89 protein-coding genes, 5 tRNA genes and 1 pseudogene (1 of these 95 running past the window's edge) are annotated in these 101,132 nt (G+C 52.3%); 50 read left to right on the forward strand and 45 right to left on the reverse strand.

Translation table 11 applies throughout. The features are described 5' to 3' along the window. From ruvB to ACK5LI_RS03425, 5 genes are all read right to left on the reverse strand, one after another. On the reverse strand, positions 1–396 hold the 5' portion of the coding sequence (gene ruvB, locus ACK5LI_RS03405; RefSeq protein WP_416946239.1) for a Holliday junction branch migration DNA helicase RuvB. It extends 567 nt beyond the left edge of the window; 396 of the gene's 963 nt are visible here — the first part of the coding sequence; it begins with the start codon at positions 394–396; its stop codon lies beyond the left edge, outside the window. After that, positions 396–1,001: a Holliday junction branch migration protein RuvA gene (gene ruvA / locus ACK5LI_RS03410; RefSeq protein WP_416946241.1), complete on the reverse strand. Its 606-nt coding sequence runs from the start codon at positions 999–1,001 to the stop codon at positions 396–398. Before ruvA ends, ruvB begins: the two co-directional genes overlap by 1 nt. 190 nt (positions 1,002–1,191) lie before the next feature. Beyond that, on the reverse strand, positions 1,192–1,692 hold the full coding sequence (gene ruvC, locus ACK5LI_RS03415; RefSeq protein WP_416946243.1) for a crossover junction endodeoxyribonuclease RuvC: 501 nt from the start codon (positions 1,690–1,692) through the stop codon (positions 1,192–1,194). 108 nt (positions 1,693–1,800) lie between these two features. Then, positions 1,801–2,547 carry a YebC/PmpR family DNA-binding transcriptional regulator gene (locus ACK5LI_RS03420; protein WP_416946245.1) on the reverse strand — a complete coding sequence of 249 codons (747 nt, stop codon included), beginning with the start codon at positions 2,545–2,547 and terminating at the stop codon, positions 1,801–1,803. 126 nt (positions 2,548–2,673) lie between these two features. Next, the gene (locus tag ACK5LI_RS03425; protein ID WP_416946247.1) at positions 2,674–3,297 is read right to left on the reverse strand and encodes an RlmE family RNA methyltransferase; all 624 of its coding nucleotides are present in this window, start codon (positions 3,295–3,297) and stop codon (positions 2,674–2,676) included. 53 nt (positions 3,298–3,350) lie between these two features. On the opposite strand from ACK5LI_RS03425, the gene ACK5LI_RS03430 reads away from it, so the two are divergent. Next, positions 3,351–5,039, forward strand: coding sequence for a glycosyltransferase family protein (locus ACK5LI_RS03430; RefSeq protein WP_416946249.1), 1,689 nt, complete (start codon positions 3,351–3,353; stop codon positions 5,037–5,039). 47 nt (positions 5,040–5,086) lie between these two features. Here the strand turns inward: ACK5LI_RS03430 and ipdC are convergent, their stop codons facing one another. The 7 genes from ipdC to ACK5LI_RS03465 form a co-directional block, all read right to left on the reverse strand. Further along, entirely contained in the window at positions 5,087–6,745 is a 1,659-nt protein-coding gene (gene ipdC / locus ACK5LI_RS03435; RefSeq protein WP_416946251.1) for an indolepyruvate/phenylpyruvate decarboxylase, read from the reverse strand. Positions 6,746–7,091: 346 nt separating this feature from the next. Next, entirely contained in the window at positions 7,092–9,194 is a 2,103-nt protein-coding gene (sucD, locus tag ACK5LI_RS03440) for a succinate--CoA ligase subunit alpha (protein ID WP_416946253.1), read from the reverse strand. Positions 9,195–9,450: 256 nt separating this feature from the next. Further along, a complete protein-coding gene (locus ACK5LI_RS03445) occupies positions 9,451–10,134 on the reverse strand; it encodes a lactate utilization protein (RefSeq protein ID WP_416946255.1) in 684 nt (227 codons plus the stop codon). A gap of 10 nt (positions 10,135–10,144) precedes the next feature. Continuing rightward, positions 10,145–11,521, reverse strand: coding sequence for a tetratricopeptide repeat protein (locus tag ACK5LI_RS03450; protein WP_416946257.1), 1,377 nt, complete (start codon positions 11,519–11,521; stop codon positions 10,145–10,147). Then, positions 11,511–12,830 carry a histone deacetylase gene (locus ACK5LI_RS03455; RefSeq protein WP_416946259.1) on the reverse strand — a complete coding sequence of 440 codons (1,320 nt, stop codon included), beginning with the start codon at positions 12,828–12,830 and terminating at the stop codon, positions 11,511–11,513. Before ACK5LI_RS03455 ends, ACK5LI_RS03450 begins: the two co-directional genes overlap by 11 nt. Before the next feature lie 30 nt (positions 12,831–12,860). After that, positions 12,861–13,499, reverse strand: coding sequence for a dTMP kinase (tmk, locus tag ACK5LI_RS03460; RefSeq protein WP_416946261.1), 639 nt, complete (start codon positions 13,497–13,499; stop codon positions 12,861–12,863). Then, positions 13,475–14,512, reverse strand: a complete 1,038-nt coding sequence (locus ACK5LI_RS03465) for a 3'-5' exoribonuclease YhaM family protein (protein WP_416946263.1) — start codon at positions 14,510–14,512, stop codon at positions 13,475–13,477. The genes tmk and ACK5LI_RS03465 overlap by 25 nt, the downstream gene beginning before the upstream one ends. A gap of 230 nt (positions 14,513–14,742) precedes the next feature. Between ACK5LI_RS03465 and surE the strand changes: the two genes are divergently transcribed. The 3 genes from surE (at position 14,743) to gap (ending at position 17,673) form a co-directional block, all read left to right on the forward strand. Further along, positions 14,743–15,501, forward strand: coding sequence for a 5'/3'-nucleotidase SurE (gene surE / locus ACK5LI_RS03470; RefSeq protein ID WP_416946265.1), 759 nt, complete (start codon positions 14,743–14,745; stop codon positions 15,499–15,501). A 235-nt stretch (positions 15,502–15,736) separates the two neighbouring features. After that, the gene (fba, locus tag ACK5LI_RS03475; protein WP_416946267.1) at positions 15,737–16,660 is read left to right on the forward strand and encodes a class II fructose-1,6-bisphosphate aldolase; all 924 of its coding nucleotides are present in this window, start codon (positions 15,737–15,739) and stop codon (positions 16,658–16,660) included. Between the two features lie 11 nt (positions 16,661–16,671). Beyond that, on the forward strand, positions 16,672–17,673 hold the full coding sequence (gene gap / locus ACK5LI_RS03480) for a type I glyceraldehyde-3-phosphate dehydrogenase (protein WP_416946269.1): 1,002 nt from the start codon (positions 16,672–16,674) through the stop codon (positions 17,671–17,673). 71 nt (positions 17,674–17,744) lie between these two features. Here the strand turns inward: gap and ACK5LI_RS03485 are convergent, their stop codons facing one another. The 3 genes from ACK5LI_RS03485 to dksA all read right to left on the reverse strand — a co-directional run bounded on the left by ACK5LI_RS03485 (position 17,745) and on the right by dksA (position 21,127). Continuing rightward, complete coding sequence (locus tag ACK5LI_RS03485) at positions 17,745–19,040, reverse strand: EAL and HDOD domain-containing protein (protein WP_416946271.1); 1,296 nt, start codon at positions 19,038–19,040, stop codon at positions 17,745–17,747. A gap of 117 nt (positions 19,041–19,157) precedes the next feature. Further along, positions 19,158–20,738, reverse strand: a complete 1,581-nt coding sequence (locus ACK5LI_RS03490) for an NFACT RNA binding domain-containing protein (RefSeq protein WP_416946273.1) — start codon at positions 20,736–20,738, stop codon at positions 19,158–19,160. Between the two features lie 26 nt (positions 20,739–20,764). Next, positions 20,765–21,127 carry an RNA polymerase-binding protein DksA gene (dksA, locus tag ACK5LI_RS03495; RefSeq protein WP_416946275.1) on the reverse strand — a complete coding sequence of 121 codons (363 nt, stop codon included), beginning with the start codon at positions 21,125–21,127 and terminating at the stop codon, positions 20,765–20,767. Positions 21,128–21,512: 385 nt separating this feature from the next. Here dksA and ACK5LI_RS03500 point away from each other — a divergent pair. From ACK5LI_RS03500 to ACK5LI_RS03520, 5 genes are all read left to right on the forward strand, one after another. Then, positions 21,513–21,587: transfer RNA gene (locus tag ACK5LI_RS03500), tRNA-Gly, on the forward strand. A 23-nt stretch (positions 21,588–21,610) separates the two neighbouring features. Continuing rightward, positions 21,611–21,685 (forward strand) — tRNA-Cys (locus ACK5LI_RS03505). A gap of 7 nt (positions 21,686–21,692) precedes the next feature. After that, positions 21,693–21,767: transfer RNA gene (locus tag ACK5LI_RS03510), tRNA-Gly, on the forward strand. Between the two features lie 73 nt (positions 21,768–21,840). Beyond that, positions 21,841–21,916: transfer RNA gene (locus ACK5LI_RS03515), tRNA-Gly, on the forward strand. 38 nt (positions 21,917–21,954) lie between these two features. Next, a tRNA-Gly gene (locus tag ACK5LI_RS03520) sits at positions 21,955–22,029 on the forward strand. A 318-nt stretch (positions 22,030–22,347) separates the two neighbouring features. On the opposite strand, the gene ACK5LI_RS03525 is transcribed toward ACK5LI_RS03520, so the two are convergent. Continuing rightward, positions 22,348–23,571, reverse strand: coding sequence for an APC family permease (locus tag ACK5LI_RS03525; protein ID WP_416946277.1), 1,224 nt, complete (start codon positions 23,569–23,571; stop codon positions 22,348–22,350). Between the two features lie 116 nt (positions 23,572–23,687). Here ACK5LI_RS03525 and ACK5LI_RS03530 point away from each other — a divergent pair, with 116 nt between their 5' ends. The 3 genes from ACK5LI_RS03530 to ACK5LI_RS03540 all read left to right on the forward strand — a co-directional run bounded on the left by ACK5LI_RS03530 (position 23,688) and on the right by ACK5LI_RS03540 (position 25,879). Then, positions 23,688–24,578: a LysR family transcriptional regulator gene (locus tag ACK5LI_RS03530; protein ID WP_416946279.1), complete on the forward strand. Its 891-nt coding sequence runs from the start codon at positions 23,688–23,690 to the stop codon at positions 24,576–24,578. A gap of 393 nt (positions 24,579–24,971) precedes the next feature. Beyond that, positions 24,972–25,538 carry a TetR/AcrR family transcriptional regulator gene (locus ACK5LI_RS03535; RefSeq protein ID WP_416946281.1) on the forward strand — a complete coding sequence of 189 codons (567 nt, stop codon included), beginning with the start codon at positions 24,972–24,974 and terminating at the stop codon, positions 25,536–25,538. Then, positions 25,535–25,879 (forward strand): SMR family transporter, encoded by a 345-nt coding sequence (locus ACK5LI_RS03540; protein ID WP_416946283.1) that lies wholly within the window; start codon positions 25,535–25,537, stop codon positions 25,877–25,879. Before ACK5LI_RS03535 ends, ACK5LI_RS03540 begins: the two co-directional genes overlap by 4 nt. 174 nt (positions 25,880–26,053) lie before the next feature. Here ACK5LI_RS03540 and ACK5LI_RS03545 read toward each other — a convergent pair whose 3' ends face one another. Next, a complete protein-coding gene (locus ACK5LI_RS03545; protein ID WP_416946285.1) occupies positions 26,054–28,666 on the reverse strand; it encodes a tetratricopeptide repeat protein in 2,613 nt (870 codons plus the stop codon). A gap of 38 nt (positions 28,667–28,704) precedes the next feature. Between ACK5LI_RS03545 and ACK5LI_RS03550 the strand changes: the two genes are divergently transcribed. Then, positions 28,705–29,067: a molybdenum cofactor biosynthesis protein MoaE gene (locus ACK5LI_RS03550; protein WP_416946287.1), complete on the forward strand. Its 363-nt coding sequence runs from the start codon at positions 28,705–28,707 to the stop codon at positions 29,065–29,067. Between the two features lie 119 nt (positions 29,068–29,186). Here ACK5LI_RS03550 and treS read toward each other — a convergent pair whose 3' ends face one another. After that, positions 29,187–32,513 (reverse strand): maltose alpha-D-glucosyltransferase, encoded by a 3,327-nt coding sequence (treS, locus tag ACK5LI_RS03555; protein WP_416946289.1) that lies wholly within the window; start codon positions 32,511–32,513, stop codon positions 29,187–29,189. 318 nt (positions 32,514–32,831) lie between these two features. Here treS and ACK5LI_RS03560 point away from each other — a divergent pair, with 318 nt between their 5' ends. From ACK5LI_RS03560 to ACK5LI_RS03650, 19 genes are all read left to right on the forward strand, one after another. Continuing rightward, positions 32,832–33,083, forward strand: a complete 252-nt coding sequence (locus ACK5LI_RS03560; protein ID WP_416946292.1) for a thermonuclease family protein — start codon at positions 32,832–32,834, stop codon at positions 33,081–33,083. 119 nt (positions 33,084–33,202) lie between these two features. Continuing rightward, on the forward strand, positions 33,203–34,576 hold the full coding sequence (locus ACK5LI_RS03565) for a sigma-54-dependent transcriptional regulator (protein WP_416946294.1): 1,374 nt from the start codon (positions 33,203–33,205) through the stop codon (positions 34,574–34,576). Between the two features lie 462 nt (positions 34,577–35,038). Beyond that, positions 35,039–35,215 (forward strand): Flp family type IVb pilin, encoded by a 177-nt coding sequence (locus ACK5LI_RS03570; protein ID WP_416946296.1) that lies wholly within the window; start codon positions 35,039–35,041, stop codon positions 35,213–35,215. 68 nt (positions 35,216–35,283) lie between these two features. Then, positions 35,284–35,457, forward strand: a complete 174-nt coding sequence (locus tag ACK5LI_RS03575; RefSeq protein ID WP_416946298.1) for a Flp family type IVb pilin — start codon at positions 35,284–35,286, stop codon at positions 35,455–35,457. A gap of 83 nt (positions 35,458–35,540) precedes the next feature. Further along, a complete protein-coding gene (locus tag ACK5LI_RS03580) occupies positions 35,541–35,717 on the forward strand; it encodes a Flp family type IVb pilin (RefSeq protein WP_416946300.1) in 177 nt (58 codons plus the stop codon). A 118-nt stretch (positions 35,718–35,835) separates the two neighbouring features. Then, positions 35,836–36,393 (forward strand): A24 family peptidase, encoded by a 558-nt coding sequence (locus tag ACK5LI_RS03585; protein ID WP_416946302.1) that lies wholly within the window; start codon positions 35,836–35,838, stop codon positions 36,391–36,393. A 12-nt stretch (positions 36,394–36,405) separates the two neighbouring features. Beyond that, positions 36,406–37,230, forward strand: coding sequence for a Flp pilus assembly protein CpaB (gene cpaB, locus ACK5LI_RS03590; protein WP_416946304.1), 825 nt, complete (start codon positions 36,406–36,408; stop codon positions 37,228–37,230). 29 nt (positions 37,231–37,259) lie between these two features. After that, positions 37,260–38,726 carry a type II and III secretion system protein family protein gene (locus ACK5LI_RS03595; RefSeq protein WP_416946415.1) on the forward strand — a complete coding sequence of 489 codons (1,467 nt, stop codon included), beginning with the start codon at positions 37,260–37,262 and terminating at the stop codon, positions 38,724–38,726. 25 nt (positions 38,727–38,751) lie between these two features. Then, positions 38,752–39,042, forward strand: a complete 291-nt coding sequence (locus ACK5LI_RS03600) for a hypothetical protein (protein WP_416946307.1) — start codon at positions 38,752–38,754, stop codon at positions 39,040–39,042. Positions 39,043–39,054: 12 nt separating this feature from the next. Further along, a complete protein-coding gene (locus ACK5LI_RS03605; protein ID WP_416946309.1) occupies positions 39,055–40,329 on the forward strand; it encodes an AAA family ATPase in 1,275 nt (424 codons plus the stop codon). 2 nt (positions 40,330–40,331) lie between these two features. Beyond that, complete coding sequence (locus tag ACK5LI_RS03610) at positions 40,332–42,332, forward strand: ATPase, T2SS/T4P/T4SS family (protein WP_416946311.1); 2,001 nt, start codon at positions 40,332–40,334, stop codon at positions 42,330–42,332. Between the two features lie 30 nt (positions 42,333–42,362). Continuing rightward, positions 42,363–43,328: a type II secretion system F family protein gene (locus ACK5LI_RS03615; protein WP_416946313.1), complete on the forward strand. Its 966-nt coding sequence runs from the start codon at positions 42,363–42,365 to the stop codon at positions 43,326–43,328. A gap of 10 nt (positions 43,329–43,338) precedes the next feature. After that, the gene (locus ACK5LI_RS03620; protein WP_416946315.1) at positions 43,339–44,313 is read left to right on the forward strand and encodes a type II secretion system F family protein; all 975 of its coding nucleotides are present in this window, start codon (positions 43,339–43,341) and stop codon (positions 44,311–44,313) included. Positions 44,314–44,323: 10 nt separating this feature from the next. Then, positions 44,324–45,868 carry a tetratricopeptide repeat protein gene (locus tag ACK5LI_RS03625; RefSeq protein WP_416946317.1) on the forward strand — a complete coding sequence of 515 codons (1,545 nt, stop codon included), beginning with the start codon at positions 44,324–44,326 and terminating at the stop codon, positions 45,866–45,868. 28 nt (positions 45,869–45,896) lie between these two features. Continuing rightward, the gene (locus ACK5LI_RS03630; protein ID WP_416946319.1) at positions 45,897–46,289 is read left to right on the forward strand and encodes a TadE/TadG family type IV pilus assembly protein; all 393 of its coding nucleotides are present in this window, start codon (positions 45,897–45,899) and stop codon (positions 46,287–46,289) included. Beyond that, complete coding sequence (locus ACK5LI_RS03635) at positions 46,240–47,547, forward strand: vWA domain-containing protein (RefSeq protein ID WP_416946321.1); 1,308 nt, start codon at positions 46,240–46,242, stop codon at positions 47,545–47,547. The genes ACK5LI_RS03630 and ACK5LI_RS03635 overlap by 50 nt, the downstream gene beginning before the upstream one ends. A 19-nt stretch (positions 47,548–47,566) precedes the next feature. After that, positions 47,567–48,058 carry a TadE/TadG family type IV pilus assembly protein gene (locus ACK5LI_RS03640; RefSeq protein WP_416946323.1) on the forward strand — a complete coding sequence of 164 codons (492 nt, stop codon included), beginning with the start codon at positions 47,567–47,569 and terminating at the stop codon, positions 48,056–48,058. A 110-nt stretch (positions 48,059–48,168) separates the two neighbouring features. Then, entirely contained in the window at positions 48,169–50,469 is a 2,301-nt protein-coding gene (locus tag ACK5LI_RS03645; protein ID WP_416946325.1) for a PAS domain S-box protein, read from the forward strand. 215 nt (positions 50,470–50,684) lie between these two features. Next, positions 50,685–51,152, forward strand: coding sequence for an aminoacyl-tRNA deacylase (locus ACK5LI_RS03650; RefSeq protein WP_416946327.1), 468 nt, complete (start codon positions 50,685–50,687; stop codon positions 51,150–51,152). A 406-nt stretch (positions 51,153–51,558) separates the two neighbouring features. Here the strand turns inward: ACK5LI_RS03650 and ACK5LI_RS03655 are convergent, their stop codons facing one another. Both ACK5LI_RS03655 and ACK5LI_RS03660 read right to left on the reverse strand, forming a co-directional pair. After that, positions 51,559–52,917 (reverse strand): sodium-dependent transporter, encoded by a 1,359-nt coding sequence (locus ACK5LI_RS03655; RefSeq protein ID WP_416946329.1) that lies wholly within the window; start codon positions 52,915–52,917, stop codon positions 51,559–51,561. 152 nt (positions 52,918–53,069) lie between these two features. Continuing rightward, positions 53,070–54,143 (reverse strand): tRNA(5-methylaminomethyl-2-thiouridylate) methyltransferase, encoded by a 1,074-nt coding sequence (locus ACK5LI_RS03660; RefSeq protein WP_416946331.1) that lies wholly within the window; start codon positions 54,141–54,143, stop codon positions 53,070–53,072. Between the two features lie 163 nt (positions 54,144–54,306). Here ACK5LI_RS03660 and recA point away from each other — a divergent pair, with 163 nt between their 5' ends. Further along, the gene (gene recA, locus ACK5LI_RS03665; RefSeq protein WP_416946333.1) at positions 54,307–55,365 is read left to right on the forward strand and encodes a recombinase RecA; all 1,059 of its coding nucleotides are present in this window, start codon (positions 54,307–54,309) and stop codon (positions 55,363–55,365) included. A gap of 136 nt (positions 55,366–55,501) precedes the next feature. Beyond that, positions 55,502–58,144 (forward strand): alanine--tRNA ligase, encoded by a 2,643-nt coding sequence (alaS, locus tag ACK5LI_RS03670; RefSeq protein ID WP_416946335.1) that lies wholly within the window; start codon positions 55,502–55,504, stop codon positions 58,142–58,144. A 170-nt stretch (positions 58,145–58,314) separates the two neighbouring features. Here alaS and ACK5LI_RS03675 read toward each other — a convergent pair whose 3' ends face one another. Continuing rightward, positions 58,315–58,518: a heavy-metal-associated domain-containing protein gene (locus tag ACK5LI_RS03675; RefSeq protein ID WP_416946337.1), complete on the reverse strand. Its 204-nt coding sequence runs from the start codon at positions 58,516–58,518 to the stop codon at positions 58,315–58,317. Positions 58,519–58,645: 127 nt separating this feature from the next. Between ACK5LI_RS03675 and ACK5LI_RS03680 the strand changes: the two genes are divergently transcribed. From ACK5LI_RS03680 to ACK5LI_RS03710, 7 genes are all read left to right on the forward strand, one after another. Next, positions 58,646–59,038, forward strand: coding sequence for a hypothetical protein (locus ACK5LI_RS03680; RefSeq protein ID WP_416946339.1), 393 nt, complete (start codon positions 58,646–58,648; stop codon positions 59,036–59,038). Positions 59,039–59,143: 105 nt separating this feature from the next. Next, positions 59,144–60,523: a tRNA (N6-isopentenyl adenosine(37)-C2)-methylthiotransferase MiaB gene (gene miaB, locus ACK5LI_RS03685; protein WP_416946417.1), complete on the forward strand. Its 1,380-nt coding sequence runs from the start codon at positions 59,144–59,146 to the stop codon at positions 60,521–60,523. After that, the gene (locus ACK5LI_RS03690) at positions 60,517–61,080 is read left to right on the forward strand and encodes a bifunctional nuclease family protein (protein ID WP_416946341.1); all 564 of its coding nucleotides are present in this window, start codon (positions 60,517–60,519) and stop codon (positions 61,078–61,080) included. Before miaB ends, ACK5LI_RS03690 begins: the two co-directional genes overlap by 7 nt. Positions 61,081–61,222: 142 nt before the next feature. Beyond that, on the forward strand, positions 61,223–61,876 hold the full coding sequence (locus ACK5LI_RS03695) for a histidinol phosphate phosphatase domain-containing protein (protein WP_416946343.1): 654 nt from the start codon (positions 61,223–61,225) through the stop codon (positions 61,874–61,876). 246 nt (positions 61,877–62,122) lie between these two features. Further along, positions 62,123–65,242 carry an efflux RND transporter permease subunit gene (locus ACK5LI_RS03700; protein WP_416946345.1) on the forward strand — a complete coding sequence of 1,040 codons (3,120 nt, stop codon included), beginning with the start codon at positions 62,123–62,125 and terminating at the stop codon, positions 65,240–65,242. A 148-nt stretch (positions 65,243–65,390) separates the two neighbouring features. After that, positions 65,391–65,807, forward strand: coding sequence for a hypothetical protein (locus ACK5LI_RS03705; RefSeq protein ID WP_416946347.1), 417 nt, complete (start codon positions 65,391–65,393; stop codon positions 65,805–65,807). 280 nt (positions 65,808–66,087) lie between these two features. Then, positions 66,088–67,305, forward strand: coding sequence for a response regulator (locus tag ACK5LI_RS03710; protein ID WP_416946349.1), 1,218 nt, complete (start codon positions 66,088–66,090; stop codon positions 67,303–67,305). 111 nt (positions 67,306–67,416) lie between these two features. Here the strand turns inward: ACK5LI_RS03710 and phoU are convergent, their stop codons facing one another. The 15 genes from phoU to ACK5LI_RS03785 all read right to left on the reverse strand — a co-directional run bounded on the left by phoU (position 67,417) and on the right by ACK5LI_RS03785 (position 80,328). Continuing rightward, positions 67,417–68,082, reverse strand: a complete 666-nt coding sequence (phoU, locus tag ACK5LI_RS03715; RefSeq protein WP_416946351.1) for a phosphate signaling complex protein PhoU — start codon at positions 68,080–68,082, stop codon at positions 67,417–67,419. A gap of 11 nt (positions 68,083–68,093) precedes the next feature. Further along, positions 68,094–68,855, reverse strand: a complete 762-nt coding sequence (pstB, locus tag ACK5LI_RS03720) for a phosphate ABC transporter ATP-binding protein PstB (RefSeq protein ID WP_416946353.1) — start codon at positions 68,853–68,855, stop codon at positions 68,094–68,096. A gap of 21 nt (positions 68,856–68,876) precedes the next feature. Then, positions 68,877–69,572, reverse strand: a complete 696-nt coding sequence (locus ACK5LI_RS03725; RefSeq protein WP_416946355.1) for a response regulator — start codon at positions 69,570–69,572, stop codon at positions 68,877–68,879. 255 nt (positions 69,573–69,827) lie between these two features. Continuing rightward, the gene (locus ACK5LI_RS03730; protein ID WP_416946357.1) at positions 69,828–70,433 is read right to left on the reverse strand and encodes a 3'-5' exonuclease; all 606 of its coding nucleotides are present in this window, start codon (positions 70,431–70,433) and stop codon (positions 69,828–69,830) included. 99 nt (positions 70,434–70,532) lie between these two features. Continuing rightward, entirely contained in the window at positions 70,533–71,891 is a 1,359-nt protein-coding gene (locus ACK5LI_RS03735; RefSeq protein ID WP_416946359.1) for a 4Fe-4S binding protein, read from the reverse strand. Next, positions 71,869–72,519, reverse strand: coding sequence for a 4Fe-4S binding protein (locus ACK5LI_RS03740; RefSeq protein ID WP_416946361.1), 651 nt, complete (start codon positions 72,517–72,519; stop codon positions 71,869–71,871). Before ACK5LI_RS03740 ends, ACK5LI_RS03735 begins: the two co-directional genes overlap by 23 nt. A gap of 138 nt (positions 72,520–72,657) precedes the next feature. After that, entirely contained in the window at positions 72,658–74,076 is a 1,419-nt protein-coding gene (gene mnmE / locus ACK5LI_RS03745; protein WP_416946363.1) for a tRNA uridine-5-carboxymethylaminomethyl(34) synthesis GTPase MnmE, read from the reverse strand. 173 nt (positions 74,077–74,249) lie between these two features. Then, a complete protein-coding gene (locus tag ACK5LI_RS03750) occupies positions 74,250–75,578 on the reverse strand; it encodes a R3H domain-containing nucleic acid-binding protein (protein WP_416946365.1) in 1,329 nt (442 codons plus the stop codon). A gap of 39 nt (positions 75,579–75,617) precedes the next feature. Further along, the gene (gene yidC / locus ACK5LI_RS03755; protein ID WP_416946367.1) at positions 75,618–77,228 is read right to left on the reverse strand and encodes a membrane protein insertase YidC; all 1,611 of its coding nucleotides are present in this window, start codon (positions 77,226–77,228) and stop codon (positions 75,618–75,620) included. A 6-nt stretch (positions 77,229–77,234) separates the two neighbouring features. After that, positions 77,235–77,495 (reverse strand): membrane protein insertion efficiency factor YidD, encoded by a 261-nt coding sequence (gene yidD, locus ACK5LI_RS03760; protein WP_416946369.1) that lies wholly within the window; start codon positions 77,493–77,495, stop codon positions 77,235–77,237. Further along, positions 77,492–77,869: a ribonuclease P protein component gene (rnpA, locus tag ACK5LI_RS03765; protein ID WP_416946371.1), complete on the reverse strand. Its 378-nt coding sequence runs from the start codon at positions 77,867–77,869 to the stop codon at positions 77,492–77,494. The genes yidD and rnpA overlap by 4 nt, the downstream gene beginning before the upstream one ends. After that, positions 77,869–78,003 (reverse strand): 50S ribosomal protein L34, encoded by a 135-nt coding sequence (rpmH, locus tag ACK5LI_RS03770; RefSeq protein WP_416946373.1) that lies wholly within the window; start codon positions 78,001–78,003, stop codon positions 77,869–77,871. Before rpmH ends, rnpA begins: the two co-directional genes overlap by 1 nt. Before the next feature lie 378 nt (positions 78,004–78,381). Beyond that, a complete protein-coding gene (locus ACK5LI_RS03775) occupies positions 78,382–79,143 on the reverse strand; it encodes a FlgO family outer membrane protein (RefSeq protein ID WP_416946375.1) in 762 nt (253 codons plus the stop codon). Positions 79,144–79,175: 32 nt separating this feature from the next. Then, entirely contained in the window at positions 79,176–79,868 is a 693-nt protein-coding gene (locus ACK5LI_RS03780; RefSeq protein ID WP_416946377.1) for a hypothetical protein, read from the reverse strand. A gap of 103 nt (positions 79,869–79,971) precedes the next feature. Next, positions 79,972–80,328 carry an Hpt domain-containing protein gene (locus ACK5LI_RS03785; RefSeq protein ID WP_416946378.1) on the reverse strand — a complete coding sequence of 119 codons (357 nt, stop codon included), beginning with the start codon at positions 80,326–80,328 and terminating at the stop codon, positions 79,972–79,974. A 196-nt stretch (positions 80,329–80,524) separates the two neighbouring features. Between ACK5LI_RS03785 and ACK5LI_RS03790 the strand changes: the two genes are divergently transcribed. Further along, a complete protein-coding gene (locus ACK5LI_RS03790) occupies positions 80,525–81,055 on the forward strand; it encodes a hypothetical protein (protein ID WP_416946380.1) in 531 nt (176 codons plus the stop codon). 80 nt (positions 81,056–81,135) lie between these two features. Here ACK5LI_RS03790 and ACK5LI_RS03795 read toward each other — a convergent pair whose 3' ends face one another. Beyond that, on the reverse strand, positions 81,136–81,999 hold the full coding sequence (locus ACK5LI_RS03795; protein WP_416946382.1) for a deoxyribonuclease IV: 864 nt from the start codon (positions 81,997–81,999) through the stop codon (positions 81,136–81,138). A 247-nt stretch (positions 82,000–82,246) separates the two neighbouring features. On the opposite strand from ACK5LI_RS03795, the gene ACK5LI_RS03800 reads away from it, so the two are divergent. Both ACK5LI_RS03800 and ACK5LI_RS03805 read left to right on the forward strand, forming a co-directional pair. Beyond that, entirely contained in the window at positions 82,247–82,705 is a 459-nt protein-coding gene (locus ACK5LI_RS03800) for a hypothetical protein (protein WP_416946384.1), read from the forward strand. Between the two features lie 253 nt (positions 82,706–82,958). Continuing rightward, positions 82,959–83,753, forward strand: a complete 795-nt coding sequence (locus ACK5LI_RS03805; RefSeq protein WP_416946386.1) for a hypothetical protein — start codon at positions 82,959–82,961, stop codon at positions 83,751–83,753. Between the two features lie 74 nt (positions 83,754–83,827). On the opposite strand, the gene ACK5LI_RS03810 is transcribed toward ACK5LI_RS03805, so the two are convergent. Together ACK5LI_RS03810 and ACK5LI_RS03815 are read right to left on the reverse strand one after the other, a co-directional pair. After that, positions 83,828–84,166: an SMR family transporter gene (locus ACK5LI_RS03810; protein ID WP_416946388.1), complete on the reverse strand. Its 339-nt coding sequence runs from the start codon at positions 84,164–84,166 to the stop codon at positions 83,828–83,830. Between the two features lies 1 nt (position 84,167). Continuing rightward, positions 84,168–84,560: a DMT family transporter gene (locus ACK5LI_RS03815; RefSeq protein WP_416946390.1), complete on the reverse strand. Its 393-nt coding sequence runs from the start codon at positions 84,558–84,560 to the stop codon at positions 84,168–84,170. A gap of 423 nt (positions 84,561–84,983) precedes the next feature. Here ACK5LI_RS03815 and ACK5LI_RS03820 point away from each other — a divergent pair, with 423 nt between their 5' ends. Continuing rightward, entirely contained in the window at positions 84,984–86,723 is a 1,740-nt protein-coding gene (locus ACK5LI_RS03820) for a YcaO-like family protein (RefSeq protein ID WP_416946391.1), read from the forward strand. A gap of 186 nt (positions 86,724–86,909) precedes the next feature. Then, positions 86,910–87,926, forward strand: coding sequence for a calcium/sodium antiporter (locus ACK5LI_RS03825; RefSeq protein WP_416946393.1), 1,017 nt, complete (start codon positions 86,910–86,912; stop codon positions 87,924–87,926). 102 nt (positions 87,927–88,028) lie between these two features. Here the strand turns inward: ACK5LI_RS03825 and ACK5LI_RS03830 are convergent, their stop codons facing one another. Further along, complete coding sequence (locus ACK5LI_RS03830; RefSeq protein WP_416946395.1) at positions 88,029–88,601, reverse strand: hypothetical protein; 573 nt, start codon at positions 88,599–88,601, stop codon at positions 88,029–88,031. Positions 88,602–88,704: 103 nt separating this feature from the next. Between ACK5LI_RS03830 and ACK5LI_RS03835 the strand changes: the two genes are divergently transcribed. Then, positions 88,705–91,128: a Cache 3/Cache 2 fusion domain-containing protein gene (locus ACK5LI_RS03835; RefSeq protein ID WP_416946397.1), complete on the forward strand. Its 2,424-nt coding sequence runs from the start codon at positions 88,705–88,707 to the stop codon at positions 91,126–91,128. Between the two features lie 83 nt (positions 91,129–91,211). On the opposite strand, the gene ACK5LI_RS03840 is transcribed toward ACK5LI_RS03835, so the two are convergent. Further along, positions 91,212–92,414 carry a metallophosphoesterase gene (locus ACK5LI_RS03840; RefSeq protein ID WP_416946399.1) on the reverse strand — a complete coding sequence of 401 codons (1,203 nt, stop codon included), beginning with the start codon at positions 92,412–92,414 and terminating at the stop codon, positions 91,212–91,214. 43 nt (positions 92,415–92,457) lie between these two features. Continuing rightward, on the reverse strand, positions 92,458–93,285 hold the full coding sequence (locus ACK5LI_RS03845; protein ID WP_416946401.1) for a nitroreductase family protein: 828 nt from the start codon (positions 93,283–93,285) through the stop codon (positions 92,458–92,460). A 243-nt stretch (positions 93,286–93,528) separates the two neighbouring features. Between ACK5LI_RS03845 and ACK5LI_RS03850 the strand changes: the two genes are divergently transcribed. From ACK5LI_RS03850 to ACK5LI_RS03860, 3 genes are all read left to right on the forward strand, one after another. Continuing rightward, complete coding sequence (locus ACK5LI_RS03850; protein ID WP_416946403.1) at positions 93,529–95,805, forward strand: hypothetical protein; 2,277 nt, start codon at positions 93,529–93,531, stop codon at positions 95,803–95,805. Positions 95,806–96,181: 376 nt separating this feature from the next. Then, a complete protein-coding gene (locus ACK5LI_RS03855; protein WP_416946405.1) occupies positions 96,182–98,032 on the forward strand; it encodes a motility associated factor glycosyltransferase family protein in 1,851 nt (616 codons plus the stop codon). A 306-nt stretch (positions 98,033–98,338) separates the two neighbouring features. Next, positions 98,339–98,638, forward strand: a complete 300-nt coding sequence (locus ACK5LI_RS03860) for an MTH1187 family thiamine-binding protein (RefSeq protein ID WP_416946407.1) — start codon at positions 98,339–98,341, stop codon at positions 98,636–98,638. A 475-nt stretch (positions 98,639–99,113) separates the two neighbouring features. Here the strand turns inward: ACK5LI_RS03860 and ACK5LI_RS03865 are convergent, their stop codons facing one another. The 3 genes and pseudogenes from ACK5LI_RS03865 to tnpA form a co-directional block, all read right to left on the reverse strand. Then, complete coding sequence (locus tag ACK5LI_RS03865) at positions 99,114–99,332, reverse strand: hypothetical protein (protein WP_416946409.1); 219 nt, start codon at positions 99,330–99,332, stop codon at positions 99,114–99,116. Beyond that, complete coding sequence (locus ACK5LI_RS03870) at positions 99,317–100,195, reverse strand: hypothetical protein (protein ID WP_416946411.1); 879 nt, start codon at positions 100,193–100,195, stop codon at positions 99,317–99,319. The genes ACK5LI_RS03865 and ACK5LI_RS03870 overlap by 16 nt, the downstream gene beginning before the upstream one ends. Positions 100,196–100,867: 672 nt before the next feature. Then, positions 100,868–101,132: pseudogene (gene tnpA / locus ACK5LI_RS03875) on the reverse strand (IS200/IS605 family transposase); the annotation flags it as partial.

Raw genomic sequence — 101,132 nt, forward strand, 5'->3', positions numbered from 1 at the left:
TCCCGGTCCCTGTCCGATGACAAGGTCCAGCTTAAAATCTTCAAGCGCCGGATATAACACTTCTTCTACAGTCGTGGGCATGCGATGGATTTCATCTACAAAAAGCAGATCCCCCCTGCCCAGGTTTGTCAGAATAGCAGCCAGATCGCCGCTACGCTCCAGAACCGGGCCGGAAGTACACACCATGTTCACGCCCATTTCCGAGGCCATAATCTGGGCAAGTGTAGTTTTGCCAAGGCCCGGATTACCATAGAAAAGCGTGTGATCCATGGCCTGACCACGCCCCTGTGCAGCCTGCAGATACACGCGCAGGTTGGCACGCAGGTCGTCCTGCCCAATAAAGTCATCCAGCGTTCTTGGCCGGATAGAGTCGTCAGCGCATTCCATGTCTATCATTATCGGGCCTTTGCAAGAGCTTTCAACGCAGCACGTAGTGCTTCGCCAACATCAAGGTCTGGGTCCTGCTTGAGAATTGCTTTAAGCACCGGAGCCGCTTCATCTTCAGCGTAGCCAAGGTTACCCAAAGCCTGAACAGCATCACGCAGCACACTGCCCGGTGTTTCTACTGCCAGACCGGCAGATGCCGGCAACGACTCCACTTTCAGCTTGTATTTGAGCTCCAGCAGAATGTGCTGGGCGCTTTTTTTGCCGATGCCGGAAACACGGGTCAAAGCGGTAAGATCATCTTCTGCCACGATACGGCGCAGGTCGTCGGGGCGATACAGAGACAGCACGGAGAGTGCAGTTTTGGCACCGACTTTAGAAATAGAAATAAGCACCAGAAACGTCTGGCGTTCGTCCCACGCAGAAAAACCGTACAGTTCCAGCGCATCTTCGCGCACAACGGTATGGATATAAAAAGATACGGGTTCGCCCCGCTCCGGCAGACGGGCCAGCAGATGAGATGGAAGATGAACTTCGTACCCCACTCCACCTTCCGTCACAACAACACAGCTTTGCTCAGTGACCTCGGCCACTCGCCCTTCGACATATGCAATCATGGCAGTTTCCTTGAAGAGAGGTTGTACATCATCAATAGAAAGAATCAAAGGGCCGCGGCACTACAGGAACTGCGTTCAAATACAAACAGCCAACGCAGGCAGCGTGGAAAGCACGGACTGCAACGCCGGAGCTCACGGTCTGTGCCAACGTGTGAGCCGTGCAGGCAGGCTCAATCCGGCTTATATCGTTCTATTTTCCGGAAAGAAAGTTTATCCGGCGCATATTCAGGTGGCAGATGGCAGCGGCAAGAGCGTCGCCCGTATCTGCCCCCCAGTCACCTTTTACACCAAGAAGACGGGCAACCATGAAACTGACCTGCTCTTTTTCGGCTCTGCCAACGCCGACCAGAGTCTTTTTTATCTCTGTGGGCGCATAGCTGGCGACAGGTAAATGGTGTGCGGCACATGCGGCAATTGCAGCCCCGCGGGCCTGCCCCAGCTTTAATGCTGATGCGGCGTTCTTTGCTGTAAAAACATTTTCCACCGAAGCCTCATCAGGTGAATGCTTTGCAATAACGGCGTGCAGGTCGTGATAAATCATGCCTAGCCGTTCAGAAAATTCATCGCCCTTTGCGCGCACGGCTCCGCAATCGACAAGAGTAAGCACCCCTGACGTTTCGCGCACTATCCCCCAACCGGTCACCCTTGATCCGGGGTCGATGCCAAGCACTGTAATACTACTTGCACTCATACCTGTTCTGTCAGCCCAGCAAAAAATGTGTACACGTCTGCCAGCAGAGCAAAGGTGTACAAAAGGAGAAAAAAGACCGGATCCTCCGCAGAGTCTCCGGCCTGTCTGTTAATCTTCCAGTTCGGCCAGAACTGCTTCCGGGATATCGAAGTTGGCAAAGACGTTCTGAACGTCTTCGTTTTCTTCCAATGCATCTACAAGCCGCAGCAGCTTTTTAGCGGCGTCCGCATCCACTTCTATAGTGTTCTGCGGAATGCTGGCAAGTTCAATGGATTCGGCAGTTGCCCCTGCAGCTTCAAAAGCAGCCTTTGCATCTTCAAAGGAAGACGGGTCAACATGCACTGCCCAGCTATCACCTTCATCCACTACGTCGTCACAGCCGGCTTCAAGGCCGATTTCCATCAACTGGTCTTCGGTGTAGCTTTCCTTTGTGAAGGTCAGCACGCCTTTTTTATCAAACATCCAGCCCACGCAACCGGCTTCGCCCATAGAGCCGCCGGACTTGGTCAGGATATGGCGTACTTCGGCAACTGTACGGTTTTTGTTATCCGTTGCAACTTCAATAAGGAACGCGATACCGCCGGGGCCGTAGCCCTCGTATACCAATTCAAAAATATCGCCACCGGCCAATTCACCAGTGCCTTTTTTGATGGCGGTATCAATCTTGTCCTTGGGCAGGTTGACAGCCTTGGCCGCGGCAATAGCACTACGCAGACGGCTGTTGGATGCGGGATCACCGCCGCCTTTAGCTGCGATGATAATTTCTTTGGCTACTTTGGTAAACGCCTTGGATTTTTTCGCATCCTGGCGTCCCTTGCGGTGCTGGATGTTTTTCCATTTACTATGTCCGGCCATGAATCCTCCTTAAAAATAAATACGCAATACCGGCAGAGCACGGGGATCGGAAAAAAAGATGCAGCCAGACTGCAACCCGGTTATTTTCCGAACGCCGTAGCGGCATTGTAATTCTTATATGGTACGTTATTCGTCTTCCGGTTCTTCTGTCTGTTCCGGCAGTCCTTTATAACCAAGGCCGATGTAAAACGTCTCCTTGCTTTCAGAACGGGAACTTTTGGGTTTGAACGACTTTACCGAGGTAAACAGCGTACGCATTTCTTTTACATAAGCTTCAACGTCCGGCCCCATAAAAATTTTCACCACAAAGCTACCACCGGTTTTCAGGTGTACCGTAGCAACGGCCAGTGCTTCAAAGCACAAGTTGGATGAGCGGGCCTGATCTGTAAACTTATGGCCTGTGGTCTTAGGAGCCATGTCGCTGATAATGACATCAAACGGCCCTATTTTTTGTAACGCTTCTTCAAATTCTTCAGAACGCTCGAAAACATCTTCCTGCATAAAGGTGACGTTTTTCGGAAAAACAGTCTCGGTAGTCTGAATATCGGCACCCAGCACTTTGCCGGAAGGGCCTACTTTTTCAGCCGCGCCAAGAGACCAGGACCCCGGAGCGGCACCAAGATCAAGCACGCGCATGCCTTGCTTGAAAATGCCGAAGCGTTTATCGATTTCTTTCAGCTTATACACTGAACGGGCGGGATAATTTTCCCGCTTGGCTTTTAAAAAATAATGGTCACGATATATTTTCATGGTTTCACCTGCGGCACTTGTATCTGAAAGTGCCCCGAACGCCAAGGCCGCTTATGACAATAGATTCTGCACACAGCACCAGACGCCCCGCCCGCATTGCTATACACAACTGGAATGGCACAACGCAAACCCTGCCGAGCGGAAACAGCGCGTATGACATACTCTCCGGCGGGCCGGAAGTTTTACTGCTGGGCTGCGGCCCATTGCCTCTTGAAGCGGCAGTACTGGCTGAAAAACATGTTACCGGCACAAAACTGGGGGGTGTTTCCTATGTCGAATGCGCAGATTTCGCAAGCCAAATGCCGCAAAAATGGCACAAAGACATTCCTGCAAACTGGACACCAGCCGTAATAAGCGGACATTCCAGCACAAAAGAGCACAACAGTGCTCCTCAAAGTAATTCAACGCCTTCTGCAGAGTTAATCCGCCGAATCCGCCGATGTGTACGCCGCGGCGATACTATCATTATATACCGGCAAAATGCCCGCCTTTTTCCCGATTTCTGGGGCCCGCTACTGGCAGTTTTACAACTGGAGCGCCTATGTGTTGCAGGCGGCGTTAATGCCGAGGCTAGGCAAAGCCGCAGCGTCATTCTTGCCGGATCGCCTTCTGACCTGCTTGTACACGAACTGCACCATGCATTTGCATCGCAAGGCATGACGGTTCAGACAATAGAACCGGATGATGCGGCAGCGCTGCCTTCATTGCTTCAAAAAGAACGCCCCGACCTGTTTGCATGTGTCAATTTCAAAGGGCTGGACGCGTGGGGGGAACGGTTCCACCTGTTACAGGCAGCGCAGATTCCCGTTGCCGTGTGGTGTGTGGATAACCCCTGGCATCTGTTATCCGGCATTAAGGCTCCCTTCTGGAAGCAGCTGCACCTGTTTATTACAGACCACTCTTTTATCAACCCGTTGAAACGCCACGGAGCAAAACAGGTCGTTCATCTTCCGCTGGCAACTATGCCGCAGCTTTTTTCTCCGGCAGGATCATCTCCGGCTGAATTATCTTCAACCGATCAGGCTGGCGCAACGCACTGCACAACCGCCCTTCCCGGACAATTGATCTTTGTCGGCCGTTCAGCTTTTCCCGACAAACAGCGTTTCTTTGCAGGTTGCAACTATCCGCCGGAAATCATGAACGAGGCTTTGCAAAATCTGACAACTGGCGCCCGCCCTCATTACGACTGGTGGTGCGCTAAAATGAAGTTGTCATCTTTATGGCCAGAAAAAAATGCCCGTCAGGCGGGCTTTGCAGCTGAAGAAACAGCGCAAGCGTGGCGGACAAACTGCCTGACAGCCTGTGCGGAGCAATTATCAGACAAAGAATTTGCCGTTTATGGTGATGAGGGATGGCACAGTCTGCTTCCGCAGCGCACAGCCATACACCCGCCCGTGGACTATTACACACAGCTGCCGACAGTATATTCCGCTGCGTGCGGGGTTCTTAACCTGACAAGTATGCTGCTGCCCGCAGGGCTGACCCAGCGCAACTTCGATGTATGGGCCGCCGATGGCTTCTGCCTTACGGATGCAACAGCAGGACTTTCCGTCTTTCCAGATGAGCTGGTCCGCGAAGTCAGCTTTAAAACGGCTGCTGACATTGTACCCCTTTTCAGGCGGGCAATAGCTGAACCCGCATGGCGGCGTGACATCATTCAGGCCTGGCGCACACATATTCTGGCTCATCATACATATGAACACAGAGTACAGACGATTATGACCGCCTGCGGGCTGAAATAGAAGAGCCCCGCATGAAAACATACGGGGCTGAAAAGCATTTTCTACTGTTAATTGTTTGAGCTGAAGCGACGTACACCTTCGACAAAGCGCGCCAGCGTAGGAGACAGGCTGTGCGGGGTCAGACGTGCATCAATCAGCTGGAACCTGCCACGTTCTTCGTAGGCATTAGTCAGCGCACGGGCCAGTTCCGCTCTGGTTTCAACCTTGTAGCCCCGTCCGCCAAGTGCATCAGCCATAGCGGCAAAGTTCCACTCGCCCAGATTATTGTACTGTGTTTCCGGCTGGAATACATGCAGCATCTCCCATGAAGCATTGTTAAGCACAAGCACAATGGGGTCGATGCCAAGGCGCGGGCAGTTGCCAAGCTCAAGACCGGTCATCTGAAACGCCCCGTCACCAACCAGAATGATGGAACGTTCACCGGTGGTAATCTGCAGCCCCATACCGGCAGGAACGCCAAATCCCATGCTGGCGTAGTACCCCGGTGCAACCATTGGAACGGCGTCAACGCTGAGCATGGTAAACAGGCAGTCGCCCATATCACTCGCTACGGGCATAACACCCTTTTGCGCAAAAAAATCGTTCAGCAACGCGGCAATATCTGTGGGAGTGATATCAGCAGCATCAGCCATAAAACCGCGGGGATTAGCCGCAAAGCTGGCGCTTTGCAAAGCGTTCTCCACATCCTCAGGAAGAGGGATCATGTCATCGCCCTGTTCTTCTGCCAAAAGTTCCAGCAGACGATCAACCAGAGCATCCAGCGGGATGTCGTGGTAAACATGAAAGCCTACCCGTACCTGCCGGTCTTCCACGTGCATAACGCGGCGACGGTCAAGCTGGCTGCCGGAAACACCAAAGTTGGTGTCTGACATAATTACCCCCAGAAGCAGCAGTCCGTCGGAAGATTCCACCGCTTCGCTGAGGGCTTCATCTCCGGCAATGCCAAGGTACGTACCCTCAAGACAGCTGGCACCGGCAAGCAGTCCGCGGCCCATAAAGCTGGTTACAACAGGTACGCCAAGGCGTTCGGCCAACGTGGCAACTTTATCTTCAATGCCGTAGCGGCGCACTTCAACACCTACCATCATCATAGGCAGCGCAGCGGCCTGCAACCTGCCAAGCACATCTTGTGCACAGGCAGTAACAGCATCCACATCCACAGGTGTAGAAGAGTAAGGAGGAACCGGCGCACAGGGTGCTGCAGGCAGATCGCGCGGAATTTCCAGATAGACAGGGCGCGAATGTTCTATACAGCTTTGCAGCACGCGGGCGATGGTTTCATGCGCAGTTGCAGGATCATCAAGTACGGCCTGATCACAGGTCACTTCCTTGAACATACGATACTGCGAATCAAGGTGTTTTGCCTGATGGTGCAACAGCAGTCCGCGTCCGCCTTCCTGCGTACCGGGAGCACCGGAAATGACCACTACAGGAGATTTTTCCGCATAAGCCTGTGCAATGGCGTTTACCATATTCAAAGCCCCTGCACCGTACGTAACGGCTGCCACGCCCAGACCGCCTCTGAAACGGGCAGAGGCATCCGCGGCAAAACCGACCGCAGGCTCATGGCTTAGTGTAACCAAGGGAAGAATACCTGAGGATTCAATAATTTTGAAATAAGGCAACGCAAAGTCGCCTGGAATGCCGTACACCTCTTTTGCACCGCGCTCTTTCAGCGCATGCAGCAACGCTTCTGTCAAATTCATAATTTGCTCCTCAACACAGAAATCGTCCGGCAAAGCGATATCGCCCCCAGACATAACCGTCCATTACGTAACGGCTTTGCAGCAGCCCCAAAAATACAGTTCTGATAGCGCAGAAACAGCGCAGTCGATGCAGCCGTCTCAGACGGCCTGTCACACACCTTCCACCCAATACCATACAGCCAGAGCGCCCACTGTACAATACCTGCATGTAGCAGATTTACCATCGAATTATTGAGCAGGCCCAGTGCGGAGAAACAAGCGATCCCCTTTTGTACAGTCCAACAAAAAAACGACGCCCCCTTATATGAAGGCGTCGTCAAAGATAACCAGAGTCGCACAAACGATTTTATATGGCGCCTAGCACCCGCTTCATAATCTGCGGCAAGCTGGCAAGGTCGGGACAAATAGTAAAGCCTGCCTCGCGCATAGCTTGCAGCTTTCCTTCCACGCCACCGCTTTTCTCATCCAGAATAGCTCCGGCATGTCCAAGCCTGCGCCCGGGAGGAGCCGTACGCGCTGCCACGAACGACACCACAGGCTTAGGAAATCTAGTTTGAGTCACATAAGCGGCCAGCTCTTCCTCTGCCCTGCCGCCGACTTCTCCCAGAACAAGCACAGCCTTGGTTGCATCATCGTAACGTACGCGTTCGCACAGATCGACAAAGCTGGTTCCTACAAAAGAATCACCACCTACCCCCACACACACGGACTGACCGATACCGGCATTGGTAAGGCGCGATGCAGCCTCGTACGTCAGTGTGCCGGAGCGGGAAAAGATCGCCACAGGCCCGGAACTGAAAACATATCCCGGCATAATGCCGATTTTCATCTGCTCCGGCACCACAATACCCGGTGTGTTCGGCCCTACCACCATGGTCGGAGAAGGTGCCACATTTTTTAAAGCAGACAGCATGGCAGCTTGCGGAATGCCTTCGGTAATGCAGACAACCCAGGGAATTTCTTCCGCTGCGGCTTCCAGTACGGCGTCAGGCGCAAATGCGGCAGGAACAAATATGATGGATGCATCAATGTTATGATGTCTGCATGCCTCATGCACAGAGTCGTATACAGGAATGCCGAGCACTTCCTGCCCGCCTTTGAAAGGGGTCACGCCTGCAACCACTTTTGTTCCGTATTCCATCATCAGCTTGGCATGACGCTGAGCAACCTTTCCTGTCAGCCCCTGCACCAGCACGCCGGAACCGGCATTCAAGCCGATTGCAGGTTTCTTTTCAGGACCGCAGGCGCTCTCTTGCACAACAGGACGCGGCGCTGCCTCAGGCTCATCCGGCAAAGAAAATTCAATATGCGGCACATCGACAGGCTGGATAGTGCGAAGCGCGTCCAGAGCTTCGCTCATTTCCTGAGCAATGGTAATGGACGGATGTGCAAAATCATGCAGTAACGCGCGGCCTTCTTCGGACTCATGGCCAGCCATACGTACTACAATAGGCTTCGGAGCATCACCTTCGCCCAAGGCTTCCATGAGAGCACGGGCAACATCAGCGCATGAAACAATCCCGCCGAACAGGTTGATGAACACAGCACGAACGCCTTTATTCTCAAAAAGCAGGTCCAGTGCTCTGCGCATACGTTTCGCATCTGCCGCGCCGCCAAGGTCCATAAAGTTTGCGGCGGACAAGCCGGAAAAATTCAATAAATCCATTGTCGCCATGGCAAGCCCCGCACCATTCACCAGAATGCCTACCCAGCCCTTCAATTCGACATAGCTGAGGCCTGCTTCGCGCGCCAGAACCTCTTCCCGGGAATGGTGCTCCGGCGTATAAAAACGCTCAAAATCTGTCCGCAGATCAACCACGGTGTCATCCAGCTCCACCTTGCCGTCCAGCGCCACCCACTTACCGTCTCCGGTAAGTACCAACGGATTGATTTCCGCCATCAGCAGGCCATATTCGCGCACAGCCTTATACAACTTTTCTGCCAGCGCTTTGAATCCGGCCCAGTGCTCTTTTTCCACTCCCAGTTCAAAAAAAGCAGCACGAAGATGATGATCGCGCAGGCCGCTATCCAGCGGCACCCGCTGTACCAGCGGTTTTTCCTGTTCAGACGAGGATTCCACATGGATTCCGCCAGCACGGCTTGTGGTCAGCAGCATATCGCGCCGTTCACGGGAAAGCACAAACGAGAGGTAGCATTCCTTGCGTATGTCAGTGGCAGACTCAACACGTAAAAAAGGCACGTTATGCCCTTTTATGGTCATGGCAAAAATCTGCTTTGCCACTTCCTGCAGTTCTTCCGGCGTATCTGCCCTGCGGATACCGCCCGCTTTTCCGCGACCGCCTGTGAGCACCTGTGCCTTCAGATACCACGGGGCAGCAACCGAAGGCGTATACACTTGCAGCGCATCAGGTGTGATGTAATCCCCTGCAGGGGTGTCCAGCCCGGCTTCGGCAAAAAGCAGCTTGCTCATATGCTCATTCAGAAACATGCATCCTCCTTCCGTACGTTACCGCCCTTTCCGGCAGTTAATCCCGAAATCACGCACCGGCAGCCGCACCCCGCCGGAAAAAACACACCAAGCAGATGTAAACCATCTGAACAGCTCAGCACCCGAAACGGAGCAGACAGGCTCCGTACCTGACGGTCATCTGACCAAAACAATTGCTGGAAGTTAGAAAAAAAGGCCGCCCCGCATCTGCGGTAACGGCCTGTTATCTACATTAGTGCACTATTATTCTGCCGCCCTACAAGCCGCAGTCTTCGTTGATGAGCACCACCCGAATGCGTCCTTTCGGAAAAGACTTTTCGGTTATCGTCCAGACATTGCAGATTCTGTCGGGACTGCTGCAATCAGTACAGTGAGACGTCATCTTACACGGCGTTTTTTTATCAAGACGCATGGTATTGGTTGGCGAAGCATAGTTTTTAATTCTGTCCATTGCAGCAGCAACATCTTCAACCAGCTTGTTACGCCCGATAAACAGCACAACATGCTTCGGCCCAAAGTTGATGGCGCCCACACGGTTGCCGATCATATCAAGGTTGACCAGCTTGCCGCACTCGGTCAGCGCATTGGTTCCGGCAAGAAACACATCACTGAGCAAAGCCTGCCGACGGCGCTCAAGAGCCTCTTCCGCACCGACAGACTTATCAAAGGTATCGATCACATCCAGCGACGCATCTTCGCGCACAGCCTCCACCACACCAGTGGCAGCCAGAGTCATGGAACCGCCGAATGAAATCGTCTTCGCACCGGTTGCAGGCAGAATTTCCTGCAAAAATATCCGGCCTGCTTCGCGGCAGTCCGCAGCAACAAAAACATCAAAATTATTTGCCTGCAGACTTTCGGCCGCTTCACCAAGACGCATGGCCCACCATCTTTCTGCAGGAGTATCGGCTTTAGGAGCAACAGCAAATTCTTCCTTCATTTCAAACTCCTTAGTTACCACTTCTGTATGGCAGCTTCTGGCGGTATAAGTCCAGTCGCCCGCGCCATTCATTTAAAATTGTTTCCGGATAGCCCCGGTCCATGGCCATCAGCAAAGCCCGTTCCTGTGCTTCCACTGCCATTTTAAAATCACCGGTTTCCGCATAGGCAGCCCCCAGCGTATCAAAATACGATGCCACCGGAACAGGACTTAAGTCCAATGCCTCTCTGACATAGCGTACAGCGCGGGCTCCGTCTCGCAATGAGTCTTCCGGCACAGTAGCCAGAAACCATGAGAACTCATTCAGCAGATACACGTCCAGACTGTTCAGGTCGTATGCAGCTTCCAGATCAGCCTTGGCGTCCGCATACCTTCCCAGAGCCATATTCGTGTACATACGTGCCACGCGCATCTTCACATGCCGCGGGTGCAGCTTTACCCCCTTACTCAAGTCCGTAAGCGAATGCTGCAAATCCATCCGTTCGCGCCAAAGATTGCCGCGATTAAGTAGCGCTCCAGCATGATCGGGCTGTAAATCAAGCGCCTTATCAAAGTCCTGCATGGCTTTAACGGCTTCGCCCTGTGCAAGGTACATCATGCCGCGATTGTTCCATACATCAGGGTTATCGGGCGCAAGCATTGTTACCACTTCCATGTCTCGCTGCGCACGGGCAACCAGACCGGCTTCATGCTCCATCAAGGCGCGTTCCATGCGTAACATGGCGTTGTCAGGCTGCATAAGAATCAGCTTGTCGTACCATTCAAGCGTAGCCGGCAAATCACCCGCCGTACGGGCCAGCAAAGCCATTCCATGAACTGCGCGCCATTCTTTTTCATCAGACTTCAAGGCGGCAATGTAGTCGTCCGCCGCACGTTGCGGATAGCCGAGAGCCAGCTGTGCATCTCCGCGCAAAGTAAGCAGGCGGGCATTTTCAGGGTCAATAGCCAACCCGCGTCCAATAAGAGTAAGGGCTTCACCTTCCCGCCCGAGTGCCATCAAGGCTTCTGCCCTGTACCTGACAATTTCGGGGCCAGATGAAGGCAGCGTAAGTGAGGGTTTGACCCCGCCGGTTTCTTTAAGAATGGCTTCCCAGCGTGCACCCTTATGCATGGCCTCAAGCTTGGTTACGACAGCAGAGTTGCTTTCAGGCTGCTCTACTCCAGCCGGGGCGGTGCTTGCAGCGGCTTTCGCAGCATGCCCTGCCGCGGGAGCAAGGCATAGCATCAAGCCCAGGGCCAGAGATGCAGATACGCCGCCCAAGCATTCACTCAGGCGGCAACGGGAGCAAAATGTTTCCAGACTAAAAACATCGCACCGAAATGCACGATGCTTTGCAGAGATGTCGGCAGGCAGAGTGGCCGCCTTGCCGGAACGATTAAAAACCATATTGTATGTACTGCTTATCTTTGCGGTTAATGAACTGGATATAGCGGTAATTGCCTTTGACGTGTGCTTCTTCCACAGTACGCAGCCCAAGGCCTCTGCAGCGGTCGCAGGCCCGCTGCGGCACCTCTACACCAAGGCTGAGGGGGTTGGCTGTGGACCATGTTTCGATTTTCAGCACACCGGCGCAGTCTGGGCATATGTGCACGGACTCCACCTGACTTTCGTTGATGCCATCCGTATCGTAGTAAATATCTTTCGTACGAACCCACCATTCACCGGAACGCTCACCCTGTTTGGGTTTATCCGGCGGGTTGAAATACAGCTTCAGCATTTCGTCGGTCAGTTTTTCAATATATTCAGTAATGCGCGGAGACTGCTCCAACGCTTTGGGGTCATAATTCGGCTCGCGCACAGAACTGTAATCAACTCCGGCCATCGCAAGGGCGACCCCCAAATTGACATACGGCAATGCGCCCTGAATGGCGTAACCGCCTTCCAGCACGGCAATATGCGGATTCAGTTTAGTATTGAGCGCGGCATACCCCTGCGCGGAAAAGCGCATGTCCGTGATGGGGTCAGAGAAGTGGTTATCTTGTCCGGCAGAATTGATAATCAGGTCGGGCTTGAAATCCTCAAGCACCGGCAACACCAGATGATCAATCACATGCAAAAACCCTCTGTCGGACGTCTGTGGCGGCAACGGAATATTAAGCGTTTTTCCCAGCGCGTTCACACCGCCAAGCTCTGCGGGAAAGCCGGTACCGGGGTACAGAGTCCTGCCGTCCTGATGCATGGAAATGAAAAGCGTATCAGGGTCGTTCCAGTATATATCCTGCGTTCCGTCGCCGTGATGGCAATCGGTATCAATGATTGCCACACGCTTGGGGCCGTAGTGCTCGCGGATATATTCAATCATCAGGGCTTCAATGTTTACATTACAAAAGCCTCTGTTGCCGTGAACAACCTTCATGGCATGATGACCGGGAGGGCGCACCAGCGCAAATGCCTTGTCTTCTTTACCTTCCATCACCAGTTTAGCCGCCTGAATGGCTCCGCCGGCAGAAACAAGATGCGACTTGGTACACACCCGCTCTATGTCGGGAATACAAAAATGCACTCGCTCCACATCTTCGCGGCTTGCCACCAGAGGCTTATATTCCGTAATACCGGGAATATCGAACAAACCCTCTTCACGCAGCTGGTCCTGTGTATACAGAAGGCGCTCTTCGCGTTCAGGATGAGTCGGGCTTATTGCCCAGTCAAATGCGGGAAAAAAAATAATCCCCAGCTTGTTGGCGGCTTCAAGCATGGCGTGTCCCTCTTTGTCCGGTTATACAAATCAGGCTATGGAAAACACATCCGCAACAGCAGCACGCACCTGCTCGAAAACTTCATCAGGCGTGGCTGCCGCATCAATAATTCTGAAGCGGTCGCGGTTAATCGCTGCCCATGTGAGATAGCCTTCGCGCACACGAGTATGGAACGCAAGGCTCTCTGCTTCAAAACGCCCCTCAGAGGCACAGGTTCCGTCCTGAAGATTGCGGGTCATGGCACGTTTAAGGCCGATTTCCGGCTCAAGATCAAAAAGGAGTGTCAGGTCGGGCCATAGCCCGCGCACGGCAACATCATTGAGCTGATGCAGAATTTTGGGATCAAGCCCGCGACCATACCCTTGATATACAACGGTGGAGTCCGCGTATCTGTCGCTGATTACCCCTACGCCTTCATCCAGAGCGGGACGGATGACTTGATGCACATGCTGGGAACGGTCAGCAAGATACAGGAAAAGTTCAGTTTCACCTGTCAGGTCATTGTTACCGATATCCAGCAGAATCGAACGCAATGTACGCCCGAGACGGCTTCCGCCGGGTTCACGGGTAAGCGTAACTCCCTGCCCTTTTTCCTGCAGCCAGTCCTTCAGACGTTTAATGGCTGTGCTTTTGCCTGACCCTTCTATGCCTTCAAAAGTAATGAACATTGCTCTTCCTTGGGGGTTTCGCGACGTTTACGCTGCGCGGGTTCAGCCTCGGGCGTGCGCACAGGGTTATACAGGAAGCGTTGCAAGGTAGGCTGGAACGGAGTCCATCCTGTTTCGCCTTCTTCAAAGCCTTTGAACAGGCTGTTCATCTGAGCCATTTTGGCATCCAGATTATCAGCGTAGTGCAACATCATGGCTTCTCGTGTTTTCGGCCTGCGGGGCGAACCGAACTCATATTCTCCATGATGGCTGAGTATAAGATGCTTGAAATGAATCGCCAGTTCGCGCTCAAGGCCGGACCTGACAATAAACGGCTCAAGCCGCTCCAGCCCGATATGTATGTGTCCGAGCAGGCGGCCTTCGTCTGTATAATCGTTTACCAGACCGCCGCTGAGCTCCCACGCTTTACCTAAATCGTGAAAAACAGCCCCTGCCAGCAGCATCTGCCGGTCTATTTCGGGGTAGTGGTCCGCCATGCGCATGCACAGACCCGAAACAGAGAGAATATGCTCCAGCAAACCGCCACGATATGCATGATGAACGCTTTTTGCCGCCGGTGCGGCTTTAAGCGCTTCAGCCAGTTCTTCGTTACGCAATACACTTGTAACAAACTTGCGCCAAGGTTTATGCGTAAAAACATCCTTACACAGTGCGAGCAGTTCCGCATGCATTTCTTCCGGATCACGTTCGCTGGAAACAAGAAACTGCCCCATATCAAGAGCATCCATCTCGTACGGGGCAAGAATACGCATTCTGTCCACGTTGATGTCTATCTTGTCGCGAAAAAGCCCCGCCCGCCCCTCGAGGTGGACAACCTCGCCGGCGGAAAGAGTCTCGAACGAAGTGCTGAGGGGGCTCCAGACCTTGGCATTCAGCGTTCCGGTGGAATCACAGATTTCCAGACGCCAAAACGGGCCGTTTTTAGCCTGCATCTGATTAGCGGAAGCAATAAGGAACAGTCCGTTCACGTCGCCATTGACAGCAATATCTTTGATGAATTGTCTTTTTTCCATGTACATCGTATGCAAAACGGAGCCGGTCTTACCGGCTACCTCCTGATAAGCGAAAATATGTGTTATCGATTTCCGACCATTATCAATTTTTATTGAATGATGCCAGCAGGGCGGATTGCCTCCGTCTACGGCAGAGGCAGACCATAACGCAAGCCCATAGTATCGGAAAAGGACTTTATTCAATGAGAACAGCAAGAGCTTTTTTCTTGCCAGCATAAAAGGAACGAAGAATGTTTATAGCTCTGACCAATGATGACGGCATTCAGGCCCCGGGGTTGCGGGCCATTTACAAAGCACTGAAAGAGGCAGGCCACACCGTACAGGTGGTTGCCCCCGTTACCGAACAGTCGGCAGTCGGACACGCCGTAACCATAGCAATGCCGCTGCGCGTAAAGGAGTTTGCCGAAAACGGCTTTGTGGGCAAAGGCGTGCACGGCACCCCTACCGACTGCATGAAGCTGGGCCTTAACGCCCTGATGGATAAAAAGCCCGATCTGGTAGTTTCCGGCATTAACGCGGGAGCCAACGTAGGGCCGGATATTTTATATTCCGGCACAGTTTCTGCTGCTACGGAAGCCGCTCACATGGGCTACCCTTCCATCGCGGTTTCATACGACAGCTTCAAACCTGAAAAAATAGACGACCACGCAAAATATGCCGTGGAAATCATTGAGTCCATGCCATGGGCAAGTCTGCCGGAGCGATGCGTGCTGAACCTGAACCTGCCTGACGTACCCATGGCAGAATGCAAAGGCTTGAAAATCTGCCCGCAGACCCGTGCTGTCTGGAAAGACTGGTACGATCATAGAAAAGACCCCAGAGGCGGCTCATACTGGTGGCTTAACGGCATCATTCCGCCCGAAACTGTAGCGGAAGGCACAGACCGCGATTTACTGACCCGCGGCTACGCCACACTTACCCCGCTGAGGTTCGATTTTACAGACACGGACACCCTGGCGGCATTGCAGGATTCTCTGATCCGCTCATAGAGCGGAAATGCAGACCCTTTGATTTTCTGCCACTTGTCGTATAAAGTGCCCGCGCTTTCATTGACAGGATGGGATATACCTAACTAGTGTATAACGGATAGAGGCAGACTCGTGGAGTGTCGGCCACGCCATCCGATATGCAGGCTGACAATAACCGGAGCACCCGCTCCTTGTCACAACCGTCATGTGCTACCGGCGGGAACCACCCCGCTCCGGCATCACCGAGGAGGACACCATGCCGCTAACAGGCCCCAGAGAAATGTTCGCCCGTGCTTACAAAGAAGGTTACGCCGTAGGCGCCTTTAACGTGAACAACATGGAAATCATTCAGGGTATTATGAACGCCGCCACCGAAGAGCAGGCCCCCCTGATTCTGCAGGTTTCCGCAGGTGCACGAAAGTATGCCGGACAAACCTACATTGTTAAACTTATCGAAGCCGCGCTTGCCGAATCCGACCTGCCCGTTGTTCTGCATCTGGACCACGGTGCAAACTTTGAAATCTGCAAGGACTGCATTGACGGCGGTTTCACCTCTGTCATGATTGACGGCTCTCATCTGCCCTATGAAGAAAACATCGCCCTGACCAAACGCGTTGTCGAGTACGCTCACAGCAAAGGCGTGTGGGTAGAAGCCGAACTCGGTCAGCTGGCCGGTGTGGAAGAAGATGTTTCTGCCGAGGTCTCTGTATACACAGACCCCGATCAGGCTGTTGACTTTGTTCAACGCACCGGCTGCGATTCGCTTGCCATCGCCATCGGCACCAGCCACGGCGCTTATAAGTTCACCGGCGAAGCCAAGCTCGACTTTGACCGCCTTGCAACCATCACCAAAAAGCTGCCGGATTACCCGCTGGTACTGCACGGCGCTTCCTCTGTCCCTCAGGAATTTGTCAAAATGGCCAACCAGTACGGTGGTGAAATCGGCAGTGCACAAGGTGTGCCCGAAGACCTGCTGCGCAAATCTGCCACGTTCGGTGTCTGCAAAATCAACATTGATACCGACATCCGTCTGGCAATGACCGCCTGCATCCGCAAACATTTTGTAGAAAATCCTGCCGACTTTGACCCGCGCGCATACCTGAAGCCCGCCCGCGAAGCCGTCAAGAATATGGTTCAACACAAAATCCGCAACGTTCTGGGTTGCTCCAACAAGGTATAAGGGAACGAACGATGGCAGTTACGCTTGGCATTAACGGGTTCGGCCGTATCGGCCGCTATCTTGTCCGCCTTCTGGCAAATGATTCTGAACTGGATACCGCTGTTGTCAACGCCCGCGCGGATAACGAATCGCTTGCGCGCCTCTTCAAGTACGACTCCTGTCATGGCACCTTCAATGCTGAAGTAAAAGCCAACAACGATGGTTTTACCGTCAACGGCAAGCAGATTATTGTTACCCGTTACGGTAAAAATGAATGGAAATGGGCCGACCACGGCGTAGACATTGCCATCGAAAGCACCGGCACCATCAAAGACCGTGCAGGGCTTGCCATGCACATGGAATGCGGCGCTAAAAAAACCATCATCAGCGCTCCCTGTGCGGATGCGGACCTTACCGTGGTTATGGGTGTAAACGACCATCTGTACGATGCGGCAAAGCACGACGTCGTTTCCAATGCATCCTGCACCACCAACTGTCTGGCACCCGTTGCCAAGGTGCTGAACGACAAGTTCGGTGTACGCCACGGCCTGATGACCACCGTACACTCCTACACCATGAGCCAGCGCATTCTGGACGGAACCCATAAGGACCCCCGCCGAGGCAGAGCTGCTGCGGTGTCCATGATTCCTACCTCTACCGGCGCGGCAAAAGCCGTGGGACTTGTCATTCCCGAACTGGCCGGCAAGCTGAACGGTATGGCTATCCGCGTTCCCACGCCTAACGTATCTCTTGTTGACCTGACCTGTGAACTGGCAAAACCCGGCTCTGCAGAAGAAGTAAACGCCGCACTTAAAGAAGCAGCCGAAACTTCTCTTAAAGGCAACATGGGCTACACAGAAGAACCTCTGGTTTCCTGCGATTACATGGGCAGTACCTTTGGTGGCGTTGTGGACGGCCTGTGCACCTCTGTTATCGAGGGCAAAATGGCAAAGTTGATCATCTGGTACGACAACGAGGCTGGTTTCACCAACCAACTCGTCCGTCTGATCCGCAAGGTCGGCAACAGCCTGTAGGCTCTCCGTTCATGCAACAATAAAAGCGCCCGCGGCTCAATGCCGCGGGCGCTTTTTTGTAGTCTTACATTCTATTCTGCAAATACTTCTTTTACCCAGACCAGAGCCTCTGAATAATTTTCACTCAACTCTTCGCCGTTTATACCCAGCTGCTTCGCCAGCGCTGCCACAACCTGCCAGTTGCCGCGCTCGTAAGCTTCTGCAAAAAGCAACCACGGCAGAAGCGGGCTGTCACTGCGTTGCAAAGCGTTTAGCAGGTCAGCATCCAAAGGCAGATTTTCAGTCATGACGCTGACAGGAACAGACAACAACACGGCAAGCAAAGAAAAAAGGCCAAGCATGAAGAGCTCTGACGGAGGAAGGCTGCATCGGCCTCTGCGGCAGACCAGTTCAAGAAACTTCCCCCGTTGTGCCGCAAGCATTGCCACATGCCGCGAAAGCGGAAAGCTATCCATTTCCGACAACAGCGCAACACACAGCCATTGATGCAACTTGCGTTGCCCCAGCATGGTAGCCGCCTGCTGCACACTGCTGACGCGCGAAGGCAGCGCATAGTAAGCTGAATTCAAATGCCGTAACAAACGGGTTGTGAGCGCCGCATCTACCTGAATGATTTCTGCAATGTCGGTCATATTGTAGTCTTTGGCCGCCAAACGGGCCAGCAACCGGGTCTTGATACTTTCTGACGATGTCAGTTTTTGCTTTTCCAACAGTTGCGGCTTGCAAAAAAAGAACCCTTGGAACAGGTCAAAGCCAAGCTTTTTGCAAAGCTCAAACATTGCCTGATCTTCTACTTTTTCTGCCAGAGTAGTACAGCCATGTTCTTTAATAAGGCTGACATCTCTGGCTATTTCCTCAGGAGAACGCCCCAATACATCTACTTTCACAAGGTCAGCAAGGTGCAGCAAAGGCTGAGCAGATTGCTGACCGACATAATCATCAAGTGCTATAAAATACCCTGCTGCTTTTAGCGTACTCAAAGCATGTATAATTTCAGGGCTTGGCGACACGTCTTCCAGCACTTCAACCGCACAGACATCAGCGGGAAGCATCGTCGGCACGTCATCAAGGAGCATTTCAGCAGAATAGTTGATAAGCACTCGTTCATGTAGTTTTAAAGCCGGAGCTACCATCTCGTAGCCGTCAAAGATGACAGAAGAGGTTGCCACAACAGCATCAGCCGAAGGGCGGCAGATATTCTCCGGACAGACACGGGAGAGCAACTCGTATCCCCATATTTTCGCATCGGCAGTAAATACTGGCTGTCGGGCCACCCATACAGGCATGCCGGAATCCATGACAAAACTATTAGCTTGTGGCTGTTTGGAATCTTTAACCAAAAGCGAGCGTAAGTGTTTAAGCAGCATAAAGCATCTCCCGTGCACAGAAGCAAATGCCACGCGAATACGCGGGCACCACATAATTTTATGCAGTGCCAATTGTACAGCCATCTCACCCAAAAAGGGAATAAAAGAAGAACTAAATTAAGACAAAATGCGTAAGGTTTCTTCAAGCCGTTCATCCGGCGCTACAATCATACTGCGTTCCATAGTATCAACCCGCACGGCTCCGGCCTTGGCACCTTTTATTTTTCTGACGTCCTTTACCCATGCACACATAATGCGGACAGTCGCATCATCCCGCTGCCAGCTGCGCACGGCAGTCAGGGCCGCTGCTTCCAGCATAGTCTGCTCCGGAATTTCCTGCCCCGGATAATCCAGCCGGATAACCAGATGCGCACTGGGACCATCCTGAGCGTGAAACCACAAGTCAAAAGTAGAAGCCTGCCTGACTACAACGTCGTTTCCTTTAGCGTTGCGGCCGCGAATCATCAAAAAGCCGTCTGAGCTTTGGAACCGTAACACCAGATTATTATCTATGCTGGTTCTCGATTTAGGCGTCACCTTTTGCGAAGTTTTCTTAACGAAAGTCTGCGCAGGAGCCTTGCGGATACTCTGTGCTTCCGCCCCTTGCTCCACGCGCCCCCTGTCTGCCAGAAGGTCCACTTTCCGGCTGGCCAGAGCAAGCAATCCCCGCTTGCCCTTGGCAGCACGGGCAAACATGGCGTTCATGTTATCACGAACTGAAACAGTACCATCCAAAAGGATGGTCCATGTACTTTTTCCTGCGTCAGCCTCTTGTGTATCCACGTTTACTTCAACGCTTTTCAAACGCTCTTCAGGACCGAAGCGGTATAGCACGGACTGCAAAGCCAACGCATCCTGCTGCTGCGCAATCAGCGACAGCATTCTTTGCTCCTCCTGTGCAAGGCGCTTGAGGGCGTTATCAATCCGCTTGGTTCCTGCTTTGATTTTTTTATGTTCTTCTAAGCGGACAACATCGCTCATATCTTTATAAAGCTTAGCCTCACCTACCAGTCTTGCGGCTTTTAACGCAGATTCCATCACCATTTCGGTAAGCCCGCGGCATTGCTCTGTGGCAAGAGGCCATGCGGATACAGTCACAGGAGTGCCGTCGCTGTCATGGTACACAAAAATATCACCCGCAAAAGCAGCCTCAAGATCCAGCATCAGCGCATGAGCATCTGGCATATCCATGTGCATAAGCGTGCGGCGTAACGCAGGCGTAAGCATAGGCAAATCAGCACAGGGAGCCGCTTCTGATAGTGATTCGAGCAGGCGCGGCCACTCATGCGCATCCGGCCACACAGGTTCTGTACCAAAGCCTTCAGGAAGATGCCGGACAAGTTCCAGCCCTGTCCGCATGTCCAGAATCAGCCACGGATAGTCACCGGAACCGAACCCCAGAGCCATTCTGCGGGTAGGCCAGTCTGTCAGAACAGCAGTGATGCGTCTGTTTCTCAGATACTTGCGCAAACGCATAGTTCCAGCTGGAGGCTGAGCAGGGTTGTCCGGTTTTAAAGAAGAAGTGAAAAGGAAAGGAAAGGAACGGCCGATGCGAAGCACAAGATTGTGCTTCGCGCCGGCCGTAAATAAGACAAGAGTGTCTATATTCTCAGCAGGGTGGAAAATTTTCTCCACCCGTGCGCCGTTAAGCAGCGGAACAAGTTCCAGCGCCAGACGGCGCATAAAGTGGGCGTCCATACAGCCCCTTAGCTGTTTATCCTGCGTTAGTCACCGCGCAGGTTTTCGTCTTCTTCCTGTCTGCTTTTGCAGTTAATGCAAAGCTTTGTGACAGGTCTTGCCTTCAGGCGGGGAACACCGATGTCTTCACCGCACTCATCGCAAACTCCGAAAGAACCGTCTTCGATTCGGTCCAGAGCCTGACGGATTTTTTTGATAAGCCGACGCTCCCGATCACGGATACGTAATGTAAACGCACGATCAGATTCCATAGTGGCTCTGTCTGCAGGGTCGGCACAAACCTCGTTATTGTCTGTCAGTTCTTCCAATGTCGCATCGCCTTTCACCTGTGCTTCTGCAAGCATAGAGGCCAAAAGCCCACGGAAGTAGTCAATATCACTCTGATTCATGTAGCCCTCCTCGGCACGACGGGGAAGATAGACTACGGGGTACAAGTCCCGAATAAAACACCCGTAATCTTTGCAAGGTCACTGCCATAAAACAAGGTCATCTGAAAAGTAAAGAGGCTTCTACAATTTTTCTTTCTTTAAAGGATAAAGAATCAGCTGATAATTCAGCTATCCCCTTTTTAGTATACCACTTGTTACCTTTTCAGGTCGGGTCTTATAAATTTTCTTAGTTGGCAGTAAATTCTTACGCCTTCAAAACAGCTCCAGTTCTAGACTTTGTCTACAAAAATGGCTCGTTGTAAAATTTTTCTATTTTTCCGCTTGACCACCTTGAGGGGTTTTGCTTATAAGGCTCTCCTCGTTGGGGCGAACTGCTCCACAAAGAGCGGGAATAACTCAGTGGTAGAGTGCAACCTTGCCAAGGTTGAAGTCGCGGGTTCAAATCCCGTTTCCCGCTCCAAACGAGTTCTTTGATTTTTCTGAGGCGGCATAGCCAAGCGGTAAGGCAGAGGTCTGCAAAACCTCCATTCTCCAGTTCAAATCTGGATGCCGCCTCCAATCTCTCGCGGGAATAACTCAGTGGTAGAGTGCAACCTTGCCAAGGTTGAAGTCGCGGGTTCAAATCCCGTTTCCCGCTCCAGAGTCACCCGGCCTGCGGCCGTAAAAAGCCGCAGGTTTTATTCCTTCCGAAAAACTTGTGCAGGAAGGATCTTGCGGGAATAACTCAGTTGGTAGAGTGTCAGCTTCCCAAGCTGAAGGTCGCGGGTTCGAGTCCCGTTTCCCGCTCCAGATCAAGTGAGGCCGCAAGGCATATATAAATTTCCTTTGCGGGAATAACTCAGTGGTAGAGTGCAACCTTGCCAAGGTTGAAGTCGCGGGTTCAAATCCCGTTTCCCGCTCCACTTTTAAGGCCGGTTTTTACCGGCCTTATCTTTTACCTGTAAGCTGGTTAACCTCTCCGCTATATCCCGTAAAAGGACAGGCCGCTACAACCTGTTCTGATTATTACGCATACCTGCACAATAATCTCTGCGCAAACGGCAGGTTACCAGACTCTCAAGTTTCTATACCTGTCACCGGATGAGCTTATTCTCGCATTAACGCCTTCTGTAACCTTCCTGTCCAGTGTGCAACTAAACAACGTCTTCCATACGCCCTCAACAAAAAAGGCGAGGTTAGCCGCCTTTTCCAATGTTCCTTACGCATTCGTCTTGTTCTCACTATGTCTGGCGCAGAGCTTTACTCCCTAGCAGTTTTCCACTTGCAGCAATTGCCAGTCCCAATAAGCCTATCAGCAGCAAAATCCATAATTCAGACTGAGCCAGAAGCACCAGCATGACTATCGCCAGCAGAACAGAAAATACTTTATGCCACCACGCTTTCAATACTTTTACTGCTGCCGCCACACCGACCAATGCGTTGGCAATTAAAAAGCCGTTGGCCATAACAACGAGTGAAGGCAATGTAGCCACACCCGCTGCAACTAAAAACAAAACAGCCACCGCTGCCGCAGGAGCACCAACTGTATTTTTCCTGCTAATCACTTCCGGCAACAAGCCTTCACTTCCCAGACTTGCTGCAAGACGAGCCACAGCCCCCACAAACATCATATAAGTAGTTGCACAAAGCCCGAAAACGATCAGGCTACCGACGACGACACCAGCAGCCCCAAGTAACGGATGCAACAGGCGCAACACGCCCGGGCCATGTTGCGAACCAAGCTGCGCATACTGCATACCTCCGGCAACAAGCAGCTCAACAAGCGTTACAACAAGCACGCTGATGAGCACCGCTCTAGGCATGGTAGTCTCCGGTCTGTCCACATCGCCGCTGTAATTACCGGCCACTTCCCAACCGATTATACACCAGAAGAGCAACAATAACGTCCGCCCGAAGGTACCTGCGTCAAACTCCGGTAACGGCGCAGGCATCAGGGCAACATCTGTCAGAGCGGCCAGCGCACCGGCACTAAGAAGGACAGCCCCCAGAGAAGAACACACAAACGCCACCGTTCCCAACGCCCTTACTTTTTGCAAAAGAAGCAGACAACCGCAGCTCAAAAACACAAATGCTGTAATTTCCCTTCCATAGCGCCCAAACTCCGCTACAGGAACCGGCAAATACTCAACCATGGTAAGAAGTACGGCGCACGGGCCGAACAACACAGCACACAGCAGACAATACGCTGTAAACTGTTTCATCTTGCGCCCGAAAGCGTGCTCCACAGCGTTGGCAACGCCGCCATCACCGGGAAACAACACTGCAAGCCAGCAAAAAACAAAAGCAAAGACGGCATTAATGGCTACAATAACCATCCACGCAGGCAAGGCCCAGTCACCGGCAAGTTCCAGTGCAAGAGGTGGAAGAATAAAAATGCCGGAACCCAGAACAGGCCCGACCATAAGGCCGGAAAGCATCAGCGGACCCAGTTTACGAACTTGCATGGTAACTCCTCTGCAGATATGTAATCTGTGCGCGTTACACAGCAAGCGGCCCTTGAAATCAAATACGAATTCCCGAACGTCGCGTTCGGAATAACCGAACGCCGGACAACATCCTTATGGAACTGTACCAACTTCACTCCTTTGTTACGGTTGCCGAGCAAGGCCACCTTACACGTGCCGCCCGTAAGCGGCATATCAGCCAGTCTTCACTCAGTGCCCAAATCAAGGCACTGGAAGAATCACTCGGCGTTCTGCTTTTTATGCGTACGCCCAAAGGGATGAAGTTGACAGAGCAAGGGATGGCTATGCTTGAGCATGCACGTTCGGTCATTGAGGCCGCAGGCAATATGCAGTCTGCCGCAGAGGCAATGCAGAAGTCTGAAACTGCAATGCTGCTTATCGGACTGAATACAGACCCTCTTTTTCTGCGCATGACCCAGCTTGAAGCAGCGTCGACAAACGGGGATAGCCGGATCCGGCTTCGTTTTCTGCCGTCGCAGACATTGACCACCACTGAGATGTTGCATGACAAAATCATGGATGCGGGCTTCCGCTTCGGATTCAGCAACCAGCCTGACATTCATGATATCTGCGTCACGGAAGTCCCGTTACGGGCAGTCATTCCTGTGCACCTGTTGCCAGAAGGAATAACCGCAGACGGCTATAACCCGAGCTGGCCCGAACTGGCTGCACTGCCATGGATATGGGGCGACTGTGTCTGCCCGTTATACGACGCGGCAAGTAAGCAGATGAGTGACCACGGTGTCAGCCCCAATGTTGCAGCGGAAGCCATTGACGAACGAATTGTCCGCGAATTGCTGCTGAACGGAAGAGGGGTTGCCATCATGCGGCTGGACGAGTGCGAAGAGCTGGCAAAACAAGGCACAGTTGTGCTTTGCGGCGAAGATTTAAGCGTACCGCTGTGTCTTTCGCATCTTGCAACACGCAAAAATGAAACCGCGTTAAAAACACTTGCAAACATCGCAAGCACAGTGTGGCAGAGTTGACGTACGCAGCCAGCAATGTCCCCCCCGTCAGTCTGGCAGCACTTTTTTGAGATATTAAGAAAAAGCTATTCGCAGTCCGAGCTTCTTTCACGTAAAAAAAGAACCCGCACATGCGCTTAAGGCTTACAAGGTAGAATCTACCCTTTCCGCCTTCTGCATCTTCTATTGCATACTTCCTGCGTCAACGGGCTTTTCTCTTCTTAGCTGGGCATACCACATAGGAAACATATAAAAGTGCACGCACATAAGGCTGCTGTAGCAACCTTATGTTTCTAAGATATCCAGATTACGACACACGTTGCTTGTGGTCTTATGGTAATGTGCAGCAAAAAATTATGCCTTCATGTTAACAAGCGGTATTGACAAAAACATACCAGTTGGTATTTTTTGCAAATGGCCATAGCGCACCGAAAGAAAAAAGCCCCGGAAAAAGTCCGCCGCGCACTGCTGGATAGTGCAGGTCAGATTGTTGTAGAATACGGCTTTTCAAACCTGACGGTTCAGGCTGTGGCCAGTGCTGCCGGGGTTACCAAGGGCGCTTTTTTCCACCACTTCCCCAACAAACAAAGCTTAATAGATGCGCTCAGCACAGAGCTGCTACTCTCCCTTGATAAGCTTATCGAAGACTTCATGGAGGGAGCGGAAGAGCAATACGGGGCGTTCACCAGAGCATATGTTAAAGCGATAATGAACCAGAACGGCGACGGACATCTCTGGACCTCGCTTTCCGCATCATTTGTTGTGGATCCTGCACTACGCAAAATCTGGACATCGTGGCTTTCAGGCAGACTTGAGCGTCACAAAAAGACAGATAATGATTCAAATCTGGCTATTGTGCGGTATGCAGTAGACGGAATCTGGCTTGACGACCTGTTGCACGGGCACAAGCGACCTGCTGCAGAACACCTTGAACTACAACAGCAACTCATAGCTTTAATTGACGGGAAGACACATACATGAGTCCATTGGCAACATCGTACGCGGCACTTGGTTTTGCCATTCTGGCAGAAGTGATTGCCACTTCCATCCTGCCGCTTACAAAAGAATTCTCTAAACCGTTACCCACGGTCGGCGTTGCCGTTTTGTATGCAACTGCGTTTTATCTGCTTACCATTGTCACTCGTCAGGTACCGCTGGGAATTGCATACGCGCTGTGGAGCGGCATGGGTATTGTACTTATTGCAGGCATCAACTGGCTTGCTTTCGGTCAAAAACTGGATGCACCTGCAATCATCGGCCTTGCATTACTCATTTCAGGAATTGTGATCATTAACCTGTTCTCAAAAACTGTAGGTCATTAATTGCGCGCGGAATCGTCGTCTCCGGTATAGCTCCCAGGTTGTCGCTTTGGTACTCCATCCATCAGGCTCATTGCGATTTGGCTCCACCTTACGCCCGCACGCTATTAAAACGCCCCCGCAGAAAATCTGCGGGGGCGTTACCATTTACAACAAAGAAACAACCCTGCAGGAATGTTACTTTTTCCTTTTCCCCTTATTGAGTAACTGATTACGCTTTTTATCAAAAACAAGCGTTGTTCTAAGGGCGGCAAAAGCAAGAGCCATCGTACTAAGTATGAGAATCAACCCTTTTTGAATCTGCCATTTTTCTTTTACCAGTAACCCTGATGCCCACTCAGCTCCGGCGCGCTCTCCGTAGTAAACGGAAAGAGGCAGACCGACCAGCACCAGAAGCAACCCTATCAGTTCCATCCAGAAAAAAGTCTTTCCCATAATCAGCATAAAAAGAGTCGAGTCACGGACAATCCGCAGAAACTTGAGTTTCCCCTCAAGCCCCTTCAGCCGTTCCTGCTCCTTCTCCGCAATGCTATGTGCCTTTTTAAAAGTATCAGCCACTCCGAACTGGTTCTGCAAAGCCCAGTTCAGGTTCGCGGCACATGCATTATAATCCTTGTTAAAATCAACAAGAATCCGCGGGAAAGGAAACCACGCAGCTTCATCACGGATGTATGCAAGTCGCTCCATATCAGTCCTGAAACGCGACTTAAGCTCACGCGACTCCATATTGACCCGCGCCTGCAGATCACGCTCCAACCGCTCCCTACCGCGGCTTAGCGAGATAAAAGAAACGTAGTTTTCAACATCTGCCAACCCCAGCAAGGCATCGATTCTTTTAAACGCTGCATCGGCAAATTCGTGACCTTCCGGAAACCAGTCAAAAACTTCTGCCCGCAGCCGCTTAAGGGCCACAGCTTCTTCCTCTGCCTTGCTCTGCGCTTCCAGCCATGGCACATGCAACGCAGCCAGCAGGTGGATGTGTCCGCGCTCCAGTTCAGGGTCAAGCAACACGCGGTTAAAAAAATGAGCATCGCGCTCGATAAGGGCACTTAAAAAGCCTACGGCTTGTTCTGCAAACCCCATTTTAACCTGACACACACCCTGCCGGTATACAGAATCAGACCATGCAGGAGTCAATCTGGCAACCTGCCGGTATAATGTATTGGCGTTCTGGTACTTTCCCTGAGTTTCCATCAGTCTACCTTGTAAAAACTGATGGTACGCCTGCAGTAAGGGAGAAGGGGAAAGACCTTCGGCCTCTTTCCACAAGGAAAGGGTTCTTGCGTGGTCACCGCGTTCCAAAGCGACGAACCCCTGTAATGTACGCACCCGAAAGTCTCTGGGCGCTTTGATGGTCATCTGCCCTAATTCTTTATCCACGGCGATTAAATCACCGCTTATGAACATATCGAGTAAAGACCAGAGCGGGCTGTCGTCCTTCTGGTTAAGTTCGCTTAGCCCAGCGGGATATTCCTTGCCGCGGGTCAGCCACATGATGCGCATCATGCGGAACTGTGCATTGGCATTAATGCTGAAAACAGCCCGCAATAACAGACCGGGTATCCCCTCCTGCCGCAGGATGGACGACATGGACTCAAGTGCATCTTCTGTCAGACTTAAATCAATGGACTTGAAGCCGTTGTTAATGGTTTCAAAGTCCAGCAGCGCAACTTCCTTCCATATTTCTCTATCCAGCGACGCAAGTTTTCGGGAAGGACAATCCTGCAATTCATGATCCCGCAGACCGCAATAAAAACAATGAGGGCTGCTACCTGTTACCAGCCTGTTGGAAACTTCAACCGGCAGAAGGCCCGCACCGCCCTCACCTTCCGCCGAAAGGCTTACGTTGGACCAGTCGTCCATGCTGCTGTGCTCAACATTAAAGCGCACATCATGTACAACAAATGAGTCGCCCAGCAGGTACGCATTGCGATAGCTCATATGTGGAAAATCAGGGACAAGCTGGTCCCAGTCCAACCGCATTTTCTTAGGCAGCTCGTTATTAAAGTTAAGCCCCTTACGGTCAGCCACCGCCATAACACAAGGCCAGTATCCATCCGGATTTTCTTCTTTCAGCTGCGCAATAAGCAGAAGTATATCCTTGCACCACAACCTGAGCTGGCGCAGGTTTTCCACCGGAAACATCAGATAGAAGTCGTGGATAAGAAACTTGCACTTATGCCTGTTAAGCAACTCTTCAAGGTGTGCAAAAAATGCTCTCCACCCGCTTTGAAAGCTTTTCTCCAGCGGGTTCCCCAAAGGCTTGAGCACAACGTACCAGCCAAGAGATGACTGATACGGCAAACGGGGGTCTGCGGACATCGTAAACCATTCCGCAGAGGCAAGGCCGGTCTGCCCGCGCATGCTGGTAAAACTTAACCCAGGGGCACCTACGCCCATCTCTTTAGCCTTGCCATGAACCCATATTTCCAGTTCCTGAGGAACTATGGCATTCTGCACCCGCAACGCAGGATCTATTGCAACTGAAAGCTCCCGCTTGTATCCAAAAAGAAGTTTTGCTGGAATAACCTGGCAAAACACGGCAAGAGAGTTAAACTTTGCCCAGATAGCAAGGCGGGCCAAGGCAAGAAAAACATCGCCGGAAAAAAAGAACCACAGAGCCTGATCGCGCTCGGAAGCCAGATGCATTCCGCCGTAATCCTGCAGTGTCTGCACAACAGCGGGGTTAAGGTCCCCCTGCCACGACAGCCACAGGCCGAGACCGTTGGAAAGCATTCTGCTTTCCTTAAACTCCGGCAGTTGTCCTATAAGAGAAGAAAGTTGCGGCATATTTTGGTATTATCCGGAAAATCGAAGGAGCATGAAAAATGGACATAAACAAAGCCATTGCCGATCTGAAAAAAGAACCCGGTTTTGCCGACAATGTCGGCATGATTATGGTGCACAACGGTATCGTTCGCGGCTGGTCCCGCAAAGACCGCAGTAACGTTGTAGCTATCCGCATTACCCCGAACTACCAGCGCATGGAAGAAATCCGCGCCGAAATGGAACAACGTCCGGGCATTTACCGCATACTGGCCCACGCGATTGAAGGCGAACTCAAACCCGGCGACGATGTTCTGTACCTTATTGTGGCAGGCGACATCCGCGAAAATGTAAAAGCTACATTTGCCGAACTGCTCGACCGCATCAAAGCTGAAGCCGTCACCAAGCAGGAAATCTTTGCTTAACTGCGATAAATATAAATATTCTGCAACGCCAACAAGTTACAGACCGGACTGTTGGCGTTGCGGCATATTTCTACACGCACCTGTTTTATTGCAAGCTCTATACCTTTGTAGAAGCAGCACTATTTTCCCATCAGAGTGATTATTGCCGCCAGCGGCAACCCGACAAATCCCGAGGGAGCCTGAAGCTCCGCATCAAGCTCTCCCAAGGCTTTTTCGATCAGGAAAGCCTCAAGCATCACCTGTGTATCCTTGTCATCATCAGGTAATAGCTTACTGCCGCCCACACATTCCATATACGCAGTTAAAAACGCCCCTGCGGCCTCAATTCGCCACAAATCCGCCCAGGGAGCCAGATACTCTCTATCTTCGGGCCGTAATACCGCTTCGCGCATCAACACGGTGAGGACGGTGTAGTGCAGGGAGCGGATCAGATCGGATACGTCGCGCAACGGTGACCGCTTGAGCCTGCGCTCTGAAAGTGACTTTTCCGTATCTCCCTCAAAGTTCACAATCATGTAGTCACGGCCGCTTCGCAGAATATTGCCAAGTGTCAGATAGCCATGCACACGAATTTTCAGGCAATCCAGCTTACGGGCCAGAAACTCGCGCAGGTGATCGGCAATATCACCACGCAGCTCCAGAACACGAAGGGCGTCAGCCTTTGTATTTTCCGGCAGCAGATCAAGGTTACGTTCCAGTCTGCCCAAAGCCCGCTTCATACGGCTTTGCATGCCCTGATATACCGAACGCTGATACAATGTGGAGAAAGGTTCCGGAGTAAACGAAGCATTTTCCGGCCCGAATGCCAATGCCCTATGCAGTTCGCCTATACGGCGTCCCAAAAGTTGCATTCCTGCAAAGTCCACATCTCCCAGCAGGTCACGATATTCTTCCGGTAGCGGCCTTCCTGCGGCTTCCACGGGAGAGCGTGCGTACAGCCTTGGTTTTGAAGGCAGCTCCGCTTTGGCTGCCAGCACTCTGTCAAAGAAACGGCCAACCATGCCGCGGCACATTTCCTGCGCATCGCCTTGCGCCTGAGCAAATTCATGCAGCATTGCCACCGCCATACCGGAACTGCGTGAACGCTTATATTCCACAACTCCCATATAGGCAGGTGCATTTCTGTAGCCGGTTTCTTCAGAGAGATAACGCAGCAATTCAACATCCGGATTGATGCCTTCGTCCATGCGCCGGTACACCTTAAACAGCAGTCTGTCCCCGCAGACAATAGACGTTGCATGAATCTGAGACTTCCAGACAGCAGGCGCATCAACAGGACAAGTTGCCTTTATCGCTCCACGGGCCCCGCTGGCAGTACTTACAACCAGTTCGCCATGACGTCCCTTTACCGACTGTGCACGGGTCGCAAGCGAAAGCAAGGCTCCGCAACGGCAGCTCTCGTCAAAGGCTTCCACAAGAGCTGTTTCCGGACCATCACTGCCGAACATGCACATCAGATGCACGGGGGCCTCGCGCACCACCTGACGGGCAGCTTCGCCCGACAGCATCGAAGTGAGCATGCCTATCCACTCGGGCTGGCGCTCCTGATACCGAACTTCTACAATAAGCAACCAGCTGGGTACGCCTTGCCCACCTACAGGTACCGCTTCCAGAATCACCGCCTCGCGCAGCTGGACAGCTTCCTGTCCCAACAGCCCTCTGCGGGTCAGGTAGCCGGGCAACACGTTACGCTGCAACGTGTCTCTGATTTCACCGTCAAGGAAACGCGCCGCCGTAACAGGCTTAAGCATCGGCGGAGTGTACAGACTGGTCAAACTTGTTGCCGTTTCCTGACGTCTCATATGGAAAATGTAATAGCCGTAAGGATTCAGCGTCAGCGTGTATGCGGCCTGCTTTACTGCCGGAAAACGTGTGGAGCTGAAAACTTCTTCCGGCCAGAAGCCTTCCCAGCCGCTCAGGTCCAGCGTGGCGGCCTGTGCATGGCGCGACAGATTGCTGACCACAAGAACATGCTGATCGCCGTGGCTGCGCAGGTAGGCCAGCACTTTCGGATTTTCAGGCTTTAAAAATACAATATCGCCACGGCTGAACGCCGTATAGCGCCTTCGCATGGCGATAACGCGTTTCATCCACCACAGCAGCGAACTTTTATTGCTCTGCTGTGTTTCTACGTTAACAGCCTCATAGTGGTATTCAGGGTCAATTACCACCGGCAGAAACAGTCGCTGCGGATTAGAACGGGAAAAACCGGCGTTTCTGTCCGCACTCCACTGCATCGGCGTACGCACACCGTCACGGTCGCCCAGATAGTAGTTGTCGCCCATGCCGATCTCGTCACCATAGTACAAAACCGGCGTTCCCGGCATGGTAAACAACAGTACATTAAGCAGCTCAACTCTTCGCCTGTCATTGCCAAGTAACGGTGCAAGCCGCCTGCGGATTCCCAGGTTAATACGCGCTCTGGGGTCACGGGCGTACATGCGGTACATGTAGTCGCGCTCTTCGTCCGTTACCATTTCCAGAGTCAGCTCATCATGATTGCGCAAAAAGATTGCCCACTGGCATCCTGCGGGCAAATCCGGTGTCTGCTCCAGAATATCAATAACCGGATGCCTGTCTTCCATCTCAAGCGCCATAAACATGCGAGGCATGAGCGGAAAATGAAACGCCATATGGCAGGAATCACCATTGCCGAAATATTGCGCAGCATCCTCCGGCCATTGGTTGGCTTCAGCAAGCAGCATTTTGCCGCGATGTTTTCTATCGATATGCGCCCGTAAGGCTTTCAGAAAGGCATGAGTTTCAGGAAGGTTTTCGCAATTCGAGCCTTCTTCTTCGTACAGATACGGCACCGCATCAAGACGAACGCCGTCCACCCCCATATCAAGCCAGTAGTCGATAACTTTGAACATGGCTTTATGGACTGCCGGATTCTCATAATTAAGGTCCGGTTGATGATGGTAAAACCGATGCCAGTAATACGCTTTGGCAACAGGGTCCCACGACCAGTTGGACGGTTCGAAATCTTTAAAAATTATCCGTGCGTCCGTATACTTGTCCTGAGTATCACTCCATACATAAAAATCGCGATGCTCTGAGCCGGAAGGCAATTTTCTGGCCCGCTTGAACCATTGATGCTGGTCGGACGTATGGTTGAGAACAAGCTCGGTGATTATGCGCAGACCGCGGGTATGTGCCTCGCGCAACAGTTTACGGAAATCCGCCATACTGCCGTAATCCGGATTTATGCTCATGTAGTCGGCAATATCGTATCCGTCATCACGAAGCGGAGAAGGATAGAAAGGCAGCAACCATAACGCAGTAACGCCAAGATCCTGCAGGTAGTCCAGCTTATCTATCAGGCCGGACATATCCCCCATTCCATCCCCGTCGGAATCATGAAACGACTTGATGTGCAGTTCGTAAATAATGGCATCTTTGTACCATTGGGGGTCCAACTCAGCAGACTCGATCAGAATACTCATGGCGCCTCCGGATAAATCACGGTTACTACCCGCCCGTGGTTATGCGGTTCTTCGTACTATCATACCCTAACTATCGCTAATCGCAACCACCACCCGGCCAGACAAGTATATACTTTTCCTCCGTCCAAAATCGCCGGTCATAATTGTACTCGATCAATAAAATATATATCTATATAGGTATGGCTATGGCGAGGCTATTTTTACCACTCCTCATCGTCCTGACCGCGTATCAGGCTGCGTTTGCAGAATACCCTGCGGTTTCTGCCACTGTAGTCCGCGTGGTCGACGGAGATACGCGACAAAAACCCTGATCTGCGTTTGCTGGCCCGTTCTGCAAAAAGTTTTGTAAAAAGGCTGGTTGAAGGGCGGCAAGTCAGACTCTCGAACATACGCAGAGGTAAATACTTCAGGCTGATCGCACAAATCCAGATAGACGGAAAAGATCTTGCGCAAATGCTTCTGGATGCAGGTCTGGCAGTACCGTATGAAGGAAAAAAAAGGCCTGATCACACTATTCTGCTTCATCCCCCGACTTCAAACGCCTTTGGCTTTATGCCGCAGCCTTTATAGAATCACGCAACGCTCTGAATTGCCTTGCTTTTTCCAAAGCATCTATCTAATGGTTTGCTAAGGAATAACAATGTTAGTGTAATACAGTCATTAAACCATAAGAGATGCATCGGATAATTATGAGTGAGCACATCCTGCTGATCGAAGATGACTACGCATTTCAGGGAATGCTTCTCGAAGCGCTGAATGAACAAGGTTATCAGGTAACCACGGCCTCACGCGCTGAAGAGGGCATCGCTCTTGCCCGACAGGGTGACTACGACCTGATTCTGACCGATGTCATGCTGCCCGGCATGTCTGGAGTGGAAGCTATTCCCCCGTTACGCGAGGCAGCACCCAACACAGATATCATTGTTATGACAGCGTATTCCAGCAAAGAGCTGGCTCTGGAAGCTGTCCGCCGCGGTGCTTACGACTTTTTCGCCAAACCGTTCAGCCTGAAAGAGCTGGATATCGTTGTCCGGCGCGCAATGGAAAAACGCCGCCTGCAAAGTGAAGTCTTTGCCCTTCGCAGCACCCTGCGCCACGACAGCCCTGTAAGCCGCCTCATTGGCGAAAGCCCACCCATGAGGGAAGTGAAAGCCTTAATCGAAAAAGTCGCCCCGCTGGATACGACAGTACTCATTTTAGGTGAATCCGGCACAGGCAAAGAACTTGTGTCTGACACGCTATGCGCACTTTCTCCGCGTGCGGGACAATCGTTTATCAAAGTAAACTGCGCAGCCATTCCTGAGCATCTTTTTGAAAATGAATTGTTCGGCCACGAAAAAGGAGCCTTTACGGGAGCTGCTGCTGCCCAGCCCGGAAAGTTTGAACTTGCGCATAGCGGCACGTTGCTGCTGGATGAAATCGGCGATATGCCACTGGCAATCCAGCCCAAGCTGCTGCGCGCAGTGGAAGAAAAAAAAGTAGAACGACTGGGGGGCAGGCGCCCTATTCCGGTCGATGTACGTATAATTGCAGCAACCAATCAGAATCTGAGTGACCGAGTTGCGGACAAATCCTTCCGCGAAGACCTGTATTACAGGCTCAGCGTCGCCATTATCAATCTGCCGCCGCTGCGAAAGCGTAAAGAAGACATCCCACTGCTTGCAGAACATCTTGTGCGCAAGCTTGGCTCCACATTAGGCATACCTGTTCACGGCCTTGCACCGGACGGTATTCACGCCCTGATGCAATACGACTGGCCCGGCAACGTCCGCCAGCTGGCCAACCTGCTGGAACGCGCCGCTATTACTGCAGAGGGCGTTATTACCGCTTCAGACATCACCAAAGCACTCTCTCTGCATGCCAACCCTGCAGCGCTAAGTGTTGAAGGGTGCTCTGGCTATGCTCCAGAGGCCTTTGCATTGCCCCTTAAGGAAACGTTGCAGCAAGTGGAGCGGAATCTTTTAATTGAAGCATTACGCAGGGCCAATGGCAGCCAAAAAAATGCTGCGAAATTGTTAGGCGTTACGCCCAAAAATATGTGGGCGAAATTGCAAAAACACTAGCTGAACACCGATAGCGAAAAGTAATCTATTTTTTCTAGAATAAAGAGTTGCAGCGAACGCGCCCGAAACACGTATTTTTTCAATATATCCAAATAATTAAGCGAGCGAATTTCTAAAATCCGCTCGCTTTTCTTTTTTCCTGTCCACAAGTCTATAGCCTGTAGACTCTGCTATTATCATATTTATCATACTAATATTAAACACTTTTTGTAACAACAGGCAGTTTTCTGATCTATTTTTTATAGACCAGAATGGTAGCTTGCTCTGCTTCATTTATCTTCTTCTGCTGCATACCAACAGGACATTATTTTTCATTTTTCGCCTTTATTTACAGGCAATTAAACGCACATTCTCAACGCACACCTCCCCCAGCGGCAACTTTGGCACACAGGTTGCCTATACCCAACTGCAGGCGCTGAATCGCGCCCCCCAAAACGCTCTTCCATGAATAAGGAGAACACCATGAAAAAGACCATCATCAGCCTGATTAAAAATGAAGAAGGCGCAACCGCTCTGGAATACGGCCTTATCGCAGCGCTCATCGCGGCAGTTATCGTAGCAGCCGTTACCGCGCTGGGTACCAAGGTTAGCGACACCTTTACCTTCATCGATTCAAAAATGCCGACTCCCGCGCCCTAACAGGCTGACGGCATAACAACGCAGAACACCACACAGGTCCCCCGACCTGAAGAGCAAGGAGCAATACAATGAAAACACTCATGAACCTTATCCGCAACGAAGAAGGCGCTACCGCTCTGGAATACGGACTTATCGCAGCGCTCATCGCGGCAGTTATCGTAGCAGCCGTTACCGCGCTTGGTACCAAGGTTAGCGACACCTTTACCTTCATCGATTCAAAAATGCCGACTCCTGCTCCGTAGCAGCAAACGGCATCGTAACGAGTCAACTCAGCAATAATAATTGAAGCCTGACGGGATTATTTCAACAATACGGGAGCAAATCCATGAAGCCGACCATCAAGAACCTGCTGTGCAACGAGGACGGCGCAACTGCTCTGGAATACGGCCTCATCGCAGCCCTTATCGCTGCAGTCATCGTGGCCGCTGTTACTGCGCTGGGAATCAAGGTAAGCGATACATTTACCTTCATCGACTCCAAGATGCCTACTCCTGCACCGTAAAAAAGGTTCCGACATAACTACGCGCTGCATAAAGGGGCCGGAGGATCAGCTCCGGCCCCTTTGTACAAACGGGCGGCCTCTCCCTTAACGGGCAGCGCCCGAAACAACCGGAGATACCATGGACGCCCTGCCTGTCTACCTGCTCATCACCATCCTGCTGATCGCTGTCGTTACCGACCTGCGATCCATGCGTATTCCTAACTGGCTTACCTTTCCTGCCATCGCGGCCGGTCTTGCGTACCACGGCATAACCCAGGGCCTGGACGGCCTGCTGTTCAGCCTTGCCGGCCTGGGTCTGGGTTTTGCCATGATGTTGCTACCTTTTATCCTGAAAGTGATGGGTGCCGGAGATGTAAAGCTAATGACCGCCGTTGGTGCATTTCTTGGCTTGAAGGGCGTATTCAGCGCCTTTATCTGGACCAGCCTTGCCGGCGGTGTGTACGCCCTTGTCGTTCTGCTTTTTCATATCCCGCAGCTTAAAGCCATCGGGAGTTCCATCAAAACATCGTTCACCACCATGATGGTCAGCGGCGAAATGTCATACCACGCCGCTACAGAAGGTCAGAAGCTACCCCGTCTTTGCTACGGTCTTGCCATTGCGGCGGGCACCATTGTTTCCATGTATTTTTCGGGCAAACTTGCCATAGCTTTTCCGGGCGTAATCCCCGCACCGTAACGGAGTATCCGCATGACCCGTTCATCACTCATACAAATTTCACTGGCCCTGATTCTGGCTCTGGTGGCAGGCGTTCTGGTGTTTCGCATGATGCGCACGCCCGCACGTCAGGTGCAGGTGCAGGAAGTCCCCAAGGTAACTCTGGCAGTTGCCGCCGCCGACATAGCAAAGGGCACAAAATTACGCGAAGAACACCTGAAGATTGCTGAATTTTTGCAGCAAAGCGCACCCAAAGGTGCTTTTGCCAGTACGGAAGAAGTTATAGGCAGGGTTGTTGCCACCGCGGTAAGCGCAGGTGAGCCGCTTACTCCGGCTCGTCTTGTAAATGACACTACGCAATACGGCGGCGTAAGCACCATGGTCATGCCCGGCAAACGTGCGGTAGCCGTAAAGGGTAACAAGGTGCTGGGTATCGCAGGCTTCATCCGCCCCGGAAACCATGTGGACGTACTCGTTACCATTGATGACAACCGCCGTAAAGACGATACCGCCGTAACCAAAACTGTGCTGGAAAATATCCGTGTGCTGGCCACAGGCACCGAGCTGCAACAGGAAGGCGACGACTCCACAACATCCCCTGTGGATATTTACACGCTGGAAATGACACCTGATGAGGTGGAAATACTCTCGCTGGCGTCTGCTCGCGGACAGATTCACTTTTCTTTGCGAAACCCTGCAGACAAAGATTCCATTCTGACTAAGGGCATTGATATACCTCGTACGCTGACCCTTTTGAGCCCCAAGCCCAAACCCAAAGCACGCGGGGCAGCATCCCCTTCCACAGCCGTTGAAGTCATTAGCGGTACCGAACGTTCAACGCTGAGGTTCAAGCAATGAGCGCACCATCCGGAATCTTTCTCCACTTCATGGTCTGGAACAGAAGTAACGTACTTCGCTCGTTGCCCATTCTGCTGATGGCGCTTGCGGGAGTGCTCGCGTTTGCAACAGGTGCGCATGCCCAGCCCGCAACAACACAAAGCATCATTCCCCAGACTGTACAGATTGCCACAGGAAAATCTCTGGTGCTGGAGAGTGCCGTTCCTGTAAAGCGGGTTTCCGTAGCCTCGCCCGAGATTGCAGAAGTGCTCGTACTCTCGCCCTCACAAATTTATGTTACCGGCGTAAAAGCAGGCGGAACAACGCTTACACTATGGGATCGTGCCGGAGCGGTATCACGCGTGTTCGATATTCAGGTCACTCCTGACATCGCCCAGCTTAAACAAATGCTTCATAAACTACTGCCGGCGGAAAAAGACCTCATGGTCATGGCAGTGGGCGAATCCATAACTCTGGCAGGCACAGTCAGCAGTCCTGCAAACATGGCGACAGCACTGGACATGGCCCGCATGTACGCGCCCGAAAAAGTAACCAACCTGATGAAAGTCGGCGGCATGCACCAGATAATGCTAGAAGTAAAAGTGGCGGAAATGCGCCGTTCCGTCATGCAGAAGCTGGGAATAGACCTTGCCGCAGCGTGGGACAATTCATTTGCCTTTACCATGCTTAACCAGCTGTTCACGCTGGACAGTCAGGACGGCGTAATAGGTCTGGGCAACACCGCCGCCATTCTAAGCCCGAACAACACCGGTCTGTTCCAGACGGAGTTGGGCGGCGTATCCATTACCGGCTTTCTGGATGTGCTGAAAGAAAACGGACTGGTAAAAGTTCTGGCGGAACCGACTCTTGTCTGCCGTAGCGGTGAAAACGCAAGCTTCCTTGCCGGTGGCGAAATTCCCGTTCCTGTCCCTCAGGGGCTTGGCACCGTTGCCATTGAGTTCAAAGAGTATGGTGTATCGCTTGAGTTCACGCCTACTGTTCTTTCCCCCAGACAGATCAGCCTGAAAGTCTCACCCGAAGTCTCTGAACTGGATTACGCCAACGTTATTCAGATTAACGGTTTTTCCATTCCCGGTATCAGCAGCCGCCGCGCCAGCACAACTGTAGAGCTTGGTGACGGGCAAAGCTTTGCCGTTGCAGGTCTTCTGCGTGACGAAGTACGCGAAAGCATAAAAAAATACCCCGGTCTGGGCGACATCCCCGTACTGGGTACGCTCTTCCGCTCATCAAGCTGGCAAAAAAGCGAAACCGAACTGGTGATTATAGTCACCCCGCGACTCGCCAAGCCCTTGGATATGGCCAGACAGTCACTTCCAACGGATTCGTTCCGCGAGCCTACCGAATATGAATTTTTCATTCAGGGCAAAATGGAAGGTGACGAGCCGGAACCTGCCCCCGCCACGGCCAAGGCTGCCGCCGCAAGACCGGTAACCGAAAACGCCGCACAGCCTTCGGGCATGGACGGAGACTTCGGCCATATTCTCAAATTGCAATAACGTGGAATATTTCAGGGGAATAATCATGACTGCGCGCTTTATCATAACTTTGCTTCTCATCTTGCTGGCAGGCTGCACCAACGCAGGCGGCCCCGGACCCGATCGCCCCATCCCTGAATGGAAGCAGGAGCTTGGCGCATCTTTTTACCAGCAGAGTGCAGCGCAAACAGCCAACCCGCAGCCTGATACGGACTATATTCCGACCGGCATGGATAGCACTCTGGCAGAAGAAACCATCAAACAATACCGGACCATTGAAGATTCTCCCGAAAAACAGTCCGGTATCAACCTGAACGTTAATGAAAAGAAAAAATAGCAGGAGGACGACATGCCAACTACTCATCCTGTCTGCCTGCTTACCAAAAGCCTGCGTACCGAAGAAGAGCTTTCCAGCCTTGTCGCGTACCAGAGCCGGTTTCATCTGGCAACTCCCGGTGTGGATGAAGATATGGGGCTGGTTATTGTCGAGCTGGGCAACTCGCTGGAAGAAGATTTTGAAACTATTGACTCGCTGGTGCATGACCCGCGGGTGGGCGAAATTTTTATCACCGCCACACGTAAAGATCCTGACCTGATCATTCGGGCCATGCGGGCAGGCGTTACAGAGTTTCTGGAACAACCGTTCAAAGGCGCCGATGTCAATACCGCGCTGGAAGGATACGCCAAACGGGCCCACGAACGCGAGCGCTCAACAGGGACAGAGCCGGTCCATACAGGACGCATTGTTCACATCATCGGGGCAAAAGGCGGCGTAGGGGCAACTACCGTTGCTGTAAATCTTGCCGTGCGTCAGGCGCGTATGGGGCATTCTGCCGCCATTATGGATATGCGCCTGCCACAGGGCGAGGTTCCGCTGTTTCTTGATATGGAATACGCCCGCACATGGGCAGATGCAGCCAGAGAGGTAAGTCGCCTTGATGCTACCTTTCTGCAAAGCCTGATGGAAGGCCACGAAAGCGGCCTCCAGCTGCTGGCTTCGCCGGATGAAGGCGACGATCTGGATACCATCACCACCCGCAGCGTAAAAGCTATACTCAACCTGCTGCGTGCCCACTTTGAAATTACAGTCATAGACGGTGGTCCCTATGCGGACGAACTGGCACTGGTCTCCATGCAGGAAGCTGACGAAGTGCTGCTTGTCTCGGAGATGTCCCTCCCTGCGCTGGCAGGTGCCCGAAAGCTTCTGGATGGCATCACCCGCACATCACCTCAACTGTCCGAACGGGTCAGGCTTGTGCTAAACAGACACACAGCCAAAAGCGGCCTGAGTGTTGAAGAAGCCGAAGCCCTGCTTGAGCGCAAAACATTCTCGCTTATCGATGATGATTACGAAGCTGCCCTTTCGGCGCTCAATCAGGGGCAGGCTCTGTGCGATGCACACCCGCGTTCTCCTGCCGCACGTGCACTGAGCGGACTTGCAGACCGAATTTTGCCTGTTGCCACCACAAGCGGCACCGGCGGACAACGTTCAGGGGGGCTTCTTGCCAGATTTCTGCACCGCGCCAGCCGCAACAAAGGAAAGGAAGAACAGCCTGCTGATACTAAGGAACGTAGCACAGCTCCGCTGACAAGCGGGCACGCGCTGCGTGGAGTGGAGGGATAACCATGCGATTGGCAGAACGTCTGATGCGCTCTACTAGACGCAAACCGGTTACGCCGGAAGTAGCCTCCCAACGCGAAGAAGAAGCGCTTGAAATGGCCTTCCGCCGTTCGTCAGAGTCCTTTGATGCGGAGCAGGAAGAAGACAATGCGGCTGCGCCGATTTCAGCTGTGCGCAGTCCGTTATCCCACCGCATAAACATTGATAATTTCGAAGAACAGGAAGAACCCGAAGGGCAAGCAGGACGTACTTTGCAGGAAGTGCCAGAAGAACAAGTCACAGCGGACGCTTCAACAGCCCCCCCTGCAGAATTTCCAGCGGAATCCCTAACGGAATCTCCTGAAGAGCAAATCTTCGCAGAGACCTCTTCGCAACAGGTATCTGAACACAAAAATTCTTATGCTGCGGCCCCCCGGCTGCAACCGGAAGAAGCATCTTCTATAATGTCTGAAGGTACTTTGTTAGCGGAGTCCCCCGCAAATGTTACTTCTCCTGCGTATAACGTAGAGAATCTGCCTCAGATTGCACTGAGAAAGAACCCGCCATTTGTTGACGTTGCGCAAACAGCAGGCATGCTGACGGCAGCACACGAAGAAATCCCCGGAAAAGAGGAAGCGGCAGAGCCCACTCCTGCACGTCAGGCGTCTTCCGTACGCAATTTTATGCGCGGGCAGCAACCTAAAGCGGCTCCGAAGCAGGCTTCCGAAGCAGCTCCGGCACAGAGCTACGGCGAAGAATCATATTACGAAGCCAGAGCCCGCATCCATGCCCGCCTGCTGGAGATGATGGATATATCCGTTGCCGAGCATCTGCCGCCCGAACGTATGGCTGCTGAAATCAGCCGGCTGGTGGAGAAAATCCTGCGTGACGAATACCGACAGGCCCCCCTGAATGCGCAGGAGCGCAAGCGTGTGGTTGAAGAGATCAAGCACGAAATTATGGGGCTGGGACCATTGGAACCGTTACTGGCCGACCCGACAATTTCTGATATTCTGGTGAACAACTACAAGCAGGTATACGTAGAGCGCGGAGGCAAACTGCACAAAGCGAATATCCGCTTTCATGATGATGATCACCTGCGCCAGATCATCGACCGCATTGTTTCGCGCATCGGCCGTCGTGTTGATGAATCTTCCCCTATGGTGGACGCACGCCTTGCAGACGGTTCACGCGTAAACGCCATTATTCCTCCGCTGGCATTGGACGGTCCCAGTCTTTCCATCCGCCGGTTCTCCAAAGACCCTCTGGAGCTGGATGATCTTATCAAGTTTAACGCGCTCACGCCTGAAATCGGCGAAGTACTGCGCGGCATTGTAAAAGCCAGACTCAACATTATCGTTTCCGGCGGTACCGGTTCGGGCAAGACGACCATGCTCAACTGCCTGTCGCGGTTTGTTCCCCACGATGAACGTATTGTCACCATCGAAGACGCCGCAGAACTGCAACTGAAGCAGGACCACGTTGTCCGGCTTGAAACCCGCCCCGCAAACATCGAAGGCCACGGCGAGGTAAACGCCCGTGATCTGGTAAAAAACTGTCTGCGTATGCGCCCCGACCGCATTATCGTAGGTGAAGTACGTTCCGCAGAAGTTCTGGACATGCTGCAGGCCATGAACACCGGTCACGACGGTTCGCTGACCACCATTCACGCCAACACCCCGCGGGACTGCCTGATGCGCCTTGAAACCATGGTCGCCATGTCAGGCCTGAACATCGGTACATTATCACTCAAAAGATACATCACCTCTGCTGTGGACGTAATCATTCAGGTTTCGCGCCTGTCTGACGGTTCACGCAAAATGACCAGCCTGATGGAGATTACCGGCATGGAAGGCGAAGCCGTGACCATGCAGGAAATCTTCTTTTTCCATCAGACCGGTGTGGATGAAAACGGCAAAGTCATCGGCCGCTTTAAAAGCGGCGGCATCCGGCCGAAGTTTGCCACCCGCCTTGCTGCGGCAGGTATCCAGCTGGATGGCTCATTGTTTGAAAAAGATATGGACTAGGCAGCAGCCGGTACACACAGGAGAAAAACCATGACCCTGATGATTACCCTTATCGCCGTAGCAGCCTGCTTCATCCTTATCATGGGCATAAGCAATCTGGTGCTGGCTCGCAGGCGCGAAGCAAAAAAACGCATCAGCAGGCGTATGGCTTCGCTGGTGAAAGCACGCGAAGCGGAAGCTGCCATTGACATTGAACGCCGCCGCGACCTTTCCGGAGTCAACTGGATCAACAAAGCACTGTCCAGCAGATCGGTTATGCGCAAGCTGGACCTGATTCTTGAGCAAGGCAAAACCAACGTCAGTCTGGGCATGATCATTCTGGCAAGTATTGTGCTGGCTGTTGCCGGATTCATGCTGATCACCGCTATTACAGGCAACTTCTGGCTTACCATCATAACCCCTGTGGGCTTCGGCTACATTCCTTTTGCGTGGATATTCAGCCGCCGCAACGCCCGTATGAACAAATTTCACCGGCAGTTGCCGGACGCACTGGACCTGATCGCCCGCGCTCTGAAAGCAGGCCACGCATTTCCGCAGGGTATGCGCATGGTGGCAGACGAATTTGCCGACCCCATCGGGCCCGAATTTCAGATTACACTTGAAGAAATCAACTTTGGTGTCACCCCTGATGCGGCTCTGCTTGCCATGACGCGCCGTGTGGACTGCTCCGACCTGCAGTTTTTTGTGGTGTCGGTAAACATCCAACGCGAAACAGGCGGTAACCTTGCTGAAATCGTCTCCAGCATTGCCTACCTGCTCCGTGAACGGTTCAAACTGCATGGCAGGGTGAAAGTCCTTTCAGCAGAAGGCAGGCTGACGGCATGGATTCTGTTCGCACTGCCGTTCGGCATAGGTTTTATTATCAACCTGCTTAACCCCGACTTCATGAGTGCCCTGTACACCACCCCCGAAGGCAATATGTTGCTTAACGGCTCGCTGTTTATGATGACCATCGGTGCTATCGCGCTCAAAAAATTAACCACAATCAAGGTGTAGGGAGGCCGCCATGAACGAGCAGACACTCCTTCCCTTCATGATTGCAACACTGGCTTCTTTCTCTGTTCTGCTGGCTCTGTACGGCCTACGCGGCCTGATGGGCAGCAAAGAGCGCGCAACGCGCCTTAAAGACAGGGTAAACCGCCATGCAAAAGGCACGAGGGCCAAAAGCTCACACCAGCCCGAGGCAAAAACGTCTTTGCAGGATTCAGTACGAAGCAAGCTCAATGACATCATGAGCCGTGTGGGTGAACGACTTGCCCCTAAGGAAAATGAAGAACGCAGCGAGGCAAACCTTGCCCTTATCCGTGCCGGTTACCGCAGCCAGCGGGCGCCGCTTGTACTGTGGGGAGCAAAGGCAGGCCTGATGCTTGCGGGATTGCTGATAGGACTGCTTATCAAGCTGGCAGCAGGTGACAATATTCCCGCAGGCATGCTTGCCCTTTTGTTCATCCTGCCCGCCGTGCTGGGCCTGTATCTGCCTAACATGTGGCTGTCATCCAAAGTAAAGTCGCGCCGTCAGGAAATGGAAAACGCACTTCCGGACGCTCTGGACCTGCTGGTTGTCTGCGTAGAGGCAGGTATGGGGCTTGATCAGGCCATCGGGCGCGTTTCCAAAGAACTCGCTTTTTCCAGTCCGGCGCTGGCACAGGAACTGGGCATAGTCGTTGCCGAACTGCGTGCAGGCAAAACACGCTCCGAATCGCTCAAAAATCTTGCGCATCGTGCTGCGCTGGAAGACCTGAACAGTCTGGTCACTCTTATCATTCAGGCTGATGCTTTTGGTACCAGTGTGGCGCACACCCTGCGCGTCTATTCCGACACCATGCGCACCGCCCGCTTTCAAAGGGCAGAGGAAATCGCAGCAAAAATGCCGGTCAAGCTGCTTTTTCCCCTTGTATTTTGCATCCTTCCGGCTCTTTTTGTTGCCATTATGGGCCCTGCGGGCATCCGCCTGATGCAGGTTTTCGCACAGATGGAATAGGAGAAACGTCATGAAACGCATCCCCCCCTTCATGCTTATACTCATCGCTTCCACCCTGCTGCTGGGCGGCTGTGCCGCCAGAGAAGCAGACAGCGGTTCATCGCTTTCTCTTATGGAACGCTATCACAGCGGCAAAACGCTGCTACCCGATGACGACGAAGCAGAAACAACCGGTGATGCCAAGGCAGAGGCACGTCAGCACCTGATGCGCGGCCTCAGCTTTATGGCACAGGATAAAGAGGAGCTGGCCTTTGAGCAATTCAGCCGTGCTGCTGCGCTGGATAATCAGCTGACTCAGGCCCGCTTTCAGCGCGGACTTTTGCTGCATCGCCAAGGACTGCAGCAGGATGCTCTGGCAGACATGGAAGCGGTGCTGGCTCTGGAACCAGCGCATGCTCAGGCATGCGAAGTCTCCGGTGCGATTTATTTCAAAGCAGGGCTGATGGATGAAGCGCTGGAGATGTTCCATAAAGCTGTCCGGCTTAATCCGGAACTGACCAACAGCTATGCATTCATTGCTGCCAACCGCAATTACCGTAAAGAGCATGAGTTGGCCTTCCAGACGCTGGAAACCGCTCTCAGCCAGCATCCTGCTTCCGCCACGTTGCATAACAATATGGGCATGACTCTTTCCATGATGCAGCGCGATGCCGAGGCCGTTACTCATTTTCGTCTTGCCGTAAGGCTGGGGGCGCCTGCGGAAAAGACGTGGAACAATATGGGGCTGGCCCTGTGCAGACTGAACAGGCTGGACGAAGCACTTATCGCGTTCCGCAATGCCGGTTCCGAGGCTTCTGCACACAATAACGTAGGGTATTATCTGTTCCTGCAGGGCAGATACAGCGAGGCTGTCATTTTTCTGGAAAAAGCCATCGCGCTGGAGCCGCGCTACTACGCGCGTGCTGCAGAAAACCTGAAACGCGCCCAGCTGGCAGCACGGTTCGAATCAACATCGGTCCGGCCAGTCAGCGGTGTTTCGCTTCTGCCGCCTCTGCGGCAACCTGCCGCGCCTGTGGTGCGCGCAGTATCGCTGTCTGAAGGCACTTCGGCAGTGACGACCGACAGTGTTCAGCGCCTTTCCCGAGGCGCAGCACATATGGGGGTTACGGGGAACATCGCACAAAGGGCAAGCGCCCGGGCGATGCAGAACGTCAGTGCCGCACCGGCCATACGTACTGCAACGGCTGCCACCAGCACCGTACCTGCAGTATCCGGCGGCACAAACAGCGACCCTATGGCCGTGGTGGTCAATGCGCCGGCAGAGTCGCAAGACAAAGTCTGGGCCGTGCATGAAAGTTCATGGAAGAGCGTCCAAAGGGCTAACGCACGGGCCGAACAATTGCGCGGACAAGGCTATGATGCCCGCGTGGCGACATTCACCATCAAAAACAACGGAACATGGCACCGTGTGGTTTTCGGCAACCATGCTTCGCTTTCGCAAGCGAACAGCCGTTGCGAAGCACTTATGCAGTCAGGCAGCTTTGAAGACCTGCGTTCGGTACGTGTTCCCACAACCCTCACCCCTGCTGACGAAATAACCGCTCAACAACTGTAGCGGGCTTACGTCACACAGGAGGTTCGCCATGTTAAAGCCGATAATCTCGGACGAACGCGGCCTTGCCGCCATCGAGGTTGCGTTGCTTGTTCCCGTTCTGGCGGCCCTGTTGTTTGTATTGATCGAAGGCGGCAACACCATCAGAACGTACTCCGCACTGACCGAGGCCAGCCGCTCTGCCGCACGGCATGTGGTGCTGACCGGTGAATCCGGAAATCTGGATGCATTCGTACGCTCTCTGGTTACCAGTCTGGAGCCGTCAGCCGTAACAACCAACGTCATCACTGCCGACAATGGTTCCATGGTGACGGTACAGGTAAGCTACGGATACCAGTCGATCTTTACCAACAACCTGTTCACGGGAGAAGCAAATGAACCGCTCTATACTCTCACTACGCAGACGAGCATGCCTCTTCCGTAACGGAAAAGGATCATTGCTCTACGCTACAGAAGGCGCTTCCGCAGCGCTGATCGCCGTCCTGTTACCCCTTGTTCTGGGAATAATGGGACTGGGGATAGACTCCGGCATGCTGTACCTTTCGCACAGCCGCCTTCAGGCCGCCGTGGATTCCGCGGCATTGGCCGGCAGCCTGCAGCTGCCCTATGATCCGTCAATGGACAAAGGGCTGGTAACAGCAGCTGTCGATGAATTCATGACAGCAAATTACCCTGACGCCGTTGTGAAATCCGTATCCCCCGGTGCGGAAGAACGCAGCGTTACGGTTTCCGCAGAGGCTACGGTAGATACCATTTTCATCGGCGCTCTGGGCATCGGCTCCTCGACAGTTCGGGCAGACGCTTCCGCAGGGTATAATAACCTTGAGGTTGTCTTTGTCATCGACAACTCCGGCTCGATGCGCGGCTCTCCCATTGAAGAAACAAACCGCGCGGCAACACGCCTTGCCGACCTCATCATGCCCGAAGGTATGGCTACTTCGGTCAAAATCGGCCTTGTTCCCTTCCGCGGTAAAGTACGTTTGCCTGCTGACGTGGACGGTCTACCTTCCGGCTGCCGTAACGCTGACGGATCGTTAAACAAAGACGGTCTGCTGGATGAATATAAAAAGCCGGAATACCGCTACCCCAGTGACAGCTACCTGCGTGTGGCCTCCCGCACATGCACCGGAATACCGTTAACCCAAGGTCTTACAGCAGATCGATCTGTCATCATGGCCGCCATTGATCGTCAGGATGCACGCGGAGACTCTTCCGGAACTGTCATTTCAGAAGGGCTGAAATGGGCACGCCATGTACTCACCCCCGAAGCGCCCTTTACCGAAGGTTCCGCTGCCAAAGATATGCGCAAGGTTATCATCCTGCTGACAGACGGCGATACCGAAGACGGAAGCTGCGGCGGTAGTTACAGAGTAAGCTACACGCCGAACAACTACTGGACCAACGCCTACTACGGTATGCTGGACATGGATTCGCACTGCGAAGACGGCGGCGTTCTGAACACGGCGATGCTTACCGAAGCACAGCTGGCAAAAGATGCTGGAATTGAAATCTTTGCCATCCGCTACGGTGTTTCCGACACGGTGGACAAAGAGCTCATGCGTACCATCGCATCAAGCAAATCCGGTACAGATGATCACTACTTTGACGCACCGTCTCCGTATGACATCGATGATGTGTTTAAACTGATAGGCCGACAGCTTGGCTGGAGACTGCTGCGTTAGAGCAGCAAGGAGAAATTCCATGCGTACACTGTTTGGCTTTTATAACAGAATCAGACGCAGCGACTGCGGGGTAAGCTCGCTTGAACTGGCGCTTATCCTGCCTGTATTACTGCTTATGGTTTTCGGCCTCATTGAATTCGGGTATAACCTGTTTGCCCGTACCACTGTTGATAAAGCAGCCCTTATCGGCGCACGCTACGCCGTAACCGGTCAGGGCTACGACGACGGAACCCGTTACAACAGCATTGTAGCGGAAGCAAAACAACTGACTGAAGTGCTGACAGGCAGCACGGCAGAAGCAGTCACTGTTACTGTGAGCAGCATCCCCGCCGGTGCAGATGAAACTGCACTGATCGAAGGTGATGCCGGACACCCCTGCGACAGAGTGCAGGTACAGGTAGAATACAGATACGTCCCGCTGACCCCGCTGGCCGGTTCGCTGCTAGGGGCTGAAATAACGGTCCAGGCCTTGGAGCGAATGGTCAACGAGCCGTGGGTAGCGTGCAAATGACAATGCCGCACCTTGCCTGTATGACGGTGTCTGCTTCGTTGCAGCCAAGTACACCAATGGCGGCGTCCGGTTTTTTGCCGGACGTCCGCCCCCCTATAAAGGATCAAAGGATGGCTTCTCCTCTGCGCCTGCTGTTTGTTACCCCTTCGGAAGAGCTGGCAAACACCATTGTCTCTCAAGCTGCAGCATGCGGCCTTGCTCCTGCCTACACAATAGTCGATGGCCCTGTTCAACTTTCACGTGCCATGGCTGATGAATCATGGGACGTTGTCCTGACCGAGCCGGATGTTCCCGGCATGTCATGGCAGGATGTCATGCAGACCGCCCGTTCGATAAACGACAAGATTCCTTTTGCCATTATCCTGCCGGAGCCGGACTCCACGCTGGCTATGCAGGCCATGCGCGAAGGCGTTGACGACATCCTGCTATGCGATGACTGGCGCATCGGCTCATCACTCCAACGGCTGCAACAGCAGGCCGACCAGCGAAGACAGCAGGCTATCGCGCTACGTGCGCTCAACAAAGAGGAAAAGGACTGGCGCAGACTGGTGGAAAATACCATGCTCGGTATTTTCAGATGTCGCCCGTGGGGTGAGTTAATCAGTGTGAATCCAGCCTTTGCAGAAATCTTCGGCTATCAGACCCCCGATGAAGTTCTGGCAGCACAAGGCCATGGAACTCTTCACCATATTGATGAAGACGACTTCAAAGCCATGTGGCAGACCATAGTCACCACAGGCACCATTACAGACTACGAAGTTCGCGCTGTCCGTGCGGACGGCTCTGCCATATGGCTTTCTGTCAGCGCTAAGGCCGTGCGAGGTAAAGCGGGAGAAATTTCCGGCATTGAAGGTACGGTTGAGGATATCGACAAACGTAAGACCGTTGAAAGCATGATCATCCGCGCCAAGCAGGAGTGGGAAAAAACCTTCGACAGTGTGCCGGACATCATCGTTCTTATCGACAACAAGTTGCGAATTCACCGCTGCAACATGGCGCTGGGCAAATTACTTGGCCATCACCCCAAAGACCTTGTGGGAATGGACAGCAGAACTGTGCTTTCGCTCGGCTCCGGCAACGAAACTATCTTTGACAACCTGCCGGATATGAAGCGGGGCGAAAGCCATACGGAAGAATTGTATCTGCCCATATTCGGCGGTTACTATCTGATTACATTTTCACCGTTCTTTTCCGGCACGGACGAACATGCCAAGCCGGAGGGTACGGTACTGGTAGCTCACGACATCAGCGGCCGTAAGCAACTGGAAGCCCAGTTACGGCAATCGCAGAAGATGGAAGCCATAGGCACACTCGCTGGCGGCATTGCACACGATTTTAATAATATTCTCGGTGTAATGATGGGCTATACGGAAATGAGTCTCGCATCAGCACCGGAAGATTCCCCCATATCCAGAAGGCTTGATGCCGTTCTGGAAGCAGGGAAGCGCGCCCGCGACCTCATTCACCAGATTCTTACATTCAGCAGGCACGAAGAGCCTACCCGCCACCCGCTGAGTCTTGCTTCACCGGTTAAGGAAACTGTAAAACTGCTTCGGGCATCACTGCCGTCCAACATTGAAATTTCGTTGAATACACTGGACGCGCCCTCAATTCAGGCAAACTTAAGCCAGATCCAACAGGTAGTGATGAATCTGTGCGCCAATGCTGCACATGCTATGCGGGAGTCCGGCGGCAAGCTCAGTCTGACACTGGATACCATCATGCTGGACAGCACAAATGCCCGCAACCAGTCTGTCCCAGAAGGCAAATACGTACGCTTACGAGTGCAGGACTCCGGCCACGGCATTGATCCTGAAATCATTCATAATATTTTCAACCCGTTTTTCACCACCAAAAAGCCTGACGAGGGTTCAGGCATGGGGCTGGCCCTTGTCCACGGCATAGTTACCGCCCATGGAGGCAACATTGAAGTGGATTCCGTGCCGGGCGAAGGCACGTTGTTTACTATTCTGCTTCCTGCTATCAGCCAGCAGCAAATTTCCGGAAAGGAAGTCCCCGCCCCAAGTCATGCGGGAAGCGGCTCGGTGCTAGTTGTGGACGATGAAGAGGCTCTTGCCGTTATCATGGGCGAAATGCTGGAAAGCATGGGCTACACGCCGGCAATTGTACACTCCCCTTCCGAGGCGCTCCGTCTGATTAAAGAAAACCCGCAGGATTTCACGCTGGTTCTTACTGATCAGACCATGCCCGGAATGACAGGTACAGAGCTTGCGCAAAAAATACACGCTATTCGCAATGACCTGCCGGTCGTTTTATGTACTGGATTCAGCGAAGGCCTGACCCGCGAAGGCGCACGGGAAAAAGGAATCAGCGAATTGCTGCTTAAACCTGTACTGCGTAGCGATCTGGCAAAAGCACTTTCATGTCTCGGCTTTGATTGCGGGCTGTAAGCAGGTCGGGAACAGCAAGAGGCACAGGCTGATTCAGCTAACACGCAAGCATTCTTTCCTTCCGTCCTGCACATTGATTCTGTGCAAAAAAAAGAGAATTACTCCCTGCACATTGACGCAGCCACCTGCCATCGATAACACTCTTATTTCTATTCACATTTCACACCCGCAAGCTGATTTACCTGTTCAGGATGAAAAAGCAGGAAGCATCCACCATGGCAAACGTCTTTGAAGAAAAAATGAAAGCGTACCTTGCACTGCACATTCCCGCAGCAGAGCACATGGCGTTTGAGCAGTCATGCCACAGTGTTGCCGAAGCAGCTGAGGCCGCAAATGCAGACACAAAAGATCTGGTAAAGAACGTATGCATGATAGATGCAGATAATAATCTGATCGTAGCCATTGTGCACGGCCCTGACAGAGCCAGCACATCACGGGTTGCAAAGGCTCTGGATTGTGTACGCCCCAGACTGGCAACCGCGGATGAAATACTGCACATGTCAGGTTACCCATGCGGCGGAACGCCTTCGTTCGGTTTTGCGGCCACCTTTCTGGTAGACCCGCGTGTAGCGGAACGTGAAACCGTTATAACCGGGGGAGGTTCTGAAAAATCTCTTGTAAGACTGAAGACTCGGGACCTGCTTGCTGCAAATAACGCACAAATCGTCAGGGTGAGAAAATAGCAAAAAACGATGTCCGAAGTGCTCACCGGCACCTTCCGCATAAAGTGCTCACTCAGTACCCGTTGTAAGTTCACCCCGTAACAGCCACCTTCCCCATGCCAACTCGAAAAATATTTCAAGTTGCGGATTTTCCTGCCAAGGGACTAACGAATTGCTTCCCCTTTAGCTGCTTAACCAACTTTGGGCAGGCAGCCCCTGTTTCACCATCACGGTCTGTCTAAAGTCGGAACTGCCACAATGCCCCCCGTTTCATGTCTAAAATTTTTAACGCAGACAAATATACTTAACTCAGTCGGCAGATTCTGCAATTTATCTCACCCGCCATGTTGTTCCGGAAGCTGCAAATACAAAAACGCCCCTGCCGTTTCCGGCAGAGGCGTTCTGTTTTATCGGTATTCAGCCTGGATTAGCCAAGATTGATGATGCCGAGGCCATTCAGCATAACCAGCAGCACCAGCACGGGCGTTACCCAACGAATAAGCTGGAAGATAACATTCACAATGGAAGCGTTGTGCAGCACGCCGCCGTTGGAAAGTTCAGCATTCATGTTCTTCTTACCCCATACCCAGCCAACAAATACGCAGATAAGCATACCGCCGCCAGGCAGCAGGATGTTGGAAGACAGGTAATCGTAGAAATCAAAGAAGTTCAGCCCGAAGATAGTCACATCCGCCATGGTGCTGAACGAAAGAGTTGCAGGAGCACCGGTGGCAGCCAACAGAAGCGCAGTACCGACGGTAGCGGTTATACGCGACCATCCGAAAGCTTCAGTCAGGAAGGCAACAGGTACTTCCATAAGCGAAAGCATGGCGCCGATGGTGGCAATGCCGGTAAGAACAAAGAAAGCGACCATAAACATCTGACCGGCAGGCATGGCACTGAATACTGCGGGAATTGTCATAAACAACAGGCCGGGACCGGCAGCAGGCTCAAACCCGAAGTTGAAGACTGCAGGGAAGATCGCAATACCGGCCAGCAGCGAAACGGTAAGGTCCGCTAGCATAACGCGGGTGGTGGTCAGCGGGATGTTGGCATCACTGCGGAAGTAGCTGCCGTAGGTCATCATAGTGCCCATGCCGATGGACAGCTTGAAGAAAGCAAGGCCCATTGCCATCAGCACAACGCTGCCGGTAATTTTGCTGAAATCAGGATTGAAAAGGAAGCTGAGGCCCTCTGCAGCCTTGGGCAGCGTAAGCGAACGGGCGCAAACCAGCAGCAGCATGACAAACAGAATAGGCAGCAAAGTCTTGGTTGTTTTTTCAATACCTTTGCTTACACCGCCGATGATGATGTAACTGACAAGAGCAAGTACGCCCCACTGCCACATCAGAGAAGACCAGGGAGCGCTTACCATGGCACCGAAAACAGCTTCGCCTGTTTTGGGGTCTGTGGCGTTAAGCACACCTGTAAGGCTTTTTACAATATAAAAGAACACCCAACCGACAACGTTGGTGTAGAATGAAAGAATAACAAACGCAGCGATGCAGCCGGAAAGACCGACCAGCCACCAGGGGGTACCGGGCGCGAGCTTGCGGAACGTTCCTACTGCGTTGCTGCGTGCTTTACGCCCCATCATGATTTCTGCAATCATAATAGGCAGACCAACCACCAAGGTGGCGATAATGTAAACCAGCAGGAACGAAGCGCCGCCGTTCTCTCCGGTCATGTACGGAAATTTCCAGATGTTACCCAGACCGACCGCAGACCCCAAAGTAGCAGCCAGCACCCCTAATTTAGACGAAAAACCGTCACGTTGCGTTGTCATATTCTAAGTACTCCTCATAAAAATGCCTGCCGCATTACGGCTGGATGTATTTCCTAGTCGCAGACGAACTGTGTTTCAACAGTTTTTTCGACATGAAACAGAAAAAATAAAGCGGCACTCATAAATTGAGTGCCGCACACATTTTTGTAATGTTATTCGTTATATAGTTTTCGCGCTTTTACTTTGATGTCCTCGCGCACATCAAGCCAGTCATTTTCAGCCCACTTCATCGGCGTTTCACGGTCAGGCATCACTGTCATAAAACCGGTGTGCCCGTTACTGCTCAGTTCAACCTGAACCAGTTCACCGCTTCGCACCGCTTTGGGCGAAAAAGAAGCAACAAAAGCTGCTGCATGAGCAACTTCCTCCGGACTCCACGGGTCTTCATCAATCTGTCTGCCGACAGCAATAGGACCGGGGAAATCTACAACCTTAAATAGGAGGTCACCCTTTCTGGCAAGTTTGCGCAGCCCTTCATTATCGCCTTTATTGCGGCCGATGCTCAGCCAGCGATTACCTGACCAGTATTGCCGGCCTACGTTAGCCAGCTTGAAGTCCCGGGCTTTAGGGTCCGGCAGCCTGTCGAGAACAGGCCAGTAGCGGCGGGCATTTTCACGCTCTGCCAGCTTGCATCCTCCCGCAGGCGTAGGAATAACCGGCAGTTGATACTTTTCTGCCAGCGCAAGCTGTTCTTTACGGCCTCGACCGGAAATGGAAAGCAGCTGTTCGCGGTCGATCCAGCCTTTTTCTTCAGCCTCAGTGGGGTCCAGCCGCTTTGCGCACAACGGACGAACCAGCACATCGCGCACTTCGGCATCACGGCGGATAACGTTTAACGTATCGCGCCGTTGCGACATGGGACGCTGGCCCACCACTTCGCCGGAAATAATAAATTTTGCGCCGTACTTCGGCATGAGTTCGCGCGTTTTGCGCATCATCAAAATTTTACAGTCCACGCAGGGGTTAAGAACCTTGCCATAACCATGTGTTGGACGTTCCCGCATCATGGTGACAAAATCTTCGCTCACGTCCACCACGTCGATATCAAGCCCGTACATGGTCTCCCAGCGTTCAACCTCGCGCGGCTTGCCGAAAAACGGAGTAACAAAATGCAGGCACTTGACCTTGAGTCCCTGTTCCTGCACTACCTTTACCGCAAGTATAGAGTCGAGCCCCCCGGATAACAGGGCAATGGCATCGTACTGTTGCTCGTTCGTTTCGCTCATCCTTTCGTCATAAAGTTCGAGCGCGTTGTTGGCAACTGTTCACTTTGTACTTATCAAAAAAATGAACCGTACCCTTGTACCGGCCAAAACATTGCCCAGCACTACGGGTTCTGGTATTGCCTTTGAGCCAGAAACATTTTTTCCGTCTACGGAGTCCATTAATATGTCGAAAAAATCTTCCCTCAGCCCTGAAGATATGCGCCGTGAAGCGCTGAATACCGCACTGAGCACCATTGAGCGCAAATACGGCTCGGGCTCGGTGATGAAACTTTCCGACGATGCCCACGCGAATGTTGCGATTATCCCCTCCGGCTCCATCGGTCTTGACCTTGCCCTTGGTGTCGGCGGTATTCCCCGCGGCCGCGTGACTGAAATATACGGTCCGGAATCTTCCGGTAAGACCACCCTTGCCCTGCATATGATTGCAGAGTGTCAGAAACAAGGCGGCACCGCCGCATTCATCGACGCCGAGCACGCGCTGGACATCAACTATGCCCGCCGCCTTGGTGTAAAAACCGATGAACTGCTCATTTCGCAGCCTGATTACGGCGAACAGGCACTGGATATCGCCGACATGCTGGTGCGCTCCAATGCCGTAGACGTTGTGGTTGTTGACTCCGTTGCCGCACTGATTCCCCAGTCCGAACTGGAAGGCAACATGGGTGAAACTCAGGTGGGTTCTCAGGCACGCCTGATGTCGCACGCCATGCGTAAACTTACCGGTACTATCCACAAATCCCGCACGTCTGTAATTTTTATTAACCAGATCCGTATGAAGATCGGCACCATGGGCTACGGCAGCCCCGAAACCACCACTGGTGGTAACGCGCTGAAATTCTACTGCTCCATCCGCATCGACGTTCGCAAGATACAGACCCTTAAAGATAAAGAAGAAGTTTACGGTAACCGTGTCCGCGTAAAGATTGTTAAAAACAAAGTTGCTCCTCCTTTCCGCGAAGCTCAGTTTGATATTCTTTACGGTCAGGGAGTCTCCCGAACGGGCGAACTTCTCGATCTGGGCGTGGAAACGGGCATTGTGGAAAAAAGCGGCGCGTGGTACGCATTCGGCTCAGAACGTCTGGGACAGGGCAAAGAAAACGTCCGTCAGATGCTTCAGGAAAACACAACCCTGCGCGATGCCATTGAACAAAAGCTCCTCGAGCATCTGGGCATGAGAGAAGCCGCGCAGAGCGAGGAAGCAGCCGGTCAGCAGGCCGAATAGCAGCACAGCACCGCCACAGTGCCGTGCCGTCAGCTTATCCGCGCTCTACACGAGTCTTTGCCGCCCCGAAAGGGGCGGCTTTTTTGAACGATGGCAGCAGCGCGCTCGAGATCATATTTGGACAGGAGAGGAAACTGTGATTACCGCCAATGAAATCAGGCACCGCTTTCTTGAATTTTTCCGCAAGAACGGCCACGAAGTGGTCGATTCTTCTTCGCTTGTGCCCAATGACGACCCCACCCTGCTGTTTACCAACGCAGGTATGGTTCAGTTCAAAAAAATCTTTCTCGGGCAGGAAAAGCGCGCATATTCCCGTGCAACCACTTCGCAGAAATGCCTGCGCGTAGGTGGCAAGCACAACGACCTTGAAAACGTAGGTCGCACAGCACGTCACCACACCTTCTTTGAAATGCTGGGCAACTTCTCCTTCGGCGATTACTTCAAAGAAGACGCAATCCGCTTCGCATGGGATTTCATCACAAAAGATCTGGGTTTGCCCAAAGACCGTCTGTACATCACCATCTACCGCGATGACGACGAAGCCGAAGAGCTATGGAAAAACGTTGCCGGTGTTCCTGCCGAACGTATTTTCCGCTTGGGCGAAAAAGACAACTTCTGGTCCATGGGCGACACTGGCCCTTGCGGTCCCTGCTCTGAAATCCACATTGATCAGGGCGAAGAAATGACCTGCGGCCCTGATTGCGGTATCGGCAAATGCGACTGCGACCGCTTCCTTGAAATCTGGAACCTCGTGTTCATGCAATACGATCAGGCTGCAGATGGTACCCGTACCCCGCTGCCCAATCCCTGTATCGACACCGGCATGGGCCTTGAGCGCATTGCCGCTGTCTGCCAGCATGTCCAGTCCAACTTCGACTGCGACCTCTTTCAGGCATTTATCAGCTACACTGCCGAGCTTGCAGGCGTTTCGTACAAAAAAGACTCGGAAGATACAGATACTGCCCTGCGCGTTATCGCCGACCACAGCCGCGCAATCGCATTTATGATTGCAGACGGTATCCTGCCCTCCAATGAAGGCAGAGGCTACGTGCTGCGCCGCCTTATCCGCCGCGCTTACCGCTTTGGTCGCCTTATCGGCCTTGAAGGTGCCTATCTATATAAGACAGCCCTCAAGGTTGTCGAAGAAATGGGCGAAGCCTTCCCTGAACTACTCGACAACAAAGACTTCATGGCCCGCGTGGTGCGCGAAGAAGAAGACCGCTTCAACAAGACTCTGGACAAGGGCCTTGCACTGCTGGAAGACGAACTTGCAGCTCTTACCGGAAAGGGCAGCGCCAGCGTTACCGGCGAAGTGGCTTTCAAGCTGTACGACACCTTTGGCTTCCCCATCGACATTGTTAACGATATCGCCGAAAAACGTGGCTTCAACGTTGATGAGGACGGCTTCAAAGCTCTTATGCAGGAGCAAAAAAATCGCGCTAAAGCAGCCTGGAAAGGCGGCGGAGAGCAGACTCTTGCTGCCCGTTTTCAGGCGTTACTGGAAGAAGGCATCGCATCTGAATTTGTCGGCTACGACACCCTGAGTGCCGAAAGCCGCATTATTGTGCTGCTTAACGAAGAAATGGAGTCGGTTGAATCGCTTGCTGCCGGTGCAAAGGGATACCTTGTATCCACTCGTACCCCCTTCTACGGTGAGTCCGGCGGTCAGCTGGGTGACACCGGTGATGCTACATCTGAAACCGGCGCAGCAGAAGTAACCGACACATTGAAGCCTTCGAGCAAACTGCTGGTGCACGTCATCAAAGTTGCGAAGGGCGACATCCTGCGAGATCAGGCTGTTACCCTCACCGTGCGCGAAGGAGAGCGATTTGCCTCTGCCCGTAACCATACCTGCACTCACCTGCTGCATGCCGCCCTGCGCAAAGTTCTGGGCGACCACGTAAAGCAAGCAGGCTCTCTGGTGGGGCCCAGCAGACTGCGTTTTGACTTTACCCATATCGCGGCTATGACGCCTGAAGAAATCACCGCAGTGGAAAACGAAGTCAACCGCGCAATCCTTGCAGATATCAACCTTGATTCCGAACACATGGCCTATGATGCAGCTGTTGAGAAAGGCGCAATGGCCCTCTTCGGCGAAAAATACGAATCTGAAGTGCGCGTTGTCTCCATTCCCGGCGAATCCGTAGAGCTGTGCGGTGGTACCCATCTGCGAGCAACCGGTCAGGCCGGTTCTTTCTACATTACCTCTGAAGGTGGTGTGGCAGCAGGCATACGACGCATCGAAGCCGTAACAGGCTGGGATGCAGTAAAGTTGTTCATGCAGCAGCGCGCTGAGCTGACTGAAGTTGCCGGTCTGGTAAAAGGCAAGCCCGGCGATGTGGCGGGTCGCGTAAAAGCGCTCCAGAAAGAAGTCCGCAGCCTGAAAAAGGATATGGAAAAGCTTGCTTCGCAGGCTGCTTCCGGCAAAGGGCGCGATCTGATGGACAGTGTTGAAGAAATTGGCGGTGTAAAGGTTCTCGCCGCTGTAATTCCCGCTACCAATGTAAAAGCCCTGCGCGATGTAATGGATGATGTCCGCTCCAAGCTGGCTTCCGGCATTGCCTGCCTTGTCGCAGTTGACGGCGATAAAGTGCACATGATCATTGCTGTAAGCAAAGACCTGCACGGCAAATTCACCGCGCCTGTCCTTATTAAAGAAGTGGCGGCCAAAATCGGTGGTTCCGGCGGCGGACGTCCGGACATGGCACAGGCTGGCGGTACAAACCCCGAAGGTGTAGACGAAGCCTTTGCCTGCCTAAGAGACCTGCTGAAAGGTTAAGCAGAGTACTGCTGACAAAAATACAAAGGCCCGCCATTACTGGCGGGCCTCTTTTATTGCACAACAGCGGGACACGTTTTTTTGCATACTATACACACGGCAACAAAACCCGTTGATACAGCTGTATCAACGGGAAGTTACATGCAAAAAAATACTATCATGTAAAAAGATTATTCGTCTTCCACCTCGTATCCCGCTTCGCGCACTTTTTCCCGCAGCAGGCTGTAATCTACGCACTCCGCGGGACCATAAGTGATCTCGCCAGTTGCCAGATTGACGTTCACCGTTTCCACACCATCTACTGTTTCAATAGTCTGAGTAAGGGTAGCAGCACAATCAGGACTCTGCATACCGCGGACTTTCAGCTTTTTCATAAGTTCATCCTCCGGCAGTTAATTCATACCTTCTGATATGGCATAGCCATGTGCTCTGCACAAGTGCAACATACCAAAAATGCTACGATCTCCTACCAGTGCTTTGTAAAAATACAGCAGGCAGCTCGTGTCCTTGCGCGACAGCTCAATATGCCTTATCTCTGTGCCAGACACGCAGCAGCAACACTACAATCTGCTGCTCTCAACTATCGAAACCATCCTTTCAGGAAAAAATATCCCGACTATGATCCATCTTTCTTTTACGTCCCTCGGATATGTGTACATGTTTCTTATCTGGCTTATTGCGCCAGCTTACGGTGTATACCATGCACGCAAAAAAGGGCTGAACCCCTATTTCTGGGGAATTTTGTGTTTCCTTGTTCCGCTTTGCGTATTCATTATTGTGGGCATCCGTGCACCCGGAGAACCCGTTCCCAAAATGTTCCGCAACGAAGAAGAAACTGAAAGCAATGAACAGGCCGGGTCCGACACTGCTGAAGTAGCAGCTGATAAAAAGTAATTTTTACTTTCCTGTGCAAAGCCTCTGTGCCCATCTTGCGCGGTGTTCCCACAAGAGCCTGAGGTTATGCCTGATTTTCCGCATCTGCATCAAACCATCATACCAATGAACCAGAAAAAATTTCATATAATCACTTTCGGCTGTCAGATGAACGTTAACGACTCTGACTGGCTGGCACGGGCTTTAGAAGCCCGTGGATTTGCACAAGTGCCAGAAAACGAGGCACACATATACATTATCAACACCTGCTCTGTTCGCGATAAGCCAGAGCAGAAAGTATACTCGTTACTCGGTCGCATCCGGCGCCAGACTCGCGACAAAAGAAACGTGACAATATGCATAGGCGGCTGTGTTGCTCAGCAGATCGGCAAAGGCTTTTTCAAGCGCTTTGATCAGGTACGCCTTGTCTTTGGCACTGACGGAGCAGCATCCGCCCCGCAAGCTATCGAACGACTGGTGCACGAACCACATGCCCGCATAAGCCTGCTCGATTTTTCAGAAGAATACCCAGAGCGCGATGCCGGATGGGAAAATGCTCCCGTTCCCGTTTCTGCCTTTGTTAACATCATGCAGGGGTGCGATAACTACTGCGCGTACTGCATCGTGCCTTATACCCGTGGCAGACAGAAGTCGCGCAGCACAGAATCTGTTCTGGAAGAGTGTACCCAGCTTGTGGAACGTGGTACGCGGGAAATCACACTGCTTGGTCAGAATGTGAACTCCTTCGGCAAAGATTCGCACGGCGACGGAACAACTTTTTCCGAATTGCTTCATAAAATTGCAGCCATCCCCGGTCTGGAACGACTGCGCTTTATGACTCCGCACCCCAAGGATATCGCCGACGAGGTAATCGCGGCTTTCGGTAAGCTTAAAAATCTGTGCCCCAGAGTCCACCTGCCCCTGCAGTCCGGTTCGGATGCCGTGCTTAAAAAAATGGGCCGCAAGTATGATATGGCCCGCTTTATGAGCATTGTGGAAAAACTTAAGCAGGCGCGTCCCGACATTGTCATCAGTACAGACCTTATTGTCGGCTTTCCCGGAGAGACAGAAGACGACTTTCAGCAGACGCTGAATGCTTTGCGCAACGTACCGTTTGTACAAAGTTTTTCGTTCATCTACTCTGACAGGCCGGGAACTCGTGCGGAAATGCTGCCGGACAAACTATCGCGCGAAGAAAAGACAGAACGCCTCATCCTCTTGCAGGCACAGCAAAATGAATGCACTGATGCTGCGTTGCGTGCTATGGTAGGCAAAACTGTAGATGTACTTTTTGAAAGCATGAGTCCGAAGCATACAGATGGTGATGCACAGCCATCAGTTAATACAGAAGAAGCTGTTGCATGGCAGGGCCGCGATGAATACGGATATGTCATCAATGTCATGCTGCCGGAAGCCTGCAACCTGTATGGCAAGATCATGCCTGTAACCATTACAGAAGCACGCAAGCATTCGCTGCTTGGAGAACCTGCGGGGAAAGCATGGTAGTTGAAATGAAAGTAATGGGCTTATCTCTTGATGAAGCAACCAAAGCCCCCATACTCGTTCTGAAACAGCGCGAAGGTGATGATGTTCTGCCCATCTGGATAGGCGCCATGGAAGCCATGGCAATATCGTTGGCGCTGAACGATGTGGAAACGCCAAGGCCGCTCACACATGACCTGCTGCTTACCTCTCTTGCCGCTATGGGCGCTAAACTTGTGGCGGTCAATGTGGTGGACCTGCGTGAAGGCACCTACTTTGCCGAACTGGAAATCATACAGGGAGAAACCACTGTACGGGTGGACAGCAGGCCTTCTGACGCAGTAGCTCTGGCCCTGCGAGCAGAAGCACCTATTATGGTCAGCAGCGAAGTGCTGCAAAAAGCCGGTGACGAGCGTCTGCGCCCCATGCATGGCGATCCGGCGTTGTTAAAAAGCCCTTCTGATGCTGCTGCCGCACTGTTGAAGCAGGATGGCACTCCTAGCCCCGCAGGCGATGCATCTGAGGATGAACTGGAAGAACTGCTGCGCAAACTTGAACCGGTGACAAAGTACAAAATGTAGTTCCGGACTGTCTGTCTGTAAAAACATCAGGCCCGCTTTTGCGGGCTTTTTTTGTGGGCAGCGCTGCCGACTACTCACTTTTCATCCATAAACAGGCTGTTCTGCCGTTTGCCAGACGTCCGGCAACACGCTACAAAACCATATGATCGAATTACGCGCATACACATCCTTAAGTTGCGGCTCTATGGCTCCCGCCGAAGCTGTCCGCATGGCAAAACTTGCAGGCCTGCGTGCCGTCACGTTTACGGAGCGGGTCGACGCTGCAACCATGCATCCAGTGCTCAATCAGCTAGCACCTGTAGCGCGCTCTCTTTCACTATACGCGGGAATCGACGTTATCGCTGGGTGTGAGCTTGCGTACATGCCATCTGCTCTGCTGCCTGATGCCATCGCGGAAGCCCGCGCCGCCGGAGCACAGTTTGTGGCCGTCCTTGGTCAGTATCTGAGCGGTCATGTGGAGGAAGGAACCAATCTGGCTGCCATAGAGGGCGGGTGCGATTTACTCAGCAGCCCCGGATTGATAACGGAGGAAGAGGCGGTTCTGGCAGCTGAAAAAAATTGCATGCTGGACGTAACTGCCTATAGCCCCCATGCACTGGCGAATGGTCATGTTGTTCGCATGAGCCGTGCAACCGGAGCACGAATTGCCGTTACCGGCGGAGTGCATGAAGCCATCGCTTTTATCAGTGCCGACCTGCGGCGGGCTGTAGGTATTGGTGCCGGTATGACAGCTGACGAATATGCAACTTCCCGAAGCCATATAAATGCCCTGCTCTCACGAATGCTTCGTATGTAATGTTCTTGTGTATCACGTACGCATCGGGTGTTCTTTCATACCCTCTGATGCAGAGAGCGGACAATCCCTTCATCACATACGATAACGGCTAGCTGTTTAACTGAACAACATATACCATCGGTACATTTCAACGTATCTGGCAGCACTCTTTCCCCGCCCCAGATAACGCTTCGCTTTCCCTTTATTTCATACAGGCATTCATGTATGAATCCAGTGTTTACTTTCACTAGAAAAACCGGACTATTCATGGACTTCATACAATTTTCCATCCGCAAGCCTGTTTCCATACTCGTCGGAGTTATCCTTGTAGCCCTGTTCGGCGTCATCGGCCTGTTAGGAATGCCCTATCAACTCAGCCCGACTGTAACTGAGCCGGAAATTACTGTCCGTACATCATGGACAGGAGCCACCCCGTACGAAATTGAACGTGACATCATCGAAGAGCAGGAAAAGGCCCTGAAGGGCGTAAGCGGCCTGCAGACGATGGAAAGTACGGCCTCCAACGGACAGGGGGAAATCACCCTGCGTTTTTCCGTCGGTACGGACCTTGATGATGCAGTTCTGCGCGTTTCAAACAAGCTGGATGAAGTCCCTTCATATCCTGAAAACGTAGACAGGCCCATCATTTCCGCCACCGGCGCCTCTGCATCTCCTATTATCTGGATGGTATTGAAGACTCTGCCGGATAACCCGAAAGGAATCGATACATACCGCACGTTCTTTGAAGACGAAGTAAGACAGGACCTTGAGCGCGTGGAAGGTGTGGCCGAGCTTATGGTTTACGGCGGCACAGAGCGGGAAATGCAGGTTATCATCGACCCCATCCGTCTTGCAGCACACGGTCTTACCATTAACGATCTTCGTAATGTTCTTGCGGCTGAAAACGTCAATATTTCAGCCGGCAACCTTGATGTCGGACGCCGCGAATACCGTATCCGCACAGTAGGCAGCTTTTCTTCTCCCGAAGAAATTGAACGGGTAGTTATCCAGTCCACAGGCCAGCACCGGATTCGCGTTGGTGATGTCGCACGGGTAGGTTTCGGCTATGCAGAACGTAACGTTTCAATTCAGCACAACGGGCAGGCGGGCATTGTCTGCGCTGTCAAAGCCGAACCGGGTGCAAACGTACTGGAAGTTACAAACGACACTGAGGCAGCCGTAAATCAGCTGAACGAAACTATTCTGAAAGAAAACGGACTGTACTTTGACTGGTCTTCTGACCAACGCCCTTATATTAACGGCGCCATCAGTCTGGTACAACAGAACATACTTATCGGCGGTCTGCTGGCAATATGCGTGTTGCTGGTCTTTCTGCAGTCAGCCTCTTCAACTGTTATTGTAGCGGTTGCCATTCCCATCTCGGTGGTAGGCACCTTTATCTTTATGAGTGCGCTCGGGCGCAACCTGAACGTAGTCAGCCTTGCCGGTATCTCATTTGCCGTGGGTATGCTGGTGGATAACGCCATCGTTGTATTGGAAAACATCGACAGGCACCGCAGTATGGGTAAAAACCCGTTTCTTGCGGCTTATGACGGCACACGTGAAGTATGGGGGGCGGTTCTTGCGTCTACCCTGACAACCGTCGCGGTTTTTCTTCCTGTTGTGTTCATTGAACAGGAAGCAGGCCAGCTGTTTAAAGATATCGCCATTGCTGTTACCTGCGCCATCACGTTGTCGCTCTTTGTGTCCATCTCTGTCATTCCCATGCTGGCCAATCTTTTCTTTTCAAGGTCGAAGCGTAAAGACGGCCCCAGAGGCATAAAAGTCATCACCACCATCGGAAACGGCTTCTCACGCTTTATGATGGCTCTGGTAGACTTGGCCCTAAAGAATGCACTGACCAAGCTAATAACCATTCTGCTGCTGACAACCATTTCAGTCGGTTCTGCAGCTATTTTCTTTCCTAAAATGGAATACCTTCCACAAGGCAACAGAAACCTCGTGCTTTCCATTCTTATTCCGCCCCCCGGTCTTTCTCTGGAAGAACGGGAGCAGATCGGACAGTACATTTATTCACAGGCAGAACCGCACATCAAAAAAGAGGCGGACGGCATCCCTGCCATTCACAGCCTTTTCTATGTGGGTGCACCGGACTTTATGCTGTTCGGCGCCACCAGTGTGCATGAACAGCGGGCAGGTGAACTCATTCCCATGTTCAGCCGCATTATGAATACCATCCCCGGCATGTTCGGGGTAAGCTTGCAGGCTGGTATCTTCCAGACATCGCTTGGCAAAGGCCGCACCATCGAGGTCGACCTGCGTGCTTCTGATCTGAATCAGCTGGTAGGCGGTGCCGGAGCATTGTTCGGCACTTTGATGGGTGAAATTCCGGGCGCACAGATACGCCCTCTGCCCTCGCTTGAACTGTTGTTCCCCGAAGTCCGTCTTATCCCCGACAGAGAACGTCTGCGCGCTGCAGGAATGAGCGCAAGCGATCTGGGTATTGCCGTTGATGTGCTTATGGACGGCAGAAAGGTGAGCGAGTTTAAAGAAGAAGGTAAAAAGAAAGTCGATCTTGTCATCAAGGCTGAAGGTGAGCAACTGAACACGCCTGAAGCTGTTTACAGAGCGCTGATTGCCACCCCTGCCGGCGGAACAGTGCCTGTTTCCTCACTGGCCGATCTGGTGCGTACTTACGGCATAACGCAGATCAGGCACCTTGAAAGACAGCGGACTGTAACCCTGCAGGTTACCCCTCCTGCTCACATTCCGCTGCAGCAGGCTATGGAACAGATTGAAAACGACATTATTCCCAAGCTGGCTCAGGGGCCGCTTGCCGGAATCAAGTATTCCATTTCCGGTGCTGCCGACAAACTGACACAGACACGGGAAGCGCTGCAATGGAACTTCCTGCTGGCACTCGCCATCACATACCTGTTGATGTCGGCTCTTTTCGGCAACTTTGTGTATCCCATGCTTATTATGTTTACCATACCGCTTGCAGCTGCGGGCGGCATCATAGGCCTGCGCCTTGAAAACATATTCATTGCCCCCCAGCCTATGGATGTATTGACCATGCTCGGATTTATCATCTTGATAGGCGTAGTGGTAAACAACGCAATCCTCATCGTGCACCAGTCTCTGAATAACATTCGTGAACTGAACATGGAGCCACAGACGGCCATCCGCGAATCTGTACGCACACGTCTGCGCCCCATTTATATGAGTGCAACGACATCACTGTTCGGCATGTTGCCTCTGGTTGTTGCCCCCGGCCCAGGGTCGGAACTGTACCGCGGTCTGGGTGCTGTCGTGCTCGGCGGCCTTGCCATCTCCACGCTGTTCACTGTGTTTGTCATACCGGCACTGCTTTCATTCTTTATAGGTATGGAGAAAAACTCCGGAACGGAAGAAAGCCACAGTTAACTGAAAACACACGCTAAAAAGCCCGCATCCTGAAAAGGATGCGGGCTTTTTCTTTTTGCAGCCTAAAGAAAGTCAGGAACCTACCGATTGCATAGGGTGTGACAGAGTGCATAACAGTCCGCTAGCCGGACTCTGGCGGAGAACACTCATGCTTGATTACTATCGCTTTAAACAGGTTCATGAACTGTACCTGAAAGGCCGTCCCGATGAAGCCCGCAGCCTTTTGCAGGAGTTACAATCTAACTATGTAGCTGCCTGTGACGAAAATACATCCCTGCGGGCTCAGATTCAGGAATATGAAGACATTTTGTACATTTCAAAAAACCTTGTCTTCGACGGCAATAGTTATTGGCTGCATACGGGCAGTATCAGACAAGGCCCGTTTTGTCCTGAATGCTATAACAAGGAAGGCCTGCTGGTACGGCTTTCCCAGCAGGAAGGTCAATGGCGTTGCAACCACTGCGCAAGCCATTTCGGACAAGAACGCACAGCCGTGCGCAAACCGGAACGTCCTACAGTGGCGATGGGCCAGCGTGTCGCCAAGGTAATTCCGCTTTATAAATAGGCTCGGACACGGGAGGGGATGGAGCAAGACCATCAACCCGGGGGAAACATGTCATTCGAGCGCCTGTATATTGCGACAGGTTTTCTTTCCATTCTGGCACTGTTTACATTGGCATGCCACGCATGGGGATAGAAAAATCCACTAAGCGCCCGCACAGCGGGCGTTTTTCTTTTTCTGCAGTATCATCAGGCTAAAGAATCGGCCCGCAAATGCCGATATGATTTGCAGCAACGGCCGCCCTTCTCCCCTCTATGGGCAGCCATGCAAAGGGCTGACAATCATGCATCAGATACAATACCGGAATACTAATTCTGTCGCACATCAGGCCTCTGATCCTGTTGCGGCAGCTATAGCTGCCGCACAATACAGAGCGCTGGTACTGACACCGCATAATGGTGTTGCCTCGCTGGATAAGGCAACCTTGCGTCAGTGCGGTATCCGCACGGTGGAAACATTCGGCTCCGGCATCCGGACTGCAAAGTGGCTCGATTTGCAGGCTACAAGACTGCACACCGAAAACAACCATATTCCGCCTGCGGATCTCATTTTATGTGATGAGGTGCTGGATGACATATCAGGGCTGGAGTTTGCAGCCATAATGGCAAAGCATCCGCTACTCAGCAGCATTCCCATCATCTTCATGGCATCTTCCGCCACACGGGAAACCGTTGTTAAGGTACTCCAGACAGGCTGCTGCGGCTTTTTGTTACGGCCGTATACCGTTGACAGCTTTGCCACGCAGATCAAACGTGCCCGCGGTATCATGCAGCGTACAAGGCAAGCTGGCGCATTGATGAACAAGGCAGAGACCACGCTTTGCAAAGAGGCTTTTGATGAAGCGCTTGCAGCTTTTGCCAGTGTAATAACCAGAAATAGCTCGCCTGATGAGGAACTGTTTGCAAAAGGGATGGAGCACCTGTCACATAGCGACTATGACAGTGCTCTTGAGGCATTTGGCAATGCCGTGCGCATTAACGCCCTGCACGCGGATGCATATTCAGGAATGGCCCGCTGCTGGAAGGCAAAAGGCAATATGCCCAATTATCATAAATGCCTGAAACTTTCCGGCGAAGCCCATCTCAGGCAAGAGCGCTTTCGCGAAGCTCGTAACGTGTTTGCAAAGTTGATGGAGGTGGCAGGCAGTGCCACCAACCCTATGCTGCAAAGTGCGGCAAACCTTGTCCGTCAGGGCAACCTGCACGCCGCAGCAGGAGCATTCTTGCACGGCACCACTCTGACACCAGAAGTCAGACTACATGAATGCATCGCACGGGCATGTCAGTTTACAGAATCGCCGGAAAGAACAATGGAACAGATTTGCGATGCAGTAGAAACAATTGCAGGGCCTGCCCGCGCTCATCCCCTACGCAAGCGTCTGCTGGATACCGGCCCCGTTGTCCAGGAGCCCCCTGCACAGGCGTCAACATTTCCAAAGCTGGAAGAAATTATCGCTGTGGCCAAATATACCATCAAGCTGTACAGACAAAGGGCAGCGTAACCGGATATAGGCTTTTCATACTGCCTGGGTGCAGCATGCACTCCACACGTCAGGCTGAAACAAAAAAAGCGGCTCTCCTGAGCCGCTTTTTACTTTCTTTGTACTAATCGCTTAATCAAAAAAACGATGCTTGATGTTGTCGCCGTCCACAATAAATACCACTGCTTCAGCTATGTTCGTAGAAAGGTCACCGACACGCTCAAGCGCTCGGGAAATAAGAATGGTATGTACTGCGCGCTCCACTGCGGGACTTTCTTTGGACATATAGTCCATAAGGCCTTTCAGCAGGTCAACTTCCAACGCATTGCACTTTAAATCCATACGACACACTTCATACGCAGCTTCTACATTGTTATCTTTGAAGCAGGTCAGAGAATGTACAAACATGGTTCTGGCAACTTCTGCCAGTTCTTCCAGCTGTTCGCTGAAGGGCAATACGGGGCGTGAAGCCAGAAACATTGCTTTTTCCGCAATGTTCACAGCTTCGTCACCAACACGTTCAAGATTTACGTTAACACGCTGTATACCCACAATCGTCCGCAAGTCGACCGCCATAGGCTGCTCAAGCGCAAGCAGGCGCAGGCTCAGATCATCAATCTCGCATTCAAGCCGGTTAATATCGCAGTCATGATCGATAACATACTGTGCAAGTTCATAATCGCGCTCATGCAGCGCTTTAATGGCAGTTTCAAGATTTCGCAGTGCCAGCGTTGCCATTTCAAGCACTTTGACACGGAGAGTAGCAAGTTCCTGATGAAAATGTGTACCCGTAGCCATGTATACTCCTACTAGCCGAACCGGCCGGTGATGTAGTCTTCAGTCTGCTTATTACCGGGGCGTGTAAATATGACTTCGGTGTTGCCTGATTCAATAAGGCGGCCCATGTAAAAAAATGCAGTCACATCGGAAACGCGGGCAGCCTGCTGCATACTGTGAGTCACTATTATAATGGTGTAATTCTGCTTAAGAGTATGGATAAGTTCTTCAATCTTCTGAGTGGCAATGGGGTCTAGCGCCGATGCAGGCTCATCCATCAGCAATACTTCGGGCTCCACAGCCAATGCCCGGGCAATGCAGAGGCGCTGCTGCTGCCCGCCGGAAAGACCTAATGCCGAATCATGCAGCCGGTCTTTCACTTCGTCCCACAAGGCAGCATGTCGCAGGCTCTGCTCTACTTTTCCTGCCAGACATTCTTTATCTTTCACACCATTCACGCGCAGCCCGTAGGCCACATTTTCGTAAATTGTTTTCGGAAACGGATTAGGCTTCTGAAAAACCATCCCCACACGGCGACGCAATTCCACTACATCCACCTGAGGGGCGTAAATATTTGCGCCATCAAGACAGATTTCACCTTGAACCCGCGAAATGGCAATCAGATCATTCATGCGGTTCAGACAGCGTAAAAATGTACTTTTACCGCATCCGGAAGGACCGATAAGGGCTGTTACCTGATTGTTTTCAAACTCGATATCGATGTCGTGCAGGGCCTTGAAATCTCCGTAAAAAAAATCGAGCCCTTTTGCGTACATCTTTGTTGCGGTAGCCATAATATAATTCTGTTTCTCCGGTTACTCTCTGAATCGGTAACCCACGCCACGAATTGTTTCAACATATGCGGCATAGTCACCTATCTTCTGACGCAGACGCCGCACATGCGTGTCCACGGTTCTCGCATACCCTTCAAATTCATAACCCCACACCGTGTTCAGCAACTGGTCACGGGTCCGTACTCTGCCACGGTTGCGGACCAACTCTGAAAGCAGCTTGAACTCGGTCGCGGTAAGCTGCGTCTCTTCGCCGTCAATTTCCACACGGTGTGCTTCCAGATCAAGACTGAGGCCCTTTACCTGCCAGCGGGTCCGCTCTTCAGGCTCCGGCGCTGATGCGGGTGCTCCCCGCTTAAGCACAGCCTTGATACGAAGCACCAACTCACGGGGGCTGAACGGCTTGACCACGTAGTCATCGGCTCCCAACTCAAGGCCGACAATCCGGTCAACTTCTTCACCCCGCGCTGTCAGCATTATCACCGGTGTTTCCGCTGTGGCGGGAAGTCGCTTAAGCTCCTTACATACGTCCAGCCCGCTCATGCCCGGGAGCATCAAATCAAGAATAACCATCTCCGGCTGCTCCCGCATTGCCAGTTCCAGTCCGCTTCTTCCGTCAGAGGCTGCCAGAACATCAAACCCGGCAGATTCCAATGTAAAAGTAAGCAGCTGCAGGATATCCTCGTCATCTTCCACAACGAGCAGTCTTTCATTCGACATATGGTCTTCGCCTCCGGTTCGTTACGACCAGCCTTACAACATGCCAGAGTTACAATTTAAAGAGTGCATAGTTACAATCAGGTGACGCAAGCTTAATGACTTGCAAAAACAGAACTATTTTATGGTATAATACTGTCCGTAAAATGTGTGTAACACAAATTTTACTCAGGTCGTAACAAAAACGACAGCCGCCCTGCAAATACAGAGCGGCTGTCGTTTTGTCCCTTAACGGCACAAATGAACGGTTAATTGTGGCTAGAATGTTACCAAGCCCAGTTCGCGCATGCGCAGATGAATTTCTCTGCTCACCCATGCGTCTGTCGCGGCATAGTTTATCTGCTGCCGAGACAATTCAAGGTTGCTCCAGTTGGAACACTGCGCAGCCTTCGAAATCCGAAACTCCAGCAGATTGGCAGCCAGATTACGCAGACCATGGGTTTCCATGCCAAGCTCACGGGCGACTTCGCCCAGATCAACTACTGCGGCATCATTAAAATCTGCCAGCTTTTTCAAATCCTTGATATCATCCCGCACGGCCACACCGGTCTTGACAATGTCCGAATCAGACAAAATCTCCTTGATGCCTTCACTGAAAGGTACCCATCCGAGATGAATCAAGTACACAGTCTCTTGCGAAGCAAACTGGATAAGTGAGGGCAGGTTCATTTTGCCTTTGCGAAATGTGGGGCGGGTTTCAGTATCAAACCCGATCAACTCTTCGTTGCGCAGGTCAGTAAGCGCAGCTTCTAGTTCTTCTTCAGTCCGAACAAGCGAAACAGGGCCGGAATACCGCCTTAGCGGCAAGGCGTTGATCTCTTCCTTACTATATTTTCTTTTGTATTTTTCTGGGATATTTTTCATGAAATAGGGTTCCGGTAGTTAATTGCCGGAAATAGCCGGCGGCGTTCTAATACATGATGCCGCCCCGTTCCGTAAACCCCTATGGCCAACAAACTGTAGTTACATACGCGCAACAACCAGAAAAACAGCATGTAAGGATGCAGCAAAAGCACAAAAAACAGCCTGCACTGTACCACTCTCACGTCCGAACAGAGTGATGGAAAGTGCTCCATGACGGCATGCCGACATGCAGTCGCGGCATAAAGTGCACGTCAACTTCGGCCTGCCACGCTCCAATGCATCTTCACTCAGTGCGGAATAGCGGCACTTTGCCAGACACGCTTTACAGCGGGTGCAGTTGCTGTTTACACGCAGACGCCAGGGGGCAATCTTACCGGCGATATTGGCAATAAGGCCCATAGGGCACCATGTAGTACAATGCACCATCATACCGGCCTTACTGCTTATCGCCAGCATAGTGCCGATACCACCAATCCCGAATAACGCTGCAGCCAGCACTGCCACGAGTGTAGACACTCCGGCGGCACGCATCAGTATTGCTGCGCCGAACACCAACACTGCAATGAGGCTGCGGTACAACACCCTCGCACGTCGGGATACAGGCTTGCCCCGCTTTTTCTTGATTCTGCTGCAGGCATCATCCCATGCTCCGATATAACACAGGTGGCTGCACCACGCAGGGCCAAGCAACAACACTGAAAAAGCAAACAGGCCCAGCATAAAAAAGCCGTCTCCCCTGAAAAGCGGAGCCGCAACAATAAGCGCAGGAACAGGCAGGTGCAGCTTGCCCGTCATAAGCAGAATATCCAGTCCCAGCAGCCCCAATACCAGCTGCCCGAAAAACACAACAGAAAACAACGCCCATATACGCGGGCGTACTTTGACAGCCACCTTCGGCTCAAACAACAGGCGGCTTATCCATGCAGCATAAGTACCTGTCAACACCATCTGCAGCCAACCAGCACCTGCCGCAATTCTATCTGCCAGCAGCGGAGTTATTGCGGCTGCTTTTTCACGTGTCAGCCACAGCAGGCAGACTGTCAGCATGAATGCGGCTGCCTGCATGACACCAGTGGATTCATAACGATAAAACCGCTTAGCAGCCCTGCTGCTGAGCAGTATCAACATGCCCGCACAGGTAAACAGAATAACACAGCCCATAATAAGAGCCAGACGCTGCCAGTCCGCTGCCACTTCCATACGCCCTAGAATAAGCAACGATGCAGTCCGCGCCCATTCATAGCCGGCGAGCATCAATACTGCTGCACCGACAAAGCGCATCCATGCCGAACGTCCCCATACCAGACCGCTGACAAACAGAATTCCGACTGCCTGCCACCATTCGTGCAGGCGCACATAGTGTGCGGCGAACAGCAGCAAAGCAAGACACGGCAGCAGAGGCAGCAAAAAAAGTGAAGACGGCCTTACCGCAGTGTTATCCGCATGAGTGCTGGACATAGGCTTCAAGCTCCTGTTGCCTTTCACGCAGCAGCGCACCGAACCGCAGGCCGTTCCTGTAATGCTGCATGTAAAATTCCATTGCCCGCGCAAGCATACACAGAGCGGTCTTGTCGTCCACTATTCCGCCAACTTGCGTTGCAAGCCTCGGATGCCGGCCCAGCTGCCCTCCCATAACAACCTTAAACCCTTCTGGATCACAAAAAAGGGCTTGTTCCGGACACCGCATCAGACACTGCCCGCAATCAATGCACAGCGCTCTGTCAAATTGCGGTATATCTTCGCTCATCGTAATTGCAGCATCCGGACACGCAGCAGCACAACGACCGCAACCGGAACATAAACTCACGTCGACCTGCGGCCTGCATACACGAATTATCCCCACATCGGCGATGTGCGGCCTTGCGCAGCCATTGGGACATCCGCTGACTGCTACCTTGAACGCATGATGCTGGCGCACAGGACCGCGCAAATTGTCCTTCAGAAATCCATCCCATCCGCTATCCGTTATTACGCCCTGTACACGCGCAAGAAAGTTATGGGGCATGAACAGGCCAAAACGACAATTTAGCCCCTGAGCGCTACGGCAGGCCGTTGTAACAACTGTATCTGATGCAAAGTCGGACATCCGTTTTATTCCTTATAGTTCTGGTGAGGCAAATTGATGCTGCCATTGCGTAGTGCCCTGAACTGTGACGCACATCACATCCGGCTTTTTAAAAACAAAAAAGCCCGCCGGATACCGACGAGCTTTTGGCTGTGCAGCTTATTTTCCTATGCAGAAAGAATCAAAAATCTTGTTCAGAATTTCATCAGGCGTGGTCTCACCTGTAATTTCTGTAAGCACAGCACAGACCGTTTCCAGCCGGACTCCGGCAAGGTCATATGGAACACCAGCATCTATATCCGCCGAAAGGGCTTCCAGCTCTTCCAGTGCTCGGCGAAGGGCTTCCGTCTGGCGCAGGTTGGGAGCAAGGTCCGATGTTGTCGCTTCAGCAGCAGCCGCACCGCTTCGCTCCAGAACCATCTCACGCACTTTAGATGAAAGCACGTCGATACCCTGTCCCTGCTTAGCGGAGATGGCAACTACAGGCCATGGAGCCAGTTCGCTTTGCAGGCGGCTCTTGTCTTCTTCCGACAGCAGCTCAGCTTTATTCAGCACAACCAGCGCGCTTCCGGCTTTCATGCCTGCAAGGAGTTCAGACTCATGCGTCCCGATGCCCCTTGTTGCATCCACAACCAGCAATACAAGATCAGCCTGCGCTGCAAGGTCGCGGCTCATCCGCACGCCTTCCTGCTCTACAATATCACCCGTTTCGCGCAGTCCTGCCGTATCCACAAGGCGGACAGACAACCCGTCCAGCACGATGCTTTCTTCCAGAAAATCTCTGGTCGTACCCGGAACATCTGTAACAATCGCACGGCGTCTGCCCAGCATAGCGTTCATCAGGCTGGATTTACCGGCATTCACCTGCCCTGCAAGCACAACCTGCGCACCTTCACGCCAGCAGCGGGCCCGCTCATAGTTACCGATAAGTGTACGGATAGAGTGTGATGCTTCATCCACAGAACTCATAAACTCTTCAGGGGCAAGGCATTCTACCTCGTCGTCGGGAAAGTCCACCGCTACGCACAGTTGGACCCGAACGAGTTCAAGTCTTTCACGCAGAGCGCTGATATACTGCCCCAGCATGCCGTTAAGTCGCGCTTGTGCAAGACGGACACCTTCACTGGCGGGCGCGGCAATCATCTCAGCTACAGCCTCGGCCTGCGTCAGGTCCATTCGTCCGTTTAAAAAAGCCCTTTTGGTAAACTCACCATGTGCCGCCGGTCTGGCCCCTTTTTTCAGCACTGCATCCAGTACAGCAGCAAGGATGGCAGGTCCGCCATGACAGTTGATTTCCACAACGTCTTCACCTGTAAAGGTATTCGGGGCCGGCATGTGTACAGCCAGTACATCGTCAAGCATATGAGGCTCTGTGCCACCGTGAGCACAGCCATCATGAACACGGCCATGATGCAGCACACGCGGGCAGAACCCCTTGAAAGCAGCGTTGGACGAGACAAAAAGCTGGCAGAGAATACGGTGGCTCTCAGGACCGCTTATACGGATGATACCTACACCGCCCTGCCCAAGAGGCGTTGCAATAGCGGCAATGGTATCAGTGGTTGCAGGCTGGGTCATATTCCGTTCCTGATATGAAAGAAGTCAGCAAAAGTATTAAGACACTATACGCCCCACCAAGGACAATGCAAGACGGCTGGCGGAAGGATTGTCGCATCATTTAAGCATGGCACAAAAAAGCGGAGGAAAATCCAACAGGACTTCCCTCCGCTCAGGATTGTCAGTGGTCGGGACTAGCCCTTGCGTCTGGGCAGGATAACCACCCGCTTCATAGGACCTTCGCCCTTGCTGCGGGTCTGGATTCCGTCATCTTCCTGCAAAGCCAGATGCACTATGCGTCTGTGATAGGAGCTCAAAGGACGAGTAGACTGCGGCTTGCCAAGGTTTTTGGCCCTGTCTGCAAGGTGCAGGGCAAGATCGCGCAGTTTTTCGTCCTGCCGCTCGCGGTAATCACCGGTATCAAGCTGAATGCGCACAGGTGCGCCCAGCTCCTTGGCGACAATACGGTTCGCAAGATACTGGAACGAAGCCAGAGTCTGCCCTTCACGACCAATCAACAGGCCGGAATTATCACCGCAATCAACCAGCACCTTAACGCGATTATCTTCGACGCGAGCAGCAAGCTTCACTTCACCGATAACAGGCAGAATCAGCTTTTCAACAGTTTCCTGCACAAGAGAGATCACCTTATCCTGATCAAGATCAGCAAGGTTCACTTCTACAGAGTGGTCACCGTTATAGTCGTCGCCGTTGTAGCTATCACCATTGTCGTCAAGCTCACCGTCGTCACCAGCAGGACCGGATGCATCTTTACCGAAAAAACGGGAATCCGAACCTTCGGTACGAGCTGCGCTTTCGCCTCTTGTTCCGCCGTTTTTACGACGTGGACGGGGGCGGCGCTTACGCGCACGGCTCTGACCGTTTTCGTCCTTCTCTTCTCCGGCTGCGTCTGCAGCTTCACGAGGAGCATCCGACGCTTCGGCAACAGATTCGTCCTGAGCAGGCTTATGACGGTTACGGTTTCCACCACGGGCTGCAAGCTTGGAGCCTTCAGCCTTACCGGCTTCTGCGCGGGCTTCACCGTCCTTTCTGCCACGGCTGCCTCTGCGGGAGCGGTTGCGAGACTTACCTTCCTGATCCTGAGATGCAGCGGAGTGGTCTTCGAAAGCAGTCTCTGCACGCTCAGGTGCAGCTTCATTTTCTACTTTACGGTCAGCCTGAGCCTGTTCTTTTACAGTCTCTTTGGCTGTTTCTTTTGCAACTTGTTTACCGGAATCTCTGTTATCGCGCTCCTTCTTCTTAAAGTCTGCCTGTTTGGAAGCAGACTCTTCACGCGACATTGTTCCGGCATTACGGGCACGTTTATCAGCTACAGGGTGGTCAAAAGACATCCTTCTTGCCCTGATGCGGGCCTTTCTGGCCCCTACCAGACCGAAGATACCGGTCTTGGCATCATTCAGGATATCAATTTCCAGTTTCTCCCTTTCTGTATCAAAGTGCCTGCATGCCTCCCTAATGGCATCATCAAGACTTTTGCCCTGAAACTCCTTAAATCCATCCATTTATTACCTCGAAGTCGAAACGCAGTTGTCAGGCGAAACTTAGGACTTACGGAGCATCAACCACTGCTGACCGATAGACAGCACGTTGTTGACCAACCAGTAGACAACGAGTCCTGCGGGGAAGTTGAGGAACATGACAGTAAAGATAACGGGCATGAACATCATGATCTTCGCCTGAGTGGGGTCAGCCGGCGCGGGAGTAAGGCGCTGCTGCAACAGCATGGTGGCGCCCATCACGATAGGGGTGATCCAGAACGGATCTGCAGCCGAAAGGTCAGCCAGCCAAACGATATCCGTGAACGGCAGATGCGCAATAAAAGGCGCATGACGCAGTTCGATGGCGTTGAGCAGGCCCTGATACAGTCCCAGAAATACAGGGATCTGCAGCAGCATCGGCAGGCAGCCGCCGGCAGGGTTAACCTTATAAGTCTTGTACAGTTCCATGACCTCCTGATTCATACGCTGGCGGTCATCGCCGTACTTTTCTTTGATTTTCTGAACCATGGGCTGGAGTCGTTTCATCTGCTCCATGGACTTGTAACTTTTCTGGGACAGCGGCCAGAACAGCAGCTTTACCAAAATAGTCAGAAAGATAATGGCTACGCCATAGTTACCCACATAGGAGTAAAAGAATTTAAGACCGGATACCAAGGGCTTGGCAAGAAAAGTAAACCAGCCGTAGTTCAGCGTTTCGCTAAGCTTATCAGGCATGGCGGCAAGTCTGTCGCTTTCCTTGGGGCCGATGTAGTAGTCGATGGCAAAATCAGTAGTGCCGTGTGCAGCCACCGCAACGCCATTTTTCTCAACCACGCTGCGGTACACACCATCTTCAAGCAGTCCCTTAAACAACGAAGCAGTATCAGCAGGAGCCATGACAGCCATGAAGTAGTTGCACATCACGCCGCCCCAGCTGATGTTATTCTCTACCTGCACGCCCTTTTCTGTCAGGTCGTCAGCGGAAGTTTCTTCGTCAAAACCGTCCTGATACCAGGCAAGGCGGGTCAGGTTGTAGGCACCGCCCTCGGGACTCAGAGAGCCTGTGCTCATGGTAACGCCAAGGCGGAAGTCACGACTTACGCCGGTGGTGTCCATCATGCGGACATTTTCTGAAATCAGATAGCTGGCAGGGTCGAAAGTCAACGTTCTTTCAAAACGGACGCCTTCCAGTTCTCCCACGAAAACCAGTTGGCCTTTATCGCTGCCGTCCAGTTTCAGGTCGGAACCGTCAAACTGCCAGCTGGCCAGCTTCCATGTGGGCTGACCGTTCATCAGAATACCCATGGGGGCTTTGCCGGCTGCTTTATCAGAAATCAGCTCGACCAGAGGCGAATCTTCCTCAATGGTGTCTTTGTATTTTTTCAGCTTGAAGTGCTTCAGCACACCGCCCTGACTGTGGAACACAGCAGAGTACAGCGGTGTATCAACTGTAACTTCGCGGCCTTCAGTGGGCACAAAAGAAGAAACAGTGGCAGGAGCCACAACCTGTTCGGCTGCGGGAACATTTTTCTGCACGTCGGCAGTCTGCTCCACTGCAGCGGTTTCTTTAGGGGCAGGTGCAGGTGCCCAGCCCATGAACTCAGAAAGGTAAGACCAGCCGATCAGCACAAAAAGGCTGAGCACTACGGCGATTATGGGACGCTTGTTTTCCATGTGACGTCAACAGCTCCTGACGCGTTTTGCGTCTTGATCTCTGGATTCGGGAACGGGGTCATAGCCGCCGGCGCACAGAGGATTGCACCGGAGAATGCGCCAGAAGGCAAGGGCTCCGCCCTTGATGATGCCATGCCGCAATAGAGCTTCCGCTGCATACGCGGAACAGGAAGGTACAAAACGGCATGACGGCGGGAAAAGCGGCGATATGAAACGCTGATAGAACCGGATAGGAAGGATTGCGATTTTGCGCAGTTCGATGTTCATGGCGTTCCGTCACTGGCCTCGCAGCTTTGGCTGTCGCGGATTCCGCAGACAAGAGGCAAAAGCTCCTGTACTACTAAATCCAGCGAGACACGCTTGGGGTCGAGGCGACGCTTGGGCACAACAACCAAGTCCATGCCCCCCGGCATCTCATCTTGATACAGGCGAAAAAATTCTCTGAGAACGCGCTTTGTCCGGTTTCTGCGAACAGCGTTTCCCACCTTGCGACTCACGGCGAGCCCGTAGCGCCACACTGGCGCAGTGTCCTGACGCTCAAGGGCGAACACGATGAAATGCTTGGAAAAGTAACGGCGGCCTGTATTGTAGCAGGCTACATAGTCAGGCCGCCGTGTCAAACGATTGGGTCGAGCCAGCACTATGCGGACAGCTTAGCTCTGCCCTTGGCTCTTCTGCGACGCAGAATAGCACGGCCACTGGGGCTGCTGGAACGAGCACGAAACCCGTGAGTTCTCGCCCGACGAATTTTGCTCGGTTGATACGTTCTTTTCATGGGACACTCCTTACAAAAAAATGAACGGACCTTCTTAGAAAAAAGGTAGGGTCCGAGTCAAGGATTACTTTCAGGTGAAACCAAAAGGAGACAATGCCTGACAGCCGCATAAAAAGCAAGCGGCACAAGCCTTGCGCCGTTTACAGACTGCACTCCGGCATTGAACCGGCACCGCTGTTATTACCGGAAAAGCGTCCCGACAACTAGGCGGCGGCAATCTATTTAGTCTGTTTTGCTTTGCAATTCAAGAAGAAAGAACAACACAAAGGTATGGTTCATTTTCCTTGCAGTAATTTTTAACATCTTTTTCCCGCTGCTATTCTCTCCAAAAGAAGAGGGCACCTTGTGCCCTCGCCCAATACCTAATGGTAACAATCGTCACTTCATTGGCGGAAAATCGTCCAGAAATCCGCAGCCAGCGTCTTCGCGCACTACAGGCTGCACAGGCAGTACGGATTTTTCCGGACTGAACATACGGTGCCTCATCGCATAGCGGGACCATGCACCTTTATCAAAAGCAGATTTGCGCGACAGCATGGCGCGCACCGTGCCGGAGTTAGGCAGACTGAACTCATGAGCTGCAACAATGGACCTGTCATCCAGACGCAGTACCCGTAACGAAACAAACACTTCTCCCCGCACAACAACGTAGTTGCCCAGCAATACAGCCTGCGCGGCGTAGCGCGTTTCCAGCATACGAGCCGTTTCTCTTGTCATCATAAACTCGCCGGTTTTACGGCGCGAGACAAGTTCTGAGCCTAAGCGTACATCCATAACCTTATAACCGTGCTGCCCCAGCCGCGACCCCACCTGCTGTGATACAAGGCGCCCGAATGTCGATGTCTGCTCAAAGTCATTCAGCTCCACCAGAGTTGCCACCAGAATAGGACTGTTACGACTCAGGCGTTGTGACAGCGCAGTATGCAGCACATCCGCAGCGCGAAAGTCAGCTTGCGTCAGCGGCGAATCCGGCGCAAAGGCCGCAAGCTGACTATCCATGCTTTCAGGCATTCTGGTAGAAGCACCGTTTACAACAGCATATGCGGGCATGCACCACAGAGCCGCCACAAACACCAGCCCGCTTGCAAGCGCCAGCAACAAACGGACTGGATAACTTTTTATAAAAATTGCGTTGCGCATAATTTTCTCTCCGTACATACGGTTGAACCACACTACCTGTTCACCACGCGCACAGGCATGGGCTCAAATTCCTGAACATAAGTGCCGCTGTCATCAGGCCCCATGTACAGCTCCCAATCCGGGTCATTGATGTAATAGACAGATGAGGAATGCACCACATAACGGTTATTATACGCCATACTCACGCTGATAACGACCTCCTTGTCAGAAGGCCTTGCAACAGCGCCTGATGCAAGATCAGCCAGCACACCGGCACCAATGGCAGCCGGAATCCATTCTGCAATGGACTCAAGGCCTCTGGCGGCGGATACACCGGCTGCAATGGCTGTAAATGTTCCGATGGGCGGACGCTGGTACCGCGCAGAGTGGTGCACAACGTAAACATCATAGTCCACGTTCACGTTGTCTTTTTCTTTATTAAGAGAAACCTGCAGCCCGCGGGAGACAAGCTCAGAGGTGAGCAGCCTGTAAAACCCTACAGAAAACGGCCTGCTGCTTGGCGAGCGCAGATACAAAGGAATGGTAAGCAGGTCGTCACGATCCCCCAAAGCCTTTTCAATACGGTCAGCCACATCGGAAGCCAGCACTTGCCAGTGTCCCGCAGACTGCATTTTATACTGAGGCTCGGCCGGATACGTTGCAGCCACAGGCAGTTGCGAACGGTAAACTCCGCAACCTCCGAGCAGAAGCCCTGCAACAGCTAACAAAAAAAGTAAAATACGCATGGCAGCATCCTGAACTACAGTGTCGGACATGCAAAAAGGAAATGACATGCCTCATATTCCGTTTCGGCCGGAATGACACTTTTCTTTAGGTGCGCTGCAGCATTTATGGTCCTGTAATCAGCTGCGCCTCTCGTGCAAAGACGTCAAGCTCCTCTAGCAGAAGCAGCCGGATTTCTTCAACAGCAACTCTGTCAAACCCGTTCAGAACAGCCTGTTCCAGATTATACGCAGCCGTACGCAAAGCTTGAGCACCGATATTTGCAGCTTCCCCTTTCAGTCTGTGCGAAGCGGTGCGCAGCTGTTCTGTATTGATTGCGGCTTCTGCAAAGCTTTCACGCCACGACGGAATATCCTGCAAAAACATTTTGGTCAGCTCCAGAATGTCCTCACGCCGAAGCCCCAGATGGCTGGCAGCGCCGTCCGGGTCAAACACAGGCAGCGCCATCACTCTTGTCCCCATCAGCCCCTCCTCTACATATCAATTAACAACTCACCCTGATCGGTCGGATTGCTGCAAACAAACATGTTATATAGTGCCTGTCCCCCTTTTATAAATCAACGTGAAACAGGCGCAGGGCTTGCACTTACCCCTAAAAGCGCATAAGACGCCGCAACCGGAGACGACACCGGCGCAATGGCAACCTATCGGAGACTGCATGACAAGAAACAACGCATCACAACAGCGCAAACTGAAAAAGCGTATTGAGCAGATAAAAGCCCGAAAGGCTCAGCAGAGCGTCATGAAGGGTGACTTTTCTGACCTGCTGTATAAGTTTTGCCGCCCTTTGCTGGCCGTGCAGGACGAGTTGAACGGACCTGAGAATGCCATAGGCCTTGGGGTATTTGCGTGGAACGCAGCGTTTCTGGAAAAAGACAAGTGGATGAGCAATCTTACGGCTTCTCTTGCGCAATATTCCTTATCCGCTGAAGTGCAGGAATCGCTCACAGGCATTGTGGAAGAAATGATCCGCCAGAAACACCTGATGTACCCCGGCGACCGCCGCGTCATTGTTGATTACGACGTTAACGTAGATAAAGGCACCGTCCATGTGACCGCTGACTACCGCGAAGCCAAAAAGGCCATGATGCCTAAATTCAGCGAAATTACAGATGCTTCAGCAGAAACTTCAGCTGTACCTGAGTCCTGCGCATCTGGACAAACGGATCAGGAAAATTCCGACTCCTGAGTCTTTCCGGCAACAGGCTTACATAGTAGTCAGCCTGAGTAACGCAAACAAAAACGCTGCCCGTCAAAGGCAGCGTTTTTTTATTCTCCGGCAAGGCGACGTAGCGTGGCCATGTTCATTATATCTTCATCCAGCCCCTGCCCCTTGGGAGTTTCCAGAATCATCGGCACAGTAACAAGGCGGGGGTCCTGCATCAACAGCTGAAAAGCTTGCTCCCCCATCTCGCCCTGCCCGATATGCGTATGCCGGTCCTTCCGGCTGCCGAGTTCGCAAAGAGAGTCGTTAACATGAATCAGCTTGAGCCGCTTAAGGCCAACTGCCTTCTCCAGCTCGGCAAACATCGTATTATATGCCTGCTCATCTCGCAGGTCATACCCTGCTCCGAAAGCATGAGCGGTATCCAGACAGATACCGTAACGTTCCGGCATACGGCTTGCCGCGATTATAGCTGCAAGTTCATCAAATGCGCCGCCAAGCATAGTACCTTGACCTGCGGTATTTTCCAGCAGCACCATCACTGCATCATCAGAACAGCGGTTCAAAGCTTCATCAAGACGTTCGGCCGCCAGACGGGCACCCAGTTCCACGCCTTGCCCTTTATGGGCTCCGGGGTGAACCACCACAAAAGTAATACTCAATTCAGCGGCACGTGCCAGTTCGTCAGCCATCAAGGCAACAGAACGCTCTGCTCCTTCAGGAGCATCTGACGCCAGATTTATCAGATACGACGCGTGGGCAGAAATGGGATAATCCCCCCATGCAGCCCGTTCAGCTTCAAATCGTTCCACATCTTCCGCCGTCAAGGGAGCTGCCCTCCATTGTCGCTGGTTACGGGTAAAAACCTGCAGCGCCGTTGCTCCGGCCTCACGCGCACGCTGCACAGCGGTATACACTCCCCCTGCAGCCGACATATGAGCCCCTATAAAACGTCTATTGCCTGACATAATAAACTAAACACCTTTTTGTATAAGCAAAACGACAACAAAACATTTTGCTAAGGTATATTATCACATAGAATCAGCATGGTATAACAACGCTGGCTCCGCACCTATTTGGTAAAACAGAATCACATTGTAACATTTTTGCCGTAACCTGTACGTCACGGCCCTACCTGCTAATTCGGGGTTACCCTAATTCCATGGTCATGATCTAATCGATACTGTAGTCAAAATAATTGACACGGAGAAGCTGGTGAAATCAACTGTCATATTTGCCTTCCTGCTACTAGCGGGAATTTCCGGAGGCGCTTATTATTTTTACATGCCTTCCTATTCGCTTACGATTCCGGATGTAAAAGTTGCCATTCAGATTCCGGATCAGGACGAAGCAAGACCTGAAACCTATTTTACAGCTGAAGAAAACGGCAGACTGCAAGATGCGCTACGCCCCTACCGGCATAAAATTAAAAAAGTGAAAATTCTGCTTGATCATTTTCACCAGTCTTCACCGGCAGACGACTGTGCAAGTTTTCAACTTATTATAACAACAGAGGAAGGCTGTATTCTGCAAAGTAAAGCAATAACCACATCTCGTACGCAGCTTCCTTCAGAAATACACGCCAAGATCGAACGATCATTTGTTTTATTTGAACAACTTTCCCGCACTCCTACTTACGAAAAAAGAAATCTGGCACGAATTTCAGAAATATAATCCATTTGCCAGAACACTCCACCCGCCTGCTATCTTTAAATAAAACTCCAGACAATCTGAAAATACCCAATCAGGCCCCGCCACATCCTGCGTTGCCTCTTATCAACGAACAGGTTACCTGTTGTGCAACATATCTCACAGTAAAAAGCACAAAGAACCGTCAGCCGGGCATGTTCTTTTATGTAAAGCGACTTAAACACAGATCAACCACAGCAACCTTTAGACATTCAATAAAGGTCACTCTGGTACACTAATGCCACACTGTATTCTTTTTATCTCTCTGATTACATTACTGGCTTTTCCTTTGCCTTCTTTTGCTAACAGACCACCTGTTCCGGCCTCTCCGCTCAGTGGGTTTCCGCCCATTACCATGTCGCATGTCCAGCCAAAAGAAGATGCTGTGGGGTGCTGGCTTAACGCGCTATATACCGAAGCTTTCAAACGTCTCGGCTATAGGATGAGTTACGTCTATCTGCCGACAGCCCGTGCAAGCTACAGCGCCGATACAGGCAACACAGACGGCGAATTAGACAGAATGTCTCATTATGGCGACGCTCATCCAAACCTGATCAAAGTGGAAGAGCCTCATTTGAATGTGCGGGTAATCGCATACACAAACCGGCCAATGGCGGCACTGACGCCTGAAACAATCGTGCAAAACAACCTGTCCGTGGCCTACCGCAAAGGATTTAAACAGGCAGACGATCTTTTTAACGGGCAGAAGAATCTTCGAAAATTTCACATCACGGCTTCCGCCTCCGGCATCAAGATGCTTCAGGCAAAACACGTTGATGTTTTTATCGAAGTGGAACCTATTCTGCTGAAGTATTTTCAGACATCTCCCGAAGCCCTTCATGAAATATTCAACAGTGGCGTGCTGGCTTCTGAAAATGCGCACGCATATATCAACCGCAAGCATGAAAAACTGGTCGCACCCCTTGCACAGACATTGCGTCAGATGAAACATGAACACCTGCTAACACACTATGCCCGAATGTGCAGAATGCCCCTGCCGCAACCGGAATCGGAGCAACAGGGGCAAAACTAACACCAACCTTAGCCTGATAACGCAATTTATTCGTACACAACAATGCGCGGTATCAGCTCAATTGTCTGCTTCTGTCAACTGACATGAAGAACAGAAAGCCCGCACACAAGCAGAGCCATTCCCGCCCATGCACTGGCTGTAATCCGCTGGCCAAACAACAGCCAGCCTCCGAGTGAGGTTCCCAGAATTCCAAAGCCGCCCCACATCGCGTAGGCCACAGCCAGGTCCATACTGCGCACAGCAAAAGAAAGAGCTATAAAAGCAAGCCCTACGGAAACAAGAGCTGCAACCCCATATCTGCGGATTCGAAAACCGTCAGACTTTGCCAGCAGCAGGTTTGCGACCACATCCAGAACAGCTGCCAGTATAACCAGCAGCAACCCCACAGAAAAAACAGATGAAAAAGTAGCCATATCAGCACCGCCCGCTGTTAACGGCTGTGCCGTCACCTGCATCGCCGCTGGATGTTCCGTGATGAACCAACAGAACTCCTCCTGCAACGGCACAAAGAGCCACAAAGCGTTTCAGAGTCATTTCTTCTCCCAGCAGCAACACGCTGGAAAGAGTAATAAACAACAGTCCCAGACCTTCCCAGAACGCGAAGGCCACACCGACAGGCAGCGCCGTTGTTGCCAGAGAAAGCAGATAATATGACAGTCCGATAAGGACCAGCATCAAAACTATTCCAAGCTGGGGTCCATAAAGCATTTCCCAGCTTTGTGCCGCTTTCATAATCGTTGTGCCTGCCACTTCGAAAGCAATGGCACCCACAAGGCATACCCAGTGATATGCTCGTACAGAAGACATAAAATACCCCCTTTTGGAGGCATGAGAGCTCCAAAAGAAATCAAAAAAAGAAAAAGATAGAAAAATAGAGGGCAGCTGGCGTGCTAGAGACCGGTACGCCAGTAATGTTCCGAGGAGACAATGCTCCTGCGGGGAGGAAGAGAAATATGCTTACGATAAGACATGAGGAAATGCTAATGCCCCTTGGTCCAAAAAGCAACCACAGGACGAACCAGCCTGCCCCATAATGAGCATCCGCTTTTTGCGGTAACAAAAAAGGGCACCACAGCGGCAAACTGATAAACACGTTACCAGATGCCTGCCAACTGGCTCCGGTCAACTGCATTGCTACATGCAACCTTTCGATAAATTCGGACCATTTCAGTCCGCTTTCATCTCTTGCAAAAAAACGCTATACCCTTCGCACATCATTCGGGAGAATTTATGCACACACCTGCAAGTGATACAAAAGCAATGGATTACGCCTATACCCTGACGGGAACAGAAGCGACCACAGGATATTTTTCATGTGAACCGCCAAAGGGTACCACGGTTGCTGACGGCATCGCATGGCTGGAGTCTCACCCCGCTGACGACTTCATGCACCTATGGCTTCTCAGAAAGCTGACGGACTTTGAGCAAAAAAAGCTCCGCAGCATGATTACCAAAGAATACAAAGGAAAGCCCGTCATAGAGGCCTTGCTTTATGAAGTATGCCTGCTGACTCCGCGGCTTGCGGGGCTGCTTGGCCGCTTTGCGGATGATGCCGCGCAGCACTTACAGCAGCATACTCCGCTTCCATATATCAAGTGGTCGCAGCTGCCCGATAAGGACCTGAATAGAGAATGGGTTGAACTTTTCCGCAGCAACATGCACGACCACAACATGCTGCCCCACCCCGAAGATGAAGAGCTGCCGCCGCTTTTTGACCTTGAAACCGTATCGGACTTGTGGCTTGGCCGCGGGCAGGTTTCCGTTGCCGATGTACGCGAAGAAGTTAAGGCATCTTGTACAGAGTCCGACTGGCAGCGGCCACCTGCGCAGGAAACTGCAATGCTTGCTCTGGAACGGCTGGTTGAAAACAACATTATCGGCGGCGTTGAAATGCGCCATATCGCATCGCTCAGCCCGATAGCTCTGCTCAGGCAATGGCAGCTGGATATTTCCGTACAGGCAGGTGCAAATAATCATCACCTCAAAGGACTGGCCACTACATACGGCCGCGGCCTTTCGCTTGCTGATGCACGCGTTTCCTATGCCATGGAAATGGTCGAGCGCGCATCATCGTATGCATCTGTTATTGATTCCGGCAACGGTCCCGAAGTGACAGGCAGAAAGCAGACATACCCTGTCACGGTGGCCCGCTATTCCGAGCTGGTTTCAAAAGGCATCGAGGTTGTGAATCCTAATGATTTTCCTCTGGAAGTGCCGTATCAGGACGAACCTCTTCACTGGATGGAAGGCAGGTCACCCCGCCCCGAAGGCGAGACGGTAGTGCTTGTACCTGTGCAGATGGTGTTTTTATTCTGCAATCTTGACGAGGTATCATTATACACAGCCCCGGGGTCTACCGGACTTGCTTCGGGCAACATCATGGAAGAGGCGAAAGTCGCAGCCCTTACAGAGATTATCGAACGCGACGCAGAAGCAACCGTTCCGTACACAAGAGGCGGTTGCTTTACACTGACTACAGATGATCCCAAAATAAAAATGCTTCTGGACGATTACAAAGCGCGCGGCATCCATCTGCAATTTCAGGATCTGACAACTGGCTTCGAGGTTCCCTGTTATAAAGCGTTTGTCATCGGTAAAGACGGCAACATCACACGGGCAACAGGTGCGGGACTGGATGGACGCAGGGCAATCGTTTCCTGCCTTACCGAAACACCATATCCGTACCCCAACGGTCCGGAGTCTGCTGCCGTTCTGCCCGGTATACCGGAACGGAAAATGGAAGATCTGCCCGACATGAGCCTTGGGTGCGTTCATAGCAATCTTGCGTTGCTGGAACGCATGTTCACAGCCAACAACCGTACACCGGTATATGTCGACCTGAGCCGCAGCGACCTGCAGTTTCCTGTTGTTCGGGCACTAGTTCCGGGTATGGAGCTGACTGCAGACTTCACACCGTTTACCCGGGTTAATCCCAGACTGTACAAAGCATATCTGGAGTTATTCTCTTAGCCGTCATTGCCTCAAAAGATGTATCTCTCCCGCACGGCAACCTGCTTCTGCCGTGCGGGTATTTTATTATGAAGCAATGCACGGGCTGATGTTCTTGCTTGTTGCCAGCACATACGGCATCATTTACAAGCTCTCTTCCGATCACGCGGATTGTGTGAAAACTCCGACAACCCTACAATATATACCATGCCTATTCTTGATATTCTCCTTCTGGCCCTTGGCGGCCTCCTGTTATGGTTCGGTGCAGACAGATTGGTCGAAGGCGCATCCGCACTTGCCCGCCGCTTCGGCATATCCGAACTTGTCATCGGCCTGACAATCGTAGCTCTGGGTACATCTCTGCCTGAGTTTCTGGTTTCGTTCACTGCAGCCCTGAAAGGCTATTCGTCCATCTCCGTTGCAAACGTTGTAGGCTCGAATATCTTTAACCTCGGGCTGATTCTGGGCGGTGTAGCCTTGCTTCGTCCCGTCATGCCAGAACGCAACATCATGCGCCGTGATGCTCCGATACTTTTTCTCTGCATCATGTTTCTGTTCACATGCGCTGCAACTACAGGCTCAATTCCGCGCTGGGCAGGCCTTCTGCTCACTTCCGGCTTTTGCTGTTATATTTTTTGGCTGGTCATTAAAAGCAGGCAAGAATTTTCTGCAGTTAACGATTCGTTGCAAACAGCACTGAGCACACAAGGAGAATCCTCTCTTGCAAGCCCCGTATTGCCGGGAGAACCTGAACGCACGGAAGGAATCCAGCCTGTCTGGCGGTGCTTCGGAGGAATTGTCGTTGGACTGGCGGCGCTTACACTGGGCAGCAGGCTGGTTATTGACGGAGCAACCACCATTGCCGCATGGCTGGGAGTAAGCGAGTGGCTTATCGGCCTGACCATTGTTGCAGGCGGCACATCTTTACCGGAACTTGTCACCTGCATCGTGGCATCATTTAAGGGCCGCAATGAGATGATGCTGGGCAACCTTATCGGCAGTGATCTTTTTAATTTTGCCGGAGTGCTGGGCATTACCGCGTTGCTGCGCCCCTTGGCTGTCGATGCGTCCGCACTGCCTAACCTTGCCCTGAGCGCGGTTACCGTTGTTCTTATTGTTCTACTGCTCCGGCTGCGGGGCCGCTTAGGCGTAGCCGAAGGGCTGCTCATTTTAAGCTTCGGCTTTGGCCGCTGGGTACTGGATGCTTACAGCACAGCCATTTAGCAAACCTGCTGAGCACACATAAACGCCCCGAAACGACAATGTCGTTTCGGGGCGTTTTCAGTCTGACAAGAGAACATGACATCTGCGCACTGCAAATGTCCGCTACAGGCCTTTTTCATTCTCCCATGATATGTCCATGTGTTCTGATACGGAAAGAGCTTCCACGCCCAGTGCCTCGGCAGCATGTATTGCCTGCTGTTCAGGTGTACGCCCCGGTTGCAGCATAAAATGCAACGACATCATGCACAGCGGGTCTGTAGAGGTAAACCTTTCCAGCAGCGACACACGTTCGTTCTCTGACATCCCCTGCACTAACGTCGCGACATCCGGCATCAGATAAAAAACTTTCCCTTTATTCTTCATAAGGGAACGGATGTTTTCATCGTACAGCAACTTTTCCGGCACGGAAAAAACAACGCCGGAAGCGCCGGCAAGAATGCTTTCTGCATCACAATCGCATGACAGAGTTTTAAACTGCATATCCAGACGCACCGCAATTGCAGCGGCAACATCATCACGGCCCTCTCCATCAAGGCCGATACAAAATATACTGTTATTTTTAGCAGAAAAATCCGGCCTAAACATACCTTTTTTAAACGAAGCATGAACCCTGCTTTCATCTACTGCAATCTTTTCGCAAACAAAGTCCGAAGTATCAAATTTTTTATTTTCCATTGCTATCACTGAAGATTCATGGTGTTAATCCGATTAGAAGGTTATAGTAGTCTCAGAGACCTCATCTCTTCAAACTATCTCTATTGCAAGCAGGAGGATTCGGATGTTCGATAAAGTCACACTTTCAGCAAAATTCTTTGCGGGCAGTATCGGCGTTCTGGTCTTTGCCATTATTTTCCTTTGCGGCGTAAACATATGGCTGGTCAGCGACGGTATGACCCAGCTTGGTACTGCCACTCTGGAATCTACTACGGGTAACCTTGTAACCACAATTGAGATGCAAAATGCCATCACACAGGAAAAAGTAACATCCGACCTGAGCGTTCTTGAAAAAGAAATGGGCGATCTCGGCGAGCTGATGCTCAATGAGGCACACAGCCATCCTGCCACAATGGTAAATCAGGTGACTCAAGACACATCAACAGCCACTATTCCTGCCCTGGTCCTGCAAAGTAATGCAGGCATGACTCCTTTGTACAAAAATTACAGTATCGTCGACCGCGTTCAAAAAATGATCGGGGGAACAGCAACCATTTTTCAGGTATTACCCGGAAAATTACTCCGTATATCCACTAACGTGCTCAAACTGGACGGTGAACGTGCTGTCGGCACCTATATTCCTGAATCAAGTCCGGTGTATAAAACAGTAATGCGCGGCGAAACATACAGAGGCAAAGCCTTTGTCGTCAACGCATGGTACATTACAGCCTACAAACCGCTGAAAGACCCTGCAGGAAATATTGTCGCTGTCGTCTATGTCGGACGAAAAATCATGACCCCGGCTTTAGAAGAAGCGCTTGCAAGCATCAATGTAGGCGGGCTGGGATTTGCTTTTGCCTACAATAGCAAAGGCGAAATGATCTACCACCCGAAAAGACAGGGGGAGACGTTAGAAGAAATCGGAGTGGCGTCACACTTTCAGGGAGTCAAAGACGGTTTAGTATCATACGTGCGTGATGATGAAGAACAGTTGTCTTATGTCAAGTATTTCGAACCGTGGGACTGGCACATAGGAGTTCATTTAAGCAAGCAGGAAACCCTGCGCGGAATGGACAAAAAGGTTCTTAAAGGCTCGCTTGGCGTGGCTGTTCTGGCATTACTGATAGGATGTATATGCACATGGCTTGTTTTGCGCAGCATCACAGCCTCTCTTAACAAGCTTGAGCACTTTACAGCGGCAGTGGCACAGGGCAATTACAATGCCTCCATCAGCTATCAGGCAGATGATGCGATAGGTAAAACCATCATTGCAGTTCAGCGCATGGTTGCAGTTATCAAAGAACGCCTCGGTTTTTCCAATGGCATTCTGCAGGGTATGGCTACGCCGTGCATCGTGGTGGATACGAATGAAAGCATTTCGTTTGTCAACCAGCCTGCGTTGCAAGTCCTGCAGGCGCAGGGAGCTCCTGAAAGCTGGCAGAACAAGTCCGTCGGCCTCCTTTTCCATAACGATGCAAACCATGAAACCATTCTTGGCAGCACCGTGCGTGATAAGCAGTCGAAACTGAACAGGCAATTGGTATTGCAGCGCAACGGTCAGGATATTCACCTGCGTGTGGATACAGCCCCGCTGTATGACCTTGACGGAGTGCTGCTTGGAGCCTTCGGCCTGTATACCGACATGACGGAAAACCATCGCCAGCAGCAGGCGATGGAAGAAAAGAACGCGATCATCGCCAATGCGGCAGAACAGGCTGACGGCGTCTCCCAGAATGTATCCGGTGCCGCGTCTGATCTGTTCGCCCTGATCGAAGAAGCGAATCAGGGAGCGGAGTTACAAAAAGAAAGAACAGGTGAAGCTGCCACTGCCATGGAAGAAATGAATGCAACGGTTATGGAAGTTGCCCGCAGTGCAGGTGAAGCTGCATCCGGTGCCGATGAAGCCCGTGCAAAAGCAGAAGAAGGTGCCGAGATTGTTCAGCAGGTGATTTCTGCCAGCCGGCAGGTTTCCGCAGAGGCAGAAAACCTGAGCGCGAACATGCAACTGCTCGGTTCGCAAGTGGAAAGCATCAGTCAGATTATGAATATGATCAATGACATTGCCGACCAGACAAACCTGCTGGCGCTTAACGCAGCCATCGAAGCTGCCCGTGCCGGAGATGCAGGACGCGGCTTTGCAGTTGTTGCTGACGAAGTCCGCAAGCTGGCAGAAAAAACGATGGACGCAACCAAGCAGGTCGGAACGGCCATTACCGAAATTCAGGACGGTGCACGCAAGAACCTTGAGGCAACCCAGAAGGCGGTAACCAGCATTGAGCAAAGCACGGAGCTTGCCAACCAGTCCGGCGAAGCCTTGCAACACATCCTGCAGCTTTCCATTGAAACTGCCGATCAGGTTCGCTCCATTGCCACCGCAGCGGAACAACAATCTGCAGCTTCTGAAGAAATCAGCCGCGCCACAGCAGAAGTAGACAGGATATCGACGGAAACGCTGCAGTCCATGAACCGTTCTGCCAACTCTGTCAGTCAGCTGTCAGAAGAAGCCCAGCGTCTGCAGCAGATTATTGAAATGATGACCAAAGAATAGCCGACACGGCAGTAACACAAAAACTAAGGCCGCTCTGCTTCAGAGCGGCCTTTTTAATCGTAAAATAAAACCGTAAGTGACTCTTATACTCTTTGCAGCTTTATCCTCGTTATCTCTGCAGGAGCGCCCAGCCTGAAAGGCGGCCCCCAGAAACCGGTACCGCGACTGACATAAACAAGCATCCCGTCATGATCATGCAATCCGCTCAGATAAGGCTGAACCATGGTCACAACCGCCATAAAGGGGAACACCTGCCCGCCGTGTGTATGCCCGCACAGCATGGCATCCCATCCGGCTTCATGCGCCTTGTAAACGCTTGCAGGCTGATGCGCCAGCAAAAGGCGAAAGTCCGCAGACTCTCCGCCCTGCATAGCTTTGCGGCTATCACTCCTGTACTTGCGACCAAAGCGTACTGCTTCGTAATCACTTATACCGCCAACCAACAAAGAAGCTCCACCACGCCGAACCATAACATTACGGTTTTCTAGCATGGTCAGCCCCACCGCCTCAAAGGCTGGTAGCCAGCGTTCAATACCGGAATAAAACTCATGGTTACCGGACACACCGTATACACCGTCGGGTGCGGTCAATCGGGCAAAAGGCTGAATATCAGACCACAAGTGGGCCGGTGACCCGTCAACCATATCGCCGGTAACGGCGATCATATCCGCACCGGCGCCGTTTGCCGCGTCCACGACACCATTCAGCCAGTCAACTCCCAAAGAGGCTCCCACGTGCAGATCAGAAAGCTGCACTATGGTGTACCCTTCCAGATCGGGATGCAATCCGGCAATCTTTATGCTGACATCGGTAAGCGGCGGAATACGTAAAGCGCCGTACAAGGCAGAACCGGAAAAAGTTCCTGCCACAGCCATTACGCCCGTACCTGATATGCTTTTAAGAAAATGGCGCCGCGACGTATCCGTTATACCGCATGAATCAGCAACAGCCCTCTCAGGACTGATACGCTGTAAACGCTGCGAAAGTGTGCGGACAAAACATAGCGATTTTCCGGCAAACAATAATACGTCACGAAAAACCAGCACCACCAGCACCAAAGCGGCAATGCCGAATGCTATAGCTCCGGCAAAGGCCAGCACGTCAAGGGCCCGGCTTTCGATACCTGCGCGAAGCATGGCAGCTTCAACCGGAATGCTGGCCCACGCGTAAACAAGGCAAAACCACGCCGTAAAGCGCCCTCCCCGGCCAAGACCGGAAGGCCCGATAAGGCGCAGCCCTGTGTACAAAGCAAAAAAAACGGTCAGACAAATAAGGCCGATATACATCACATAACGCCCAGAATGGCATGTCTGGCAGGCAGTCCTGCCGTTAAGAAATCCAGCGGGCGGGTAACCCGTTACGCATGGGCACCTTGTGGTAGCCGTAGCGTCCGTACCCGAGCATCTGCGCGCCGCAGATATGTTGACCGTCATTCAGCCCCAGAAATTCTCTGAGAGCTTCGGATTCGCGGACAGCATGAATAAAATAGCCAGCCCAGCAGGCTCCTACTTTGTGAGCATGTGCGGCAAGTTCTAGATACGTCAATGCAATTGAACCATCGACATCAGACCAGTCGGTGTGTTCGTCCGTATACGCTATTGCAAGATGGGGCGCACCGCGCAAAATGCAATCCTGCCCCTTGCGCCATGCCGCGATCAAACCTGCCACACCATACTTCTTTGCCAGTTCAGGGTCGTCACGCCGCAGAGTCGTCATCCAGTCAATAACCATAGACGCCAGTTGCTGTGTCTTATTGGGGTCTTCCACCATTACCCAGCGTACGGGCCGCCTGTTGCTGGCAGAAGGAGCCCAGTCCGCACCACGCAAAATTGAGGCCAGTGTGTCATGGGGTACAGGACGCTGCTTGAAACAACGGATAGAGCGCCTGCTACGAAGAAAAAGTTCCGCCTGATCCGAGGTTACAGCCAGTTCTTTTTCCAGCGGGACGAAGCCTTCGGGGGGCATAGGAGCAAGGCTGACGGCTCCGGTTTTGCACACGGCTACACAATGTCCGCAGCGGAGGCAGACATCTTCGGAACCGGTGCGCATTTTCGGCATACCTGTTTCTTTATCTGCAATTAAAATCAGTACGGGGCACTCCTGAATACAGGCACCGCAGCGCTTACAGGCATCGGCATCAGCCGTAAAAAAACTCATTTCACAAATCCTTATCAAAATGATGCATGGCATCACACGGGTAATGCATATAGAAAACAGCCATATTACTCTTATATGGCAACAAATTGAATAAAAGTTCCGTCATCGGCATTCAAGGAGCATTAGTGCAACCAAGCACAAGAGAAACGGCTTGTTCGCACAATCGGAAAGGCTTGTCACCCCTGTTTTGTCAATCGAACCGCTTTGAGATACAAGGGGAGATTACAGAATTCCGGAGGGGACATGCTGCCTCAGTTTTCGCTATCTCGTTCATCCTTTTCAAATCCATATAGTTGTTCTTCCCGCATGGGTACAATACTTGCTCTTATGGTTATCATCACTGCCGGCATACTGCTTGGCGGATGCTCTTCCCGTACGCAGAGCAATAACGTTGAAAAAGGACTGCCATCCAGTGAGGTCCCGCGGGCCGATCCGGGATACGTCCAGTGGCTTTCCAGACAATCGATGCTCGACCAGTCGGAAAGACTGACCGAAATTGTTTCCGGTTCACATCTGCAATGGCGCAAAGGCGGCCTGCGGCCTGCACCGGCAAGTCTCCTGCGGGAGGCAGACACCTGGCTGACCATACGCCCCGAATCCATTCTTAGCAAAAGTAACGAACCTGTCTTCGCCGTGCTCTCCGACAAGCGCGTCTGGCAGGCGCTGCAAAGCATGGGGATTCGCGGTATGTTGCCCTCTCCTGTCCATGTAACCGGCGGACTATGGGGATATGACCTGACCGCGGTACGCGGTGACGATGTCATACAATATAATTTTGCCGATGCCTGCGGCTCGGCAGACATTTTTGCGCAGCTTATGAGGGCGGCCAATGCACATGGCGCCATTCTGGGCACCATGCTTGTACCCGCTGCAACGGGTCTTGGGCCGGATTTCTTTTTGGCCGCACGCGGCAAAGAGGGGTACGATGGGCTTTACGGTATAATCGAAGTTCCGCGTAAGTTATGGAAGCACCTGCCTGATGCTCCATCTGAATGGCAGGGGCAGCTTTTGTCACCCGATGCCACGGAAGAGCTGCGCAAAGAGGGGCTGCTTCCCCCTGCTCTGGCTGCAGTTCATATTAATAACCCGTTACGCTGGGCCGTCACCGGTGAGGTGCGCGGCATAGACGGTGAGCTTCGACGCTGGGTGTATCTTGCCCACAAGTCCCCATCTCGTCCGGTACTGAACTGGAACGATCCCTCCGCTGCTGCCAAGCGGGTTTTTTCGGGCTCAATCATCCGGCAAGTCGGAGAACTTGGTACAGCGTTGGCCGGTCTTGATCTTACAGCATTTGCCGGAGCAGTTGTTGACGAGGGGGACCAGCGCGGCCCTGCAACCCCGTTACTAGATGCTTCCAGAGAGATAGCGTCAGAGGTACGCCGTTACGGCGGATGGTCTTTGCTTACAAACTCCATGCAGCTTCCGTTGCTTAAAGCCATTCTGGACAGCGGTCCGGACATGGCCGTTGACAGGTATGCGTCTCCGGCCGCCGCTCATGCGCTGCTGACGGGCGATGCGGAACCTCTGCGCCTGACCATGACTATTCTGAAAAACAGCGGAATCGACCACCGCCGCATGATGCATCCTGTATTATGGGGCAATGGTATAGACTACAGCATGCCGCAGCTTGCCGAGCCGCCCTTCGGACAGCAGACGGCACTGCAATGGCGGGGAACCCGCAAACCTGCTGCTGCAATACAGCGCGACATAATAAATGACCTGCGCAAAAATGTGGACGAGCAGGCTCTGCATACGGTCACTGCAGAACATACCTTCTGCACAACACCGGCTGGCATTGCCGCCCATGTGCTGGGCATTAAAGACCAACGCTACGGCCTGCGTGAAGTGACACCGGAAGTAACCCGCGGAACCTTGTTGCTTGCAGCATGGAATGCCCTGCTCCCGGGAGGATTCATACTGGACGGCCGTGACATTGCAGGAGCAATGCCCCTGCCGCCTGTCAGCCTTCCGCAGGAAGATGTAAAAGAACACCCTGAACTGCTGGCTCACGGTGCGTATGCTCTGGACTCCGCTACCCGCAACATCATGGTTTCGCGTCAGGGCTTGCCCAGAGCAAAAATGCTTAACGACAGCCTGCCTGCACAAATTCTGCATGAAGCTTCGTACGCCAGCGGCATAAAAACACTTTTGCAGCTTCGACGCGATCTTGGCATTCCGCTGGCAGAGCTTGTCGCCCTGCCGGAAACCGGCGCGTCCGGCGTTGCCGCCACGGTTCTGGCATTACCGCCCACAAAAACATACCCATCGCCGCGCTGGCTGGCCGTGGTTGCCAACTTCAGCCGCGAGACTATCGAGCAAAGCATTCCCCTTAAGCTTCCACCAAAAGTTGTGAAAACGGCTTCGGACATGATTCCTCATAAAGAGCCTTTTATCACGCTACAGGCTCTTGCCGATGAACAGCCTCCTGCATCTCTGACGGCAAAGGGAAATAACCTGTTACTGACCTTACGCCCATGGCAGATACGAGCAATCGTTCTTGACGGTAAAACGATGAAGTAGGCAACAACAGAAAGCTGTACAGGTGGAATGCGGACATGCACTCCGCCTGTTTTTATAGAAAAATAAACGGCAGATACACGCGCTAACCCAACAGGCGACAGGTACACTTATTCCGCAGGCGGTACCCGCTGCATCTCCAGCCACCAGTGACTGATACTTCTACCGTAGCCGTTACATTCCTGCCAATACCGCTCATGCTGCGAATGCTCGCAAAATCTGTCGCTCCGCTTTCGGCGCATCGGCATAAAGCGACACGAACTTGACAGAGCAGCCATTCCAAAATCCCGACGCCGGAAACATGACACCCGACTACCTACGTCTTTTCAGGGCATTAGCCTCTTGTACACATCGGCAAGGTTTTTGCAGACGTTAACGCATGAAAAGCGCATCATTTTTAGCACATAACAAGCAGGCTATGATCGCCACCAGCCGCCCTGCGGCAGAGTGGCTTTCACGGGTGTCTCCTGATATCGACCCGCTGTTGGCCCGTATGGGCAAAAACAGATGGGAGATGGTGGATATGCAGATGCCGGAAGGCGGCTATTTGTTTGACGCAGCACCTCCTGCCATGTGCTACAGCAGCTGGATTCCCAAAGAGGCCCATACGAAAGATTCGGGCCCGGGGTCAGACAGAAACAGCCTTTCACGCAGCGCCACAGTTATCATCGGCTGCAACGTGGGGTACGGGCTGGTGCATGTCATCAACAACACCCCTGACTCCCATAAAATAGTTCTTCTGGAGCCGGATGCTGCAATGCTTGCGCTTTGTTTTTCGCAGTCAGACTTCAGCCCCTACATCCGCTCCGGCAAGTTAACAGTGCTCCCGCCGGACCGTGTTGTCGTCAACGACATTCTTCGCAGGCTGGATGTTCAATATCTTTTCGGCAGTGTTCACCTGCGTATCGACTTGCCCAGCCAGCAGATTTCTCCCGCCTATTCTGAATGGGGGGGCATTGTAAAAGGTATGCTGGATAACTTTGGTCTGGAAATGGTCACCCTGCGTAATGTTCAGGATGTAATGGTTTCCAACGAGCTGGATAATTTTCGCACGGCCCTTCGAAACGGCAGCCTGAACCCGCTGGAAGGGAAGCTTCGCGATATACCGGCACTTATAGTAGGTGCCGGTCCGTCATTAAGCGTCAATGGTCCCGTCATTGCTGCAGCAGACAAACAGACTGTCATTGCCACATCACTGCAGGCAATGCCTGCATGTCAGCGGGTAGGCATAAAGCCTCATTTCTGCGTAGCCATCGACTGGGGAGCAGTATTAATGGGTGTATATGACCGGCTCGACAAAGAGTGGGCAGCAGACATCCCGCTGATTTATTCCACAAAAATCCGTAATGAAGTAGTCGCAAGCTACCCCGGGCCTACTATTCCTTTATGGACAGTGGGCGGACTTGCGACGTTCATTGGCGGCAACGGGGATCTTGTTCTTGAAGCAGGCAGTAACGTCAACGTTGCCATATTACGCCTGCTCTACTGGGCAGGTGCCAGAAAATTTGCGTTACTGGGGCAGGATCTTGGCTGGAACGCAGACCGGAGCCACGCGGAAGGGCACCCCACAACAATGCTCAAAATCCAACAGCCGGCACGCGACAGGTTCGGTAACACCATAAGTACAAACAAAAAGTTTCTGGCTGCAGCACGTGAACTGGAACAGGATTTCAGAACACATAATGATATCGAAGCGTACAACATTTACGGGGGTGGCTTACCTATAAATGGAGCTTCGTATATCACCCCGCAGGAAGCCTGCGAAAAGGGTATCCTGAAGGCTCCCGAAGAGTATGCCGGAAAACTACGGCTGGCTTTGCAGCAGGCAATGGTTCCTTGCAGTCAGCCATTCTGGGAACCGCGTGAGGAGCAATGGCGCACATCGTTGCGGCATGTGCAACGCAAACTTGAAAAGCTGCTGAAAAAGCCCGCAAAAAATCATGTCGAAATAACCGGGACTCTTAAGCAGGTGCATGAATTCCTCAGGCAGGACCCGCTTTATCTGCCCTACCTGTATAATGAAATCATGGACGTGGCGGGAATCGGATATGGGCGCTACCACTACGGCCCTACAGATTTGAAGGCGTTTAAAGAGGTCGTCAAAAAGGTGCTGAAAAAAGTACAGCGCATGGACAGCGTGTTGTGTTCTGCGCCTCGGCAGGCAGAAGCTCCCGTCCACTCTGCTGCTCAGCTAATCACCGGTGGAGCGCATCAGCACCGGACAGCATAACCAATCTTACGTAAAAAAAGACATTGCTACGTCCCGCAGTTAAAAGCTGCGGGACGTTTTGCTTTGGGGCTCCGCCTATCAGGATGCTTTTCACAACGCTTCTTATAATTTGTTCTGCGAAGCGCGGCAGTTCCTCTCCTCCCCGCAAATTATGCACCAAGTATTGAATGCACAGACTTTGCGCTATATACTTTGCCCGTCGACAAGTTGACAGGGCACGGCGTTTTAACCAGACCAGCCCGTTATATTGACGACGAAGGTACTTTTCCATCCAGTGAGTAATCCCCTGACAACAGGAGTATTGATATGAGTGTAATGGCAGAACTTTCCATGTTTCCCATGGCCCCTCAGTCCAGAGGAAGTCTTAGCCCATACGTGGCACGTGTTCTGACTGTTATCCGCCAAAGTGGTCTGACGCATCAGCTTGGACCTATGGGAACAGTCATTGAAGGAGAATGGGATGCTGTAATGAGCTGTGTTTCGGCCTGCTTCAAGGAGCTGGAAAAAGACTGTGACCGTGTCTATATGACACTGAAAATTGACTGGAAGCGTGGCAATGATTCCCGCATGACCAGTAAGACACAGGCAGTCATGGATAAACTGTAAGTGAGGTTGACGCCCCCCTTCCTGCTGTGAGGCAGAATCGACCTTACCACAGGGCGAAAGGTTGACAGAAATGCAGGGTAGGCCCGCCGAGAACCTCAACCCGCTAAGTGAAGAGTCTGTGGTCTGGTTGGCTTTTTCTCATACACCCGATTCATTTCTTACAGTGGAATATCTATTCCACTGGCTTAATCACATCAGCGTCCAGCAAAATTCGGAGGAATCCTTCTTCGATATTCTCTCTACTTCCCTGAATTATCCATCGATAACAGGTAAACGGGACGGAGTTGGTCCACCTTTTTAAATAAGGGGCAGAAGTCGTCTGGCAAAATCGGCCAATTCCACCACAATGCGGACTGAAATCCCCCTTGCCTGCCCTGAGGGGCACTGTAATTTGGCCGTGGCTTCCACTGTCGGTTATTTTTTACGCCGCACCTGCCTGACACGGGCTTACTGCGGTCCGACTGAACCTGTTCATCTACCCCGCAGGAATACCGAAAAGGGTCACCCCCAGACAGATAAGACCGAGGAGGCCGTAAAGCAGGCCCCTTGGCCAACAGGTAGAGTACGGAGCAACCTTGCGCAGCACCAGAATAGCCACTATGCACTGCAATAAGTAGAAAAGGGCAAAAGCGCGCGAGGCATAGTTGATGATCTGGAATACATCAGTCAGCCAGGTGACTATGATGGCCACCACGGACACCCCACAAACACTACGTAAATGACCGTAGAGATCATCTGCGCCCATCGCATGGTTCGCACCCTTTCCTCGGCCGAATGCTCAGCCCCCAAAAAGCGGGATGTCTCGAACCCTTGCACCACAATAAGCATGCCCATGACCAGCCTGATGATGTGTGATGAGTCTTCGGGAATGGCAATGGCGCTAAGTTGCCAGTTTCCGCCGAAGAAGGCGGGCAAATTGTAGTGTACCAGACCAGCCAGAAGCGCCGCGATCATAGCCAGATTGAGGCCCACAACCACTCGCTCCACCTTCTCAATGCCTTTAAGTCCCCTGAGGGTGCCCACCACGCCGATGCCTGCCAGAATAAGGGTGACAAGCATTTTGCCCAGCCAAATCGAATCCGGAGCGATGTATTTAAGCCCGAAACTTGCTAGCAGTTGCAGATAGTAGGACACGGAGATGCAGTAGGCCCCTGCCAGCACTATGTGCGACGTTTTCTCCAGCAGCCCGGCAGCGCCTGCAGGGCCGACATGCTGAGCACTGTGACAGTGGTTCACATGAAGTAAATGCTGGTCCTGACTTCCTCCCTTGGAAGCGCTATGCCTGGCAAATAACGGCTCTCCATAGCGAATGTTAAACCGGACAACCGACCCCACCCCGTAGGCCAGAACAAGCAGCCCGCCCATGGCCCAAACAGCATAGTTACCCACATTTGCATACAGCAGAGGCGCGCAGACCAAAAATCCGGACCCCATAATTGAAGCCAGCGGCGTGACGATGGCTCGCCAGGAAGAAGATTCTGCCAGAGGGCGGTAGAAAAGCAGGACTCCTGCCACTACAAAAGCAGTAGCGAGGACAATAAGGCTTGGTAACGACACGTCGCGCCTCCTATCCTTTACCATGCGGAAAACAGAATGATTATATAAAAAATTGGCAACAGGAAAAACAGCCTGTTACTTTTTATCTGACAGGAATGATTTGCTCCTCTGTCACAACACTAAGCATAAAAAACAGCAGTCTTCCTTACGATAAGGTCCATTTGCAACGTCATAATCGGCTCCCCCGTTTATTGAAGTCCTGAAAATTCTATTACAAGAGAACTAAAACAAAATTCATAGACGATGTCGAGAACACGACCCAATACTTCTCGGGGTATGGTCGAGTCAGTACTTCTTCCCGCAACGTTTATGGCATCGTAAGCTCCCCCTTCCATCATTGTAACCGTCTCTTCGTTTTTTAGTGCAAACATCCAGAAAAAACATACCAGAGGCCTCTATTATGCCAAAGTTACTCCCTAAAACGACCCCGTCCTCATCTAGCTGTTTTAATACTCAGGAAGCCTTCCCTCTCATGTCACGCGTACCGGCTTTATCCTTGTTCGATGCAAAACTTCCGGTGTGTGTACTACTGGCCCAAATCACTACTAAGTCAGCCTGCAGACATAAAAAGGTACCCCCCAGCATAGCTGGGGGTTCTTCATATGCGCCTATAAGGCTTTCTTACTAGCAGCGCCCTAGCAGGCGCACGTTCGTCTGGCATCTGCATCTCTGTTACTTGCGACCCGTAAACGGGTTTCCAGAATATGGAAGAGATAATTGATCACCAAGCTTATCATGCTCAAGTTGGTGCCTAATGTAATCTTGTATCTTTGCCTTATTTTTCCAACTGTATCTACGTAATATCCACGGCACCAAAACTCGCGATTCCGGTATTTAAACTTAAGATCGCCAAATTGGTCGTACAACATTAAGCTACTCTTTCCTTTCAAGTACCCAATAAAACTTGAAACACTCATCTTTGGCGGTATTTCAAGAA

The organism is Oleidesulfovibrio sp. (assembly GCF_047973035.1).
GTDB lineage: Bacteria > Desulfobacterota > Desulfovibrionia > Desulfovibrionales > Desulfovibrionaceae > Oleidesulfovibrio.

Excerpts from the sequence above, each read along its gene's own strand:
- ruvA (WP_416946241.1), bottom strand. The coding sequence starts at position 1,001 with ATGATTGCATATGTCGAAGGGCGAGTGGCCGAGGTCACTGAGCAAAGC.
- ruvC (WP_416946243.1), bottom strand. The coding sequence starts at position 1,692 with ATGAGTGCAAGTAGTATTACAGTGCTTGGCATCGACCCCGGATCAAGG.
- ACK5LI_RS03420 (WP_416946245.1), bottom strand. The coding sequence starts at position 2,547 with ATGGCCGGACATAGTAAATGGAAAAACATCCAGCACCGCAAGGGACGC.
- ACK5LI_RS03425 (WP_416946247.1), bottom strand. The coding sequence starts at position 3,297 with ATGAAAATATATCGTGACCATTATTTTTTAAAAGCCAAGCGGGAAAAT.
- ACK5LI_RS03430 (WP_416946249.1), top strand. The coding sequence starts at position 3,351 with ATGACAATAGATTCTGCACACAGCACCAGACGCCCCGCCCGCATTGCT.
- ipdC (WP_416946251.1), bottom strand. The coding sequence starts at position 6,745 with ATGAATTTGACAGAAGCGTTGCTGCATGCGCTGAAAGAGCGCGGTGCA.
- sucD (WP_416946253.1), bottom strand. The coding sequence starts at position 9,194 with ATGTTTCTGAATGAGCATATGAGCAAGCTGCTTTTTGCCGAAGCCGGG.
- ACK5LI_RS03445 (WP_416946255.1), bottom strand. The coding sequence starts at position 10,134 with ATGAAGGAAGAATTTGCTGTTGCTCCTAAAGCCGATACTCCTGCAGAA.
- ACK5LI_RS03450 (WP_416946257.1), bottom strand. The coding sequence starts at position 11,521 with ATGGTTTTTAATCGTTCCGGCAAGGCGGCCACTCTGCCTGCCGACATC.
- ACK5LI_RS03455 (WP_416946259.1), bottom strand. The coding sequence starts at position 12,830 with ATGCTTGAAGCCGCCAACAAGCTGGGGATTATTTTTTTTCCCGCATTT.
- tmk (WP_416946261.1), bottom strand. The coding sequence starts at position 13,499 with ATGTTCATTACTTTTGAAGGCATAGAAGGGTCAGGCAAAAGCACAGCC.
- ACK5LI_RS03465 (WP_416946263.1), bottom strand. The coding sequence starts at position 14,512 with ATGGAAAAAAGACAATTCATCAAAGATATTGCTGTCAATGGCGACGTG.
- surE (WP_416946265.1), top strand. The coding sequence starts at position 14,743 with ATGTTTATAGCTCTGACCAATGATGACGGCATTCAGGCCCCGGGGTTG.
- fba (WP_416946267.1), top strand. The coding sequence starts at position 15,737 with ATGCCGCTAACAGGCCCCAGAGAAATGTTCGCCCGTGCTTACAAAGAA.
- gap (WP_416946269.1), top strand. The coding sequence starts at position 16,672 with ATGGCAGTTACGCTTGGCATTAACGGGTTCGGCCGTATCGGCCGCTAT.
- ACK5LI_RS03485 (WP_416946271.1), bottom strand. The coding sequence starts at position 19,040 with ATGCTGCTTAAACACTTACGCTCGCTTTTGGTTAAAGATTCCAAACAG.
- ACK5LI_RS03490 (WP_416946273.1), bottom strand. The coding sequence starts at position 20,738 with ATGGACGCCCACTTTATGCGCCGTCTGGCGCTGGAACTTGTTCCGCTG.
- dksA (WP_416946275.1), bottom strand. The coding sequence starts at position 21,127 with ATGAATCAGAGTGATATTGACTACTTCCGTGGGCTTTTGGCCTCTATG.
- ACK5LI_RS03525 (WP_416946277.1), bottom strand. The coding sequence starts at position 23,571 with ATGCAAGTTCGTAAACTGGGTCCGCTGATGCTTTCCGGCCTTATGGTC.
- ACK5LI_RS03530 (WP_416946279.1), top strand. The coding sequence starts at position 23,688 with ATGGAACTGTACCAACTTCACTCCTTTGTTACGGTTGCCGAGCAAGGC.
- ACK5LI_RS03535 (WP_416946281.1), top strand. The coding sequence starts at position 24,972 with ATGGCCATAGCGCACCGAAAGAAAAAAGCCCCGGAAAAAGTCCGCCGC.
- ACK5LI_RS03540 (WP_416946283.1), top strand. The coding sequence starts at position 25,535 with ATGAGTCCATTGGCAACATCGTACGCGGCACTTGGTTTTGCCATTCTG.
- ACK5LI_RS03545 (WP_416946285.1), bottom strand. The coding sequence starts at position 28,666 with ATGCCGCAACTTTCTTCTCTTATAGGACAACTGCCGGAGTTTAAGGAA.
- ACK5LI_RS03550 (WP_416946287.1), top strand. The coding sequence starts at position 28,705 with ATGGACATAAACAAAGCCATTGCCGATCTGAAAAAAGAACCCGGTTTT.
- treS (WP_416946289.1), bottom strand. The coding sequence starts at position 32,513 with ATGAGTATTCTGATCGAGTCTGCTGAGTTGGACCCCCAATGGTACAAA.
- ACK5LI_RS03565 (WP_416946294.1), top strand. The coding sequence starts at position 33,203 with ATGAGTGAGCACATCCTGCTGATCGAAGATGACTACGCATTTCAGGGA.
- ACK5LI_RS03570 (WP_416946296.1), top strand. The coding sequence starts at position 35,039 with ATGAAAAAGACCATCATCAGCCTGATTAAAAATGAAGAAGGCGCAACC.
- ACK5LI_RS03575 (WP_416946298.1), top strand. The coding sequence starts at position 35,284 with ATGAAAACACTCATGAACCTTATCCGCAACGAAGAAGGCGCTACCGCT.
- ACK5LI_RS03580 (WP_416946300.1), top strand. The coding sequence starts at position 35,541 with ATGAAGCCGACCATCAAGAACCTGCTGTGCAACGAGGACGGCGCAACT.
- ACK5LI_RS03585 (WP_416946302.1), top strand. The coding sequence starts at position 35,836 with ATGGACGCCCTGCCTGTCTACCTGCTCATCACCATCCTGCTGATCGCT.
- cpaB (WP_416946304.1), top strand. The coding sequence starts at position 36,406 with ATGACCCGTTCATCACTCATACAAATTTCACTGGCCCTGATTCTGGCT.
- ACK5LI_RS03595 (WP_416946415.1), top strand. The coding sequence starts at position 37,260 with ATGGTCTGGAACAGAAGTAACGTACTTCGCTCGTTGCCCATTCTGCTG.
- ACK5LI_RS03600 (WP_416946307.1), top strand. The coding sequence starts at position 38,752 with ATGACTGCGCGCTTTATCATAACTTTGCTTCTCATCTTGCTGGCAGGC.
- ACK5LI_RS03605 (WP_416946309.1), top strand. The coding sequence starts at position 39,055 with ATGCCAACTACTCATCCTGTCTGCCTGCTTACCAAAAGCCTGCGTACC.
- ACK5LI_RS03610 (WP_416946311.1), top strand. The coding sequence starts at position 40,332 with ATGCGATTGGCAGAACGTCTGATGCGCTCTACTAGACGCAAACCGGTT.
- ACK5LI_RS03615 (WP_416946313.1), top strand. The coding sequence starts at position 42,363 with ATGACCCTGATGATTACCCTTATCGCCGTAGCAGCCTGCTTCATCCTT.
- ACK5LI_RS03620 (WP_416946315.1), top strand. The coding sequence starts at position 43,339 with ATGAACGAGCAGACACTCCTTCCCTTCATGATTGCAACACTGGCTTCT.
- ACK5LI_RS03625 (WP_416946317.1), top strand. The coding sequence starts at position 44,324 with ATGAAACGCATCCCCCCCTTCATGCTTATACTCATCGCTTCCACCCTG.
- ACK5LI_RS03630 (WP_416946319.1), top strand. The coding sequence starts at position 45,897 with ATGTTAAAGCCGATAATCTCGGACGAACGCGGCCTTGCCGCCATCGAG.
- ACK5LI_RS03635 (WP_416946321.1), top strand. The coding sequence starts at position 46,240 with ATGAACCGCTCTATACTCTCACTACGCAGACGAGCATGCCTCTTCCGT.
- ACK5LI_RS03640 (WP_416946323.1), top strand. The coding sequence starts at position 47,567 with ATGCGTACACTGTTTGGCTTTTATAACAGAATCAGACGCAGCGACTGC.
- ACK5LI_RS03645 (WP_416946325.1), top strand. The coding sequence starts at position 48,169 with ATGGCTTCTCCTCTGCGCCTGCTGTTTGTTACCCCTTCGGAAGAGCTG.
- ACK5LI_RS03650 (WP_416946327.1), top strand. The coding sequence starts at position 50,685 with ATGGCAAACGTCTTTGAAGAAAAAATGAAAGCGTACCTTGCACTGCAC.
- ACK5LI_RS03655 (WP_416946329.1), bottom strand. The coding sequence starts at position 52,917 with ATGACAACGCAACGTGACGGTTTTTCGTCTAAATTAGGGGTGCTGGCT.
- ACK5LI_RS03660 (WP_416946331.1), bottom strand. The coding sequence starts at position 54,143 with ATGAGCGAAACGAACGAGCAACAGTACGATGCCATTGCCCTGTTATCC.
- recA (WP_416946333.1), top strand. The coding sequence starts at position 54,307 with ATGTCGAAAAAATCTTCCCTCAGCCCTGAAGATATGCGCCGTGAAGCG.
- ACK5LI_RS03675 (WP_416946337.1), bottom strand. The coding sequence starts at position 58,518 with ATGAAAAAGCTGAAAGTCCGCGGTATGCAGAGTCCTGATTGTGCTGCT.
- miaB (WP_416946417.1), top strand. The coding sequence starts at position 59,144 with ATGAACCAGAAAAAATTTCATATAATCACTTTCGGCTGTCAGATGAAC.
- ACK5LI_RS03690 (WP_416946341.1), top strand. The coding sequence starts at position 60,517 with ATGGTAGTTGAAATGAAAGTAATGGGCTTATCTCTTGATGAAGCAACC.
- ACK5LI_RS03695 (WP_416946343.1), top strand. The coding sequence starts at position 61,223 with ATGATCGAATTACGCGCATACACATCCTTAAGTTGCGGCTCTATGGCT.
- ACK5LI_RS03700 (WP_416946345.1), top strand. The coding sequence starts at position 62,123 with ATGGACTTCATACAATTTTCCATCCGCAAGCCTGTTTCCATACTCGTC.
- ACK5LI_RS03705 (WP_416946347.1), top strand. The coding sequence starts at position 65,391 with ATGCTTGATTACTATCGCTTTAAACAGGTTCATGAACTGTACCTGAAA.
- ACK5LI_RS03710 (WP_416946349.1), top strand. The coding sequence starts at position 66,088 with ATGCATCAGATACAATACCGGAATACTAATTCTGTCGCACATCAGGCC.
- phoU (WP_416946351.1), bottom strand. The coding sequence starts at position 68,082 with ATGGCTACGGGTACACATTTTCATCAGGAACTTGCTACTCTCCGTGTC.
- pstB (WP_416946353.1), bottom strand. The coding sequence starts at position 68,855 with ATGGCTACCGCAACAAAGATGTACGCAAAAGGGCTCGATTTTTTTTAC.
- ACK5LI_RS03725 (WP_416946355.1), bottom strand. The coding sequence starts at position 69,572 with ATGTCGAATGAAAGACTGCTCGTTGTGGAAGATGACGAGGATATCCTG.
- ACK5LI_RS03730 (WP_416946357.1), bottom strand. The coding sequence starts at position 70,433 with ATGAAAAATATCCCAGAAAAATACAAAAGAAAATATAGTAAGGAAGAG.
- ACK5LI_RS03735 (WP_416946359.1), bottom strand. The coding sequence starts at position 71,891 with ATGTCCAGCACTCATGCGGATAACACTGCGGTAAGGCCGTCTTCACTT.
- ACK5LI_RS03740 (WP_416946361.1), bottom strand. The coding sequence starts at position 72,519 with ATGTCCGACTTTGCATCAGATACAGTTGTTACAACGGCCTGCCGTAGC.
- mnmE (WP_416946363.1), bottom strand. The coding sequence starts at position 74,076 with ATGACCCAGCCTGCAACCACTGATACCATTGCCGCTATTGCAACGCCT.
- ACK5LI_RS03750 (WP_416946365.1), bottom strand. The coding sequence starts at position 75,578 with ATGGATGGATTTAAGGAGTTTCAGGGCAAAAGTCTTGATGATGCCATT.
- yidC (WP_416946367.1), bottom strand. The coding sequence starts at position 77,228 with ATGGAAAACAAGCGTCCCATAATCGCCGTAGTGCTCAGCCTTTTTGTG.
- yidD (WP_416946369.1), bottom strand. The coding sequence starts at position 77,495 with ATGAACATCGAACTGCGCAAAATCGCAATCCTTCCTATCCGGTTCTAT.
- rpmH (WP_416946373.1), bottom strand. The coding sequence starts at position 78,003 with ATGAAAAGAACGTATCAACCGAGCAAAATTCGTCGGGCGAGAACTCAC.
- ACK5LI_RS03775 (WP_416946375.1), bottom strand. The coding sequence starts at position 79,143 with ATGCGCAACGCAATTTTTATAAAAAGTTATCCAGTCCGTTTGTTGCTG.
- ACK5LI_RS03780 (WP_416946377.1), bottom strand. The coding sequence starts at position 79,868 with ATGCGTATTTTACTTTTTTTGTTAGCTGTTGCAGGGCTTCTGCTCGGA.
- ACK5LI_RS03785 (WP_416946378.1), bottom strand. The coding sequence starts at position 80,328 with ATGGGGACAAGAGTGATGGCGCTGCCTGTGTTTGACCCGGACGGCGCT.
- ACK5LI_RS03790 (WP_416946380.1), top strand. The coding sequence starts at position 80,525 with ATGACAAGAAACAACGCATCACAACAGCGCAAACTGAAAAAGCGTATT.
- ACK5LI_RS03795 (WP_416946382.1), bottom strand. The coding sequence starts at position 81,999 with ATGTCAGGCAATAGACGTTTTATAGGGGCTCATATGTCGGCTGCAGGG.
- ACK5LI_RS03805 (WP_416946386.1), top strand. The coding sequence starts at position 82,959 with ATGCCACACTGTATTCTTTTTATCTCTCTGATTACATTACTGGCTTTT.
- ACK5LI_RS03810 (WP_416946388.1), bottom strand. The coding sequence starts at position 84,166 with ATGGCTACTTTTTCATCTGTTTTTTCTGTGGGGTTGCTGCTGGTTATA.
- ACK5LI_RS03815 (WP_416946390.1), bottom strand. The coding sequence starts at position 84,560 with ATGTCTTCTGTACGAGCATATCACTGGGTATGCCTTGTGGGTGCCATT.
- ACK5LI_RS03820 (WP_416946391.1), top strand. The coding sequence starts at position 84,984 with ATGCACACACCTGCAAGTGATACAAAAGCAATGGATTACGCCTATACC.
- ACK5LI_RS03825 (WP_416946393.1), top strand. The coding sequence starts at position 86,910 with ATGCCTATTCTTGATATTCTCCTTCTGGCCCTTGGCGGCCTCCTGTTA.
- ACK5LI_RS03830 (WP_416946395.1), bottom strand. The coding sequence starts at position 88,601 with ATGGAAAATAAAAAATTTGATACTTCGGACTTTGTTTGCGAAAAGATT.
- ACK5LI_RS03835 (WP_416946397.1), top strand. The coding sequence starts at position 88,705 with ATGTTCGATAAAGTCACACTTTCAGCAAAATTCTTTGCGGGCAGTATC.
- ACK5LI_RS03840 (WP_416946399.1), bottom strand. The coding sequence starts at position 92,414 with ATGTATATCGGCCTTATTTGTCTGACCGTTTTTTTTGCTTTGTACACA.
- ACK5LI_RS03845 (WP_416946401.1), bottom strand. The coding sequence starts at position 93,285 with ATGAGTTTTTTTACGGCTGATGCCGATGCCTGTAAGCGCTGCGGTGCC.
- ACK5LI_RS03850 (WP_416946403.1), top strand. The coding sequence starts at position 93,529 with ATGCTGCCTCAGTTTTCGCTATCTCGTTCATCCTTTTCAAATCCATAT.
- ACK5LI_RS03855 (WP_416946405.1), top strand. The coding sequence starts at position 96,182 with ATGAAAAGCGCATCATTTTTAGCACATAACAAGCAGGCTATGATCGCC.
- ACK5LI_RS03860 (WP_416946407.1), top strand. The coding sequence starts at position 98,339 with ATGAGTGTAATGGCAGAACTTTCCATGTTTCCCATGGCCCCTCAGTCC.